This window comes from Marinobacter shengliensis, from assembly GCF_003007715.1.
In the GTDB taxonomy this organism is placed as follows: domain Bacteria; phylum Pseudomonadota; class Gammaproteobacteria; order Pseudomonadales; family Oleiphilaceae; genus Marinobacter; species Marinobacter shengliensis.
The window spans coordinates 57,672-173,014 of record NZ_PXNO01000027.1 but is presented as its reverse complement, the minus strand read 5'-3'; the positions used below and the strand labels follow the sequence as shown (position 1 = coordinate 173,014).

Annotated in this window: 88 protein-coding genes, 2 tRNA genes and 1 pseudogene (2 of these 91 cut by a window edge); 39 read left to right on the top strand and 52 right to left on the bottom strand. The window is 55.6% G+C overall.

Going from position 1 to position 115,343, the window contains the following annotated elements; all coding sequences use genetic code 11:
• From gspN to C7H10_RS13930, 4 genes are all read right to left on the bottom strand, one after another.
• On the bottom strand, window positions 1-411 hold the 5' portion of the coding sequence (gene gspN, locus C7H10_RS13945; RefSeq protein WP_106695999.1) for a type II secretion system protein N. It extends 381 nt beyond the left edge of the window; 411 of the gene's 792 nt are visible here — the first part of the coding sequence; its start codon is at window positions 409-411; the stop codon falls past the left edge of the window.
• A 168-nt stretch (window positions 412-579) separates the two neighbouring features.
• Window positions 580-2,229, bottom strand: a complete 1,650-nt coding sequence (gene groL / locus C7H10_RS13940; RefSeq protein ID WP_106695369.1) for a chaperonin GroEL — start codon at window positions 2,227-2,229, stop codon at window positions 580-582.
• A 76-nt stretch (window positions 2,230-2,305) separates the two neighbouring features.
• Complete coding sequence (groES, locus tag C7H10_RS13935; protein ID WP_058091815.1) at window positions 2,306-2,593, bottom strand: co-chaperone GroES; 288 nt, start codon at window positions 2,591-2,593, stop codon at window positions 2,306-2,308.
• 196 nt (window positions 2,594-2,789) lie between these two features.
• Window positions 2,790-3,359, bottom strand: a complete 570-nt coding sequence (locus C7H10_RS13930; RefSeq protein ID WP_072677699.1) for an FxsA family protein — start codon at window positions 3,357-3,359, stop codon at window positions 2,790-2,792.
• Between the two features lie 72 nt (window positions 3,360-3,431).
• Between C7H10_RS13930 and C7H10_RS13925 the strand changes: the two genes are divergently transcribed.
• Together C7H10_RS13925 and C7H10_RS13920 are read left to right on the top strand one after the other, a co-directional pair.
• Window positions 3,432-4,193 (top strand): SDR family oxidoreductase, encoded by a 762-nt coding sequence (locus C7H10_RS13925; protein WP_106695368.1) that lies wholly within the window; start codon window positions 3,432-3,434, stop codon window positions 4,191-4,193.
• A 23-nt stretch (window positions 4,194-4,216) separates the two neighbouring features.
• Window positions 4,217-4,540, top strand: a complete 324-nt coding sequence (locus C7H10_RS13920) for an MGMT family protein (protein WP_106695367.1) — start codon at window positions 4,217-4,219, stop codon at window positions 4,538-4,540.
• 43 nt (window positions 4,541-4,583) lie between these two features.
• Here C7H10_RS13920 and C7H10_RS13915 read toward each other — a convergent pair whose 3' ends face one another.
• Complete coding sequence (locus C7H10_RS13915) at window positions 4,584-6,098, bottom strand: fumarate hydratase (protein ID WP_106695366.1); 1,515 nt, start codon at window positions 6,096-6,098, stop codon at window positions 4,584-4,586.
• 377 nt (window positions 6,099-6,475) lie between these two features.
• On the opposite strand from C7H10_RS13915, the gene C7H10_RS13910 reads away from it, so the two are divergent.
• A complete protein-coding gene (locus tag C7H10_RS13910) occupies window positions 6,476-9,625 on the top strand; it encodes a hypothetical protein (RefSeq protein WP_106695365.1) in 3,150 nt (1,049 codons plus the stop codon).
• Between the two features lie 756 nt (window positions 9,626-10,381).
• Here C7H10_RS13910 and C7H10_RS13905 read toward each other — a convergent pair.
• A complete protein-coding gene (locus tag C7H10_RS13905; protein WP_106695364.1) occupies window positions 10,382-13,024 on the bottom strand; it encodes a penicillin acylase family protein in 2,643 nt (880 codons plus the stop codon).
• A gap of 108 nt (window positions 13,025-13,132) precedes the next feature.
• Window positions 13,133-14,203 (bottom strand): CaiB/BaiF CoA transferase family protein, encoded by a 1,071-nt coding sequence (locus tag C7H10_RS13900; RefSeq protein WP_106695363.1) that lies wholly within the window; start codon window positions 14,201-14,203, stop codon window positions 13,133-13,135.
• A 189-nt stretch (window positions 14,204-14,392) separates the two neighbouring features.
• On the opposite strand from C7H10_RS13900, the gene C7H10_RS13895 reads away from it, so the two are divergent.
• Window positions 14,393-15,412 (top strand): AraC family transcriptional regulator, encoded by a 1,020-nt coding sequence (locus C7H10_RS13895; protein ID WP_106695362.1) that lies wholly within the window; start codon window positions 14,393-14,395, stop codon window positions 15,410-15,412.
• A 27-nt stretch (window positions 15,413-15,439) separates the two neighbouring features.
• Here C7H10_RS13895 and C7H10_RS13890 read toward each other — a convergent pair whose 3' ends face one another.
• Both C7H10_RS13890 and C7H10_RS13885 read right to left on the bottom strand, forming a co-directional pair.
• Complete coding sequence (locus C7H10_RS13890) at window positions 15,440-16,321, bottom strand: hypothetical protein (RefSeq protein WP_244178288.1); 882 nt, start codon at window positions 16,319-16,321, stop codon at window positions 15,440-15,442.
• A 4-nt stretch (window positions 16,322-16,325) separates the two neighbouring features.
• The gene (locus tag C7H10_RS13885) at window positions 16,326-17,879 is read right to left on the bottom strand and encodes a DNA recombination protein RmuC (RefSeq protein WP_425269135.1); all 1,554 of its coding nucleotides are present in this window, start codon (window positions 17,877-17,879) and stop codon (window positions 16,326-16,328) included.
• Between the two features lie 382 nt (window positions 17,880-18,261).
• On the opposite strand from C7H10_RS13885, the gene C7H10_RS13880 reads away from it, so the two are divergent.
• The 4 genes from C7H10_RS13880 (at window position 18,262) to C7H10_RS13865 (ending at window position 22,058) form a co-directional block, all read left to right on the top strand.
• Window positions 18,262-18,648, top strand: coding sequence for a hypothetical protein (locus C7H10_RS13880; RefSeq protein ID WP_106695361.1), 387 nt, complete (start codon window positions 18,262-18,264; stop codon window positions 18,646-18,648).
• Window positions 18,649-18,794: 146 nt separating this feature from the next.
• Window positions 18,795-19,595, top strand: coding sequence for an ATP-dependent zinc protease family protein (locus C7H10_RS13875; protein WP_106695360.1), 801 nt, complete (start codon window positions 18,795-18,797; stop codon window positions 19,593-19,595).
• The gene (locus C7H10_RS13870; protein WP_072677708.1) at window positions 19,592-21,109 is read left to right on the top strand and encodes an inactive transglutaminase family protein; all 1,518 of its coding nucleotides are present in this window, start codon (window positions 19,592-19,594) and stop codon (window positions 21,107-21,109) included. Before C7H10_RS13875 ends, C7H10_RS13870 begins: the two co-directional genes overlap by 4 nt.
• A gap of 1 nt (window position 21,110) precedes the next feature.
• The gene (locus C7H10_RS13865; RefSeq protein ID WP_106695359.1) at window positions 21,111-22,058 is read left to right on the top strand and encodes an alpha-L-glutamate ligase-like protein; all 948 of its coding nucleotides are present in this window, start codon (window positions 21,111-21,113) and stop codon (window positions 22,056-22,058) included.
• 67 nt (window positions 22,059-22,125) lie between these two features.
• On the opposite strand, the gene C7H10_RS13860 is transcribed toward C7H10_RS13865, so the two are convergent.
• Window positions 22,126-23,718 carry a BCCT family transporter gene (locus C7H10_RS13860; protein WP_106695358.1) on the bottom strand — a complete coding sequence of 531 codons (1,593 nt, stop codon included), beginning with the start codon at window positions 23,716-23,718 and terminating at the stop codon, window positions 22,126-22,128.
• A 275-nt stretch (window positions 23,719-23,993) separates the two neighbouring features.
• On the opposite strand from C7H10_RS13860, the gene C7H10_RS13855 reads away from it, so the two are divergent.
• Both C7H10_RS13855 and C7H10_RS13850 read left to right on the top strand, forming a co-directional pair.
• Window positions 23,994-25,637 (top strand): FMN-binding glutamate synthase family protein, encoded by a 1,644-nt coding sequence (locus C7H10_RS13855; RefSeq protein WP_106695357.1) that lies wholly within the window; start codon window positions 23,994-23,996, stop codon window positions 25,635-25,637.
• A gap of 111 nt (window positions 25,638-25,748) precedes the next feature.
• Window positions 25,749-25,825, top strand: a tRNA-Pro gene (locus C7H10_RS13850).
• Between the two features lie 99 nt (window positions 25,826-25,924).
• On the opposite strand, the gene C7H10_RS13845 is transcribed toward C7H10_RS13850, so the two are convergent.
• The 5 genes from C7H10_RS13845 to putA form a co-directional block, all read right to left on the bottom strand.
• A complete protein-coding gene (locus C7H10_RS13845) occupies window positions 25,925-28,921 on the bottom strand; it encodes an Ig-like domain-containing protein (protein ID WP_106695356.1) in 2,997 nt (998 codons plus the stop codon).
• Window positions 28,918-30,036 carry an outer membrane beta-barrel protein gene (locus C7H10_RS13840; protein ID WP_106695355.1) on the bottom strand — a complete coding sequence of 373 codons (1,119 nt, stop codon included), beginning with the start codon at window positions 30,034-30,036 and terminating at the stop codon, window positions 28,918-28,920. The genes C7H10_RS13845 and C7H10_RS13840 overlap by 4 nt, the downstream gene beginning before the upstream one ends.
• Before the next feature lie 1,036 nt (window positions 30,037-31,072).
• Window positions 31,073-31,528: a sn-glycerol-3-phosphate transporter gene (locus C7H10_RS13830; protein ID WP_106695996.1), complete on the bottom strand. Its 456-nt coding sequence runs from the start codon at window positions 31,526-31,528 to the stop codon at window positions 31,073-31,075.
• A gap of 68 nt (window positions 31,529-31,596) precedes the next feature.
• Window positions 31,597-32,787: an MFS transporter gene (locus C7H10_RS13825; RefSeq protein WP_244178287.1), complete on the bottom strand. Its 1,191-nt coding sequence runs from the start codon at window positions 32,785-32,787 to the stop codon at window positions 31,597-31,599.
• 197 nt (window positions 32,788-32,984) lie between these two features.
• The gene (gene putA, locus C7H10_RS13820) at window positions 32,985-36,614 is read right to left on the bottom strand and encodes a bifunctional proline dehydrogenase/L-glutamate gamma-semialdehyde dehydrogenase PutA (protein WP_106695354.1); all 3,630 of its coding nucleotides are present in this window, start codon (window positions 36,612-36,614) and stop codon (window positions 32,985-32,987) included.
• A gap of 203 nt (window positions 36,615-36,817) precedes the next feature.
• Between putA and C7H10_RS13815 the strand changes: the two genes are divergently transcribed.
• From C7H10_RS13815 to C7H10_RS13800, 4 genes are all read left to right on the top strand, one after another.
• Complete coding sequence (locus C7H10_RS13815; RefSeq protein WP_061331707.1) at window positions 36,818-37,270, top strand: winged helix-turn-helix transcriptional regulator; 453 nt, start codon at window positions 36,818-36,820, stop codon at window positions 37,268-37,270.
• Window positions 37,271-37,279: 9 nt separating this feature from the next.
• A complete protein-coding gene (locus C7H10_RS13810; RefSeq protein ID WP_106695353.1) occupies window positions 37,280-38,371 on the top strand; it encodes a CdaR family transcriptional regulator in 1,092 nt (363 codons plus the stop codon).
• 152 nt (window positions 38,372-38,523) lie between these two features.
• Window positions 38,524-39,867, top strand: coding sequence for a GntP family permease (locus tag C7H10_RS13805; protein WP_106695352.1), 1,344 nt, complete (start codon window positions 38,524-38,526; stop codon window positions 39,865-39,867).
• 1 nt (window position 39,868) lies between these two features.
• Window positions 39,869-41,008: a glycerate kinase gene (locus tag C7H10_RS13800; protein WP_106695351.1), complete on the top strand. Its 1,140-nt coding sequence runs from the start codon at window positions 39,869-39,871 to the stop codon at window positions 41,006-41,008.
• On the opposite strand, the gene C7H10_RS13795 is transcribed toward C7H10_RS13800, so the two are convergent.
• On the bottom strand, window positions 40,994-41,635 hold the full coding sequence (locus C7H10_RS13795; protein ID WP_072677716.1) for a Crp/Fnr family transcriptional regulator: 642 nt from the start codon (window positions 41,633-41,635) through the stop codon (window positions 40,994-40,996). The genes C7H10_RS13800 and C7H10_RS13795 overlap by 15 nt on opposite strands.
• Before the next feature lie 110 nt (window positions 41,636-41,745).
• On the opposite strand from C7H10_RS13795, the gene C7H10_RS13790 reads away from it, so the two are divergent.
• The gene (locus C7H10_RS13790) at window positions 41,746-41,934 is read left to right on the top strand and encodes a YgaP family membrane protein (protein WP_106695350.1); all 189 of its coding nucleotides are present in this window, start codon (window positions 41,746-41,748) and stop codon (window positions 41,932-41,934) included.
• Window positions 41,935-42,025: 91 nt separating this feature from the next.
• Here C7H10_RS13790 and C7H10_RS13785 read toward each other — a convergent pair whose 3' ends face one another.
• The 21 genes from C7H10_RS13785 to C7H10_RS13685 all read right to left on the bottom strand — a co-directional run bounded on the left by C7H10_RS13785 (window position 42,026) and on the right by C7H10_RS13685 (window position 68,825).
• Window positions 42,026-42,391, bottom strand: a complete 366-nt coding sequence (locus C7H10_RS13785) for a MerR family transcriptional regulator (protein ID WP_072677718.1) — start codon at window positions 42,389-42,391, stop codon at window positions 42,026-42,028.
• Window positions 42,372-42,674 carry an integration host factor subunit alpha gene (gene ihfA, locus C7H10_RS13780; protein ID WP_044386556.1) on the bottom strand — a complete coding sequence of 101 codons (303 nt, stop codon included), beginning with the start codon at window positions 42,672-42,674 and terminating at the stop codon, window positions 42,372-42,374. Before ihfA ends, C7H10_RS13785 begins: the two co-directional genes overlap by 20 nt.
• 3 nt (window positions 42,675-42,677) lie before the next feature.
• Window positions 42,678-45,050 carry a phenylalanine--tRNA ligase subunit beta gene (gene pheT, locus C7H10_RS13775; RefSeq protein ID WP_106695349.1) on the bottom strand — a complete coding sequence of 791 codons (2,373 nt, stop codon included), beginning with the start codon at window positions 45,048-45,050 and terminating at the stop codon, window positions 42,678-42,680.
• A 72-nt stretch (window positions 45,051-45,122) separates the two neighbouring features.
• A complete protein-coding gene (gene pheS / locus C7H10_RS13770; RefSeq protein ID WP_061331702.1) occupies window positions 45,123-46,121 on the bottom strand; it encodes a phenylalanine--tRNA ligase subunit alpha in 999 nt (332 codons plus the stop codon).
• Window positions 46,122-46,259: 138 nt separating this feature from the next.
• On the bottom strand, window positions 46,260-46,613 hold the full coding sequence (gene rplT, locus C7H10_RS13765) for a 50S ribosomal protein L20 (protein ID WP_022989373.1): 354 nt from the start codon (window positions 46,611-46,613) through the stop codon (window positions 46,260-46,262).
• A 50-nt stretch (window positions 46,614-46,663) separates the two neighbouring features.
• A complete protein-coding gene (gene rpmI / locus C7H10_RS13760) occupies window positions 46,664-46,855 on the bottom strand; it encodes a 50S ribosomal protein L35 (RefSeq protein WP_007151842.1) in 192 nt (63 codons plus the stop codon).
• 94 nt (window positions 46,856-46,949) lie between these two features.
• Complete coding sequence (infC, locus tag C7H10_RS13755) at window positions 46,950-47,495, bottom strand: translation initiation factor IF-3 (protein ID WP_082780529.1); 546 nt, start codon at window positions 47,493-47,495, stop codon at window positions 46,950-46,952.
• Window positions 47,492-49,417, bottom strand: a complete 1,926-nt coding sequence (thrS, locus tag C7H10_RS13750) for a threonine--tRNA ligase (protein WP_106695348.1) — start codon at window positions 49,415-49,417, stop codon at window positions 47,492-47,494. Before thrS ends, infC begins: the two co-directional genes overlap by 4 nt.
• Before the next feature lie 151 nt (window positions 49,418-49,568).
• Window positions 49,569-52,169, bottom strand: a complete 2,601-nt coding sequence (locus C7H10_RS13745) for a TRAP transporter permease (protein WP_106695347.1) — start codon at window positions 52,167-52,169, stop codon at window positions 49,569-49,571.
• 81 nt (window positions 52,170-52,250) lie between these two features.
• Window positions 52,251-53,234: a TAXI family TRAP transporter solute-binding subunit gene (locus C7H10_RS13740; RefSeq protein ID WP_106695346.1), complete on the bottom strand. Its 984-nt coding sequence runs from the start codon at window positions 53,232-53,234 to the stop codon at window positions 52,251-52,253.
• A 185-nt stretch (window positions 53,235-53,419) separates the two neighbouring features.
• On the bottom strand, window positions 53,420-55,804 hold the full coding sequence (locus C7H10_RS13735; RefSeq protein ID WP_061331698.1) for an efflux RND transporter permease subunit: 2,385 nt from the start codon (window positions 55,802-55,804) through the stop codon (window positions 53,420-53,422).
• Between the two features lie 46 nt (window positions 55,805-55,850).
• Window positions 55,851-56,999, bottom strand: a complete 1,149-nt coding sequence (locus C7H10_RS13730; RefSeq protein ID WP_244178286.1) for a WD40/YVTN/BNR-like repeat-containing protein — start codon at window positions 56,997-56,999, stop codon at window positions 55,851-55,853.
• A 140-nt stretch (window positions 57,000-57,139) separates the two neighbouring features.
• Entirely contained in the window at window positions 57,140-58,528 is a 1,389-nt protein-coding gene (locus C7H10_RS13725; protein WP_106695345.1) for a DUF1329 domain-containing protein, read from the bottom strand.
• 177 nt (window positions 58,529-58,705) lie between these two features.
• Complete coding sequence (pepN, locus tag C7H10_RS13720; RefSeq protein WP_106695344.1) at window positions 58,706-61,348, bottom strand: aminopeptidase N; 2,643 nt, start codon at window positions 61,346-61,348, stop codon at window positions 58,706-58,708.
• 30 nt (window positions 61,349-61,378) lie between these two features.
• Window positions 61,379-62,215 (bottom strand): DUF2797 domain-containing protein, encoded by an 837-nt coding sequence (locus C7H10_RS13715; protein WP_106695343.1) that lies wholly within the window; start codon window positions 62,213-62,215, stop codon window positions 61,379-61,381.
• Window positions 62,212-62,511, bottom strand: a complete 300-nt coding sequence (locus C7H10_RS13710) for a YeaC family protein (RefSeq protein ID WP_106695342.1) — start codon at window positions 62,509-62,511, stop codon at window positions 62,212-62,214. Before C7H10_RS13710 ends, C7H10_RS13715 begins: the two co-directional genes overlap by 4 nt.
• 176 nt (window positions 62,512-62,687) lie before the next feature.
• Complete coding sequence (locus C7H10_RS13705; RefSeq protein WP_208622848.1) at window positions 62,688-63,377, bottom strand: rhomboid family intramembrane serine protease; 690 nt, start codon at window positions 63,375-63,377, stop codon at window positions 62,688-62,690.
• A 2-nt stretch (window positions 63,378-63,379) separates the two neighbouring features.
• Window positions 63,380-64,393: a metallophosphoesterase gene (locus C7H10_RS13700; RefSeq protein ID WP_106695340.1), complete on the bottom strand. Its 1,014-nt coding sequence runs from the start codon at window positions 64,391-64,393 to the stop codon at window positions 63,380-63,382.
• 2 nt (window positions 64,394-64,395) lie between these two features.
• Window positions 64,396-65,280 (bottom strand): NAD(+) kinase, encoded by an 885-nt coding sequence (locus C7H10_RS13695; protein ID WP_106695993.1) that lies wholly within the window; start codon window positions 65,278-65,280, stop codon window positions 64,396-64,398.
• Window positions 65,281-65,392: 112 nt separating this feature from the next.
• Window positions 65,393-66,622, bottom strand: coding sequence for a DNA repair protein (locus C7H10_RS13690; RefSeq protein WP_106695339.1), 1,230 nt, complete (start codon window positions 66,620-66,622; stop codon window positions 65,393-65,395).
• Between the two features lie 139 nt (window positions 66,623-66,761).
• Window positions 66,762-68,825 carry an NADPH-dependent 2,4-dienoyl-CoA reductase gene (locus tag C7H10_RS13685; protein ID WP_106695338.1) on the bottom strand — a complete coding sequence of 688 codons (2,064 nt, stop codon included), beginning with the start codon at window positions 68,823-68,825 and terminating at the stop codon, window positions 66,762-66,764.
• 139 nt (window positions 68,826-68,964) lie between these two features.
• Here C7H10_RS13685 and C7H10_RS13680 point away from each other — a divergent pair, with 139 nt between their 5' ends.
• Window positions 68,965-70,008: an AraC family transcriptional regulator gene (locus tag C7H10_RS13680; protein ID WP_106695337.1), complete on the top strand. Its 1,044-nt coding sequence runs from the start codon at window positions 68,965-68,967 to the stop codon at window positions 70,006-70,008.
• A gap of 24 nt (window positions 70,009-70,032) precedes the next feature.
• On the opposite strand, the gene C7H10_RS13675 is transcribed toward C7H10_RS13680, so the two are convergent.
• Both C7H10_RS13675 and C7H10_RS13670 read right to left on the bottom strand, forming a co-directional pair.
• Window positions 70,033-70,109 (bottom strand) — tRNA-Asp (locus C7H10_RS13675).
• A 122-nt stretch (window positions 70,110-70,231) separates the two neighbouring features.
• The gene (locus tag C7H10_RS13670; protein ID WP_058093117.1) at window positions 70,232-71,263 is read right to left on the bottom strand and encodes an AraC family transcriptional regulator; all 1,032 of its coding nucleotides are present in this window, start codon (window positions 71,261-71,263) and stop codon (window positions 70,232-70,234) included.
• A 247-nt stretch (window positions 71,264-71,510) separates the two neighbouring features.
• Here C7H10_RS13670 and C7H10_RS13665 point away from each other — a divergent pair, with 247 nt between their 5' ends.
• The gene (locus C7H10_RS13665) at window positions 71,511-72,383 is read left to right on the top strand and encodes a MaoC family dehydratase (RefSeq protein WP_106695336.1); all 873 of its coding nucleotides are present in this window, start codon (window positions 71,511-71,513) and stop codon (window positions 72,381-72,383) included.
• 47 nt (window positions 72,384-72,430) lie between these two features.
• On the opposite strand, the gene C7H10_RS13660 is transcribed toward C7H10_RS13665, so the two are convergent.
• The 3 genes from C7H10_RS13660 to C7H10_RS13650 are packed head-to-tail and all read right to left on the bottom strand — an operon-like array spanning window position 72,431 to window position 77,115.
• A complete protein-coding gene (locus C7H10_RS13660; protein WP_106695335.1) occupies window positions 72,431-73,996 on the bottom strand; it encodes an ATP-binding response regulator in 1,566 nt (521 codons plus the stop codon).
• Window positions 73,997-74,047: 51 nt separating this feature from the next.
• Entirely contained in the window at window positions 74,048-74,668 is a 621-nt protein-coding gene (gene fixJ / locus C7H10_RS13655; protein WP_058093114.1) for a response regulator FixJ, read from the bottom strand.
• 38 nt (window positions 74,669-74,706) lie between these two features.
• Window positions 74,707-77,115: a Lon protease family protein gene (locus C7H10_RS13650; protein WP_072677737.1), complete on the bottom strand. Its 2,409-nt coding sequence runs from the start codon at window positions 77,113-77,115 to the stop codon at window positions 74,707-74,709.
• A 119-nt stretch (window positions 77,116-77,234) separates the two neighbouring features.
• On the opposite strand from C7H10_RS13650, the gene C7H10_RS13645 reads away from it, so the two are divergent.
• Entirely contained in the window at window positions 77,235-77,732 is a 498-nt protein-coding gene (locus tag C7H10_RS13645) for a PilZ domain-containing protein (protein ID WP_341865219.1), read from the top strand.
• A 3-nt stretch (window positions 77,733-77,735) separates the two neighbouring features.
• On the opposite strand, the pseudogene C7H10_RS13640 reads toward C7H10_RS13645, so the two are convergent.
• From C7H10_RS13640 to pncC, 3 genes and pseudogenes are all read right to left on the bottom strand, one after another.
• A pseudogene (locus C7H10_RS13640) lies at window positions 77,736-78,200 on the bottom strand (flavodoxin family protein); the annotation flags it as partial.
• 222 nt (window positions 78,201-78,422) lie between these two features.
• Window positions 78,423-79,466: a recombinase RecA gene (gene recA / locus C7H10_RS13635; RefSeq protein WP_106695334.1), complete on the bottom strand. Its 1,044-nt coding sequence runs from the start codon at window positions 79,464-79,466 to the stop codon at window positions 78,423-78,425.
• A 163-nt stretch (window positions 79,467-79,629) separates the two neighbouring features.
• On the bottom strand, window positions 79,630-80,130 hold the full coding sequence (gene pncC, locus C7H10_RS13630; RefSeq protein WP_106695333.1) for a nicotinamide-nucleotide amidase: 501 nt from the start codon (window positions 80,128-80,130) through the stop codon (window positions 79,630-79,632).
• 103 nt (window positions 80,131-80,233) lie between these two features.
• Here pncC and mutS point away from each other — a divergent pair, with 103 nt between their 5' ends.
• Window positions 80,234-82,867, top strand: a complete 2,634-nt coding sequence (gene mutS / locus C7H10_RS13625) for a DNA mismatch repair protein MutS (protein WP_106695332.1) — start codon at window positions 80,234-80,236, stop codon at window positions 82,865-82,867.
• 163 nt (window positions 82,868-83,030) lie between these two features.
• Window positions 83,031-83,354 carry a ferredoxin FdxA gene (fdxA, locus tag C7H10_RS13620; RefSeq protein WP_011785560.1) on the top strand — a complete coding sequence of 108 codons (324 nt, stop codon included), beginning with the start codon at window positions 83,031-83,033 and terminating at the stop codon, window positions 83,352-83,354.
• Window positions 83,355-83,465: 111 nt separating this feature from the next.
• Here the strand turns inward: fdxA and C7H10_RS13615 are convergent, their stop codons facing one another.
• From C7H10_RS13615 to C7H10_RS13595, 5 genes are all read right to left on the bottom strand, one after another.
• Complete coding sequence (locus C7H10_RS13615) at window positions 83,466-84,491, bottom strand: hypothetical protein (RefSeq protein ID WP_106695331.1); 1,026 nt, start codon at window positions 84,489-84,491, stop codon at window positions 83,466-83,468.
• A 132-nt stretch (window positions 84,492-84,623) separates the two neighbouring features.
• On the bottom strand, window positions 84,624-85,574 hold the full coding sequence (locus C7H10_RS13610) for a DegV family protein (protein WP_106695330.1): 951 nt from the start codon (window positions 85,572-85,574) through the stop codon (window positions 84,624-84,626).
• 118 nt (window positions 85,575-85,692) lie between these two features.
• Window positions 85,693-86,511 (bottom strand): metal-dependent hydrolase, encoded by an 819-nt coding sequence (locus C7H10_RS13605; RefSeq protein WP_106695329.1) that lies wholly within the window; start codon window positions 86,509-86,511, stop codon window positions 85,693-85,695.
• 246 nt (window positions 86,512-86,757) lie between these two features.
• Window positions 86,758-88,128 (bottom strand): solute carrier family 23 protein, encoded by a 1,371-nt coding sequence (locus C7H10_RS13600; RefSeq protein ID WP_106695328.1) that lies wholly within the window; start codon window positions 88,126-88,128, stop codon window positions 86,758-86,760.
• Between the two features lie 95 nt (window positions 88,129-88,223).
• On the bottom strand, window positions 88,224-89,852 hold the full coding sequence (locus tag C7H10_RS13595) for an acyl-CoA synthetase (RefSeq protein ID WP_106695327.1): 1,629 nt from the start codon (window positions 89,850-89,852) through the stop codon (window positions 88,224-88,226).
• A gap of 149 nt (window positions 89,853-90,001) precedes the next feature.
• On the opposite strand from C7H10_RS13595, the gene C7H10_RS13590 reads away from it, so the two are divergent.
• Together C7H10_RS13590 and C7H10_RS13585 are read left to right on the top strand one after the other, a co-directional pair.
• A complete protein-coding gene (locus C7H10_RS13590; RefSeq protein ID WP_106695326.1) occupies window positions 90,002-91,492 on the top strand; it encodes a sensor histidine kinase in 1,491 nt (496 codons plus the stop codon).
• A 7-nt stretch (window positions 91,493-91,499) separates the two neighbouring features.
• A complete protein-coding gene (locus C7H10_RS13585) occupies window positions 91,500-92,156 on the top strand; it encodes a response regulator transcription factor (protein ID WP_061331676.1) in 657 nt (218 codons plus the stop codon).
• Here C7H10_RS13585 and C7H10_RS13580 read toward each other — a convergent pair.
• Window positions 92,137-93,564, bottom strand: coding sequence for an aminotransferase-like domain-containing protein (locus C7H10_RS13580; protein WP_061331675.1), 1,428 nt, complete (start codon window positions 93,562-93,564; stop codon window positions 92,137-92,139). The genes C7H10_RS13585 and C7H10_RS13580 overlap by 20 nt on opposite strands.
• A gap of 202 nt (window positions 93,565-93,766) precedes the next feature.
• Here C7H10_RS13580 and C7H10_RS13575 point away from each other — a divergent pair, with 202 nt between their 5' ends.
• The 3 genes from C7H10_RS13575 to C7H10_RS13565 are packed head-to-tail and all read left to right on the top strand — an operon-like array spanning window position 93,767 to window position 96,111.
• Window positions 93,767-94,072, top strand: a complete 306-nt coding sequence (locus C7H10_RS13575) for a hypothetical protein (RefSeq protein WP_106695325.1) — start codon at window positions 93,767-93,769, stop codon at window positions 94,070-94,072.
• Entirely contained in the window at window positions 94,069-94,875 is an 807-nt protein-coding gene (locus C7H10_RS13570) for a PhzF family phenazine biosynthesis protein (RefSeq protein ID WP_106695324.1), read from the top strand. The genes C7H10_RS13575 and C7H10_RS13570 overlap by 4 nt, the downstream gene beginning before the upstream one ends.
• A 45-nt stretch (window positions 94,876-94,920) precedes the next feature.
• Window positions 94,921-96,111: a BaiN/RdsA family NAD(P)/FAD-dependent oxidoreductase gene (locus tag C7H10_RS13565; RefSeq protein ID WP_106695323.1), complete on the top strand. Its 1,191-nt coding sequence runs from the start codon at window positions 94,921-94,923 to the stop codon at window positions 96,109-96,111.
• Between the two features lie 204 nt (window positions 96,112-96,315).
• Here C7H10_RS13565 and C7H10_RS13560 read toward each other — a convergent pair whose 3' ends face one another.
• Entirely contained in the window at window positions 96,316-96,621 is a 306-nt protein-coding gene (locus C7H10_RS13560; RefSeq protein WP_106695322.1) for a hypothetical protein, read from the bottom strand.
• Between the two features lie 303 nt (window positions 96,622-96,924).
• Between C7H10_RS13560 and C7H10_RS13555 the strand changes: the two genes are divergently transcribed.
• The 14 genes from C7H10_RS13555 to C7H10_RS13490 all read left to right on the top strand — a co-directional run.
• The gene (locus C7H10_RS13555; RefSeq protein WP_106695321.1) at window positions 96,925-97,722 is read left to right on the top strand and encodes a TnsA endonuclease N-terminal domain-containing protein; all 798 of its coding nucleotides are present in this window, start codon (window positions 96,925-96,927) and stop codon (window positions 97,720-97,722) included.
• A gap of 107 nt (window positions 97,723-97,829) precedes the next feature.
• A complete protein-coding gene (locus C7H10_RS13550) occupies window positions 97,830-99,911 on the top strand; it encodes a DDE-type integrase/transposase/recombinase (protein WP_167392912.1) in 2,082 nt (693 codons plus the stop codon).
• Window positions 99,895-101,307, top strand: a complete 1,413-nt coding sequence (locus C7H10_RS13545; RefSeq protein ID WP_106695319.1) for an AAA family ATPase — start codon at window positions 99,895-99,897, stop codon at window positions 101,305-101,307. Before C7H10_RS13550 ends, C7H10_RS13545 begins: the two co-directional genes overlap by 17 nt.
• A gap of 1 nt (window position 101,308) precedes the next feature.
• On the top strand, window positions 101,309-102,256 hold the full coding sequence (locus tag C7H10_RS19480) for a TniQ family protein (protein ID WP_106695318.1): 948 nt from the start codon (window positions 101,309-101,311) through the stop codon (window positions 102,254-102,256).
• A gap of 4 nt (window positions 102,257-102,260) precedes the next feature.
• Complete coding sequence (locus C7H10_RS13535) at window positions 102,261-103,631, top strand: TnsD family Tn7-like transposition protein (RefSeq protein ID WP_106695317.1); 1,371 nt, start codon at window positions 102,261-102,263, stop codon at window positions 103,629-103,631.
• Between the two features lie 212 nt (window positions 103,632-103,843).
• Window positions 103,844-104,431, top strand: a complete 588-nt coding sequence (locus C7H10_RS13530) for a glyoxalase superfamily protein (protein ID WP_106695316.1) — start codon at window positions 103,844-103,846, stop codon at window positions 104,429-104,431.
• Between the two features lie 64 nt (window positions 104,432-104,495).
• The gene (locus C7H10_RS13525) at window positions 104,496-105,392 is read left to right on the top strand and encodes a hypothetical protein (protein WP_106695315.1); all 897 of its coding nucleotides are present in this window, start codon (window positions 104,496-104,498) and stop codon (window positions 105,390-105,392) included.
• A 169-nt stretch (window positions 105,393-105,561) separates the two neighbouring features.
• A complete protein-coding gene (locus tag C7H10_RS13520) occupies window positions 105,562-107,061 on the top strand; it encodes a type I restriction-modification system subunit M (RefSeq protein ID WP_106695314.1) in 1,500 nt (499 codons plus the stop codon).
• Window positions 107,058-108,548, top strand: coding sequence for a type I restriction-modification system subunit M (locus C7H10_RS13515; protein ID WP_106695313.1), 1,491 nt, complete (start codon window positions 107,058-107,060; stop codon window positions 108,546-108,548). Before C7H10_RS13520 ends, C7H10_RS13515 begins: the two co-directional genes overlap by 4 nt.
• Window positions 108,549-109,727: a restriction endonuclease subunit S gene (locus C7H10_RS13510; protein ID WP_106695312.1), complete on the top strand. Its 1,179-nt coding sequence runs from the start codon at window positions 108,549-108,551 to the stop codon at window positions 109,725-109,727.
• Between the two features lie 7 nt (window positions 109,728-109,734).
• The gene (locus C7H10_RS13505) at window positions 109,735-112,797 is read left to right on the top strand and encodes a type I restriction endonuclease subunit R (protein WP_106695311.1); all 3,063 of its coding nucleotides are present in this window, start codon (window positions 109,735-109,737) and stop codon (window positions 112,795-112,797) included.
• Window positions 112,798-113,008: 211 nt separating this feature from the next.
• Window positions 113,009-113,635: a hypothetical protein gene (locus tag C7H10_RS13500; protein ID WP_106695310.1), complete on the top strand. Its 627-nt coding sequence runs from the start codon at window positions 113,009-113,011 to the stop codon at window positions 113,633-113,635.
• 42 nt (window positions 113,636-113,677) lie between these two features.
• Entirely contained in the window at window positions 113,678-114,916 is a 1,239-nt protein-coding gene (locus tag C7H10_RS13495; protein WP_106695309.1) for a DUF6161 domain-containing protein, read from the top strand.
• 292 nt (window positions 114,917-115,208) lie between these two features.
• A protein-coding gene (locus C7H10_RS13490) for an AAA family ATPase (RefSeq protein ID WP_106695308.1) crosses the window boundary here: on the top strand, window positions 115,209-115,343 show its 5' portion. Its footprint extends 1,848 nt past the window's final position; 135 of the gene's 1,983 nt are visible here — the first part of the coding sequence; the start codon lies at window positions 115,209-115,211; its stop codon lies beyond the right edge, outside the window.

The window sequence follows — 115,343 nt, the reverse complement described above, 5'->3', positions numbered from 1 at the left end:
GCTCTGGCGAATCAGATCTTCGAATTCCTCTACCGCTATTCGGCCGCGGGCCGTCACATCCAGGTTACCCGGCCAACCGATACTAGCAGTTCCCTCCACCCGGGATTGTGACGACGCCAGGGAAATTCCAATCGGTAACTCCAATCCGGTCAGCGAGGGCCACCCCAACGTCCACTGCACCCGGGCCGGAAAACCGGCAACCACAACGCCTGCGGCGCCATCCCAGAGCCGACCCGACACCTGTTGCACCACTACCTGCGGTGGCAACTGGACATACCGGGAAGCCTGATGCCAAACCCATCCCGCCGGCACCCACAGCACCAGAACCACGCCATACACCAGCAAGCCAAGCAGCAACATCAGCAGGATCTTGGCAGGGCGCAGGAAAGGCTTGGCTTGGGGTTCAGTCATTGAGTTTTGCACGTTAATGAACGGGTAACCGAGTCTAACAAAGCCATTGGGCAACTTCATGACAAAAATAACGAAAAACCCCGCACCAGTGTGAACCAGCGCGGGGTTTTTCAGGGGTAGATCGGGCCAGACCTCAGAAACTGAGATCTGGTCGGGACCTGGCCGGCATTACATCATGCCGCCCATGCCTCCCATTCCGCCCATTCCACCCATGTCTGGCATACCGCCAGACTTCTCGTCTTCAGGCTCGTCCGCAACCATCGCCTCGGTGGTGATGATCAGGGATGCTACGGAGGCAGCCGCCTGCAGGGAAGAACGGGTGACCTTGGCAGGATCCAGGATGCCCATTTCCAGCATGTCGCCGTACTGCTCGGTTGCGGCGTTGAAGCCGAAGGAACCTTCGCCTTCTTTCACCTTGGCAACCACAACAGAGGATTCACCACCTGCGTTGAATACGATCTGACGCAGCGGCGCTTCCATGGCACGGCGCAGAATGTTCACGCCGGCTTTCTGCTCTTCGTTGATGGCGTCTACCTTGTCCAGGGCCGCAATGGCGCGGATCAGAGTCACACCACCACCGGCTACGATGCCTTCTTCAACGGCAGCACGGGTGGAGTGAAGCGCGTCTTCAACACGGGCCTTCTTCTCTTTCATTTCCACTTCAGAGCCGGCACCAACCTTGATCACGGCAACACCGCCAGCCAGCTTGGCTACGCGCTCTTGCAGCTTCTCTTTGTCGTAGTCAGAGGTGCTGTCTTCGATCTGCTTGCGGATCTGCTCAACGCGGGCTTCGATATCGCCCTGAGCGCCGGCACCGCCGATCAGAGTGGTGTTTTCCTTGGTCACGTTAACACGCTTGGCAGTACCCAGGTCATCCAGAGTGGTGTTCTCCAGGGTCAGGCCTACTTCCTCGGAAATCACGGTACCACCGGTCAGGATGGCGATGTCCTGCAGCATTTCCTTACGACGGTCACCAAAGCCAGGTGCTTTAACCGCGTTCACCTTAACGATGCCACGCATGTTGTTCACAACCAGAGTGGCCAGGGCTTCGCCTTCGATGTCTTCGGCGATGATCTGCAGCGGCTTGCCAGCCTTGGCAACAGCTTCCAGCACCGGCAGCAGTTCGCGGATATTGGAGATTTTCTTGTCAACCAGCAGGATGTACGGGTCATCCAGCTCGGCAGACATGTTGTCCTGGTTATTGATGAAGTACGGGCTCAGGTAGCCGCGGTCGAACTGCATGCCTTCAACCACGTCCAGCTCGTCTTCCAGGCCACGGCCTTCCTCAACGGTAATGACGCCTTCTTTGCCTACGCGCTCCATGGCGTCTGCAATGATCTTGCCGATGGTCTCATCACCATTGGCGGAGATGGTGCCAACCTGGGCGATCATACGGCTGTCGTCGCAGGGCTTGGCCATTTCACGAATGGCTTTAACGGCTTCAGCCGTCCCCTTGTCGATACCGCGCTTCAGATCCATCGGGTTCATGCCGGCAGTCACTGCCTTGATGCCCTCATTGACGATGGACTGGGCCAGAACCGTTGCGGTAGTGGTACCGTCACCAGCGGTTTCGTTGGCCTGGGAAGCAACTTCCTTGACCATCTGCGCGCCCATGTTCTCGAACTTGTCTTTCAGCTCGATTTCCTTGGCCACAGACACACCGTCTTTGGTCACGGTCGGAGCGCCGAAAGACTTCTCCAGAACCACGTTACGGCCTTTCGGGCCCAGGGTTACCTTGACTGCGTCTGCCAGGATGTTTACACCTGCAACCATGCGTTTGCGGGCGCTATCACCGAATTTAACGTCTTTTGCTGCCATGTCTTCTATTCCTGTTCGTTAAACCGAAGTTGAATAAGATCGGATTAATGAGCGTTCGTACTTATCGCTGCTGCGATCACTCAAGCACGCCGTAGATTTCGCTTTCGCTCATGATGAGCAGCTCTTCACCGTCAACCTTTACGGTGTTACCGGCATACTGACCGAAGACCACGGTGTCACCCACCTTGACCGCCAGTGCACGGGTTTCGCCGTTGTCCAGAATACGGCCATTGCCCACAGCAACTACCTCACCCTGGGAAGGCTTCTCTTTGGCGTTACCCGGCAGCACGATGCCACCCGCAGTTTTCTCTTCTTCTTCCTTACGGCGTACGACAACACGATCGTGTAGCGGACGAATTTTCATTGCTCGGTTTCTCCAATAGTCAGATTAATGTGGCAATGACAATTGCATGTTAAAAGTGTCTGGCCGGAACCCCGGACCGGACAAATTGCCCCGGCATCCAAGCCACTGATAGACAGCAGTTTTCAGCCTGAGACGAATCTGTGGTGAGTTAATGGGGTTGCCACCAACGTTTTCAACACCCGGAGCGAAAAAAATTTCACTTTTTTTCGTCGCCCTCACCGCGCTCCCGTGCACGCTCAAGGCGTTCCCGATCGCTCTCCGTCTGATCCTGATATTCACCTTCAATAATGTCGCCATTGGCATCCCGATCAAACGGCCGCTGCGGCCCGAACGGTCCGTGCCCTTCAAACGGGCCCTGCCCGAATGGCCCGGCACCGCCGCCAGCACCAAAATAAAAGCTCCGACTCTGGCCGGCTACCGTCATTCGCCTCAAAGCCTTCGCCGCGAGCCAGTGCCGGGACCCCGGCAGCAAACAGGCAAACCCCACCGCATCGGTAATAAACCCCGGTGTCAGCAACAAGGCCCCGCCCACGGCCAGAATCAGCCCCTCAGCCACTTCCTTCGCCGGCAATTCGCCGCTGTTCAAGCGCTGGTTCGCCCGCAACAACGTGGCCAACCCCTGCTGGCGCAACAGCCAGGCGCCAATGACGGCGGTCAGCAGCACCAGCCCGATGGTGTTCAACACCCCGATCAGGCCGCCGACCTTGATCAGAACCACCATCTCGGCGATGGGCAGAATAATGAAAAGAAAAAGGAAAACGGGCAAAATGCCTCCTTATAAAAACGATGCAGACACACAGAGAACGTAAACCACCTCTGAACTTAATTAGGGCAAACCATGAAACTTCAAGATTCAGTGATCGCAATCACCGGCGGCGGCCAGGGCCTCGGCCGCGCCATGGCAGAATACCTGGCAGCCAAAGGCGCCAGGCTCGCGCTCATCGACCTGATGGAAGACAAACTGACGGAAGCCGCCGACGCCTGCAAACAAGCCGGTAGCGATGCAAAAACCTATGTCTGCAACGTCGCTAAAGAAAACGATGTTGAGAAAACCTTCCAAGCTATCATCAACGACTTTGGCCACCTGAACGGTCTGGTAAACAACGCTGGCATTCTGCGCGACGGCCTGATGGTGAAATTCAAGGACGGCAAACTGGAAAAACGCATGGAACTGGCCCAGTGGCAGTCCGTCATTGATGTAAACCTCACCGGCGTATTCCTGTGCGGCCGCGAAGCCGCCACCCGCATGATCGAAAACGGTGACCAGGGCGTCATTATCAACATCGCCTCCATCTCCCGCGCCGGCAACATGGGCCAGAGCAACTACTCCGCCGCCAAGGCCGGTGTCTCTGCCCTGGTGCCGGTCTGGGCCAAAGAGCTGGCCCGCTATGGCATCCGCTGCATGGGCATCGCCCCTGGCTTCATCGAAACCGAAATGACAGCCTCCATGAAACCCGAAGCCCTGGAGAAAATGACCGCGGGCATTCCGCTCAAGCGCATGGGTAAGCCGGAGGAAATCGCCTCTGCCGTGGCGTTCATCTTCGAGAACGACTACGTCTCCGGCCGTATGATCGAAGTGGACGGCGCACTGCGTCTCTAGTGCGCAGACGCATGAGGCTCTGAATGGACGAGTTCGACAAAGAACCGACAAAAGAGCAGAAAATCTGGCAGGTAGTGGCCGCCATTCCGCAAGGAAAAGTGGCCAGCTACGGCCAGGTCGCCGCCATGGCCGGCCTGGGCCGCCAGGCGCGCTTTGTTGGCCGGGCCCTGGGCAAACTGCCCGCCGGCCACAGCATCCCCTGGCACCGGGTTATCCGCAGCAACGGCCAGATCGCTTTTCCTGGAGGCACAGAAACCTGCCAGCTTCAAACCGAGAAGCTGAGACTGGAGGGGGTGGAGGTGTATAAAGGAAAGGTAAAGATGAAGGACTTTCAGTGGCAGCCCTGAGCCGAACGCCCAAGGCTGCCACCGAGACTAACAAAGACTCAGATCAAACCGCTTTGGCAGCAATGATCTTGTCGTGCCACTCAACCGGGCCGGTCTGGTGCACGGAGCTGCCACGGGAATCCACCGCTACGGTTACCGGCATGTCTTCCACTTCGAACTCGTAAATGGCTTCCATACCCAGCTCTTCGAAGGCCACCACTTCGGCACCCTTGATCGCCTTGGATACCAGGTAAGCCGCACCGCCCACCGCCATCAGGTATACCGCGCCGTGCTTCTTGATCGCATCAATAGCAACCTGGCCACGCTCGGCTTTACCGATCATGCCGGTCAGGCCGGTTTTCTCCAGCATGGTGTCGGTAAACTTGTCCATACGGGTGGCGGTAGTGGGGCCAGCCGGGCCAACCACTTCTTCACGCACCGGATCAACCGGGCCCACGTAATAGATGAAGCGACCTTTCAGATCCACCGGCAGCTCCTCGCCACGCTCGATCATATCCACCATCTTCTTGTGGGCGGCGTCACGGCCAGTCAGCATTTTGCCAGACAGAAGAACAGTTTCACCGGGCTGCCAGTCTTTCACGTCTTCCGGAGTCACGGTGTCCAGATTTACACGGCGAACGTTCTCGCCCACTTCCCAGGTGATTTCTGGCCAGTCGTCCAGGCTCGGCGGTGTCTGCAGAGACGGGCCAGAGCCATCCAGCACAAAATGCGCGTGGCGGGTAGCGGCACAGTTCGGAATAATCGCCACCGGTTTGTTGGCCGCGTGTGTCGGAAAGTCCTTCACCTTCACATCCAGAACCGTGGTCAGACCACCCAGACCCTGGGCACCAATGCCCAGCTCATTGACCTTCTCAAACAGCTCCAGGCGCAATTCTTCAGAGCGGTTAGACGCGCCACGGGCCTGCAGATCGTGAATATCGATTGGGTCCAGCAGGGCTTCCTTGGCCAGTTCCATCGCCTTCTCGGCAGTACCACCAATACCGATACCCAGCATACCAGGCGGGCACCAGCCGGCACCCATCTGGGGCACCATCTTCAGCACCCAGTCCACCACCGAGTCAGACGGGTTCAGCATGGCAAACTTGGACTTGGCTTCAGAGCCGCCGCCCTTGGCTGCCACGTGCACGTCTACCGTGTTACCCGGCACCATTTTGTAGTGGATGATGGCGGGGGTGTTGTCCTTGGTGTTCTGGCGCTTGCCGTCCGGGTCGGCCAGCACGGAGGCACGAAGAACATTGTCCGGGTGGGTGTAAGCACGGCGCACGCCTTCGTTGATCACGTCGTCCAGCGGTATGTCGCACTCGAATTTCACATCCATGCCAATGTTCACGAATACGGTCACAATGCCGGTGTCCTGGCAGATCGGGCGATGGCCCTGGGCACACATCCGGGAATTAATCAGGATCTGGGCCATGGCATCCTTGGCAGCCTGGGACTCTTCGCGCTGATAGGCCTCGTACACAGCCTGAATAAAATCCTTGGGGTGATAGTAGGAAATAAACTGCAGCGCATCGGCTACGCTTTCGATCAGGTCGTCCTGGCGGATAACAGTGGTCATAGTCGCCTCATCAGCTTTCTGATTATCGGAAATGTGCGGAGCCACCCTGGTAGCCCCTGCTTGTATAAGGATGCGTGAGTTTACCAGAAATGAACTCGATAGGACTCGACAAACCCGCCAGTGCCCACTATTTTTCAGAAAGGCCACTCCGACTGTGCGAGGAGGGATTCCGAAAGCAGAATCACACTTTTGGCTGATCAACACTTGCCAGACTGTCGCTATAGTCAAAGCTACAGAAATTGGCTCAAGTGCTGGCTACAATTTCAGACAACGAACGAATTCGTAAAAGCAGAACAGGCAAAAGCACGGAATTCAGGGGCCGACCGGTTCCGTCTACGCCGGATATAACGACACAACAACAGGAAAAGGTTCCACCCATGTTCAAGAAAACTCTAATAAGTCTTGCCGTGGCTTCTTCCCTTGGGTTGACTGGTTGCTTCGATAGCGCCGGCGATGGGGGTAATGCGAATCCGGATTATAAGATCAGCAATCCAGATTTTACTGGGAAAACCTGGCCGGTATTCAACCCTCTAACTGGTCAAATCCCTGTTCCATCGGACCTCAACTTCGACCAGCAAGCTGCAGATGGCTCTTTTGGTGTAGCTGGCGATATGACCAACCCTGTCATCGCCGCATTAAATAATCTCAGTGGGGCGTCTACGGTGGCCCCTGCAGTGGTAAGACTTAGCGGCGACATCGACGCTAGCACGGTAGACTCCAGAGCATTTATCCCCAATCCTGCTGCTGGCCAAGAAGGGCAGCTGCCTGTAATACCGAACCCTAATCAGAATGTATTCCTTATTGAGGTTCAGTACGCTAGCGGAGAACCCGTTCGTGCGCTTGGCATCGGCGAACCACCGACCATTCCTTCAGCAATTACTTTTCAAGTTGCCGCCGGGCAGAATCCACTGGGTAACGGCCGAGATCTAAGCGGGCGGGATCAAGGCGCAGCGATAGCTCACTTGGTCGAACTCGCCAATTCACCAGCTTATGACCACGATGTGCTTGAGCTTGATGGCGACTCCGCGATCAGAATTCGACCCAACAAACCACTAAACCCGCTTAGCAGGCACGTGGTCGTTATCACCAACGGTATCAAGGACATCAGTGGAGAGGCGATCGTTGCCTCTCCAGCTTATCAAAACCTGACCGACGAAAATCAGCCAGTTGGAAACTCCGCTCTCAATCCAGTGCGGACCTTGATCAACAGCTTCTGGGAAAACATCGGCACCAACTACTTCGCTCTCAATAACAGCTCTCGCGCAGCGCTTGGTATGCCGGCATTGACCGATAGCAACATCGCTCTTTCTTACAGCTTTACCACCAGCGAAGACAAGAAAGTCCTAAGTCACATGGCGAATCCGGCCAACTGGATCTCCGACCAGCTCCGACGCTCTGTAACCGTTGGTGCCGCCTCAGCTGCGGTTAAGGACGGAGCCAGCGACTTCGCCACCGTGTTCGGGGCCGTTAGTACTGCTCTGGCAAACTTCGAACCAAGCATTGCTTTGGAAGACGATGGGCTGGCCCCATGCGACGAACCGCCTTTTGACACACCGCTAGGCTCGTTCGACGATCAATTCAACTGCGTTGGCGCACTGGTGAAGTTTTCACTCGATGGCGTTCTTGCAGACGCACAGCTGTCTTTCCCTCAGCCCAAGGCCATTGAGAATATTGGCATTAACAGCACCAATGATGCGCTTTCGGTTTCTGCGGTACTCTCTTCTTTGAACGTTCAGCCAGGCCAAGTGGATGTGCATCAAGGCTTCATTGAGCTGCCACAATATGTCGCCGTTCCGGACAGCACTCAAACCGGGTCAACTTCAACTCTTAGAACTGTAAGCTGGCGCCCTGACGTTCCGCTTGCAGCGGTGCTCGGTGAAGCGCTGGGGGCGACAATCCCCCAGCAAGACGCTGATGTTTCAAATGTATTGAACTACAACTTTCCTTTCCCAACACTGCAAGGCAAGGTCGAAGTTCCAATGCTGGTCATTACTCCAGCTGACGCCGACCCGACAACAGCTGAGGGCGATCCACTGATCCCAGTGATCTTCCAACACGGCATCACCACCGACCGCAGCGCAGCTCTTGCGTTCGGCACTCAGCTCGTTGCAGCAGCACAGAGTGAGGGCCTGAACTTAGCGGTTTTCGCAATCGATCAACCACTGCACGGCGTATCGCCGTTCACCAGAGATGATCAGGAAAGTCTCGCTTTGACATTGTTGGTCCAAGGCGGCCTGGTGCCTGCTCCAACTGAGGATGAGAATGGGGATCCAATTGTTACTCCGCAGGTTCAGGCAACTATTGACGCAATTATTGCGAGACAGTTCCCCGGATTGGTTCTTCAGTCGATCGCTTTCGACACCTCAGGGGAAACTCCAGTGGTTCAGTGTGAGGCAGCCCTCCACGAAGGCATTGCTCCCTCCGCTGAACGGACCTTCCAAGAGGCAGTGGCGAACGTCCTCTCTATTGAGGGCAATGAGACACCGCAATGCGGACCAGAGGCCGCTCAAAGTCTTGGTGGTGCCTTCTCTCTCGACAACACTGTCGCAAATGCTGGAAGCACCATTCCTGGCCTGGCGGCGGCTAGCACAGCAACAGGCGCTGTTGAGGGTATCAATGAGCGCCATTACGGCTTCACCGCCGGTCCTGATGGCAACCCGATAGCCATGAACTTCGAGTCTGGAGTAGGTAGTTCAGGATCATTGTTCATCAACCTCACAAACTTCATGAACTCACGTGACGTTCTGCGTCAGGGTGCAATCGATCTGATGAACCTGACAGCCACGATCAATAGCCTAGAAGGAGTCACCAAAAACGGCGTGACGTTCATTGGACACTCTCTTGGCACGCTCAACGGCGGCGCTTTCGTCGGCGCAGCCACAGCCAGTGGCAATCCGGACTTGTTCGTTGCCGGAGCCCACCTACTGACACCCGTAGCAGGCACGACTCGCTTGCTGGAAAACTCGCCCAGTTTCGCGCCCACGATTTTGGGCGGTCTGCGGGCAGCTGCGGGCCTTGAGCAGGGCGACGCGAATCTGGAGACTTTCTTCTACGTAAATCAGGCCATGCTGGACTCAGTTGATCCGATCAACTTTGCTAATGAGCTTGCTGTTTCGAACACAGTTCTTGCTCAAATAGCCGGTGATCGCACAACGCCAAACGCTGCGGATGTCCGGTTCGGTGAGGACAACGCTCCGCTGAACATCACCTTCCCGAATGGCGTTCGAGTTCAGTCGCCGGCAGCTCCCCTTTCGGGCTCTGAAGCTCTAGCCTTCGTCATGGGAGCTACCCCAACCGACCTGCCACTGAACCTGCCGATGATCACCAGGTATCAAGGTGGCGTGCACGGCACACCGGTCCTCCCGCAAGAGAGTATCGCAGAGGCCGGTGATGTACTGAAGGATCGCTCTATCGCTACAGGCGGAGAAGTCGTTAGCAGTGCAGAAGAAGCTCAGGCAACATTTGGCACGATGATTGCTCAGACAATTGCCCTGATCGGCACAGTAAACGCGCCGCCGCAGGACTAATTGATCCGTTAAAACAATTTGAACTAGGAAGTATTTGAGCTCCCTTACAACCCAAGCCCCCTGTAGTTAACAGGGGGCTTTTTTCTTTTAGTCCCGCGCCTCCTCCCAATAGTACTTTCCAGACCATGGAAGTAAGCGGCCACCTTAACCTACTCCTATTTCAAGCCGTTTTTTCGTTGGCATTTGTCGTTAGTTGCATGCTCTCGGCGTAGAAGACGTCATCACCAACAAGACCGCTCAGCATCGCTTGGATGACATCCTCACCAAAGATCGCCTGTTAGAGGCTGCTAGCACGAAGTCCACGCCAGCATTTCTAGCTCGGCGTAAACGCATAGGGAATCTCGTCTGCAAAGTTGAGTCGCAAGTACAAGGAATAGGCTACGTTGACCTGTCACCCAATACAGCTGCTGCTCCCTGAAATGCCTCTCAGGCTGTCCCCCAAAAAACAACTTGAGCAACAAGAGTACCAAAAGGGTTCCCGGATGCATTCCAGATCGATGTACTCATCAATTTTGCTGAGCGTAGTAGGTGGTTGTCTAGGAACAGCGATCGTGACTCACGACCTCTAATTCGTGTTATTGCAGAGCCAGCCCTTGAGCAGGGGGCAACCTCAGAAACGTCGATGCCCCAATTACAGCCCCCCGCCGCGATGGCGAGGGCCTGTAATCTAAGGCGGCCTTTTCGGTCGCTTCTTTTTCATATCTCTAACTATCAAGAACACGGGCAGCCTTTGTTAACAAGTCCGCCCTTCCCATTTTACTCGGTCATGATCTGGACTGTCCCGTTGGGAATGAGATTCGCCTCAATCTCACCATTACTGAAGTACAGCTTCCGATAATCCTTCTCCGAGTAACGCAATCCCTGATCATTGAAGTATGGTGATCCCTCATCACTCGACTGGGAGTAGCTCACCAGTCCATAGGCCTGAGGGCCCTCGTCTGTGAACTCCAGACCGAAATGCCAACTGGTCCCTCTGGCCATCAACCAACCTTCGCCAGGCTGATCAGAAAGCCCCGCCGTGTTACCAATGGTCGAAGGGGCAATCCTTGGAAATACCGTGTCTTCGGCAACAGGCGAGGCCACTACACCAATCGCATTAAAGGCGCCATCGATAGTCCCGTCACCTCCATGCCAGGGAAACGACTGAAGCTGCTCAACTGGGGTACCACCAGGCGGCACTCCACCGCTCGGCTGATAGTATTGCACCTGTCCGAGCGCCACATCGTAGGCAATTCCAACGGAATCCAGAGCTTCAAGCCCTTCGGCAAGCGCTATCAACATTGCATCATCCGCCGTACCTTTAGTAGCTTCTGACGGCGACGCGGGGGTTGCAACGGGATCGCTAGGATCAAACGGAACGGTCAGGTCCGCCCCAAAACTGTTCCGGTAGTTAGCAATAAATACCCGGAACACATGGGCGCCAACGCTATCCACATCATATACGCCATTCCAGTCCTGCAGGACATCACAGGCCTCCTCCACAGCCCTGGAGCCACCGCCCGAAAGATTCACGGGGTCGCTACCAATCAACGTACAACGGTCCCGCAACTCGGGCAGGAACTCCTCTGCGTACCAGGTACGGTTGTTGTAGATCACGTTGATCAGATCAATCGCCCCAAACTTCCCATCTTGCCCAGCCGGCGCGCCGGCAGCAAATCCCGGATCAGAAGGGTTTTGCAACATTTTGATGCCGATACGGGTTCTTGGGTTCAGGGGCGTTTCTTCTGAGCCGAAGAGGGGGGAAAACCCTGTCAGGAAAGCATCCGGGTTGGTTGCCCAGTAACTGTCATTGGAGTTTTGCACCCAATCGGTACGAAGTAACTGAGGTCGTTTTTCATAGGGCACCAAACCGCCGCATTCACCCTCTACCCAATCATCGCGGGACTTACTTCCATCCAGCAAAGTCAGGCCTGCATTAAAGAGCTGATTGTATTCGGGGCTGACCTTTCGCTTAAAATCTACAACCGCCAGCGCAGCATCCGAAAGATGCGGCACCGAGCTGCTGTCAATGTAATAGGCGTTGCCCTGATCATCCGCGTAGGTGGTATTTGTCCAGAATGTGGTGCCGCAATTCTGGAACACTTGCCGGAACTCAGCCAAAGTACTGGCCCGGCTCATTTGCAGCCAGGTATCCAATAGCCGCTGAGTGGAGGCATTCGCATCCCGATAGGTGTATGCAGTACCCGCTGCGCCCCAGGCGGGGAGGCCGCCGCTGGTTACCGCATCAGCGGCCAACATAGGGCCATACTCTGAGAAGTAGAACGTCTTCTCAAGAATAGTTGGTGTTGGAGAGCCGTTGTTCACCTCGATTCTGTAGGTTTCTGAGGTTATGGGCCGCTCCTGACCATCCTTCAGGTAAGTGAAGTTATCGCCGTCTTTGAGTTGCAACTCATATAACGTAAAACGGCGGCTCGTGGTTACCGTATGAGACCATGCCAGATTCTCATTGAAATTAATCAATGGAATCGCGGTACCCAAAAGCCCCGCTCCGTTGGTATTCAGGTAGCCAGGAACGGTCATCTGGACTTGGTATAGCCTCCTATGGCCGGTGTAGGGAAAATGCGGGTTTGCCAGCAACGCACCTTTACCCTGCTCCGTCAGGTCTCCACCAACACCCCAGGCGTTACTACCAAGCCCGAAATCCTGATAATCGATTTGATTGGCCGCGTTTGACGTTGCGTTTGCAACCAGTTTCCGAAGCATTTCATCGGAAGAGGTATCTCGTGAGGCCGCATTCATGACCGGTGTTGGAGAAGGTGATTCGCCGTCCGGCACTGCCAGGAATACTGCTCCCGTGGCAAACAAAGCACCACTGGCGTATTGACCGACGATCCGGTAATGAGCAAACAGATCAACAGGTGTGATCTCTTTTACCCAAGGTTGATTCCGGCACTCTGGAGGCAAATCTGCCGACTCTGTTTCTTTCACATACTTATTGTAGCCAGCGGCAAATCCCTCGATGAGGGCTCTGGTCTCACTACTGAGGCTCGGATATTCAGCTTCGGCACCACTCAGAATTTTCTGGGCCTTGAAGCTGAAATCGTTGATGATGTTGATATCTCCGGGCCCAGGCCCAAAGTACTTTGCTCTTTCACTCCTGGCCTTGACGATTGCCTCCGCCAGCAAACACACATTGTCCTGTGTTTGGGCGTAACCCGCGCCGAATGCCGCCGATGCGAGGTTGTCGGCTTTGACGTGAGGCACGCCATTGGTGGTCCTGCGAATGGTAGCGTTGAACTTACCGTCTGCGGGGAATAGCGTTTCGTCGACACTTGAACCGGAACCCGATGAGCTGCCGCCAAAACAACCGACTAACAACATGCTGGAAGCAAGCATTACTCCAGCAGCTTTCAACACCCCCAGGTGGGCGTGTTGAGAACTATCGCTTAGCCATCTCATAATAAATCGTCCATTGTAATTGTTGGATAGGAGCCAAAAACCTGACTCACTATCACAAATTAGCAGACGACTTTAGTTTTTGCCCGCAAATGAACGCCAATTCACTCTTTAATCTGACGCCGCAACATGCCGAATCGGACAACCTAACTGCTGCTGCCCCACACCATCCCCCCGATCCCTCTCAACCACCATCCTCCGCGCCACAATCTGCGGATGCTCCGCCGCCTCCTCGATCGTCAGCACAGGCTCCACACAAGCATCCACCTCGGCAAAAATTGCCCGCCAATCGGCAAACGTTTTCGCTCCAATCTTCTCTTTAATGGCAGCCTTCAACTTCTGCTGATGCTCAGGGTTCTGGCTCAGGGCAAAGCTCTTCACCTCGCTGAGTCCGAGCGTGTCACACAACCGCGCGGAGAACTGCGGCTCCAGGCTGCCTACCGACAACCAACGGCCATCGCTGGTCTGGTAGTAATCGTAGAAGGTGCCGCCGTTGAGCATTCCACTCTCCGGCTTCTGGGGCTGGCCGCCGGCCAGGGCGGCGGCGCCGGCCATGGCGTTGAGGGAGAAGGCGGCGTCGGTCATGCTGATGTCGATGAAGGCGCCCTGCCCGGTTTGTTGGCGCTGAATGACCGCAGCGAGAATGCCCATCACCGCGTGGTGAGAGCCGCCGGCCACGTCGGCAACCTGTATACCCATGGGTGGTGGGCCGCTGTCGGCGCGGCCGCAATGGCTGGCGACGCCGGAGATAGCCAGGTAGTTGATGTCATGGCCGGCGCGGTCTTTGTAGGGGCCGGTCTGGCCGTAACCGGTGATGGCACAGTAAATCAGATTCGGGTTGATGGCTTTGAGGGTTTCGTAGCCAATGCCCAGCCGATCCATCACACCCGGGCGGAATTGCTCCACTACGATGTCGTAGTCTTTGACCAGTTCTTTCACCTTCTCCACGCTCTCAGGCTGTTTCAGGTTGAGCTGGAGTGTCTGCTTGCCACGACTGAGGTACGAGAAGGTGGTGCTGAACTTGCCATCAAATGGGGGCATTACCTTGGCCAGGTCTACCCTGTCCGGCGCTTCCACACGCAACACTTCCGCGCCCATGTCGGCGAGCATCATGGTGGCGTAGGGGCCGGGTAACAGGGTGCTGAAATCGAGTATTTTCAGGGTGTTCAGTGGGCCTGCCATGGTCGTCTCCATTGGTTGATCTGAGGTATTGTTAGTACTTTGGCTCATGCTGCCGGGTTTTGCAGAGGGGGCCAACTGCCGGTTCCTTCATTCCCATTGGCAGAATCTTCCATCTTTCGCGAAATCAGATGGTTGCATTGTCCCTCGGGGCACTTATGATGAACATCGTTTCCATCAATGGCACCGGTTATGTCTACCCTTACGGTTTCAAAGCATTTCGTTGAAGCATCCCTCTCCGGCGCGGAGCGCCTGGGGCTGGATAGCCGTGCGCTGCTGCAGGAGGCCGGCATTTCGCCGGATTTGCTGCGCATAGACATGGCCCGGGTAAGCAGCGACCAGTTCAGCCGGCTGATGCAGGTGATCTGGAACCGCACCGGTGACGAGTTTATGGGCATGGGGCCGCGTAAGGCCCGCACCGGCACCTTTGCCACCATGTGCGCCCTGGTGATTAATTGCCAGACGCTGGAAGAAGTCTACGAGCAGGCGTTCCGCTTCTCCCGCCTGTTTGAGCCCATGGTGAGCATGGAACTGGAAGTTAACGAGGACAACGCCCGGCTGGTGGCCCGTATCGAGGGCGAGATTCACGACCCAAGCTATTTCCTGCGCGAGAGCATCCTGGTGATCTGGCACCGCCTGGGCAGCTGGCTGATTGGCCAGCCGGTCGAGCTGGAGAAGGCGGAGTTCAACTATCCCCGCCCCGAGCATGGCGATGAGTACCGCCATATCTTCCATTGCCCACTGGCGTTCGACTCCGACTGCATCGCCCTCACCTTCAGCAAGCGTTTTCTCTCCGCCCCGGTGATTCGCGACAAGCCGGAGATGCGCCAGTTTCTGAAAACCTCGCCTGCGGATCTGTTATCCCGGCCGGACGAAAGCAACACCTGGACAGGTAGAATTCGGGGGCTGATTGGCCGGGATTTTTCCAAGCCCATGCCGGATTTTGACTGGATTGCCCAGGAGCTTCACACCAGCCCGCAAACCCTCAGGCGGCGGCTCAAGCAGGAAAATACGTCGTTCCAGGAGATCAAGGATCTGCTGCGTCGGGATATGGCCATTTACTACCTGAGCCATCAGGAGCTGCCGATCAACGATATTGCCGAGCGGGTGGGCTTTACGGAGCCGTCAACGTTTCACCGGGCCTTCAAGAAGTGGACCGGCGTCACCCCGGGTGCCTGGCGGGAGGGCGAACGGGGTGACCTGGCCGAATAACGGCCAGGACCTTGCAATCAGTGCGGATCAGGAGCCGGAACTGCCCTGCTGCAGGTTGCGAATCAGTCGGCCCAGGGTCAGGGCAATCTCGTTCACCTGGTTTCGGCTTTGAGCCAGCTGGAACAGCCGGGAGCCATCCCTCGGATCATAAATCCAGCAGGCGCCTACAGCGGGCTCACAGTCCCAACGGGGCTGTGGGTTTACGCCAAATACCGGCAGCGAAACAGACTTCCGGACGGTTGTATCATCGGTGTTCCGGGTGATTTCCTGAATGTTCAGGTTACCGTTGGCAACGCTCACCCGGTACCGGATGTCTGCTGGCCGGTCCAACCGCACCACGGTTTTGTCCCTGCGCCAGCCGGCGGTTTCCAAGAGGGCATTGAGATGGATGGTCAACGCCTCCCGGTCTGAGTCGGCCAGGTACAGCTGGCGCAGGCTTTTCAGCTCCTGGCCGCCCGCCGGTTCGATAATGGCCACGGGCTCTTTGGCTTCGCCATTGCCGTTGGCCAGCGCCCGAACGTTGGCGCGATTTTCTTTCTCAATATCGGTGATCAGCTTCAGTGAATGCTGGTAGTGCTGTCCATCCACTCCAGCCCTGCTCACATAAGCTTCCAGGGCTGCCCGTGCCTCGTTGAGGTGGCCGGCCTGCAACATTGCTCGGCCACGGTAGTAGAAATAATCCGCCGGCTTTTCGGTTTCCATCTTCTGCAGACGGTTCAGGTATTCGCTCGCCTCACCCCAACGCTCCGCCGCGACGGCCTCTTCGGTAGCCAGCATCAGGCGGCGGATCTCATGTTCAGGCGCCAACGACTGCCCGTGGGCAGAAACCGTGGCCAACGAGGCCACCATTGCCAAGCCGACCATTAACGACCGTCCACCGGCCAGGCTTAAAATTCTGGGTGACAACATACCGCTACTCCTGATTGTCATTTGTGCCTTCTTCCAACACCTCAGGTGCGTCGCTACCTGCGTCTGTAGGTGCGCCAAGCTCGGTATGCTTCGGCTCGCCGGAATCGGCATCTTCGTCATCCGCATCCACCTCGGCCTGGTCCACAATGGCCTTGGGTAGCTCCTTCTTAACTCGAACGCCAAGCTCAACAAACCGGTTGGCCTGGGAGATCAGATTACCACGGCCACGAGTCAGCGTATTCATGGCGTTGTCATAGGTGCCCTGAGCCGTGTGCAGCTGGGTGCCCAGGCGCTCCATAGCCTCCACAAACACCCGAAGTTTGTCGTAGACCGCGCCGGCCCGCTCGGCAATCCGCCGGGCGTTCTGGCTTTGCCGTTCGTAACGCCAGATGTTTTCAATGGTCCTCAGGGTTGCCAGCAAGGTGGTGGGAGTCACCACAATAATCTTTCGCTCAAAGGCTTCTGCGAACAGGTTCTCGTCTTGTTGGAATGCTGCCACAAAGGCTGGCTCGATTGGCATGAACAGCAGCACGAAATCCGGAGAATGCAGGCCATTAAGCTGGCTGTAGTCTTTCTCACTGAGGCTTCGGATATGGCTGCGCACCGCCTCTACGTGTTGCTTGAGGGCTTCGTCACGGGCGCTGTCTTCCTCGGCCACTACCCACTGCTGGTAAGCCAGCAGTGACACTTTCGAGTCTACCACCAGGTTGCGCTGGTCCGGCAGATGTACGATGACATCGGGGCGCATTAGCTGGTTGTCTTCGTCCCGGTAGCTGCCCTGGGTTTCGTATTCCACGCCCTTGCGCAGGCCTGAGCGTTCCAACACTCGCTCAAGAATCAATTCCCCCCAGTTGCCCTGAACTCTCTTGTCGCCTTTGAGGGCGCGAGTCAGGTTGGCGGCTTCCTCGGTAATCTGGCGGTTCAGATCCTGCAGCGATTTAATTTCGCTTCGCAGGGCCTGGCGATCCCGGGTTTCGGTGGTGTATACATCCTCAACCCGTTTGCGGAAGTCCTGGAGCTGGTCCCGGAACGGGTTGAGCAGGGAATCCAGGCTGGTTTTCGACTGCTGACTGAAGCGCTCACTTTTCTGGTCAAAGATGCGGTTGGCCAGGTTCTCGAACTCCTGTTTGAGAGCGTCCCGGTTTTTCTCAAGCAGCTCCATTTTTTCCGCTGCCGAGCGGCGCTCTTTGTCCAGGGTCACCTGTTGTTCCCGGAGCTCCACTTTCAGCTGGTTGAACTCATCGCTCAGGCTCTCAGCCCGCAGTCGGAGATCCCGGTTCTCCTGCTCCAGCTGGCTTAACCGGTCCCGGCGACTGGCCAACTCCGAATCTGTAGAGGCCAATCGGTTCTCCAGACTGGTGGCTTTCTGGCGCCAGGTCTCGATACTGTTATCCCGCTCCAGCAGGGTTTGCCGCTGCTGCTCTATCTGCTGTTCCAGATGGCTTACGTGTTGATGGTGCAACGCCTGAGCCTGATCCGATTCGCGCAACCGAGCATTCTGATCCGACAGTTCCTGTGCCTTCAGATCCAGCGCGGCACGAACTTTGCGCACTGTCATAGCGGCCCAGACCAGGCCAGCAAACAAGGCGACGCACGCCACCAGAAGCGTGATAATCCAGCCGGCCAGCCATTCGGGGCGTAGCTCCATAAGATTGGTCAGGGTATCGACCACAGCGTGAAACTCCTTTCGTAGCGTGTTAACACCAAAGATTTTCAATGGTTAGTGTTAGCGGACCAGTCTACCCCAAGCGCGGAACTTTTTGCCCGTTAAACCCTCATTACCTGTGCTGATCTCAATTCCGCCCTCGACTGATCGGCATTTCCGGCAAGTGACGGAATCCGGCTCTTTACGGCTAACGTAAATTGCTCTACAAGGAACAAAAGGATCTCTCAACGGCGCAGGGTTCCGAACCCTGAACGCGCCAAGGCAGGACCAGCACATGCTCAAGGCACTCTGGAGAAAACTGGGCGTAGATAACATGCCGGCAACAGGTGCGGGATGCATGGATGACGCACTTTGCACCTCAGATGCGCACTCGGGGCGCGAGTCTGTACGGGTATTGCCTCACATCACCCACACCGGCGAATTTCACCTTGAGCGCCTGACCCAACTTCTCAACTCTCGCTATGGCCAGTCAGTGCCCACAAATGAACACAGCGCTGTGAGCGACCAGACGCTGAAAGACATCGTAGGCTTTGCCTCCCGCATTCAGGATCAGGATATCCAGCGCGAACTGTTGCTGTTCTATCTGAATTGCTCCCCGGTGATCCAGGAATTTCTCCGCTCGGAAACCGCCCTTGGCCAGGAACAACTGATTTCACCCTGAGTCGATTTTCAAGGCCTTAACCAACTGTAAAGTATTCACACAGGTCACGTGTAGTATACTTTGCCGCCTGATTCAGAAACACATTCACAGGCTGCATTCATAATCGGTCGCAGAAACCGCTTCCGCAGCCAGCTCAGGGGAAATCAATGGGTTACAGGTTCTTCCAGCCTCGGCGCTTCCTGATGTTCGTTATTCCAACCATGGCGCTTGTGATCACCGGCTGCTCGGCAGATCGTTACTTCATGGTCCCCAAAAATAACATGGAAGACCTGAGAACGTCGGTACAAACCCAGAGAGCCACGCAGGTGACGATGGAAAACAACGCCACCGTGCGGCATGAACAACTCCTCCACAAAAGCGACGCTGCCACACAAACCATTCTCGATGCTATCGCTACCCAGGTTGAAAGGCCCGTTTGCCCGCCAGCCGCAGCACCGGTTTGCCCTGCAGTTGCAGAGAACCAGGGGCGCGCCGACAGGCTCAAAGGCAAAGTGATTGTGGGGGAAATAGAGAAGTTTTACCTGGCCGGCCCCGGGCACATCTACACCGCACGCATTGACAGTGGCGCAGAGACATCCTCGATTCACGCACGTAACGTCAAACGTTTCGAGCGGGATGGCAGCAACTGGGTACGCTTTGAGGTACCTGTGCCCGGTGCGGACGGCGAATGGGTCACCATGGAGCGGGAGATATCGCGCCGTGTTCGGGTCATTCAGGCCAGTGCCGAAGAAGCCGAACGGCGCGTGGTGGTGGAGCTCCAGTTTGCCATCGGCGACCACCAGCAAGTGGCCGAGTTTACCCTGGCCGACAGGACTAACCTGACCTACGAGGTACTGATTGGCCGGAACGTTTTGCGGGATGTCATGCTCATTGACGTGGGTAAGGAATACGCCACGGAACTTCCTGACTCCTACCGCAGGCGAGCGAATAACGGAGATGACTCATGACCGTCCGCTCCAGAGCGCCGTTCTACGCATTTGTTCTGCTGCTGATCGCCGCCGGCATTTCCATTGCCACCTGGCGGCACATCGAGCTTGGCGTCCCCTGGATGACGGGCGAGCAAAGGCCAGTCTGGATGATCGAAGCCCGGGTGGACTTTGTCGGCCAGGATGAGGCGGCACAGATAAGCCTGCACATTCCCGAGCAACCGCCGGGGTTCAGCATCCTCACCGAACAAGCAGCGTCCCCGGGCTATGGTTTCTCCATTATCGAAACCTCTGGCAGCCGGCGCGCCGAGTGGACCAAGCGGGATGTCTCCGGCCCCCAGACACTCTATTTCAAAGCCCAGTTTGTGCCTGATGACAGTGCCGGGGAATCCGCGCGGTCACGAAAACCGAGGCCAACCCCCACCTTTTGGGAAGAACCCCAGGCTACCGCAGTCCGCGAAGTACTGCGCCAGGCTAACGAACGCTCCAGCTCTCCGGAAAGCCTGACACGGGAGCTAATCCGGCTGCTTCAGCCTGACAGCCGAACCCAGAACACCACCCTGCTGGTGGCTGACGACAACTACCTGCAAATGCTGGTTCGAATGCTGAATCATGCTGGCATCCCAGCCCGCACCGCCGACGCACTCAAACTGGAAGATGCCCGCCGCCGTCAGCAATTGATGCAGTTCCTGCAGATACATAACGGTGACCGCTGGCTCACCTTTGACCCAAGAACCGCCGAACAGGGGGTACCGGAAAACCTGCTGCTGTGGCGCCAGGGGTCGGAGTCGCTGCTTGATGTGGTGGGCGGCGACAACTCCCAGGTAAGCTTCTCCATGCTCCGGCAGACGGTGCCCGCACTTCAGCTGGCCACCCTGGAGGCCAACAAGAACGGCCTTGGGGTATTGGGGTTCTACCAACTCCCGATCGAAGAGCAAAGCATGTTCCGGATGCTACTGCTACTGCCCATCGGGGCTCTGATCGTGGCATTTATGCGGATTGTCATCGGGGTTCGCACCTCCGGCACATTCATGCCCGTGTTGATTGCCGTGGCGTTTGTTCAGACAACCCTGGTGCCCGGACTGATCGCTTTCCTGTCGGTAGTCGCTATTGGTCTGCTGTTACGAGGCTATCTCTCCAGCCTCAACCTGCTTCTGGTTTCACGAATATCTGCGCTGATCATCCTGGTGATCTTCATCACCGCCGGACTCAGTATTATCGGCTATCAAATGGGCTTCAATACCGGCATGACCGTCACTTTCTTCCCGATGGTGATCATTGCCTGGACCATTGAACGAATGTCCATACTCTGGGAAGAGGAAGGTGCCCGCGAAGTTATGGTACAAGGCAGCGGCAGCCTGTTTGTCGCAATTTGTGCCTATCTGGCCATGAACACGTCGCTGGCCGGGCACCTGACATTCAACTTCCCGGAACTGCATCTGGTGGTGCTGGGATTGATCCTGCTGATGGGGCAATACACCGGTTACAAGCTCAGCGAATTAAGGCGCTTTACCCCGATGAAGGCCTACGACTGATATGGACTGGATTTCCCCCAGAAAACTGAAAAAGCTTGGCATCCTGAACATGAACCGGCGAAATGTGGACTACATTTCCCGGTACAATGAACGGGAGTCTTATCCGCTGGTTGATAACAAGCTGAAAACCAAGCTGGCAGTCAGCGAATACGGCGTCAAAACCCCGGAGTTGTTGCAGGTAGTTCGCCAGCAACACGAAATATCCCATTTTCGGGAAATTGCCGAGGGGCTCGCTGGCTTCGCCATCAAGCCCGCCAAAGGTTCCGGTGGCAAAGGCATTACCGTGATCACCGGGCGAGATGGCGATGACTACGTCAAGGCCTCTGGCGCCCGTATTTCCGTGGCTATGCTCGAACGCCATCTGACCAACATTCTGGCCGGCCTCTATTCCCTGGCAGGAACGCCAGACGTCGCGATTGTGGAAGATCTGGTACAGTCCACCCCCTCCCTCGCCAGATACTCCTTCCAGGGCGTTCCGGATATCCGCATCATTATCTTCCAGGGTTATCCGGTGATGGCCATGCTGCGACTGGCCACCAAGGATTCCGATGGCAAAGCCAACCTGCACCAGGGAGCCGTTGGTGTTGGCCTGGACATAGGCACCGGCCGCAGCCTCAACGCGGTTCAGTTCAATCGCCCGATCACCCTGCACCCGGACACTGGCCTGGCATTGGAAAACATCCAGATTGACAGCTGGGAAGACATGCTGGAAATGGCGTCCCGATGCTATGAAGCCACCGGGCTGGGCTATATGGGCGTAGACCTGGTGGTCGACACCCAGAAAGGCCCCCTGCTGCTGGAACTCAACGCACGCCCTGGCCTGGCCATACAGATGGCTAACGGGGAGGGGCTGTTACCCAGGCTGAGAAACATCGAGGCCCTTAAGCGCCCTCATTTCAGCCCCAGGGAGCGTGTTCAGTACGCGATGGGAGCTTTCGGGAAATTCTGACAAGCGGCAGGCCACAAAAAACCGGAGCACTAAGCTCCGGTTTTTTGTGGCCGTGAAGGCTGCTCCGTCAGAGCAGCTCACCGCGTTGCAACAACAGTTTTCGTTCGTGTGTCAGGCCTTTCAACAGGCCCCATGTCATGATCAGCAGCACGACAGTGAACGGCAGGCCGGCACTGATGGCCACCGCCTGAATGGCCCCCAGGGCGTCGTCACCGCCACCAAAGATCAAGGCTGCGGCAATCGCACCTTCCATCACCACCCAGAACACACGCTGAGCCGTCGGTGCATCGGTCTTGCCACCGGCAGTAATGCTATCGATGACCAGTGAGCCAGAATCCGACGATGTCACGAAGAACACCAGCACCAGAACAATACCCACAAAGGAGATGATTCCGGTCAGCGGCAGGTTGGCGAACATCTGGAAAGTCGCCAGCGAGACTTCTGTCAGGCCGTCCTCTGCCAGTGCACCCATGCCTTGCTGGATCTGATCCAGGGCGGAGCCACCAAACCCACTCATCCACACGGTGGTAATCAGGGTTGGGATGATCAGTACCGCAGTTACAAACTCGCGCACTGTCCGGCCCTTGGACACCCGGGCGATAAACATACCCACGAACGGTGACCAGGAAATCCACCAGGCCCAGTAGAAGACAGTCCAGCCCTGGAACCAGGCCTCGTCTTCACGGCCAAACGGATTGCTCAGAGGCACCACGTTAGCCACGTAGGTGGATGACGTAATCCAGATGGTCTCGACGATGGCCAGGGTCGGGCCAGCGAAAATCACGAAGGCCAGCAGGACGCCAGCGGTGACCATATTGATGTTACTGAGCACCTTGACGCCGCCATCCAGACCGCGAAGCACCGAAATCAGCGCCAATGCCGTGACACCAACAATAATGGCCATCTGAACATTGATCCCGGCGCCCATACCAAACAGGTAGTCCAGGCCCGAGGCAGCCTGCTGCGCACCAAAGCCGAGGGACGTCGCCAAACCAAAGATGGTGGCGACCACTGCCAGCACATCAATGACATGCCCAGGCCAGCCCCACACTTTATCTTTCAGGAGCGGGAAAAAGGCTGAGCGGATGGTCAGGGGCATGTTCTTGTTGTAAGCAAAGAACGCCAACGACAAGGCGACCACAGCGTAGATTGCCCATGGGTGCAGACCCCAGTGGTACAGAGTCGCGCCCATGGCCATGTTACGGGCCTCGGCCGAGTTCGCCTCTACATTGAACGGCGTCTCATACCAGCCGGTGTAGTAAGCCACGGGTTCTGCTACGGCCCAGAACATCAGGCCAATCCCCATACCCGCTGCGAACAACATGGCAAACCACGACATTGTCGAGAATTCCGGCGTTGCCTCCTGACCGCCAATCCGTATTTTGCCTACGGGCATGAAGATCAGGGCCAGGCTAACCACCACAAAGATGTTGGCACTGATCAGGAAGAACCAGTCAAAGGATCCGATAATGTCCCACTTCATGCCGTCCAACGTTTCCTTGGCGGCTGTCGGGAACATCAGGGTTGCTATGACAAACAGCACAACAATGACTGATGTGACCGGGAATACCCAGTTATGGAGGTCCAGTCCAAACGGTCTTATGTTGTCCTGGCCTGCGACGTAATCCGTCTGATATTCGTCTTTCACTACCTCGCCCACGTTGGCGCCTCCTGGTCTGGTGTGACGATTGAATATTCGTTCGGGTTCATTAGCTGTGAATCTATCCTCATAGATTACAAGCTAGTCATCTTATTATTTTGAGCTCAAAACATCAAAAGTTGACATGTGTCATCACTGCACATTCAAGCATAGACCAGATTTCAGAAGCGAAAGTACAACCGGACATCTATCTGAACCCCTCCGCACTGCAAGCCGTAAGATATACTTGAACCCACGCCAATTTGGCGTGACCCGCACCGACCACAGAGGTATCCATGCCGAAAACCACCACCTTCCCGCTGCGCTACTCGGCCTATGTAATCAGCATTGCCGGTCTGATCATTTCCTTACCGATCACTTTGTGGGCAGGCGCTGGATACGTTATTCCATTGATTTTCGCTGGATTGACCACCCTGGGAACCTGGGATTTGCTTCAGAGAAGTCATACGGTAAGTCGCAACTATCCGATCATGGCGAACTTTCGCTACCTGTTTGAGTCCGTGGGGCCGGAAATCCGGCAGTACTTCATCCAGTCAGACACCGAAGAACGGCCATTCTCCCGGGAACAACGCACCATTGTTTACCAACGGGCCAAGAACGTACTCGATAAGAGACCGTTTGGCTCACAACTCGGCATGTATGAGGAGGGGTTCGAATGGATGAACCATTCCCTTACACCAAGCAAGTTGAGCTCCAGCGACTTCCGTATTGTGATCGGCAAGAACTGCGACAAGCCCTACAGCGCCAGCGTCTTCAACATTTCCGCCATGAGTTTTGGCTCGCTGTCTGCCAACGCCATTCTCAGCCTGAATTCCGGTGCGCGCAAAGGCGGGTTCTACCACGACACCGGCGAGGGCTCTATCTCCCGTTACCACAGGAAGCCAGGCGGCGATCTGGTTTGGGAAATTGGTTCCGGCTATTTCGGCTGCCGACATCCAGACGGCAGCTTTAACCCGGATATGTTCCGGGAAAATGCCTGCATTGATCAGGTTAAAATGATAGAGGTCAAACTATCCCAAGGTGCCAAACCCGGCCATGGCGGCATTCTGCCCGGTGAAAAAGTAACCCAAGAGATTGCCGAAGCCCGAGGCGTTCAGGTCGGCGAAGACTGCGTATCCCCGGCAAGCCATTCCGCTTTTTCCAACCCGGTAGAGCTTCTGGAGTTTCTGGAGCAGCTTCGCGAACTCTCCGGTGGCAAGCCGGTCGGTTTCAAACTGGCCATTGGTCACCCCTGGGAGTGGTTTGCCATTGTCAAAGCCATGCTGGCAACCGGCAAGAAGCCTGATTTTATTGTGGTAGACGGCGGCGAAGGAGGAACCGGTGCCGCGCCCCTCGAGTTCATCAACCGGCTGGGCATGCCCATGACCGAAGCCCTGTTGCTGGTACACAACACCCTGGTAGGCACCAACCTTCGGGAAGACATCGCCATTGGCGCCGCCGGAAAGATCACCTCGGCCTTTAACATTGCCCGCACCCTGGCACTCGGTGCAGACTGGTGTAACGCCGCTCGCGGCTATATGTTTGCCCTGGGATGCATCCAGGCCCTTAACTGCCATACCGGACGCTGCCCCAGCGGGATAGCCACCCAGGACCCACGCCGGGGCAACAAACTGGACGTTCCCCTGAAAAGCGAACGGGTATTCAACTACCACAAGAACACGCTGGACGCCCTTCAGAACCTGCTGGAAGCATCTGGCCTGAAACACCCCTCCGAACTGGGCCCCGAGCATATTGTCCGGCGCGTCTCCAAAACGGAAATACATAGCTATCTGGACCTGTTCCCGTTTCTGGAACCCGGCGCCCTGCTGGAAGGCAAAACCGGCCTGACGGTATTCGACAAATACTGGGAAGAAGCCCGGCCCGATACCTTTGAGCCGCCGGAATTCATCCTGAAACTGCGGGAAACCAAACTGCGATAATCCGCCGAAGAAAATCGCCCGCTCCCTGTTTATTTTTACCGTGGGCTGGTGTAGACTTCGCTCCCGCTAAGCCACTGAGATAAACCTCTTTTCTTGGTGGGCAGCAGTTTACGGGGCGTAGCGCAGCTTGGTAGCGCACTTGCATGGGGTGCAAGGGGTCGTAGGTTCAAATCCTACCGTCCCGACCAGAATTCCCTACACAAAACCCGGGCCGAAAGGTCCGGGTTTTGTGTTTCTGGAAAACAGTCTGACAAGTATTGATGTTCGATGCTTGTCAGACTGCAACGTTACTCCGTTTCGTCCACTTTTCTCAGCGCCGCAAAAGCAGTCCCACCATTGCCAACAACCTTCTGGACGTTAGTGAGCTTGTCTTTCACCGCGCTGCTGTCCCCTCCATTTTGTTCGCGTCCCCAGGTAACCACAGAACCATCCGCTTTAAGCGCCGCAAACGCCGACCGGTTTGAAGAAATAGTGACTACGTCCCTGAGTTTGTCCTGCACTGCACTGCTATCCGCGGACGGGTAATCTCCCCCCCACGTAACCACCGTTCCATCTGACTTGAGTGCGGCAAAGGCAGCGGTGGTGTGAAAAATAGCAGTCACGTCCGTTAGCTGGTCGTGCACCGCGCTGCTGTCGCCTCCAAAAGCCGACGCGCCCCAAGACACTACCGAACCATCTCCTCGGAGCGCGGCAAAGGCATTCTGAGTACCAACAACCGATCGAACGTCCGTCAGCTGGGCTTGAACTGAGCTGCTATCACCCCCGCTAATTGACCGGCCCCAAGTCACCACCGAGCCATCCTCCCGGACCGCCGCAAAGCCCCAACCATTAGAAAAAACAGACTTTACATTGGTGAGCTTGTCTTCAACCGCGCTGCTGTCGCCACCTTTTGCCGGATCACCCCAGGTGACCACCGTGCCATCCTCCTTTACCGCGGCAAAGGCTGCCGGGCTGGCAGCGATGGCCCGAACATTGACTACATCATCTTTCACCGCGCTGGCGTCCCCGCCATAGAGGGCATCACCCCACGCGACGACACCGCCGTCCTCTCGGAGCGCAGCAAAGGCCCGCCCAGTAACATGATCGGCATAGTTCCAGGCAGAATGAACGCTCCGAACATTGATCAACTCGTCTTTCACATGGCTGCTATTGCCTCCGAGGGCAGGGGTGCCCCAGGTGACAACGCTGCCATCTTCCCGGATCGCGGCAAAGGCGCCATTGTTACCCGTGATACTCTTCACGTTAACCAGTTGATCCTGTACCTCGTCACTGTTTCCACCCGCCCAGGCTCCCCAGGTAACCACTGTGCCATCCCCTTTCAGGGCCGCAAAAGCCCGGTTGGCACTGGAAATATCCACCACATCAGTAAGCTGGTAACGCACCGAAGAACTGTCCCCTCCATACTTGGTAACTCCCCAGGTGATTACCTCTTCTGCTGGGGCAACCACTTTTATCACCACATCGTCGCTGACGATTTCCTCACCGAGGCTATTGGTTAGCTTAGCTCGCGTCTGTGTCTCCCCGAGCTGGATCCCAAAATACGGAAGCGAGATAGAGGTAACCACACCACCGTCTTCAGCACCACTGCCAACTGAGACCATCAATGGGCTATGACCAGTCCAGCCTACATCTTTAGTGATATCCCGGGAGCTGCCATCGGAATAGACACCGTTTGCGGTTATAGTTGCTGTACCAAGAGCGTACAGTTCCACTGAGGCCGGTACTTCGATGCTTTCCAGTACCGCCCCGATCACTGTCAGGGTAGCTGACCCAGTCATCGGCGCTCCGCCTGCCGGCGAGGGGTAGGAGGCCGTGATATTGGCAACCCCCTCCGTCACGCCGGATGCTTGCCCCTTGGCAATCACCGTCGCAATGCCCGTGGCATCTGAGGTCCAGCTAAGATTAGCGTTGCCCGTCACGTCCTCTTTTGAACCGTCGGTCATGGTGACGGTGGCAAAGAACGCTTTTTTATGCCCCACCGGCACCTCGGCCTCAGCCGGGGTCACCTCAAGGCTCACCACTTCCGCCTGGGTCACTGTCAGGGTCGCCGATGCCAACAGGGTAACTCCGTCAAACGTGCCGGACGCCTTGAGGATCGCAGTGCCCACGTCTTCGCCCGTGGCCCTTCCATCCCGCTGAATAGTCGCAACGCTGGTTGTGTCAGAGACCCAGCTGATTGCCGGGTCGCTGGTGACCGAGCGCGTCAAACCATCTGAATACTTCAGGTTGGCGGAGAACGGCTGTTCGATTCCTTTAGCAATGCTGGCTATCGCCGGCGACACGCTCATCCTCAATGGTATCGGGGCCGTGATGTTCAACATTATTTCGCCATCCACGGTCACGCCGTTAATGGTGGTACTGGCCGTGACCGATACCTCGCCAACGGCGTGACCAACCGCCTGACCATTGTTGTCGGGCTGTCCGGTGGTAATCGTCGCGATGCTGGCATCTGAGGTTCGCCAGCCGGTGGCCGGATCGTTAGTGACATCAAAGGCATCGCCATCAGACATGAGCGCCACTGCCTTGAATTCAGTTGTCACGCCAACCGGACTGTTCTTGCTTTTCGAGGTAACCTGCAATCGCTCGATCACCGCCGAGGTAACCGTCAAAGCCACTTCATCCCGCAGAATCAAGCCATCAGGCGTTTCATAGGACGCTCGAATTTTAACGGAGCCCTGGCGCTCGCCGGTGGCCAAACCCAAAGCGCTAATAGTGGCTATGGCCCCATCTTCTGATGACCACTTCGTGTTGGTATCACGAGTAATGTCGTACGTGGTGCCATCAGACAGCACCGCCGTCGCTGAGAATTGCTTACCAAGGCCTGCGGGCACGGTGTCCGAGGGCGGGGTCACCTGCAGCGACTGAACGATGGCGGGCTTCACCGTTACGGTAACCGAATCCGACACCGTTGAACCGTCCTTATCCACCAACTCTGCGGTAATGGTAGCGGTGCCCGGGCTGCGCCCGATCAACCGACCTTCGCTGTCAATGGTGGCGACATTCTCATGTTCTGACGCCCAGGTCAGCCCCGGATTCGTCGTTACACTCACGACCTGGCCGTCGTTCTGCACAGCGTCTGCCTGCATTTGAACGGTCAAACCCACTGCTACGGTCGCGTTTTTAGGGGTGACAACCAGCGACGCCACCTGCCCGCTCCGAACACTGGGCACCTCGCCCACACTGGGCACCTTACCAAGACCAGAGTCTCCACCGCCACAGCCGACCAAAACAGCACTAAATATGGATAACAAATAGACCCAAACGACTTTCATATTGACGTTCATTGATTACCTACCTGTCCGCTGGTTACTTTCCGTGTCTCTCTAACCGTGGTGGTAAACCGCACCTCAACCCGGCGATTTTTGGCGCGCCCTTCGGGGCTGTCATTGCTGGCAACCGGGTTCGCTTCGCCCAGTCCCTTAACGCTCAGACGGGAAGGCACAACCCCCTGCTGCTCGAGGTAATCCGCCACCGATTGCGCGCGCGCCTCTGATAACCGCAGGTTGTAGGCCGCAGGCCCCGTTGAATCGGAGTAGCCAATCAGCATAATGGCGCCCTGATCGTGCCGTTTAATCTGATCAACCAGTGGCAGAAGGGGACTAGTGTCCTTGATAACGGCTGAACCAACATCAAACAGGGCTTCTGAATCGAAGACGCGTGTTTTCTCAACCATCACGTAGCGAGGGGCTGGTGCAACCGGCATCTGAGGTTCCGCCTTGGGCTCCACCACAGACGCCATTTCAACCGGCGCATGAGCCGCAGGCGCCTGTTGCCCGAAGTGATAGGTCACACCCAGCGAGGTGAAGTGCAGATCCGCCTTGTCGGTGGCGTTGTTGCCTACACCATCAATAAACTGGTATTCGCCGCGCAGCGACCAACGCTGGGACAGGCGATAGTCCACACCCACCGATGCCATCGGGTTCCAGTCACGACTTTTTAAGGTGTCAGGCCGCGGCGAATAGGTTTTGTCAATGCGCTGATAACCGCCTCCAAGCCGAGTAAAGAGTTCAGCATTGTCGGTCAGTGGGTAGCCCAGTTTGACAGCCAGCTCTGCGCCATAAGTTTCTGCCTCTACTTTGCCAGCAGGGTAGCGAGAATCCGGCGTGCCATAAGACGTTCCACCCGCTTCCAGGCCCAACCAGTCATTGAACTGATACCCACCATAAAGCCCATAGCCAAAGGTGTCGTTACTACAGCTCAGTGAGTCTGATTCGCAGAAGCCATGAAAGGACGCCCACCCTGCGCGGACGCCCAGATAAGCGTGACCTTGCCGACGATCAGGCTGTGGCCTGTCAGAGGTGGTTTCCTGGCCTAAGCCGTGCTGCGTGGCAGCCTCAGCGTATACCTGGCCTCCAACAAGCAAGCTAACCGCTGCTCCAAAAAGTGTTATCCGTTTCATTGACCATTTCCTATATTGATTTACTTATCGGCAAACTGTGCCGGCCCTACAAAACCATTTTCAGCTGGCAATACATGCATCTCGAAAGTTCAACGAACTCGCGAGGGAACTTAAGGCTTGTAACTATTTCAGAGAAATAGCTTGCTTTGCGATAAGGTATATAGAAACAGAAAATGAATATATAAGATTATTCTCAAGTTAACGTTATTCTGGCCAATCTCAACGGACAACTATTTAAACAAGCCAGAATTAGAAGCCATCTAACATTAAAAAAACAGAAACCTTCTTAAAAATAAATATAAAACTTGATTACTGATTTTCAGTTGATAAACCCGGGGACGATGATAGCAATAGCACTAAACAAGCAACTGACTAATGAGCTTTGCAAACCATCAATATCGCAACAATGATGCCGATAAATAGCCTGCAAATATATGTGTGCAACCAGCCACCCCATTACAGATGGCCGTTTAGGCGGTCGTCGAATTCAAGAATAAAGCGGCTCAATGGCTTTGAGCTTTCGCGGTCCAATTGCGCACCCACAATGATATCCTTTTGAAAAGATTACTCAGTCGTGGGCAGTTACACAATTTGGTTTACAGCCTCATTTCATTGGGGGAAGTCCATCCAGAACGGTGCAAGTAGAAGTAGTAAACTTCTCTTGTCGGCCAATGCATCGAAGAAACTACCTTTTCTTCGCCCCATAACTTCTTGAGATATTAAACTTCGGCTAGATCTTCTTGGCTTTTACGGTTTGGACAATCAGCAGACGAATCATTCAGTAAGTTACCTATACCGAGATGAAACAACTCTCGTGCATGAGGTACCAACAAACCCCAAGCCTCTTTCTTTTCAGGGCCATAATGTGGCGCTGATACACACGCTTTACCTTATTATCTTCAGTATGGTTAAGGCAACGTTCAGCCACCTCAGGCATAAGTCCCTGTGCAGTCATTATCGTGCCGGAATCTGACGAATTTGGATAACACCATCGAGAATCCCCGGCTGGAGCCGCCAAGTAATTCTTGACCGTTCACTAGAACTGCAAGCCGGTGGTAATCATCACTGCTGCGGCTCCCAGAAACGAAAGCTCTGAGGATACATGCTGCCCTCGAACTCCGACTGCAGGAATGATAGCGGGCGCTACGCCCAGGTGATTCAGCGGAATCTTGTCCCGATACTCGCCCCGATACCCGTGCATCAGCCCACCGGTCACCTTGGCAAACACTGGCCCCGGCCCGAAATCAAAGTACCGGCCGGTGAAGACATACGCTGAACGCTGACTGAAGGAATTCAGAAAGCTTGCTCCGCCAACCACCCAATCGTCCTCACGGGCATATTCCAGCGAGACCAGTTTCTGGTCGTTGTTGTGTTCCGGTTTGGGATTGTGGTGGGTTGTGAAAACGCTGGTCTGCAGCAACCAGCGGGATTCATTGGCGTGCGCAGTATTGGCTGCGAGAACCACAATCAAGAAAATCAGTAATCTGGTCACGGAATAGCCCCTCATTTCTGCAGGCTGAATGGTAACCACCCGAGTACCGAAGTTCAATTTGCAAAGGATTACGGCTTGAACAGCTTTCGCCCTATGGGTAGCGCGGCGGCGATGGCAACACCGGAGGCGCCGAACGCCAGTGCGAAACCGCCCAACTCCAGCAGAAGTCCGAACATCAGCGGTGCCAGAAAGTGGATGGCGCGGTTGGCCATCAGTCGCATTCCCAGCGCACCGGAGCGCTTGGCGCGGTCAACCGACTCCGCAAGAATAACCATGGACAAAGGCTGGGTAAGTCCTGAGCCGATACCGACCAGCACCGCGAGCAATCCCATGACGACAACCTGCTCCGTTGCACCCAGAAGCGCGATACCTGCAGACACAGTGACCAGTGACAAAAACACCGTATTCACACGGCCGCCGGCGAGCTCGATGATCGACGCCATGAACGGACGAATCACCATGGACACCCCCGCCCTGAGGCTCACCAATATCCCGATGATCACCGGGCTGATTGCAAGGCTCTCCAGATAAACTGGAAGGTAACTACCGTAAACACCGAGGGCAAACATGCCCAATACTGTCACCAGAACCGACAGCTGTACGCCGCGATTCGATTGCATCAAAGCCCACTGGGCCCGGAATCCTGCCTGCTTTCGAGTAACCTGAATGCGTTCAGTGGCCTGGCCGGTCAACCAGAATCCTACCACGCCGGCTACCAGCGCAAACGCTGCCATCACCAGAAACACGTAGGCCGTTCCGCTGGCGTTCAGCAACAGCCCTGCCAGAAGTGGGCCGATCACCTGTCCGCCGGAAAGCCAGGTGGAGTACCAACCAAAATACTTCTCAAGGCGCGGACCCGCGCCCAGGTTGGCAATAATGGTCTGTGCCGCCAGAACCATCTGGAGATGCGCCAGACCAACCAATAGCTGTCCCAGGACCAATCCACCAAAACCAGGCCAGAGGTGCATGGCCAGAAGCCCCGCCACCATCAAGCCGGCACCGGTTATCAGCGTTGCCCGACCACCGAAACGGCTGACCACCCCACCCAGCGGAATAGCCAGGGCCAGGGGTAACAGATACTGGGCACTCAGAACCGCACCAAGGACCAAGGGAGAGGCGCCCAGTTGCAAGCCGTAGACCGGTACCACGACGATTAGCATGGAGTAGACCACGAAACAGAGCGTCAGCGACAGGCAGACTGCGCAGAAGGTTTGAGTGGCTTCGGCTTCGGTGGTTTTGCTGGGGGCGGGTGTGTTCAATGGTGTTCCGGTAATGGGTGACGTGAACTCGGGAGTGGGTATGGTAGCTTGGGAATGGGGAGCTGGCTACGGGGTCTGTCCCCGGACGGGGACTGACCCCAAACGCACCAGGTATCGGGGGTTTGGAGATGGACCGAGGTAAAAGTGGGTCAGTCCCCATTCGGGGACAGACCCTTCGGGACAGACCCTTGCAGACCCTACTCGGCAGAGGCGATCAGGCTGGCGTTGCCGCCGGCGGCGGTGGTGTCTATGCACAGGTGCCGTTCGATCACGTAGCGCTGGTCCAGTTTGTGCTCGGTGATGATGGGCAGCAACGCACCATCGCGCCGGGCGAGGGCCTGGCGATATTGCTTGAGCAGAGGCTTTTCGGCCACGCTGGTAATGGCGGCATAGCCCTCAAGCTGGGTCAGTGCATCCGGAGCGATCACGCCGTCGGCGGCCACTACCGGCAGGCCGGCTTTGATGGCATCCGCCAGGGCTTTTTCGGCACCCGGTGCAATCACAACCACCTTGTTGCCCTGTGACAACGCAGTGCCAGCCTGCTCTACCGCAGACTCCGCATCCGGCCCCAGGCACAAAATGGTGCCACGGGCATGGCAGGACAGGTGGTTCTGTTCGCCGGTTGGTCCTGGCATTTCTTCATAGCCCAGATCCAGAGGCGCCGGTACGTTCTTGAACCAGGGGCGCAGAGCTTCTTTACGGCGATCCGCCGCCGGTACTTCGGCCTTTTCCAGCTTGTCGATCAGCTTCTGAACCTTGTCAGCCCCGAGTACCTTGTTGCTGGACTCCGACCGCTTGTGGACCACCTCCGCTCTCAGGAAGCGACGCACGTACTGCGGGCCGCCGGCCTTCGGACCAGTGCCAGACAAGCCCTCACCACCAAACGGCTGGGACCCGACGATGGCACCGATCTGGTTCCGGTTAACGTAGGTGTTGCCCACCTTGATGCGGCTGGCAATGTGCTCAATGCGGTTATCTACCCGGCTGTGAATGCCGAAGGTCAGGCCGTAACCCTTGGCGTTCACCGCATCCACAACCTTGTCGATGTCTTTAGCTTCAAACGTAGCCACGTGCAGAACAGGGCCAAAGATTTCCTCTTCCATTTCCTCAATGCCACTCACCTGAAGCACCGCAGGGGAAACGAACAGGCCTTTCTCGGGCACCTTGATCTTCTTCAGCAGCTTGCCTTGCTGCTCGAACTTCTGGCAATGATCGTTGATTTTCTTGCGGGCATTCTCATCGATCACCGGGCCAACGTCCGTAGACAGCAGCCAGGGGTCGCCAATGCCCAGCTCTTCCATGGCGCCATAGAGCATTTCCAGCAGGTTGTCGGCGATGTCTTTCTGCACGTACAACATACGCAGAGCAGAACAGCGCTGGCCAGCGCTCTGGAATGACGACGCCAGAACGTCCCGCACCACTTGCTCGGGCAAGGCGGTGGAATCCACGATCATGGCATTCAGACCACCGGTTTCCGCCACCAGTGGCGCGTCCGGCTCCATGTGCTCGGTCATGGCTTTGTTGATGCGCTGGGCAGTCATGGTAGAACCGGTGAAGCACACACCATTCACCCTGGCGTCGGAGGTCAAACCAGCACCCACGGTGGCACCGGTGCCCGGCAGCAACTGGATCGCCGCCTTGGGAATGCCCGCCTGGTGCATCAGTTCAACCGCCCGTACCGCCAGCAGTGAGGTCTGCTCCGCCGGCTTGGCGACCACCGCATTGCCTGCCGCCAGGTTCGCCAGGATCTGGCCGGTAAAGATGGCCAGCGGGAAGTTCCAGGGGGAAATACAACAAACCACGCCAAGGGCCTCGCCCGCGTCTTTGTAACGGACACCTTCGTTGGCGTAGAACATCGCGAAATCCACCGCCTCACGAATCTCCGCCACCGCGTCCAGCAGGGACTTACCGGCTTCCCGGGTGGTCAGGGCAAAGAGCTCGTGTACGTTCTCTTCATACAGGTCGCCTACCTTACGGACCATCTCGGCGCGATCCTCCGCAGACAGCGCCGACCACTGCTTGAACCCGTCCCGGGCAGCGTCCAGGGCAGCAGACACGTCCGCCTCGGAGGCGTAGGTAATGTGGCCGACCAGATCATCCGGGTTGGCCGGATTGCGCACCTCAACCACTTCATCACTGGCGGGCTCAACGGCCAATACCGGACCGCCGTGCCATTGATGACTCTTGTAACGATTGCGGCCCTCGTCGATTTCCTCAACGGTTACCGGGTCGGTGATGTCCCAACCTTTGGAATTACGGCGTTGCTCACCAAAGAGCTTCGACGGATGCACAATCGCCTTGCTGGACAGGTTGTGCCCCAGAGTCTTCACCACATCAATCGGGTCTTTGGCAATCTCTTCCGGAGTGATACTGGTGTCCACAATCTGGTTCACGAAAGAACTGTTGGCACCGTTCTCAAGCAGGCGGCGCACCAGGTACGCCAGCAGATCTTTGTGGGCACCAACGGGAGCATAGATCCGGCAAGGCACACCGCTGTCTTCAAGCACCTGGTCGTGCAGGGATTCACCCATACCGTGTAGCCGCTGGAACTCAAACTTGTCGCGACCCAGGCCTTTCGCCAGCTCCAGCACCGCCGATACGGAATGGGCGTTGTGGGTGGCAAACTGGGGGTAAATCCGGTCTGTCATGCCCAGCAACTGCTTGGAACACGCCAAATACGACACATCGCTGCAGGCCTTGCGGGTAAACACCGGGAAGTCCGACAACCCCATCACCTGGGCCCGTTTAATTTCGGCATCCCAATAGGCACCCTTCACCAGCCGCACCATGATCCGGCGATCCAGTTTCTCAGACAGTGCATAGAGCCAGTCCAGCGTCTGGGACGCCCGCTTGGCAAAGGCCTGGACCACCACGCCAAAACCGTCCCAGCCTTTCAGTGACGGTTCCGACAGAATCGCTTCAATCACATCCAGGGACAGGTCGAGCCTGTCCTGCTCTTCCGCGTCAATATTGAACCCCATATTGGCCGCTGCGGCCTTCTGGGCCAGTTTCAGGGCCCGGGGCATCAACTCATTCATCACCCGCTCTTTGTTACCGTACTCATAGCGGGCCAGCAGTGCGGACAGCTTTACCGAAATACCCGGATTGGTGCGCACATCACCTTCGCAGCGCTTGCTGATGCTGTCGATAGCATCGGAGTACGCCTGGTAGTAACGCTGGGCGTCGGCATCGGTACGGGCAGCCTCACCCAGCATGTCATAGGAATAGGTGTAGCCTCTTGCTTCCTGGGCCTTGCCACGCTCCTGCGCTTCTTCGATATCCCGGCCCAACACGAACTGTCGGCCCATTTCTTTCATGGCCTGCCCCGCCACGGTACGAACCACCGGCTCGCCAAGGCGCTTGACCAGTTTGCGCAGGGTATCCCCCACGCTCTGGCGCTCGGAGTCCTTCAACAGGTTACTGGTCATCAACAAGGCCAGGGTGGCCGAATTGATCAGTCCGGATTTGGCCTTGCCCACGTGGGCGCCCCAGTTACCGGATGTAATTTTGTCTTCGATGAGATCATGGATGGTCAGGTTATCCGGAACCCGCAACAGCGCCTCGGCCAGACACATCAAGGCCACGCCCTCTTTGGTGGTCAACCCGTACTCAGAAAGGAATTTTTCCATAATGGTCGGGCGGGCACTGCCACGGACGCTGCGAACCAGATCGGCCGCCCGGGCAGAGATCGCCACCCGAGCGTCATCGGAGAGCTGAGCCTCAGCAATCAATCGATGAATAACCTCATACTCGTCCGCCAGGTAGTTGGCACGGATGGCCTTGCGAATGTTATGAAGCTCTGGCGTCATGGATTGCTGTGGACTCATGGGGGATACCCTCCTGCTTATTGGAATACTGTCCGCATTTTAACGAAGCCGCTATATACTATTTACCTATTCAGGTAGAAATTGGTTTACCTTTTTCCTTTTTTGGATTGAAATTACAGAATCATTACCCCTAATTCAGGCCAAGAACAGGAATTATTGCCTGGGCACAAAAAACAGACCGACTTTCTAAAAGGATAGCAGCCATGGCGGATCTGGACAGGATTGACCTCTCGATCATCCGGGAACTACAGAAGAACGGCCGCATAACCGTGACAGACCTTGCCTCCCGGGTAGGCCTCTCCAAGACTCCCTGCCAGATCCGGATGCGGCGCCTGGAGGAGCAGGGCTACATCACCGGCTACAGCGCCATGGTGAACCAGACCAAGCTTGGCTTGTCGCACGTAGCTTTTGCCCAGGTCACCCTGAACGACACCAGCAGCAAGGCGCTGGCGGCGTTCAACACGGCGGTTCGGCAAATCTCCGCAGTTGAGCAATGCCATATGATGGCTGCCAACTTCGACTACCTTCTTAAAGTCAGAACCAAAAACATGGCCGAGTACCGGCAAGTGCTTGGCGAACAGATCTCCAGCCTGCCCCATGTGCTGCAAACCAGCACCTTTGTAGTAATGGAAAGCGTTAAAGATCGTGGCCTTTGAGGAACAACGATGAACACTCTTGACCAGGCCACCGCCCAACGGATCGTGGACCGGGCCATGCCCGTCATTGGCCACTCGGTGAACGTGATGACACCGGAAGGCATCATCATTGCCTCTGGCGATTCACGGCGGGTAGGTGAAATGCATGAGGGAGCCAGAACCGTCGCCAAGACCGGAAACCCGCTAGTGATAGAGGAGGCTCAAGCGGGTGAATACCCGGGGGTCAGGCCCGGGGTTAACCTACCCGTGGTGATGGCCGGATCGGTAGTAGCCGTTGTCGGCATTTCCGGCACCCCCGATAAAGTGCTGCCCTACGCTGACCTGCTAAGAATCACGGCAGAACTGATCCTGGAGCAGGCGGCACTGATCGAAGTGACCCGTCACCGCCGGAACCAGATACAGAATACCCTTCAGGCCCTGCTCGACGGTGAACTGGTTCCCGAGGACTGGCCACAACAAATCGGTCTGGACATTCATAAGCCAAGAATTGCGGTTGTACTGGCGGCGAATAAGGCAACCTCACCCTGGCCACCCGATATGGCTACGTTGTCCCGAGACCTCGAACGCACCGAGCCCGAGGCTCTGGTGTTACTTACCCGACAGCGACACCTTGCCTTCTTCTTTACCGAACGCCCGGCCGCAGAAGCCCTGAATGCAGCCTTGGGGCGCATTCCTGCAACGAGCCGGAATTCAGTGTCTGCCGCTACCGGCACGGTATTTCACAGCAACCTGAAAGCCTGTTATGAGTCGGCCGAAGCTGCCCTGAAGGCAGGTAAACAGCGCCAGCCCTCGGGTGGGCATTTCTCATTTCAGGATTTTCCACTGGCGGCACTCTGGCAAAGCCTGAGCCCCGGCTGGCAGCAACTCCAGCTTAACCAGGCCATTCGCCCTCTGCTGGCCCACCCGCGCCGGGAGCAATACCTCAAAACTCTGAGAACCTTTATAGAGGCAGACGGAGACATTCAACGCTGCGCGAGCCAGCTGCACCTGCACCGGAACTCCGTTCGCTACCGGCTCAAGGGTATTGAAACCCTGACCGGCTGGTCCCCTTTTCGGCTGGAAGACTTGCTGTTTCTGTATATGGCTATGGAAAATCGCTGACCAAAATTGTTCAATCGCACAATTTTGTCGCACAAAAATAGATCATCTCTGGTCAAATGAATAACGAACAATGGGCAATCACCTTTTACACTTAGCACCACAAGACCGACCAAAAGAGTCGGATAAAAACAGAGCCTTTCTGGAGATTGCCAATGCATCTGGTGCTGATTCTGGTCGCGGTCATAATCTTTATTGTGTTCGCCACCAGCCGACTGAAACTGAACCCCTTTATTACCCTTCTGCTGGCCTCTTTCCTGGCCGCATTTGCTTTTGGCCTGCCGCTGTCGGAAATAGAGACCACCATCCGCGCCGGCTTTGGAAATATTCTGGGATACATCGGCCTGGTGATTGTTCTGGGCACCATTATAGGGGTGATTCTTGAACGCACAGGGGCCGCGATTGTGATGGCGGAAACCATCATTAAACTGCTGGGCCAGAAGTTCCCGACACTCACGATGTCTCTGGTGGGTTTTATTGTATCGATACCGGTATTCTGCGATTCAGGCTATGTCATTCTGAACAGCCTGAAACGCTCCATGGCCCGCACCCTGGGCGCATCCCCGGTCGCCATGACCGTTGCCTTGTCTACCGGCCTGTTTGCCACCCATACCCTGGTACCGCCCACGCCAGGCCCCATCGCCGCCGCCGGCAATCTCGGATTGGAGAACAATCTTGGCCTGGTCATCGGTGTTGGTCTGATCTTCGCCATCATCGCGGCGTTGGCCGGTTTGTTCTGGGCTTCCCGCTGCAAGAATATGACCAGCACCGAGCTGGAACAGGCTGAAGAGGCCTTTGAAGAAGCACGCCAACACTATGGCGAACTCCCCTCTGCCGGTAAGGCTTTCGCGCCCATCTTTGTCCCTATTCTGTTGATCTGCATTGGCTCAGTCGCCAGTTATCCTACCGCCCCGCTGGGTGACGGACTGCTCTACGAGATACTGAATTTCCTGGGCAAACCGCTTAATGCCCTGCTGATTGGCCTTGGCTTTGCCCTTACGCTGCTGCAAGGCAAAGGCAAGCTGAACGAGTTTGGCCGCCATACCAGCAAAGGGCTGGAAGTGGCCGCCCCAATCATTCTGATTACCGGTGCCGGCGGTGCTTTTGGCGCTGTGTTGGCGGCCACCCCCCTGGGCGACTATCTGGGTGATACGCTGTCCACTCTTGGCCTCGGCGTTCTGATGCCATTCATTGTGGCTGCCGCTCTGAAGTCAGCCCAGGGCTCCTCAACCGTCGCACTGGTCACCGCGTCTGCACTGGTTGCGCCGTTGCTGCCCCAACTGGGTCTGGACTCCGACATGGGCCGGGTTCTGACTGTCATGGCCGTTGGCGCAGGCGCCATGACCGTGTCCCATGCCAACGACAGTTACTTCTGGGTCGTGTCCCAGTTCAGCAAGATGACCGTCGCTACGGCGTACAAGTCCCACACCACGGCAACACTGATCATGGGCCTTGTGACCATTGCCGCCGTGTGGCTCACTTCTCTCGCGGTACTTTGATATGCGGATTGTGATTGCTCCGGACTCCTTCAAGGAATGCCTGGCCGCCGAACAGGTGGCCCAGGCGATTGCCCGGGGCTGGCGACTGGCAGCCCCGGATGACCAGGTTGTGACGGTGCCGCTGGCCGATGGCGGTGAAGGCACCACCCGGGCGCTGACGGAAGCCCGTCAGGGGCAACTTCACACGGTGAAGGTCACCGGGCCCATGGGTGAAACCGTCTCAGCTCACTACGGTCTGGTTAATGATGGCGAGATTGCCATTGTTGAGGTCGCCGAGGCCAGCGGCCTGCACTGCGTGCCGGCCCGCAGCCGAAATGCCCTCACTGCATCCAGCATTGGCACCGGTGAGCTGATACTGGCTGCCCTTGAGCACAAGCCCAAAACCCTGATCATGGGTCTGGGCGGCAGCGCCACCACGGATGGTGGCGCCGGCATACTACAAGCCCTCGGGGCACGCCTTCTGGATAACAGTGGCCATCCCATCCCAAGCGGCGGCACCGGCCTGGCAAAACTGGCCAGCCTGGACCTGGCCCCCGCTCTGAAGCGATTCGCCGGGGTAAACCTGGTTGTGGCCTGCGACGTTAACAACCCTCTGCTGGGGCCGAATGGCGCGGCAGCGGTGTTCGGGCCGCAGAAAGGCGCTGACTCCCGGCAAGTGGTGGAGCTGGATCGCAATCTGGGGCACTTTGCCCGCCTGGTGGAACAGCAAGGAATGGATATTGCCAGTTTTCCGGGCAGTGGCGCAGCGGGCGGAATCGGCGGCATGGTCGCGGGCATTCTGGGGGCAGAACTGCGCCCGGGGATAGAGCTGGTGATGGAAACCGTGGAGCTGGAAAGCCATCTGGCCCAGGCAGACCTGGTGATAACTGCCGAAGGCGCAATCGATTCCCAGAGCGCTTACGGCAAAACCCCTGCCGGCGTCGCATCGCTGGCAAAAAAATACGGTGTTCCGGTGATTGGCCTGGCAGGGAAACTGGGGGCAGAACTGGGAGAATTGCACCGCTTGGGGTTATCCGCTGCCTTCTCCATTACCCCTGCCCCGATGGAGCTTCAGGAGGCCTACTCCCAGGCCGCCGATAATCTGGAAACAACCGCAGGGCAGCTGGCCCGACTGGTGCACAGCGTTTCAGGCAGGCGCTAGCTTACCGGCAAGCCCCGTGAGCTCAATCTTGCCACGGGCCAACCTGACCTGATCCTGCCGTTCCAGCTCCTTCAGCAGGCGGCTGACCACTTCTCTAGCCGTGCCCAGCTCAATCCCCAGCTCCTGATGGGTAATGGCCAGCACCCGCTGGCCATGACTCGCCCGCGCCAGCAACCACTCTTCCAGGCGCTCATCCATCCGGCGAAACGCCACCTCCTCCACCAGCAACATGAGATCGTCGAGGCGCTTTCCGTAAGACTCCATAATCGCCAGCCGAAACTCGGCGGACTGGTCCATCAGCCGGTCAAAAAGCCCTCGAGGGATGATCGCCGCTTCCGCCTCTTCCTCAACGATGGCCTCGGCCCGGTAGCCACGGCCGGTCATCAGGCAGCCAATCGACAAGGTGCATATATCATCAGCACCCATCCGGTACAACACGATGCCCTGCCCGGAAACGCCGGTCATCTGGACCTTGATGCTGCCATCAAGCACCAATGGCAGCCCCCGGCAATGCTCCCCGGCGCTGAAAAGCACCTGCCCTGGAGGAAATTGCATAACACTGATCGACGTCAGCGTGTCTTTGCGCAGGCTTTCGTTCAGGGTTTCCAGAATACTGTGTTTCGCCATTATTGGCTCCGGACGCTTATCTCGGTTAGCTGTGTGACTTTATCACTGAACGCGCGTCGCCGCAGGCCTATAGTGTCAGCATCACCCGACATCAAACAGGAGAGACAAAGATGACGGTAAACATGGGTTCAGCCGACCGGATTATTCGCGCCATCGTTGGCGTTATTCTGATTGCCCTGGTATTTGCAGGACCACAAACGGCCTGGGGCTGGATTGGTGTGGTGCCCCTGGCGACCGCTGCCATTGGCAACTGCCCCGCCTATTCCCTGCTGGGCATCAAAACCTGCAAGACCAAATAAGCGGATTATCCTCGCCAGAAAGCGAAAAGGCCGGAATGGATATACCATTCCGGCCTTTGCTCGACTGCTTCCGCTATACGACCCGAGGCAATTAGCGGGCAGGAGTATTCAGTACATCCAGAACTTCTTCCAGCTCGGTGATCATCTGCCGGATCAGTTGCTTGTACTGGGAGGTGTCGTCCTTTACTTCAGAGCTGCTCAGCTTCTGCTTGGCACCACCGATGGTGTAGCCCTGATCGTATAACAGGCTACGGATCTGACGAATGGTGATCACATCCGCCCGCTGGTAGTAACGACGATTGCCCCGGCGCTTGACCGGCGACAACTGGGGAAACTCCTGTTCCCAATAGCGCAATACGTGGGCTTTTACAGCACACAGATCGGCCACTTCACCAATCGTGAAATAGCGTTTCCCCGGAATGGCGGGGAGCTCGTTGTTATGACTCGGTTCCAGCATACGCTTCTACTTTCTGCTTCAGTTTCTGACCTGGTCGAAACGTAACTACGCGTCGTGCACTGATGGGAATTTCTTCACCCGTTTTCGGGTTCCGTCCCGGGCGCTGCTTCTTGTCCCTGAGATCGAAGTTGCCAAACCCCGACAACTTCACCTGCTCGTTGTGGCTGAGTGCGCCTCTGATTTCGTCGAAGAAAGCTTCTACCATTTCCTTGGCCTCACGCTTGTTAAGACCCAACTCCTCATACAAGCGCTCTGCCATGTCCGCTTTCGTCAAAGCCGCCATTTCTCAACTCCTCAGTGTTGCCCCCAGCTCTTCTTTCAAGGCATCAATAACGCCGTTGAAGAGCGAATGCACTTCATCTTCATTGAGCGTGCGTTCGGGATGCTGCCAGAACAAGCTGAGTGCCAGGCTTCGGTTGCCTTCACCCAGGCTTTCGCCTTCATAGACATCAAACACACGCAACGCCGTAAGGTGTTCACCAGCATGCCTCCTGGCCACATGCTCAACCTGGGCGAACGCCACATCGCTCCCGATAATAATAGCCAAATCCCGCCGAACTTCCGGAAATTTTGAAATATCTTTGAAATTAGGCACATATCCGGTAACGATCGAGTTCAAGAATAGCTCAAACATCAGGATCGTGCCATTAAGTTCAAGATTTTTCTGAACTTGTGGGTGCAACGTGCCCAACCAGCCCACATGTTCACCGTCACGCAACAATTCAGCGGTCTGGCCCGGGTGCAGCGCCGGATGCTGGCTGGCAATAAACTGGATCTCGATACCCAGTACGCGGAACAGGCTCTCCAACTCTCCTTTTACATCAAAGAAGTCTGCAGTTCTGCGACCGTTTACCCAGTTTTCCGGTGCCTGATTGCCTACCACTACACCGGCCAGCATCGGCTGCTGGTCGATCTCGCCGTCATTTTTCTCAAACCTGAGACCGGTTTCAAACAGACGGATGCGGGGCTGCTGGCGGTTCTGGTTGTGCACCACCGTCTTCAACAGGCCACTCCACAGGGTAGTACGCATCACTGACAAATCCGCAGAAATCGGATTGGCCAGAGCAATGCCTTCCCGCTCTGGATCGATCAGCTGTTGTACCTTCGGATCAACAAAGCTGTAGGTAACTGCCTCCTGGTAGCCCTGCGCCACGAAGAAGTTGCGAATGGCCGACAACGGCCGCACCGCCTCTTCTCTCGCCCGCAAGCCAAGCGAACCCGTTGGCTCGGTCACCGGCAGGTTGTTGTAACCGAAGATACGACCGACTTCCTCGATCAGGTCTTCTTCGATGGAAATGTCCGGGCGGAAGCTGGGCACGCTGATGCGCCAGCCGTCTTTCAGTAACTTGTCGATATGCAGACCAAGACGGGACAGGATTTCTTCCACCGTGGTGCGGTCAATCGCCAGGCCGAGCACGTCAGCCAGGCGCTTTTCCCGAAGATCGATGACCCGGGCCCTGGGCAGATGCTCCTGGCTGGCCACTTCTACAATTTCGCCGGGCTCGCCACCAACGATCTCCATCAGAAGGCGGGTTGCCCGTTCCATGGCATCACGAGCCAGTTGGTAGTCAACACCACGCTCAAAACGGTGGGAGGCATCGGTATGCAAACCATACTCCCGCGCCTTTCCGGCCAGGGTAATGGGGTCAAAATAAGCCGACTCCAACACCAGGTCCCGGGTTTTCTGGCTGACCCCGGAGTGTTCCCCACCCATAACGCCGGCGATGGCAATCGGCTTCTGGTGGTCCGCTATCAGGAGGGTTTCCGGAGTCAGCTCAACTTCCTGACCATCCAGCAGCACCAGTTTTTCGCCTGCCTTGGCCATACGCACAATGATACCACCACTGATCTCATCACGATCAAAGGCGTGCATGGGCTGGCCAAGCTCCAGCATCACGTAATTGGTGACATCCACTGCAGCATCAATGGACCGGATACCGGAACGGCGCAGCTTTTCCTGCATCCACAGGGGTGTTTCCGCCTGCAGGTTGACGTTACGCAGAACGCGGCCCAGGTAACGGGGGCAACCTTCCGGCGCCTCTACGCGGATATCCGGCACTTCCGAATGCACCGCTTCCACCGGGACAATCTCTGGTGCCTCTACCAGCAGGCTGTTCAGAACACCCACTTCCCGGGCCAACCCCTTGATGGACAAGCAATCACTGCGGTTCGGAGTGAGGTCAACATCAATGGCGATGTCGTTGAGCTTCAGGTAATCCGCTACGCCCTGACCAACCGGCGCATCCGCAGGCAATTCCATGAGGCCATCGTGATTTTCAGACAGTGCCAGTTCGGATTCGGAGCAGAGCATGCCTTCGGAAGGCTGGCCACGCAGCTTGGCTTTCTTGATCTTGAAGTTACCGGGTAACACCGCACCAACCACCGCAAACGGCACCTTCAGGCCGGCGCGCACATTGGGAGCGCCACAAACCACCTGAACGGTATTAGTACCGTCACTCACCTGACACACACGCAGCTTGTCAGCATCCGGGTGGGGTTCGGCGGAAATCACCTCGCCAACTACAACACCGCTGAACTCCCCGGCCACCGGCTCAAAGCCATCCACTTCCAGCCCGGCCATGGTGATCTGGTCCATCAATTCCTGGGATCCAAGGTTCGGGTTAACCCACTCGCGCAGCCACTGTTCACTGAATTTCATCGTTCTTGCCTTGTCCTGATGCGGTTTATGCGGTTGATTCTGAGCTCTGCGTACGTCGTCCTGCCCCTGGGCTTAACGGAACTGACGCAGGAAACGCAGGTCGTTTTCGAAGAACATGCGCAGATCTTTCACGCCGTAGCGGAGCATGGCCAGGCGTTCAACGCCCAGACCAAAGGCAAAGCCACGATATTCTTCGGCATCAATACCGCAATGCTCGAACACTTTCGGGTGCACCATGCCGCAGCCCATCACTTCCAGCCACTTGATGCTGCCGTCTGCTTCCCGGCCCCACTCGATATCCACCTCCGCGGAGGGCTCGGTGAACGGGAAATACGACGGACGAAAACGTACTTTCAGATCACGCTCGAAGAACACCCGCAGGAATTCTTCCACCGTGCTTTTCAGATCCGCAAAGCTGACGTTCTTCTCAACCAGCAACCCCTCCACCTGGTGGAACATGGGGGTGTGAGTCATATCCGAATCGCAGCGGTACACGCGGCCCGGGCAGATCATCCGGAATGGCGGCTTGCCGGCTTCCATGGTACGGATCTGAACCGGAGAGGTATGGGTCCGCAGCAGAGTGCCGGGATTGAAATAGAAGGTATCGTGCATGGCACGGGCCGGGTGATGCCCGGGAATGTTCAGCGCTTCGAAGTTATGGTAGTCATCTTCGATTTCCGGCCCCTGCTCCACGCTGTAACCGGCGCGGGCAAAGATCTCTTCAATACGCTGCAGGGTGCGGGTGACCGGGTGCAAGCCCCCCAGGTCCTGGCCACGGCCGGGCAAGGTCACATCAATGGATTCGCTGGCCAGCTTCGCCTCTATGGCGGCTGTCTCAAGATCTGCCCGGCGCGCATTGATAGCTTGCTCAACCTGCCCCTTGGCTTCATTGATCTTCTGGCCGGCGGCAGGACGCTCCTCCGCAGAGAGTTTACCCAGGGTTTTCGCCTGCTGGGTGATCACCCCCTTCTTGCCGAGGTATTCCACGCGAATTTGATCAAGTGCCTGAAGGTCGCTCGCGTTTTCTACCGCGTTCAACCCGTCCTGAACCAGTTGCTCCAGGTTTTCCATTGACCCTGCTCCAAACCAGAAATGGGGTAGGTTAAAACAAAAATAGGGGAAGAGCGTGCCCTTCCCCTATCAGAGGGCGCATTCACGATGACATGAAGCACCCGGATCGATCAGTAATCGATGAAAGAGCTTAAGCGATCACAGGGATGCTTTGGCCTTCTCAACCACAGCGGCAAACGCCTGCTGCTCGTTCATGGCCAGATCAGCCAGAACCTTACGATCGATTTCAACATTCGCCTTCTTCAGGCCAGCGATCAGACGGCTGTACGACAGGCCGTTTGCACGGGCGCCAGCGTTGATACGGGCAATCCACAGAGCGCGGAAAGCGCGCTTACGGTTGCGACGGTCACGGTAGGCGTACTGACCAGCCTTGATAACCGCCTGCTTGGCAACGCGGAATACACGACTACGAGCGCCGTAGTAACCCTTGGCCTGCTTGAGAATCTTCTTGTGACGACGACGTGCTACCACGCCACGCTTTACACGAGCCATACTTTAATCCTTCTACCTTTACTTTCTAAGGAACGTTTCGCGCGGCTGGATCAGCACGCGGTCATGCGCTTGATAGATGCAACATCCGACTTGGCGATGAGCTTGGTGCCGCGCAGCTGACGCTTACGCTTCGGGCTCTTCTTGGTCAGGATGTGACTGGTGAAGGACTGCTTGTGCTTGAAGCCGGTGGCGGTCTTCTTGAACCGCTTGGTAGCTCCGCTTTTGGTTTTCATCTTCGGCATTTTTAAAACTCCGCATTCTATTATGAATAAAAACAACTGTGCCCCTGAACGACAAATCCCCCGCCGCTGCGGGGGACCCGTGCTGGGATCAGGTTCACTTCTTCTTGCGGGGAGCCACGATCATGGTCATCTGCCGGCCTTCCATTTTCGGCCGCATCTCAACCGTTGCAAGTTCTTCGATGTCGGTTTCAATCCGAGCCATGAGTTTCATACCAATTTCCTGGTGTGCCATCTCACGGCCGCGGAACCGAATCGTGATCTTGCCGCGATCCCCGTTCTCAAGGAAACGTACCAGGTTGCGTAGTTTGACCTGATAATCCCCTTCTTCCGTTCCTGGTCGGAACTTCAGCTCTTTGACCTGCGTCTGCTTCTGCTTTTTCTTGGCAGCCGCCTTGGCCTTTTTCTCTTCAAAAATTTTCTTGCCGTAGTCCATTATCTTACAGACGATCGGATCGGAATCCGTAACCTGCACCAGATCAAGGGTGGCTTCTTCCGCCATGCGGATCGCGTCCTCGATGGGTACTATCCCGACCTGATTGCCTTCGGCATCAATCAGACGGACTTCAGTTGCGTCAATGTTCTCATTGATAGGCGCTTTTGGAGTACGCCCACCCCGATTCGTTCGCTGTTTAATAATCAGATCTCCGTTTTGTTTCTGCCTTTTCGGTCGACGTCAGCTGCAAGCAGCTGTTCAAACTCGTCGACAGACATGGTGCCCAGATCTTCGCCTTTGCGAGTTCTTACTGCAACGGCGTTGTTCTCGATTTCTTTATCGCCAACAACGATCAGGTAGGGAACCTTGTTAAGAGTATGCTCGCGGATTTTAAAGCCGATCTTCTCGTTTCTCAAGTCAGCATTAACCCGATAACCCAAAGAATCCCACTTTTTGGCCAGATTCTGACAATAATCACGCTGGTTATCGGTAATATTCAGCACCGCAACCTGTGTCGGAGCAAGCCACGTGGGGAATGCGCCTTCGTATTCTTCGATCAGTATACCGATAAACCGCTCAAAAGACCCGAGAACCGCCCGATGCAGCATAACGGGAGTTTTCCGCTCGGAATTATCGGCCACATATTGGGCACCCAGGCGGCCTGGCATTGAGAAATCCACCTGAACGGTACCACACTGCCAAACCCGGCCGAGACAGTCTTTCAGGGAATACTCAATTTTGGGACCGTAGAAGGCACCCTCGCCCGGCAACAATTCCCAATCAACACCCTCGCGGTTCAGGGCTTCTTCAAGAGCAGCCTCCGCCTTGTCCCAGACCTCGTCCGAACCTACGCGCTTCTCCGGGCGAGTGGACAATTTGTACAGAATCTCGGTAAAACCGAAGTCCTCGTATACTTCGTGCAGCATTTTCATGAACGCCGACACTTCTTCCTGGATGGCGTCTTCTTCACAGAAGATATGGGCATCATCCTGAGTGAATCCACGCACCCGCATCAGGCCATGAAGAGCCCCGGAGGCTTCATTTCGGTGGCACGAGCCGAATTCTGCCAGGCGCAGCGGCAGGTCCTTATAGCTTTTCAGACCCTGATTGAACACCTGTACGTGGCACGGGCAGTTCATGGGCTTGATGGCGTAATCGTGCTTCTCGGACTCGGTGGTGAACATGCCATCCTTGAACTTGTCCCAGTGCCCGGACTTCTCCCAGAGCGTGCGGGACACCACCTGCGGTGTTTTGATTTCCTTGTAGCCATGCTGGTGCTGCTTGGCCCGCATGTACTGCTCAACTTCCTGGTACAGGGACCAGCCATCCGGATGCCAGAACACCATGCCCGGAGCTTCCTCCTGCATGTGGAACAGGCCCAGCTTCTTGCCAATCTTTCGGTGATCCCGCTTTTCGGCCTCTTCCAGGCGATGCAGATAGGCTTTCAGGTCTTTCTTGTTACCCCAGGCCGTGCCGTAGATACGCTGCAATTGTTCATTGCTGGTATCACCGCGCCAGTAGGCACCCGCAACCTTGGTGAGCTTGAACGCTTTCAGCTTGCCGGTGCTGGGCACGTGAGGACCACGGCACAGGTCAATAAAGTCACCTTGACTATAGAACGATAGATCTTCCTCACCGGGGATATCCTCGATGATCCGAACCTTGTATTCCTCACCCATTTTTTCAAACAGTTTGACCGCTTCCTCCCGGGACATGATGGAACGGGAGACCGGCAGGTCCTGTTTGGCGAGTTCTTCCATACGCTTTTCGATGCGCGCCAGGTCTTCGTTGGTAAACGGGCGCTCGTATTTGAAGTCGTAGTAGAAACCGTTTTCGATCACCGGCCCGATGGTTACCTGGGCGCCGGGGAACAGATCTTGTACCGCCATGGCCATAAGGTGTGCCGTGGAGTGGCGAATCACGTCTACGCCGTCTTCATCGCGCTCGGTTACGATGGCCAGATCCACATCGTTTTCGATCAGGTAGCTGGTATCCACGAGTTTGCCATTCACTTTTCCAGCCAGGGCGGCCTTGGCAAGGCCTGCACCAATATCGGCGGCCACATCATGAACGGTAACGGGTTCGGCAAAACTGCGATGACTGCCATCCGGCAGGGTAACGACGGGCATGATTCTCTCCTGATGGTTTCTCAGCGGTGATCTATACCAAAGATCACATGGTGTCCGGGCTCCGTGATACAAACCACGGGCCGGTTTGAGGGCGAGTCTAACAGAAAAAAACCCGGCAGCAACGCCGGGTTTTCACTAAGTGCCATGAGCTTTACGCCGCTTGAGGTGATGCGTCCTCCCTGGCTTTGCGCTTGAGCTGGCCAAACGCCACCAATCCAAGCATCAACAGCGCGGGAATAAACATCAATTCCCTCGGTGGCCGGTCGAGCTTTGCCTGAACTGCTTCGATATTCCAACCAAACTCAATACCGGCATCTTCCGCAGCGCTGCCAAAATCGACAAAATTCACCGCCAGCACGTCACCCTGATCGGACACGTCCAAACCGACAGCTGACAGCCGTTCCTCCGCTGACCCACCAGCCGGAATATCGAGCTGAACATAAGTGGTCACGTCACTGCCATCCAGCCCCATGCCCGATACCCGGAAAACCGTTGTGTCATCAACCGGCACCGTCTCGACGTACTCCATAATCGCACTGCCCTGCCGCTCTTCATAAGGCGGATAGATCATGTCCCACCAGAACCCGGGCCGGAACAAGGTGAAGGTAATCAACAGCAACAGCAGGCTTTCCCACTTGTAGCTGCGGGTAAACCAGAAACCCTGTGTCGCGGCAGAGAACACGAGCATGGCCGTTACCGCGCTGGCCACGGTAATCAGCAGGTCGACCCACCCGGTCAGGCCAATCAGCAACAACTGGGTGTTGAAGATAAACATGAACGGCAGGATGGCGGTACGGATATCGTAGGTAAAACCCTGAATACCCGTTCGGATGGGGTCTGCGCCCGAGATAGCCGCCGCCGCGTAGGCGGCCAGACCCACGGGCGGCGTATCATCCGCCAGTATCCCGAAATAGAACACAAACAGGTGAACCGCAATAAGCGGCACGAGCAAGCCATTCTGGGCGCCGAGGGTAACGATGACCGGCGCCATCAGTGTCGATACCACGATGTAATTAGCCGTGGTGGGCAAGCCCATCCCCAGTATCAGGCTGATCACTGCGGTGAAGATGAGCATTAACAGCAGATTCCCCCCGGAGAGGAACTCTACAAACTCTGTCATCACCAACCCGATACCGGTGAGGGTTACTGTGCCAACCACGATGCCAGCGGTGGCCGTGGCAACACCAATGCCCACCATGTTGCGAGCGCCGGTAGCCAAAGAGTGCGCCAGATCAACAAAGCCACTGACAAACTCACGGAGCACCTGGCCGCGGCTGCGGAAAAGTGTTTTCAGCGGGCGCTGTGTTATCACGATAAAGATCATGAACAGGGTCGCCCAGAATGCAGACAACTGCGGCGAAAAGCGCTCTACGGTGAGGCACCAGACAAGCACCACCACAGGCAGGAGATAATAAAGGCCGGTTTTGACGGTAGGGCCCACCTCAGGCAATGCGCCCATCGCCTTTTCGGGATCATCGACTTCCAGCTCGGGAAACCGGGTGGCATAGCCAACCAGACCCACATAGACCGCAACAAGCAGCGGCCCAAGCACCCAGGGCGCCGCCTCGCCAAGAACATCCTTGGTCCAGCCCACACCATAGTAAACCGCAAAGGTGAGCACAATCAGGCCGATCAGAATCACCACCCAATTCAGCATTCGCTGTGCCAGGGAGGGACGGTTCGGCCGCTCCATGCCTTCCATCTTCAGCTTGCAAGCTTCAAGGTGAACAATGTAAATCAATGCCACGTAGGAAATCAGAGCCGGTAGAATGGCGTGCTTGATCACTTCCAGGTAAGAAATGCCCACGTATTCGACCATCAAAAACGCGGCAGCGCCCATGATAGGCGGTGTGAGCTGCCCATTGGTGGACGCAGCAACCTCGACAGCACCCGCCTTGGTAGCCGGAAAGCCAACACGCTTCATCAGCGGAATCGTGAACGTACCCGTGGTGACCACATTGGCAATCGATGAGCCGGAAATAACACCACTCAAACCACTGGACACCACCGCAGCCTTCGCAGGGCCACCACGCATATGGCCAAGCATGGCGTAGGCCACCTTGATGAAGTAGTTGCCGGCTCCGGCACGTTCAAGCAACGCACCAAAAAGTACGAATAGAAACACAAAGCTGGTGGATACACCCAACGCCACCCCGAAAACACCTTCGGTACCCAGCCATTGATGAGACGCCAGCTTGTTGAGGCTGACCCCCTTATGGGCAATGACATCCGGCATGTAAGGGCCGGCAATCGAATAGGTGATGAACACCGCCGCGACGATGGTCAGCGGCAGGCCAAGGGCCCGTCGAGTGGCTTCAAGCAATAACACCAGACCTCCGAGCGCGACCCATAGATCCATGGTAATCGGCGCACCCGGACGGGTAGAAAGTTCGTTATAGAATACGAAAAGGTAAGATGCGGAGAAAGCAGCCGCAAGTGCCAGTATCCAGTCGTAGACCGGTACTTTATCGGCGTGTACTCCCTTGATCATGGGGAATGCTGAAAACGCCAGGAAAACCGCAAATGCCAGATGAATGGAGCGGGCTTCCGTGGAATTGAAAATGCCGAAGTTCAGAATGAACGGCAGCGGTGATGCAATCCAGAGCTGAAACAAAGACCAACAAAGGGGCACGATAAACAGGATGACAGATGCCGGTCCGGTGAGAGCCCTGCCTCCGGTTTCTGTCTGCAACAGCTGATCGACCTTGGCGGCGTCAACACCCGCCCCGGTACCGGGGTCGTTCTTCGCCATAGAATGTACCTGTGATGGGAGATAACCTGGTTGGAATCAGCAGGGCGGGCCGGACGCCCACCCTGCCGGCGACGTGCCGGATCAGTCGATCAGGCCAGCCTCACGATAGTACTTGGCTGCACCCGGATGCAGAGGCGCACTCAGGGCGTCAGAGACCATCTCTTCCTTCTTCAGGTTACCGAACGCAGGATGCAGGCGCTTGAAGCTGTCAAAGTTCTCAAAGACCGCTTTAACCACTTCATAAACCACATCGTCTGCCACATCGGTTGATGACACAAAGGTTGCTGCCACACCGAAAGTGGTTACGTCCTGGTCAGACCCACGGTACATTCCACCCGGAATAACCGCCTTCCGGTAGTACGGGTTGTCGTCAATCAGTTTCTTGCTGGCCGCGTTATCCACGTTTACCAGGACACTGTCGCAGGAGGTGGTGGCTTCCTTGATGGCACCGGAGGGGTGGCCAACGGTGTAGAAGAAAGCATCAATGTTGCCATCACACAGAGCCTGGGACTGCTCCGCCGCCTTGATTTCCGCCGCCAGGGCGAACTTGTCCATACCCCAGCCCATTTCGTCCATCAGAACTTCAGCGGTTGCGCGTTGGCCGGAACCCGGGTTGCCCACGGATACCCGCTTGCCCTCCAGGTCTTCAAAGCTCTTGATGCCAGAGCCCTTGCTCGCTACCACGGTGAACGGCTCCGGATGCAGTGAGAAAACAGCCCGCAACTTCTCGTTCTTGCCGGCGTCTTCAAACTGGCTGGTGCCGTTGTATGCGTGGAACTGCCAGTCGGACTGGGCCACCGCCAGATCAAGCTCACCCCCGCGAATGGCGTTCAGGTTGTACACGGAACCACCGGTGCTCTCGACAGAGCAGCGAATACCGTGTGCTTTCCGATCCATGTTCACCAGCCGGCAGATGGCGCCACCAGCGGGATAGTACACACCGGTCACGCCGCCTGTGCCGATGGTCACGAAGCGCTGTTCCTGGGCGGAAACGGCTGTCGATGCGGCCCCGAGGCTCACGGCGGCAGCAACGGCAAACGCGGACGCTTTGAGTTTTAGTGTCATGTGTGCTCTTCCTTCTCTTCTTGGTCTTTATTGTCAGTTGCCCGTCTCAAAGTGCGGGCAAACATCCCGGTCGTTTAAGAACATAGACCACTTCGGGCCATAAATAAAGAATGCATTAGCTCGCTAACCGTCTGACCCAGCAACAAAAAAGCCCGCGAGTGCGGGCTTTTTTGCAGTTCTGGCGGTTATTTCGCCGCTCTTGCCTTGGCAAGCATTTTGTCTGGGCGCAACAGGAACCGCGCCAACGCAGGCAGCAGCCAAATAGCGCCCACCATGTTCCAGAGGAACATGAAGAACAGCAGGAAGCCCATATCCGCCTGGAACTTGATCGGCGAGAAGATCCAGGTCACCACACCAAGACCCAGAGTCACACCGGTAAAGATAACCGCCTTACCGGTTGAGCGCAGAGTCTCGTAATAGGCATCCTGGAGCGTCTTGCCCTCCAGCAGGAACTTCTCAAGCTTGCTGTAGATATAGATACCGTAGTCGACACCGATACCTACCCCCAATGCGATCACCGGCAGGGTCGCCACCTTGATACCGATACCCGAGACCGCCATGATTGCCTCACACAGGATGGAGGTCAGGCCCAGCGGAATCACGATACACGCCACCGCGCGGATCGACCGGAACGTCAGGAAACACAGCAAGCTCACCACGCTGTAGACCAGCAGCAACATGATGTCTTTGGCATTGGCAATAACTTCGTTGGTAGCGGCCTCAATACCGGCGTTACCTGCGGCGAGCAGGAAAGTGTGCTCGTCGTTGTTGAAGTTATCGGCAAACTCCTCAACACGGTCAACCACAGTCTGCAGGGTTTCCGCCTTGTGGTCTTCCAGGAACACCAGCACCGGCGTCAGATCACAGGTGGTGTTGATCAGACCTGCCGGGGCCTCACGAATGGAGGCGTTGATGATGGTCTGGTTACGGGAGATCTCATACCACTTCCAGCTACCCTCGTTCAGAGCCTTGGTCACCATCTTGGAAACATCCGCCAGGGAAGCAGAGCTCTGCACGCCCGGAGTGTTCTGAAGCTCCCACTGAAGGCGATCCATCGCACGCAATACGTTGTACTGGGTGCACTGTTCTTCCTGGGTTTTCACCATCACCACCAGAACGTCGGCACTGGTGGAATAGTTGTTGATGATGAAGGAGTTATCCTTGTTGTAGCGGGAATCCGGGCGCAGCTCCGGCGCTCCCTCGTCCAGATCACCAACCTTCAGGTCCTGCTTGTAGTAAAGACCCAGACCAAGACCAATCACCGCAATCAGCAGGGAAATTGGCGCCACTCCGGGATGGGAGAAGTACGACATGACCCGCCATTTGCGATCCTGTTTTTCCCCGTGATTCTGCACATGCCGGACACCGCCCTTGGAGATACCGATGTAAGACATGATCAGTACGTGCAGCACCAGGTTGGTGATGATCACGAACGCCACACCCAGGCCCGCCGCAATAGCCAGATCCCGGATTACATCGATTTCGATAAACACCAGGGTCAGGAAGCCGAAGGCATCGGAAATCAGGGCCAGCATGCCCGGAATATACAGGGCCCGGAACGCGAGCCTGGCTGAGGTAATGGCATCGAACCCTTTGCCTGCTTCAACCGCCATGGCGTTGACAATCTGAACGCCGTGACTGATACCGATCGCAAAGACCAGGAAAGGAACCAGCACCGAGTATGGGTCCAGCCCGTAGCCCAGCAGCTTGAGAGTACCGAGCTGCCAGAACACAGCAATGATCGACGTGAACACCGGCACCAGGGTGCCCGCAATGCAGCGGGAGTACCAGAACAACAGCAGCGTGGTCAGCAGGATGGTGATCCCCGCAAACCAGGCAATGGAGGCAATACCCTCAATCAGATCACCCACTTTCTTGGCGAAACCGACAATGTGGATATTGACGTTAGGATTTTCTGCTCCGTACTTATCGCGAATCTTTTCTTCGAGCTGGCGTGAGAACTCACCATAATCCAGCGCTTCGCCGGTTTCCGGGTTCTTCTCGTACAGCGGCGCGTAAACGATGGTGGAACGGAAGTTATCGGAAATCAGGCGCCCTACTTCGTTGGAACGCAGGATATTCTGACGTAATTGCTCCAGGCTTTCACGGGAACCGTCGTAGCCATCAGGAATGACCGTACCACCCTGGAAGCCCTGCTCTGTTACCTCTACCCAGCGTACGTTGGAAGTCCACAGCGACTTTAGGCCGGAACGGTCTACCCCATTCAGGTAAAAGACCTCGTCAGTAATCTGCTGCAGGGTTTCCATGTACTCGGCGGTAAAAATATCGCCTTCCTCCACGGCCACCGCAATCCGGACAAAGTTACCCAGGTTCTCCAGATCGTCCCGGTGTTCGAGCATATTGACGATGTAAGGATGCTCAAGCGGAATCATCCGCTCGAAACTCGCATCTGGCTGGATCTTGACGGCGTTATAGCCAAGGAACAGCGTCAGAATGAAAAACGCAACCAGGATCGGTGCCCGGTTATTGAAAATCAGCCGCTCGAGAAACGGCTCCGCCTTTGGCGTTGTCAGGTAATGTTCACCCCTGTCGTGCATCGGGTTAGACATTAAAAAGCCCCTCTATCCATTAATCTGTTGATGCCACACCAGGGCGTTAATTCGGATTCCGGCCACGAGCGTCGGTGAATTTGACACCGCCCTCGCCAACCAGAAGAAGATCGGTTCCTTGCAGGGGAACAACGGCCATCACACCTTCCCGATCATTACGGAAGTACACGCGGAAGCTTTCGCCGCCATTGGTACTCATAAGCACGGCGCCGCCATTGCCCACCAGGGTAATCCTGCCGTCGTCCGCAACTGCACCGTTATTGATGGTTGCACCGCCCTCGTTGGGAACCACCGTCCAGCTGCGGCCAAGGTCGGTCGAGCGGAAGGTGTTGCCCCGCAGACCAAACGTCAACACTTCGTTAACCTGGCCAGTACCCATAACCCCAAACAAAGATCCCTCATAGGGGCTTTCACGGCGTTCCCAGGTATCGCCACCGTCCACCGACACGTGGATCTGCCCGGCTTCACCAACCGCTACCAGGGCACCACCGGTAACCTGAGTGATGCTGTTGAGGTGAAAGTTCTGAGGATTATCCAGGTTCGGCGCCCAGTCTTCCCAGTTTTCGCCGCCGTCCTGGGTTCTCAGGATCATGCCGTAAGCACCTACCACAAACCCGTGGCTGTCATCTTCAAACCAGACATCCAGAAACGGGTTTACCGGCCCGACATCCTGGTCTGCCTGCATGTTCTCAAGAGTAAAGAACAGGTCGTCAAGCGCCCACTCCAGATCCGTTTTCTCATCGTCTTCAGCCTGTTCGATCTGTTCTTCCAGTTCGGCAATTTGAGACTGCTTGCTTTCAATAGCCAGGGTTGAAGCCTGATTACCGTCCAGCTGCAAGGTCCAGTTCTCTCCACCGTCCGACGAATGCAACACCACGCCGCTATGACCAACCGCCCAGCCGTGCTGTTCGGTGCCGAAGTCCACGGCGTTGAGTGTCAGGGAAACCGGCACAGCCCCCTGCACCCAGGTGTGCCCCTCATCATCCGAGAAGATCACGTGCCCACGCTCTCCAACGGCAACAATCCGCTCACCGGCACGCGTTGCGTCATTCAGCAACGATTCCGGCGCCAGCAGTGTCGGGCGGGAAGGAGTTTCAAGAATATCTGGCACCGCAAATGCCGCGGGGGCTGCCAGTACCATGGAGAACCCCAGACAGGCAGACCCCAGTGTCTCGCATATGAACCTATTAGCCATTCAAATTGCCTTTACGTTGATTGTATCTTGTTGCGTTATCCCTGAGCCTCGCAGAAGCACAAACAAACCGGCAGCCATAAGGCCGCCGGTATATCTGGCACTACTACTGCCACTCCGGGATCAGACTGTGCGCCGAGTCCTTAGCGCACACTCCGCCGACGCAGCGAGGCCGGTGAGAAATAACGTTTATTCGGTACATCGTCGGTAAACACCCGAGTACCGGATTCTTCCGTATCCAGACCCAGCACGTGGTAACGGCGAGCCTGAAGGTCGTGGTACACGTCCAGCACTGTCCACACGCCGGGCAGCTCATAATAGTTCTTGGGGATACCCATGGTCACGCGCCACAGCTCTCCACGACCGTCGTACTGGTCCAGCAGCACGGTATTCCAGCTGTCCGCATCCACATAGAAACGACGCTTACCGTAAATGTGCCGCTCGCCCTGCTTGAGGGTGGCTTCGACCACGTGCACGCGGTGCAGCTCCCAGCGGGTCAGATCAGGATTCAGATGGGAAATACCCAGAATCTCGGAATACGGTGTGCCTTTTTCGCCAATCCGGTAGTTGTTATAAGGGATGTATACTTCCCTCATACCCTCGTAGTTCCAGTTGTAGCGATCCATGGCACCGTTAAAGATATCGGTGTCATCCGCGGTGCGCAGGTTATCGGCCGCCGCGATCGGGGAATCGTACCCGAGGTTAGGGGCACGACGAACCCGCCGCTGGCCAGCATTGTAACCCCAACCGTTGCGAGGGTTGATAATCTGGTTGAGTGTCTCGTGGATCAGAATGGCACCGCCGGCAAGGCGGGGCGGAGACTGGGTGAACGAGAGGTAGTAGAAAATGATGTTATCGAGATCGGCTTCGCCGCCTTCCGGGTTGTAGAAGTTAAAGAAAGCTTCCTGCTGCGAGGTCACCAGACCATAATCACCGTTGGTCTGAACCGCCACTTCACTGGAACGACGGGTAACGGAAATACCGCGCCACCGGGTCAGATGGTTCCAGACCACCTGCCAGGCTTTTTCTTCATCGGTACCGTGCAGGATCGGGAACGGGTAACCGCCAAACGCTCCGCTCAAGCCCTCGGCCTGTCCGACAATTTCCGCGTTGACTGCGTTCTTGCGGGTATTCTCGGCAACCCAGTCGGGCACGGCATGGGTGCGGCGCGACTGGTACACCGGAATACGGAATGTGGTTGGGTAGGTACGGAGCATGGCCCTGACGCCATCGGTCAGGTACTCGTCGTACTGCTCCATGTTGGAGGCGTTAATCGTGAACAACACCTGATCGTCCGGGAACGGGTTGATGTGGTGCTGCCCACTGCCTTCGTAACCAGCCGGGGGCTCTGTCAGCCCGCCAGTCCAGGCAGGAATGGTACCAGCGTCATTGCCAGCCTTGATGGACCCGAAGGGCGTCAGGTCCTGACCGAGGCGGTTTGCCTCAGCGGCAGACACACCGGCGTGAACCGGTGCAGCTGCAAACGAAAGCGCAAGCAGCCCGCCCAAAAATGCGTTCTTGTTGTATCTCATTGTGCAACCTTAAATCCGTCTGGGAGCCTCTACAGGGCTTTATTGTTATGGTCTGACGTAATCGCAGACTTTCCATCAGATTAGCCGATTGAGCAACATTGTCTATCGACCGAAAGTGCGATTTTGTATCTGGCTGTGACGACGGCTTTACAATCACAGCCAGGGTACGAGCCTGGGTCAGTCCGCCAGGCTCTTGTGAACCACCTCGTACACGTCTCGTGAAAGCTCGTTTTTGTCACGAATCCGCTCAAGGGCGGTCTTCATCTGACTGCTGTATTGCGGTGAAAACTTCTTCCACCGGGTAAGCGGAGACACCAACCGGGCAGCAATCTGCGGGTTGCTGTCGTCCAGTCGACACACCTGGTCCGCCAGGAACCGGTAACCACTGCCATCCGGTTTATGGAAAGCTGCCAGGTTCTGGCCAGCAAACACCCCGACCACAGAACGCACCTTGTTGGGGTTCTTCCAGTCGAAGGCCGGATGCTCCAACAACGCCTGGATCTGCGGCAACTGCCCTGCCCGGTCGCTGGACGCCTGCACCGAGAACCAGAGTTCAACCACCTGCGGGTCATCCTGGAAACGCCCGAAGAATTCTGCCAGGGCCCTGATCCGATCCGATTCAAAACCGGAATTCACCAGGGCACGCAAGGCGCCGAGCCGGTCCGTCATGTTATCCGCCTGCTCAAACTGCTCAACGGCCAGCGCCCGCCCCTGCTCATCATCAATGTGCAGCAGCCACGCCAACGCTGTATTACGAAGGCTGCGACGGGCGATGGCACCCGGCGTCAGCTGATAATCGCCCTGACCAGCGTTGCGCTGATAACAGGCCAGCAGGTCATCGCGGAGCGCCTGGGCCAGATGCGTCAGAACCCGCTCCCGGGCGTCATGAATGGCCGGCACGTCGGCCTGCTCGGAAAGCTCGATCAGATAGGCTTCCGAAGGCAACAGCAGCATCTTGGCCACAAGCGCCTGGTCCAACTCGGTATCGTTCAACAACAGGCGATAGGCTTCCACCAGCCGTGGTTCAATTTCCGTGCCCTGAGGCGCGTCAACCAATGACTGGATAACATCGACCGCCAGTTTCTGGCCAGCATCCCACCGGTTAAAGCCATCCGGATCATGACTCATCAGGAACAACAGCTGTTCGCGGGTCCAGGGGTAATGAACCCTCACCGGGGCGGAAAAATCCCTCAGCAACGACGGCACCGGCCGCTCCTTGAGTCCATGGAACTCAAAGCTGTGTTGCGTCTCAGTCAGTTCAAGCACCCGCTCAACGGGACCGTTGCTGTCCTCCGCGCCCATATTCAGGGGCAACGGCTGCCCTTCGGAATCAAGCAGGCCGATCGCAAACGGAATATGCTGCGGCTTTTTCCCGGACTGCCCGGGCGTATCCGGAATCGACTGCCGGATATCCAGTCGATACACACCTTGTGCCTCATCGTAATGATCCGCTACCGCCAACACCGGCGTGCCCGCCTGCTCGTACCACAAACGGAACTGGCTCAGGTTGCGCCCGGAGGCATCTTCCATTGCCCGAACAAAGTCATCGGTAGTGACGGCCTGGCCGTCGTGGCGGTCAAAGTAGAGGTCACTGCCCTTCCTGAACAGCTCGGCGCCGAGCAGGTTGTGAATCATCCGCACCACTTCTGCGCCCTTTTCATAGATGGTCAGGGTGTAGAAGTTGGAGATTTCCATGTACGACGCCGGCCGAACCGGATGCGCCATGGGGCCGGCATCTTCGGCAAACTGCGCAGTGCGCAGCAAGGTTGCGTCTTCAATCCGTTTGACGGTGGGCGACCCCATATCCGCCGAGAACTGGGAATCCCGGAACACCGTAAAGCCTTCTTTCAGGCTTAGCTGGAACCAGTCACGGCAGGTAACCCGGTTGCCGGACCAGTTATGGAAATACTCATGGGCAACAATGGCTTCGATGCGCTGGAAAGCGGCATCCGTGGCCGTGTCCTGGCTAGCAAGCACGCAGGATGAATTGAAAATGTTCAGGCCCTTGTTTTCCATGGCCCCCATATTGAAATCATCCACCGCTACGATCATGAAGATATCAAGATCGTACTCACGGCCGTAAACCTCCTCATCCCAGCGCATCGAACGCTTGAGCGCATCCATGGCGTAATCGCACTTGCGTGCGTTGCGCGCCTCCACGTAGATACGCAGATCTATGTTGCGACCGGAACAGGTTGTAAAGGTGTCTCGTTTCTCAACGAGATCTCCCGCCACCAACGCAAACAGGTAGGCTGGTTTCGGGAATGGGTCTTCCCAGGTGACAAAGTGACGGCCGTTCTCAAGATCACCTTGCTCAACAGGATTACCATTGGACAGCAATACCGGGTAGGCGGATTTATCGGCTTCAACGCGGGTCTGGAAGCGCGCCATCACGTCCGGCCGATCCGGGTAATAGGTGATACAGCGGAAGCCTTCGGCCTCGCACTGGGTGCAGAACATGCCCGATGATTTGTACAACCCTTCCAGGCGAGTGTTGTTCTGCGGCTCAATCCAGGTGACTACGGTCAGCTCGAAGACCTCCGGCACCGCTTGGACCACCAGCTTGTCGCCCTCATTTTGGTATTCATCGCTGGCCAGGGGCTGACCGTTCAAGGCCAGAGATTCCAGAGTCAGGCCGTCGCCATCCAGCTCCAGCGGGGCGCTGCTCTGCGCAGCGGCGGGATTGCGGCGTATGGATAAGGTACTGTGCACCCGCGCGCCGTCCTCGAACAGTTCAAACCTCAGGCTTACATGGTCCACCAGATACGCCGGCGCCTGGTACTCGCTCAGGTAGATGGTTTGTGGCTGATTGGTACGCATTCACTCTCTCCAGACGGTAAACTTCCGCGCTCAGTCAAGAACCCGGAACCGGACTTCGTAGCCGGTAAATTTTCGAATATTGATCACACCGGTATTGAGCATCAGGTACTGGCCCTTGATCCCCTCCAGCAGCCCTTCGACTTCCGGGGTTTTATCCAGATTATGGGTTTTCACTTTCGACGGCCACACCTGAACCGGATAACCGAGCCCAAGTGAGGCCTCGTCCACAACCCGGATACTGTCCTCACCATGTTGCGCCCGTAATTGCGCCAACTCGTCTTCAATAAGCTCCAGCATTTTCCGGCGCTCCTGAACCAGGTCCAGCTCTGGCACATCGCCCTTGAGCATCGCACGCCAGTTGGTCCGATCCGCCACATGGCTCTTGCACGCCACTTCCACCAGACCGGACAGGTAACGGCTGGCTGCCCGCAGCATGGGAATGGCTGTTACCGCGCCCTGGTCGATCCAGCGAGTCGGCACTTGCGAGCCCCGGGTAATACCCACCTTCAAGCCACTGGAATTGGCCAGGTAGACCACGTGCTCCACCATGCAATTCGCCTCGCCCCACTCGGGCTCCCGGCAAGTACCCAGATGGTAATGGCACTTCTCAGGACTCATGATGCAACTGTCACAGGCAGCGAGTTTGCGGAAACAGGGATAACAGTAGCCCTGGTTGAAACTCTTCTTGGTGGTGCGGTCGCAGTGGATGCAGCGAATCACACCGTCAAAGTCCAGTCGCACCTTCTGGCCAATCAGGTCGTTCAGGGGAATGCGGGTGTCACCCACGGCCAGGGTGTAGGCCACCGGATCGCCGGCTTGCGCCGGCATCTTACGCAAGCGGCCGGTTACATCAATTGACTCGCTCAAACCTTGACCTCGACGAACTGGTCTGGATCCACATCGTTGCCGTTCTGGCGATTTTTACGAAACTGCACGGACGGATCACAGGCGGTACCGGCTTTCTCGCCCCGGTCCAGATAGCCCACCCGCTGCTCTTCGGGCACATTGTGTTTGTTCTCGTAATAGATAACCGCTTCCAGGCTGATTTCCCGCTGCTCTCGGGTCATTGCCCTTCCATCAGGCCATTTACCAAGCTCGATAGATTGCTTGAGGTTCCGGTATACAGTCGGATCCAGCCGTTCAATGAGTTCGTCGTAGGTCATTACCCACCTCCTGAAAAATCATTCATAAAAAAATCGGCAAATCCGTTTGACAGATGGAAATGATAACAATTATCATTATCTCACCAAATGACGACGGTCGTATCATTTGGTCTCTCTCATCAGGAGCTATAAGCTCTTTTAATGCCCCACCCTTTGGTGGGGTTTTTTTTATGCCTTCACCGAAACCGCCCCCGGGCGGGCATCACCGCTGCCAACGCCAGACCACCCACAAAGCCTCCCAAGTGAGCCTCGTTAGCCATCCGGCCCAGGCCAATCATTTCCGGGATAGGCGTAAAGCCGATCACCATCCACACCAGGGCAAAGGTGACCAACGCAGGTGGAAACTGGAATCTGGGCCGGCGTTGCTGGCTCAGCCAACAGTAACCCAGAATGCCATAAACGACACCCGACAAGCCTCCGAACAGGGGGCCAGACACCAGATACTGCAACAGATTGGCGGACAGACTGGTTACCAGGAACAGCGCCACCAGGCGGGCGCGACCATCAATCCATTCAATCTGGCTGCCCAGAAACCAGAGCATGACCGAGTTGAAAATGATGTGGGTCCAGCTGAAATGCAGGAAATCCGGCGAAATCAGGCGCCACAACTGCCCGCTTGCCACTGTCGCAGAGAGCGCATCCAACCTCCCGCCCAGGGAACTGAACAGGTCCCAGGAATAGTGCCTCGGATCGACGATCATCATGGCCGCGGCCAGGGGGTTCTGCCCCATGGATGTCAGCCACACCATGGCAACGGCGATGCCGATCACGCTCACAACAAACGGTGCATGCCGGGGAGCCGGCTGCCAGCGCCCGCTGGGGGTAATCGGAGATGATGTATGTTGGTCCAAACTAACCTCGCTGATACTTAGCGCGCCACGCTGTCTTCACTGGTGGGATAATCCGGCTGCTCGGGACGATCCACCTCTACCCAGACAAACTTGTCGCGGGAAAGTGCCTTTTCATCATCCAGCCGATAGGCCACCAGCTTGCCGTACTTTACGGCGCTGTAATCGATACAGGCCACATTCGACTTCAAAGGTGCCGGCTCACCATCCATCCAGTAATGCCCGACGAAGACCGGCGGCGCATCCAGCGGGTAAGTAATCAGTTGTTTACGCTCATCCTCCCGCAATCTCATGGACGCCACTTCCGGTGGTAATGGGTCTGGCTGGAACACCACATCGGCGTATGTTTGTGGGTTGTCGGCCCAGAACTTGGTGCGGAAGAATTCCCGAACATAGCCATCCCGCCCGGTAATCTTGACCCCTGGCGGCAGGCGCAAGTCAGTGCCACGCAACAAGGTGTCCATCACCTGGCCGGCGAAAGATTCGATGGCGGCCGAGGCATGAAGAAAGTCTTCATCAATACAGGCACCGCCCTGATTCTGCCGGAACTTGTCTATCAGATCCTGATCCCAGCAGGCATGCACCACCCGGAAGTGCTCCTCTTCGATGAACAGCGGAATACTGTAAAACCACTCCAGAAAATCGTTCCACTCATGGGGATACGCATCGAACTGCTCAAGAGTTTCCTTGATCAGGCGGTCATGGCGAGGGTTGTGTTCGCGCAGGAATTGCTTGCCACTGCCCGGCCGCGCCCGGGTGCAGTAGCCGAGGGCATTGTATTCATGGTTGCCCATAACGATGCGGGCGGCACCGTGCTCCACCATATCCCGCACCAGATGCAGGGCCTCACGGATTCTTGGGCCCCGATCGATGATGTCGCCAATAAAAATGGCCTGGCGCCGGGGATGCTGGTAAATGCCGTTCTGTTTACGATACCCCATCTGCTGGAGCAACCGCTCCAGGGTGTGGGCGCAACCGTGAATGTCACCAATAATGTCGTAACCGCGGCTCGCGGTTGAAGTCTGTCCCGCCATAATCAACTCGCTGCTATTTCGCTTGCCCAACCGAGCTTGTCACGGCAGGTGGCATAGAAATTGTGATCGGTCGGGTGGATCAGACGGATCTTGAACGGCTTTTTGGTAATTCGGATGATATCCCCGGGCGCACAGGCAATGTTCATCTGGCCATCAAAGCTGACTTGCGGGTAGGTTTCGTTGGTTTCACCAATCACCAGTTTGATTTCACTCTTGCCATCGACCACGATCGGACGACTGCTCAGGGTATGCGGGAACATGGGCACCAGCACCACAGCATCCAGTTTCGGGTGCATGATGGGACCACCTGCTGACAGGGAATAGGCGGTTGAGCCGGTGGGCGTGGCAACAATCAAGCCATCGGAACGCTGGCTGTAAACAAAGTGGCCATCAATGTAGAGGTCAAAACCGATCATCCGGGTAGACTTACCGGGGTGCAGCACCACATCGTTCAGGGCAGAACCGTAGCCCAGGGGCTGGCCATTGCGTTCCACATGGCCATCCAACAGGAACCGCGATTCCTCGATATATTCACCCTCAAGCACCCGGGCCAGGCGCTCTTCGAGGTCAGATGGAGAAATATCCGTCAGGAAGCCCAGGCGGCCGCGGTTGACCCCCAGAATCGGGATCTTGGATTTGGCCAGTTCACGGGCAGCCCCCAGCAAACTACCGTCCCCGCCCACGACAATGACCAGGTCGCAGATTTCGCCCAGCAGTTTTTTGCTGGCGACCTGCAGGCCATGGCCCGGAAGCATGGTGGAGGTATCTTCCTCGATGATGACGTGGTAGTTGTTGGCCGTCAGGTACTGCTTGAGCTGCCGCAGAGACTCAACCACCTTGACGCTGCCCATGCGCCCGACAATGCCGATATTCCTGAACTGATCCATGAAGTATCCCGTGGTGTCTGAATGAGACAGGAAAGGCATGGCCCCTCCTGTTCTGTAACGAACAGAGCCACAGTTTAACGAATCTCAGGCAGATACTGAAAAAAGATCCGCGTCAGGACCGGTGCTGCTCGCAATGATCATCTACCCCTGGCTGGAATTCCGCCGGCTGGGTTACCCGCATGATCGGCTCACCGCAGGCATTTCCGTCACTATCCACGTGGCGGCAAACCGGGTGTTCGTAGTGTGCCAGCCAGTCTTTGTAGGCCGGCTCGTTCATACCGCAACGCTCGGCGGCATAGGCCACCGGGTTGCCAAAATAGGTATCGATATCGTCGTAAGGCAGTGTGATATGGCCCACGCCGGGATGATAGGCAACCAGGAATACGGACTGGCTCTGCAACTGTTCCAGCAGCGAATCCTCGGGTGGTACCTGGTGGCGAAGCTCGTGGTTTTCCTGCTCAAGGGCAACAATTTTGTCATCCCGAAGCTCCAGCTCCCTTTGCTTGCGCTCCAGCTGTTCATGTAGCAGAACGGTCTCGGCGTCAGCATGAACGTCCTTACGCTGGCGGGCGTCGCCCTCCGCCATTTTTTCCTGCATGGAGAGATATTGTTCGTTGCGCTGAGCCAGGCGCTGTTTGAGTTGTTCATTGCTGATCCGGGTGCGCTCGTATCGCTGTTCCAGATCTGACATTTCGCTGCGCAAAGCCTGCATTTCGAGGCGATGCTCGCGCTGGAGGTCAGCCAGGGAGTCCCGGTGCACACTTTGGAGGGTTTTGATTCTGAGCCGCTGTTCACGGAGGATCTGGGCAACGCGGGCCCGGTCACGGTTATCCTCTACTGGCTGCTCCACACTCGCCGTGGTCAGAACCGGAATATTCTCTTCTTCCGGTTCCACTTTCTGGAAACGCAACGTATTGGCTTCAACCGCTTTGCGGATCAACTGGAAGTGGTTACTACCCGGCGTCATGTCCGGGTCCCAGAGTTCCTCGGCAAATGCCGGATCAGGGCACTGACTCCGGCAAACCAGCCGGATAGCACCACCGCCCATATCTGGCCCCTTGGCGCCTTTCTCTGCCAACGCCTCGATAGGCACATTCCAGTGGCTGTCGGCCCGCCCCTCGTCATCAAACCAGATGCGGAAGAAAACCAGCGACCGAACCGTCAACTCCGGTGAAAGGTTGACCAGCACCGCCCGAACATCTGTCTCGGCAAGATCAGACAGGCCAACATAGCCGTCCAGAAACGCGCCGAATTCAGACAACCGCATCTGCCGGGCCACCTGACTCCCCTCCATAAAGAAAACCGCCGAATACCCGTCGGCTGCCTGCCCGGCATTAACCATTCACTTTCTCCATGCTTCGGAAAACTCTTGTTATGGACGCCCGATGCGGGAAGAGAGTTCCATCCCCCTCCCGCGCTTCACCTCCATAGTCTAGCCAGACCTTAACCGAAACACAGAGAAAAACTGCAACGTTTTGTGATCAGATCTCCGCTGCCAGGCGGCTACCCTGATCAATGGCCCGCTTTGCATCCAGCTCTGCTGCCACATCGGCACCACCAATCAGATGCACCGGCAAACCGGCTGCTTCCAGGCCTGCCTGCAACTCACGCAGCGGCTCCTGACCAGCACACACGATGATGGTATCCACCGGCAACACTTTATCCTCGCCCTGCTCGGCACCTTTCGGTGTGATGGTGATGTGCAGGCCTTCGTCATCAATCTTGCGATAGCTGACGCCGGGCACCATCTGCACGTTGCGGTGCTTGAGAGAGGTACGATGAATCCAGCCGGTGGTCTTGCCCAGGTTCTTGCCAACTTTCGAGGCCTTACGCTGCAGCAGGTAAACCTCCCGCGCAGGCTCAGGCACCTGAGGCTGAACACCCTGAATACCGCCACGGTGTTCAACCGTCAGATCCACGCCCCACTCCTTCATGAAGTGCTCGGTGTTCAAAGAAGGCGATTCACCCTTGTGGACGATGAATTCAGACACATCAAAGCCGATACCACCTGCGCCGATGACAGCAACTTTCTGACCAACCGGCTTGCGCTCCAACAGCGCATCCAGGTAGCCAATCACCTTCGGGTGATCAATACCTTCGATCTCCGGTGTGCGTGGCTCCACGCCAGTGGCCAGGACCACCTCATCAAAGCCACCGGCCTTAAGATCCTCTGCCGTAACGCGAGTGTTCAGGCGCACGTCAACGCCGTGCTTGTCGAGCATCACCCGGAAATAGCGCAGGGTTTCGTAAAACTCTTCCTTGCCCGGAATGCGCTTGGCCACATTGAATTGGCCGCCCACCTCGCTGCCGGCGTCGAAGACCGTAACCTTGTGCCCACGCTCCGCGGCAACCGAGGCAAACGCCAGGCCTGCGGGGCCAGCACCAACCACCGCAACCGACTTCGGCGTAGCCGTCTTCACATACGCCAGTTCGGTTTCGTGGCAGGCACGGGGATTGACCAGGCAGGACGTCAGCTTGCCGCTGAAGGTGTGATCAAGACAGGCCTGGTTACAGCCGATACAGGTATTGATCTCCTCGGCACGATCTTCCACGGCCTTGCGCACCAGATCAGCGTCTGCCAGGAACGGGCGAGCCATGGACACCATGTCTGCATCGCCTTCCGCCAGAACCTTCTCGGCGACGTCCGGCATGTTGATCCGGTTGGTGGTTACCAGCGGAATACTGACTTCACCCTTGAGGCGGGCCGTTACCTTGGTGAAGGCGCCACGGGGCACAGAGGTAGCGATGGTCGGCACACGGGCCTCATGCCAGCCGATACCGGTGTTGATAATGGTGGCGCCAGCCTTCTCGATTTCCTTGGCCAGATGCACCACTTCTTCCCAGGTACTGCCGTCTTCGATCAGGTCGAGCATGGACAGGCGATAGATGATGATAAAGTTCTCGCCCACGCGCTCACGAACCCGGCGAACAATTTCAATGGGCAGGCGAATGCGGTTCTCGTAACTGCCACCCCACTGATCGGTGCGGTGGTTGGTGTGTTTGACGATGAACTGGTTAATGAAATAACCCTCGGAACCCATGATCTCCACGCCGTCGTATCCGGCGCGCTGGGCCAGGGCGGCACAGTTCACGTAGTCGTCGATCTGCTTCTGGATACCGGCTTCGTCCAGTTCTTTGGGCTTGAACGGGTTGATCGGCGCCTGGATAGCTGAAGGTGCAACCAGCTCAGGGGAATACGCGTAACGGCCCGCATGCAGGATCTGCATGCAGATTTTGCCGTCGGCCTCATGCACCGCCTGGGTAATCACCTTGTGCTTGTCGGACTCCTCTTCCGTACTCATCTTGGCTGCGTGCTGAAACACCGCACCTTCGGTATTCGGGCCAATGCCACCGGTTACAATCAGGCCAACGCCACCAAGGGCACGCTCGGCGTAAAACGCAGCCAGACGCTCGAATCCGTTTTTAACCTCCTCCAGGCCGGTATGCATGGAACCCATCAGTGTGCGGTTACGCAGGGTGGTAAAGCCAAGGTCCAGTGGTTCAAGCAGGTGCGGGTACTTGCTCACGCCCGGTGATGCAGCCATTGGTAATCTCCTCATCGATTGCGGGATCGGGCAACCATCGCGCCCGTTGTTATGGCCTCTACACTACCCAGCTCCCGCCAGCGCAACAATATCCAAAAAGAACATTTTATTATCCCCGGATTACACCGATAATACGATCATGACCGATGCATCCAGACCCAACCAGAATTCGCTGGGCGACATCAGCCTGCTCTATGCTTCCGTGTTGCTGCGTGCCACTGAGGCCGAGGGAGGCGATGCCGAAAAGCTGAAATCCCAGTTCCATCTGAACGACCCTGAGCTGGCCGCGCCGGAAGGACGCATCAGCATTCCGAGGTTCATGCGCCTGGGCCAGGCTGCCATCGCCACAACGGGCAACCCCGCCCTGGGCCTGCGCATGGGCGCCCTGACCCGCCCCATCGACGCCGGCATTGCCGGCCTGGCCGCAGAAACCGCCGGTTCCGTACACCAGTCCCTTGCCACACTGATACGGTATGCGCTGCTAAGCAGCCGGAACTCCAGAGGCGAGCCAAGTCTGGCGGCTGAACATCGTAAGGCCTGTTTCTATTCGATCAGTCCATACAACCAGTACAACTACTTTGTGGTGGACTCCATCCTTGCCGCCTGGACCCAACTGATCAGACACATGACCGGCCGCTACGACATCCTGGAACGGGTGCGTATTGAGTACCCCTCGATCGGACTGGACGAGGTATTCGAGAGCTGGTTTCGTTGCCCCGTGGAATTCGGCGCGAAGGAAAACTCGATTCGCGTGAAGGAGAGCATTTGGCTTCAGGCACCGAGCCAGGCGCACCAAGGTATGCACGAAAAACTGACCTCCTGGTGTGAACAGGAGCTGCAGCAGATTCGCAAAGGCTGGAGTGTGGCTGACAGGGCCCGGTACCTGATGACGCCGTTATTGCGGGGAGAAACACCCACTATTGAAACCCTGGCCAACCGACTGGGAACAACACCCTGGACACTGCAACGACAGCTTGCCAGTGAGGGAACCGGCTTTCGGGAGTTGCTGGATAACACTCGACGACAACTGGCACAAGACTATTTGCAGGAGACCAACAGTTCGCTTTCGGAAATCGCCTGGCTATTGGGATTCGCGAACCCACCAGCCTTCCACAAGGCCTATCGGCGCTGGTATGGCATAAGCCCGGGAGAATACCGGAAACACATCAAGGGAAGTAACTAAGGTAACGCAAGGGGGGGGATAAAATGGCGGAGCGGACGGGACTCGAACCCGCGACCCCCGGCGTGACAGGCCGGTATTCTAACCAACTGAACTACCGCTCCGCGTTTGCTGCCTAACAGCCTGTTTGCTGACTGCTCGGTGACAACGAGGGCGCATTATAAAGAGGCCCCCGTTTATGTCAACGCTTTTACTGAACTTTTTTCAGATTTTTCCAAACCCCCGGTTACATGGCGTCAACCATGGCATCCTTGCCCTGGGCCGTTTTCCGGTATTCGATGGGCGTCATACCAGACCAGCGCTTGAAGGCCCGGTAGAACGTACTGGGTTCGGAAAAACCGGTGAGGTACACAATTTCATCAATGGACTCATCGGTGGTCGCAAGGAGCTGCCGCGCCAGTCGATAGCGGAAATCCGCCAGCACCTGGTTGAAGCTGGTTTCCGCCTCGGTGAGCCGGGTGCGCAAGGTTCTTGGTTTGATACCCAGCCGTTCCGCAACGGCATCCAGGGTCACCTCGCCGCTGTCCAGCAGCTCGGCGATGATGCGCTCCACCTGACCGACAATGTCTTTTTTCTCTAGCCGCGCCACCTGTTCACTGGCAAAGCGCTCGTGCAGCGCCAACAGTTCCGGTTCGGCGTGGGGAGAGGCGTGGGACAGCATCGCAGCGGGGAAATACAACCGGTTTTCTTCTGCGCCAAAAACCACGTTACAACCCAGAACCTCGCGCACGTGCTCGGCCCCCTGCTCGCGCCCGTGCTCGAACTCGATTCGTGATGGGTAGAAGTTGCCATCGGTGATGGACTTGAAGAAGGTAATCAGCCCCTGTACGAAACATTCATTGAAGTGCTTGAGCTTGCGAATCTCATCGGAGGCGGCGTCCAGCACCATGCAGGCTTCTTCGCCTTCAATGAAGAAATCGGTATTGGCGGCATCGCTCAGCAAGCGCTGATAGTTCTGAGCCCGGCGCAGTCCCTCTCCGAAGGTTGGGCTGCTGAGAAACAGGTATTCGAGAACCTGGCCCTTGTAGGCGGGCAACAGCGGCCCCAGGTGCAGGCCTATGTCCGGGTCGCCGGAGACATCCTCCACCACCTGCCAGAAGTAAAGCTGGGCGCTGTGGGGAGTGCGAAGCTGGTCTGTGTAGACGTAGTTCTCGTCAACGCCGAGGCGGCTGAATATGGCATCGGTATCGATACCCTTTTTCTTCATCGCCTCATAAATCAGGCGCAACATCACGCCCGCATCACGTAGTTCCTGCATAGTATCCCGCTATTTTATTTATATGGTTACTACTTTGACCCACCGGACAGTGCTCATGGCACGGCGGGTCAATGCCCGATCTGGAGGGGTTTGCCAGACTGCGAGGCCGCCACGACTTTCGTCTTACATTAGAGCATATCAGGCCACAGACGCACAGTTGTACCAGAATGTAGAGAAAATCGGTAATTACGTTACTGATTCACGGGAAATTACCCGGCCGAGCAGGCCAACAAGGGAGATGAATACCATGACAGAACCACTGATTTATCGCAGCACCCCACCCTCTCTGCTGCCCATGTTCGGCAGAGCACTGCTGCCCAAATCACACAAGCCCGGTGCCAACACAAAAATTCCGGAATTGCAGGCTGAGCTGCTGGGCGTGGCTACAGATACGCCGATGTTGTCCCGCTATCTGAACGTGTGCGGATTCAAGCCTGGCTCCACCCTGCCCATGACCTGGCCGCACATCCTTGCTTTCCCGCTGCACCTGAAATTGCTGACCGACAAACGGTTTCCACTGCCCCTGCTGGGCCTTGTGCATCTGCGCAACACCATCACCCAACACCGACCCATCCAGACCGGCGAAAACCTGGATATCCGGGTTACGTTGGGCAATCAGCAAAGCACGGAGCGCGGCATCGAGTTCGACCTGATCACCGAAGCGCGCTCTGCGGGCCGGCTGATCTGGGAGGAGGTAAGCACCAACCTGTTCCGGATGGCAAATGCAGAAAGTGGCAAGCCAAAAGCGCAACCGCCCAAACTCGAAACCTATCCGTTCAGCGAGTCTATTACGGCACCGGAGAACCTTGGGCGACGGTACGGCCAGGTATCCGGGGACCGCAACCCGATTCACATGCACGCTTTGAGTGCCAAAGCCTTTGGCTTCCCAAGGGCCATTGCCCACGGCATGTGGAGCAAAGCCCGGGCGCTGTCATTACTGGAACAGCAGGCCGACTGGCATTCCGGCCCGGTGCGGGTGAGCTGTCAGTTCAAGAAACCCCTGTTTCTGCCCGGCACCGCCCAACTGAACTGGCAGACCGCCAGCGACGCCTGGGATTACCAGCTCCTGAACAGCAAAGGCGATGCGCCACACCTGAGTGGTCGTATTGAATGGCTATAACGGCGGGATAAACGCATCGATCTGGCCGCTCGACGCCAGATCAATGCTCAATCTACTGCGCAGGGCTTCCCCTCAGCATTGGCAACAGGCAGCGTGAAGTAGAAGCAGGCACCACCCTCTTCCGGACGCTCATAGCCAATGTCGCCACCCTGGGCCTGAATCAGGGACCGGCAGGTGGCCAGACCAATGCCCATGCCTTCATCCTTGGTGGTGTAGAAGGGATGAAACAGCTTTTCCTCGGCATCCTCCGGCACACCCACCCCATGATCGAGCACCTGAATGCGCACACACTGGTCACCGCATCGGCGGGCGCTAACTTCCACAGGCGTGGATGATTCGGCACTGCGAGTGGCTTCAAGGGCGTTACGGATCAGGTTAAGGGCAACCTGCTGCACCTGAACCGGGTCCGCCAGTACGTCTGGCAGGTCATCTTCAACGCGGACATCAATACCGCCCTCGTTGTTCCTCATATCCACTTCCGCAAACTGCCGTGTATCCTCCAGCAGCACCGGAACAGACAGGACTTCCTTACCAGTGGCAGGCTTCTTCATGAACCGTCGGATGCGGCGAATAATCTCACTGGCCCGGTGCGACTGGGCTTCGATCTTGTCGAGGGTTTCCTGAAGCAACACAAGGTCTGGTTGCTCCTTGGCCATCATGCGCTTGGACACCCGGGCATAATTGGTGATAGCGGTCAGCGGTTGGTTGACCTCGTGGGCAAACCCTGCGGCCATCTCACCCATGGTGGTCAGGCGTGATGTGTGGGCCAGTTGATCCCGTTGTTCCTGGACCAGTGCCCGCGCTTCTTCCAGGGCCAGTTCGTTATCCAGTTCCACGGTAATATCCCGGAACACAACCACCGCGCCATGCAGCTCGCCGTCATCCAGCTTGGGCGTGGAACGATACTCCGCCGGGAAACCGCTGCCATCGGCACGCAACAGCCGGATATCACGCTGGTTTTCCGCCACACCTTGCCGGCAGGTGGCCATCACCGGCAGGCTGTCCTGGCACTCCGCCGCCGTCGAAAAGTGCAGTTCAAAAAAACTCTTGCCGATCAGGTCTTCCGCCGGGCATCCCATAATCATGGCGGCTGCGGGATTGGCAAATTCGATGATGCCGTTCTCGTCCAGGCCGTAGATACCCTCGCTGATGGAGTTCAGGATGCGCGCCTGATCGCTCTGCAGCTCGCGGTTCCGGGCCTGGAGTTCCCGCTCGAGGCGAATCACCTGGGCGTGGGTTTTAACCCTTGCAATCACTTCCAGGGACTGGAATGGCTTGGAGATGTAGTCTGCACCACCCAGGCTGAAGCCTTTCACCTTGGCCTGCAGGTCGTCCAGGGCTGACAGGAATACAACGGCACAATCTGAAGTTTCCGGATCGGCTTTCAGGCGCTCACACACCTCATAGCCGTCCATTTCCGGCATCATGATATCCAGCAGAATCACTTCCGGATGATGGCGGTGGGCAAGGTCCAATGCTTTCTCGCCTTCGTTGGCGATCAGAAGCCGGTAGCCTTTGTCTTTCAGGGTCTCGTAGAGGACTTTCAGGTTCTGCGGGTTGTCATCAACCAGCAGAACCGTCACCTCGGAGTTCTCACTGACAACTTCAGTCATAGAAACATGGCCGGTTAAAAACGTCATTGTATGATGACGACACCGACAGACCTAGTCGATAAGTTCCTTTACGGACAGAACCATACGCACCAGATGTGCCAATGAATGGGTGCCCATCTTGTGCATCACACGGGACCGGTGAATCTCAACGGTGCGCTGGCTGATCTCAAGCTCGATGGCGATCACCTTGTTGGCCTGGCCCGCAATCATCCGATCCATGATTTCACGCTCACGGGGTGTCAGGCTCTTGATACGGCGAACGATCTCCTGGCGTTCATCCAGGGATTTCCGCTGCTCACGATCCTGCTCCAGCGCCGCCTCGATCTTCTCCAGAAGAGCTTCCTCGCGATAGGGCTTCTGGATAAAGTCGACGGCACCTTCCTTCATGGCATCGACAGCCATAGGAACGTCGCCATGCCCCGTCACGAAGATAATGGGCAGAATCGAATGCTTGTCGTTGAGTTTTTTCTGCAACTCCATGCCGTCCATACCCGGCATACGGATATCCAGCACAATGCAGCCCGCCATCTGGTCAGAATAATCTGCCAGAAAAGAGCCGGCGCTTTCATAGGTTTTCACCGGCTTGCCATCGGATTTCAGCAACAATTCCAGTGAATCGCGGACGGCCTCGTCGTCCTCTACCACATACACAGTCTGCTGGATATCAGTCATGGATCTGTTTTCTCCTGTCCGTTTTATTATGGAGCCGGTCAGTGGATGGACGGATCTTTGTGATCGTCCCTGGCATGTTCCTGCCGTTCATGTTCCCGCATTTTCTCGAGCCGTTGCTGGATAATGCCAAAAACGCTTTGCTTGGGGTACCTGCCTTTGTCATCGGCCTTGCCCGCCGGTTTGCCAAGCAACAGTGTAATGGCCTCCTCCACACGGGCAACCGGGTATACAGCAAATTTGCCCGCCTTGGATGCCTTGACCACTTCGCTGTCCAGCATCAGGTTCTGCACGTTGGTGACCGGAATAATCACACCCTGGGAGCCTGTCAGGCCGCCCTTTAGCTCACAGGTGGCGTAAAAGCCTTCGACCTTTTCGTTGACGCCGCCGATCGGCTGCACCTCGCCAAACTGGTTCACCGAGCCGGTAATCGCAAGATCCTGCCGCACCGGAATACCAGACAGTGCAGAGATCAAGGCGCACAGCTCGGCCAGGGAGGCGCTGTCGCCGTCCACTTCGCCGTAGTTCTGCTCGAAGGTCAGACTGGCCGACAGGTGCATCGGGTCATTCACCGCAAAATGGGAGGCCAGCCAGGAGCTGAGAATCATCACGCCCTTGGAGTGGATATTGCCACCCAGCTTCACGTCCCGCTCGATGTCCATGACACCGCCATCACCATAGTAGCAGGTTGCGGTTACCCGGTTGGAAAGACCAAACTCGAAACCGCCGGTCGACAGCACCGACAAGGCGTTCACCTGACCGACGCAGGTGCCGGTTGTGGTCACCAGGGTGGAGCCGTCCCGAACCGAATCGTAAAAATGATCCCGGATACGGCTGCTACGGTAACGGGCACTCTCCAGCGCGCGCTCAACGTGCACTTCAGAGATCAGTTTGGCACCCGCCTGTCGGGCCCAGAAATCGGATTCCCGTAAAAGGTTGGCGATGTCCGCTGCATGCAGCGAGAGCCTGTTCTGATGTTCGGCCATGCGAGCGCTGTGCTCGATTATACGGGCCACCGCTTTATTGGTGCAGTGCAGCAGCTTCTTCTCCACCACCAGACTGGCAATGAACTTGGCATACAGCAGCTGGCTCTCCTCGGTACGGTACATCTCGTTTTCGAAATCGGCCGTCACCCGGAACAGCTCGGCAAACTCGGAATCGTATTCCTGCAGCAGCATCCAGGTTTCGCGATCGCCAAACAGCACGATTTTAACATCCAGAGGTACGGCTTCCGGCTCAATGGAAATGGTCCCTGAAAGCGTCAGCTCCCGCTCCAGGGAATTGATCTGCAGGGTGCGGGAGCGCAGGGCGCGCTTCAGACCGTCCCAGACAAACGGCTGCTCCAGCACCTTGATGGCATCCATCAGCAGGTAACCGCCATTGGCCTTGTGCAGACTGCCCGGTCGAATCAGGGAGAAGTCGGTGAACACGGTGCCTTTGAACGTGACGTTCTCCACGTACCCGAACAGGTTGTGGTAGGTGGGATTGTCTTCCACCACCACCGGCACTTCATTGGTTTTCTGGTGCACCAGCACATTGATCACGTAGCGCCGGGGCGTTTTCTTGTCCAGTGAGGCGTAGGCGATCGCCGCCTGCTCTTCATCGTCCTCAAGGAAGATATCCAGGTTGTCGACCAGATCTTTGCGAACGGCTTCAAGATAGGAAACCACGTCTGGCTGGTCGTTGTAGCGCTTGACCAACTCATCAATCTGGTGGCCCGAGATGCCTTCGAGGGTTTCCTGGTTCAATGCCTGTTGCTTCTCGGCGTACTCCTGCTCCCAATCGGCCAGCTTGCGAAGGGCCTGGCGGAGCTTCTTTTCAAGGGCGTTGATGGTGTCTTCAAACTTGTCACGCTGCTCGTCGGTCAGCGCCTGGAAGCTCTCCACGGTGTGGGGTTCATCACCATTCATGGCAACCAGCCGATAGCCACCCGGTGTGGTTACCGTGAGGCTGACTTTCTTGCGCCGCGCCTGCTTGGCGACTTTCTCGAGCTCGTCTTCCTGCTTTTTGCCGTACTCGTTCTTGAGGTGCTCGGAGCGCTCCAGGAAACTGTCACTGTCAAACGTCTGGGGAATCACCTTCACCAACCGGGACATCAGCTTGTCCATGTCCTGCTTGAGCTGGGTACCCATCCCTGCCGGCAGTTGCAGCAGACGCGGATTGCGTGGCTCGTCGAAGTTGGCCACGTAACACCAGTCGTGGCTCTGCTGTTCGGTATCGACGTGGTGTTCCAGGTACCGGAGCATCATGGTGCGCTTACCCAAGCCATTGCGACCGACCGCATACACGTTATAACCACCGTGGGGCATGGCGAGCGCAAAACGCACCGCTTCCTGGGCGCGGTTCTGGCCAACAATCTCGGCCAGCGGCTCCAGTTGCCGGGTGGTTTTGAATGGCAGATCTTTAAGAACGCAGGCTTTGTAGAGCTGATGCAAGGGCAATGACTTCAAGTTCGATTCCCGTTGAGTTCGGTTTTGAGTAGTAACTGTCGCTCGCATTGTAGTGTTTGAGCTTCAAGCTGTCGCCTATCCGCGCCGCATTTATCGGAAGAGGCCGGATTCGTGACAATATGCCAACCGGGTCACAAATTCCCCCTTGGTCATTTTTCAGGCAGGCCGTCGATTACTACACTTCCATGCCCGGACGGATTCCGGATACAACAAGTACAATACGGGTGATGGTCAAAGCAATGACGAATTATTCCGCAGATCGCCGCATCAAGGATCGTTTTTCGGCGTCGTGTCTCAGGGTGCAACTCCGTGAGAGGGCGTTCTTTGGTCGCGGGAAGCAGCCAGTGGCGGTAACCTGCCTGGACCTCAATCGTTACGGTATGGCGGTGCTGTGCCCTCGGCCGGTAGACTCCGGGGCGCATTTGTTCCTGGATATTGAGGGTAAATACATCAGCGAGTCGCGCATTGATGCCCGAGTGGTGTCGTGCCAGCCGTTTCAGACGGGCTTCCGTGTGAGTCTGCAGTTCAGCTACTGTCTCGACAAGAAAGGCTACTCGAGAGCGATCGACAATGCGCTTTCCCGGATTGAGGGTTTTTACAACCGGTTCGCCAGTTAATCTGATCAGGCCAGCATCCAGGCTGGCCGCCACGTACATGCCCAGTTCCTCGCACTGTTGCTCGAATTCATCCCTGTAATCTCCCCTGCACAGCAATGGCTCCTGTATGCGTTTCCAGCGTAATCCGGTGGTGATGCTGTCTATGGCGCGGCGGGTGCCGGTGCCGTCGTGGCCGGCGCGAATGTAGTAGGCAAAGGGCAGTCCCTGGGTTTTCTCGAGGCAGGGGTAATAGCTTCGGTCAAAGAAGTCTTTGAGGGCGCCGGACATGTAGCCGAGGTTTTCGGTGGTGCCGAGGATGATGGCGTCGCAGGCGAGGATGTCTTCGGGGCCGGCATCGAGTGGGGCTTTTACCACGACTTCGACGGCTTCGATGTCGGGGTTACGGGCGCCTTTTTCTGTGGCGTTTCGGAGTTTCAGGGTATTTGGGGATGGGGCGTGGGCTACGATGAGTAGTCGCTTCTTTTTCATTTGGGGTCCGACCTCCCATGTCACCGCTCATTGGTGCGAGGTCAAGCCAGGGGAACTTCCTCCCGGGAAACGCTACGAGCACATCCCTGTGCGCTTCGCTCCGGCCATCCATGGCCTCCGAGATTCCCGGGAGGAAGTTCCCCTGCCCCGACCACCAGTCACTGCAGATCGCCGTCCGGCATATTATCAACAGCGCACATTATGAAATGCTGAACGTAGAGATTACAGCAACTCGCCGCTCGCTTCCGCTGGCGCTTCTGCCGCTTCTTTCTTCACCGGCTTGGGCATCAGTTTGTCGCGAACCTTGGCTTCGATTTCGTTGGCGATGTCCATGTTCTCTTCCAGGAACTTGCAGGCGTTGGCTTTGCCCTGGCCGATTTTGTCGCCGTTGTAGGCGTACCAGGCGCCGGATTTGTCGACGAAGCCTTCTTTTACGCCCATGTCCAGAACTTCGGCCATGTGGTAGATGCCCTTGCCGTACATGATCTGGAACTCGGCCTGTTTGAAGGGCGGAGATACCTTGTTCTTGACGACTTTTACGCGGGTTTCGTTACCGACCACTTCGTCGCCCTCTTTGACAGCACCGATGCGGCGGATGTCCAGGCGTACGGAGGAGTAGAATTTCAGGGCGTTACCGCCGGTGGTGGTTTCCGGGCTGCCGAACATGACGCCGATTTTCATACGGATCTGGTTGATGAAGACCATCAGGCAGTTGGCGTGTTTGACGTTACCGGTCAGTTTACGCAGGGCCTGGGACATCAGGCGGGCCTGGAGGCCTACGTGGCTGTCGCCCATCTCGCCTTCGATTTCGGCTTTCGGTGTCAGTGCGGCAACGGAGTCGACGATGATCACGTCGATAGCGTTAGAGCGCACCAGCATGTCGGCGATTTCCAGGGCTTGTTCGCCGGTGTCTGGCTGGGACACCAGCAGGTCGTCTACGTTTACACCCAGCTTTTCCGCGTAGATGGGGTCGAGCGCGTGCTCGGCGTCGATGAAGGCGCAGGTTTTGCCGGCCTTCTGGGCTTCCGCAATCACCTGCAAGGTCAGCGTGGTTTTACCGGAGCTTTCCGGGCCGTAGATTTCAACGATCCGGCCGTAAGGCAGGCCGCCAATACCCAGGGCTACGTCCAGCCCGAGGGAACCGGTGGATACCGCTGGAATGGCTTCACGGGGCTGGTCGCCCATTTTCATCACGGCACCTTTGCCGAACTGGCGCTCAATCTGGCCGAGTGCTGCGCTGAGTGCTTTCTTGCGATTGTCTTCCATTGGTACCTGACCCTCATTTGCCGGGGCTGCTGAGCCGCGATTGGGCCGACAGCAGCGAAATTCAAAGCGATGACACCGGAGGCATCCAGTGTTTTCCTGTATATTTGAACAGTATTAAAACATAAGCCTTCGCTGAGACCAACCCCTGCCCGGGTGAAAAACGTCACAGTGTTTTCAGAAACTCCGTAACCCCTTGCAGAACATACAAAACCGACTTTCGGCGTACCTGATCCCGGTCGCCGTCAAAGCACTGCGTGCTGGTTTCGATGCGGTCCGGGCCGGTGCCCCAGGCGAACCATACGGTGCCTACGGGCTTTTCATCACTGCCGCCGCCAGGGCCGGCAATGCCGCTTATGGCCACGGCTATGTCAGCGTCCGCAGCGCGGATGGCACCGGCGACCATCTGGCGAACCACTGGCTCGCTCACCGCGCCATATTCGGCGAGCACCGATTCTTCAACCCCCAGAATGGCCTGTTTCGCCTCGTTGCTGTAGGTCACCAACCCGGCCATAAGGTACGCAGACGACCCCGCCCGGTCAGTCAGCACTTTGGCCACCCAGCCGCCGGTACAGCTTTCTGCGGTGGCGATGGTTTTACCGTGCTCGGCGAGCCATTCACCCAGCGTGTTTCCAGCGCTCTCCAGTTGTTGGTCAGAGGCCTGCATAACAATCTCCCTGTGTCTGTTGCCAAACCCTTCGTTTCATCACGGGCATTATTTTCTTACAATCCCCGCTTTCACCCAAAAGTACGATCAACCGGACAAACCCATGTCAGTAGCCCAGACCGATCTTTCCAAGCACACCCCGATGATGCAGCAGTACCTGAAGATCAAGCGGGAACACCCGAACGAGCTGGTGTTTTATCGCATGGGTGATTTCTATGAGCTGTTTTACGACGACGCCAAGAAAGCAGCGGAACTTCTGGACATTACCCTGACGGCCCGGGGCCAGTCCGGGGGCAACCCCATCCCGATGGCGGGCGTGCCTTTCCATGCGGCTGAAGGTTACATTGCCCGCATGGTGCGCGCAGGTCAATCCATCGCTATTGCTGAGCAGATTGGCGACCCGGCCACCAGTAAAGGGCCGGTTGATCGTCAGGTGGTGCGCGTGGTGACACCGGGCACCCTGAGCGACGAGGCGTTTCTGGAAGACCGGCGGGACAACCTGTTGGTGTCGATTTTCAGTCATAAGGAGCAGTTCGGCTTCGCGTCGCTGGACATCTCCAGTGGCCGGTTTGCGGTCGCAGAGCTGGAAAGCCTGGAAGCTCTGCAGGGGGAGCTGCAGCGCCTGCGGCCGGCGGAGATTCTGATCAGCGAGGACTTCCCTTACAGCGATGTGCTGGAGGGCTTCACCGGGGTTCGTCGCCAGGGCCCCTGGTTGTTTGAGATGGATTCCGCCCGGCGGGTGATTACCCAACAGCTGCAGGTTAAAGACCTGACCGGTTTTGGCTGTGAAGACCTGCACCTGGCGATCTGCGCCGCCGGCTGCCTGCTGCAGTACGCCCGGGAAACCCAGCGTACCGCCCTGCCCCACATCCGCAAACTGACCCGCGAGCGTCGGGAAGATGCGGTGATCCTGGACGCCGCCAGCCGCCGCAACCTGGAAATAGATACCAACCTGATGGGCGGCCAGCAGTACACCCTGGCCTGGGTAATGGACCGCACGGCCACGGCCATGGGCGCCCGGGAGTTGCGCCGTTGGCTGAACCGGCCGCTCAGGAATGTGGAGGTCGTCCGCCAGCGCCAGCAGGCGGTGTCAGCTTTGCTGGACGGCTTCCATTACGAGCCAATCCACGATCTGCTCAAGCAAGTGGGTGATATCGAGCGGATTCTGGCCCGAGTCGCGCTGCGCTCAGCCCGCCCCCGGGACCTCGCACGCCTGCGGGATGCGTTCCAGACCTTACCGGGGCTGCAGGAGGCTCTAAAGCCCGTTAACTCACATCACCTGGTGAAGCTGGCCACGGTTATTGGCGAATACCCGGAACTGGCGGACCTGCTGGAGCGGGCCATTATTGACAACCCGCCCGTGGTGATCCGGGACGGCGGCGTGATTGCCGAAGGCTTCGACGAAGAACTGGACGATCTGCGCAACATCAGCGAGAACGCTGGCCAGTACCTGCTGGATGTGGAAACCCGCGAGCGCGAACGCACCGGCATTTCCACGCTGAAAGTGGGCTACAACCGGGTGCACGGTTACTACATCGAGATTAGCCGGGCCCAGTCAGACCAGGCGCCGGTGGATTACATCCGCCGCCAGACCCTGAAAAACGCCGAGCGGTTCATCACGCCGGAACTGAAAGAATTTGAAGACAAGGCCCTGAGCGCCAAGAGCCGGGCCCTGGCCCGGGAAAAAGGCCTGTACGACGACGTATTGGAAACCGTCGCCGAGCAGTTGGCACCGCTGCAGGACGCCGCCCAGGCCCTGGCGGAACTGGATGTGCTCAGCAACTTTGCCGAGCGGGCCACCAGCCTGCGTTTCACTGCTCCGGAATTCACCGAAGAGCCGGGCTTTGATGTGGAGGAAGGCCGCCATCCGGTGGTGGAACAATTGCTCGACGAGCCCTTCGTGCCGAACAACCTGCTGATGGATGCGAAGCGGCGAATGCTGGTGATCACCGGCCCGAACATGGGCGGTAAGTCCACCTACATGCGCCAGGCTGCGTTAATTGCCCTGCTGGCCTACACCGGCAGCTTTGTGCCCGCCAACCGGGCGGTGCTGGGGCCGGTAGACCGGATTTTCACCCGCATGGGCTCTTCCGATGACATTGCCGGCGGCCGCTCCACGTTTATGGTGGAAATGACCGAAACCGCCAACATCCTGCACAACGCCACCGATCACAGCCTGGTACTGATGGATGAGGTGGGCCGCGGCACCAGTACTTTTGACGGCCTGTCGCTGGCCTGGGCCACGGCTGAGCACCTGGCCAAGGACATTCGTTGCTACACCCTGTTCGCCACCCACTACTTCGAACTGACCCAACTGGCGGATGATCTGGAACATGCGGTGAATGTGCATCTGACGGCCACCGAGCACGACGACTCCATCGTTTTCCTGCACAATGTACACGACGGCCCGGCCAGCCAGAGTTATGGCCTTCAAGTGGCCAAATTGGCGGGCGTGCCCCAGGATGTGATTCGCAATGCCAAGGCGCAGCTCGCGCATCTGGAAGGCAGCGCCGGCCCGTCCAAGGGAGCTACAGGCGGTACCGCTGCAGCGCCATCACCAGCCCCTAAAACGGCTAAACAACCGGCTGCCGTGGAATCGGTGTTTCAGGGCGATATGTTTGCCAGCGCGGAGCCGAGCGTTGTAGAGAACGCCTTGCAAAAACTGGACATTGATGGACTTTCACCACGGGATGCCCTCAATCAGCTCTATGAGCTGAAAGCTTTGCTGGCAAAATAACAGAAAACTGGGCCAAACTTGATCTGTGTAATAAGGTTATAGCAGCCCAACGCTTGCGGCTGCGGGGGGCGCTCCCTACAATATCGCGCACAAAATTATAGATGGGGCCGGAACATCAGGGCTCCTGATGAGACCGATTACTTTACGAACCAGGGATCTGACTATGGCGTTTATCGTTACTGATAACTGCATCAAGTGCAAATACACCGACTGCGTGGAAGTCTGCCCGGTGGACTGCTTCTACGAAGGCCCCAACTTTCTGGTGATTGACCCGGACGAGTGCATAGATTGCGCCCTGTGCGAGCCCGAGTGCCCGGCCGAGGCCATCTTCTCTGAAGACGAACTGCCGGCGGGCCAGGAAGCGTTCGTTGAGATCAACGCCGAGCTGGCTGGCAAATGGCCGAACATCACCGAGAAGAAAGACCCGCTGCCAGACGCTGAAGAGTGGGACGGCAAGCCTGACAAACTGAAGTACCTGGAGCGCTAAGAACCTCCAGCATTACTTCAACAACAAAAAGGCCGGACGACAAACATCGTCCGGCCTTTTTGTTTGAGCCCGGGTCTTGACGGGCTCAGGGCAAGGAAGCCGCCAAACAGACTAAGCCAGCAATTTCTTGGCTGCTGCAGATCGATAGAATGCTCCCAAACGCCGGCGTACCAGCGCTTCGAGGTAGCCCTCCTCGGCCAACACCTCCACGATGTGCAGCGCCAGGGATTCCACTTCGGTCACGATAACCTCTCGAGTCACCCCGACATCCTGCAACAGGTCCATGACCGGGCGATCGCCATACTTGGCAAAAAGATGCTCCACCACCGCCCTGGCGCAGCCTTCAAAGTAGCCGGTTTTCCGGAAATTCAGCCAAAACTCGTACCCCATCACCACGAACTCCTGCAACTCCACATCGCCCAGCCCCTCTTTAAGCTCGGCAATGGTGCGACCTTCCAGGGATACCCAGGCAGCCATCACGGTATCTCTCAGTTCATCATCAGACAGCGCCTTGTGCAGGAATTGTTCACTGCGGGAAATCAGCCCCGGCAAACTGTCTGCCAACCAGGCCTTGATGCGCCGCTCGAACGTTTCGTCCAGCCCGGGCACCGCCCTATTGGCCATTTTCTTGCCGAACTTCATCATTGAGCCAACACCAGGCACAGACCGGGTAATCAGGTTGTCTTCATAGAGGTAATTGACCAGACCGTGGTAGACCACGTTGGACACCAGCTCCTGGTAGACCGGGTGCGCCATGATCTCGGCAATAATGCGCTCACGTTGGTGACGCAGCTCCAGGGCTTCTTCGATGAACCCGCTGGCCTGTTCACGAGACAGGATCTCGCCCAGGGTGGTGTCAGACTGGACCGAGGCATTCATGACCTCGGTCGCCATTTCTGCGGCCAGCTCCGGAATACCGGCGTCCAGCTCCATATCCACCACAATACGCTGGATCACGCCCATCACCTGGTCCGCGCTCACCAGTCGTTTCAGGGTGACACTGCCCGCGTGATCGAGCAGTTCGTCCACCTCGTTATCGATGAACTTTTTCAGTTTCGCCCCTTTGAGAGCAGACATCTCATGTTTGACGTGTGCTTCCAACAAAGTATCGGCAAGGCTTGGGCTTGTCTTTGACATAAACCGGGCATCCTTTTGGCTAGGGTCCTGAACGTTGCCAACGAGGCTAACACGAACTGGCCTGGCGCGGGTTCGCCGGAATTACCCCGGCTGGGGCAATGCAGGGCCAGTCTGGGCCGACGGGCCTGGAGGCTACTGGAAATCGTTGAAGGTATGGGGCTCGGCGGCCAGGGCCAGGCAGATACTGCCCGGGCCCACGTAGATGGCACTGGTAATACCCATTTGTGACAGCAACAGCTCTACCCCATTGCTTTCACAGGCATCGCGCAAGCGATTCAGGCCTGGCAGATCTTCGATCTCCGTCCAGGTCAGGCCGCAGGACAAGCTGACGTAAGGCGTCAGTAAACCAGCCTCCACCCGGGCGACCGCGTAATTCATTACTTTCTCGACTGCCATATCAAAGTTACGGGTTTTAACCACGGGTTTGCCTTCGGCACCCTGGCCAAAGATCACCGGGACAATGTTCAGGGCCTTACCCAGGAACGCGGCAAACGCCGAGACGCTTTTGTCACCACGGCGCCGGGCACGCTCGCGTATATAGTGCAGATCTCGGGGAATCACACAGGTATAGATCTTGTCGGTAAACGTCTCGACCTCATGCCGAAGGGCATTCTTGGAAAGCTTTTGCTCAATCAGTTTCAGAGTATGGGCCGCCAGCAAACCCTGCCCGGCAAAGATCTGTTTACTGTCGATCACCCGCATGGAGAACTTGCCATCCCGGCCAGCGGCCTTACGGGCCTCCTCGTAATGAGCCATGACCGAGTTCATGGCTTCCGCGGCGTTCTGGAAAATCTGGCTACGGCTTTTGGTGACGGTTTCGCAGATGGCCACATCGAACTCGGTCACGATCTTTTCCATGAACAGGTCATGGATCTGTTCGGCAGTGTAGGCTTTGGTTTCCGCTTCATGACCTTTGCCCAGCAGGCCACTTTGATAAAACTCCTGGGTACGAACCGGGCAATGTTTATCGGTGTAGGTCTGGCCGTCGATAATAGCGGTTACCGGCAGAACGAACAGGTCGTGCTTGCGGGCAAAGTCATAGGGCAGGTCACAGGCGGAATCTACAATCAGGCCTACTCGCATGCTGTGTGTCTCCGGGTGCGGGCAACACCTCACATGGGCATGCCCTTTATTGTCATTATTTTTGTCGGACTACAGTTTTGCACAGATTGGTGAAAATTTCAGCACCCACCTCAGGCTGTCAAACCTCCAGTTCTTTCAGGTTATGTTCCAGGAGCCGCCGGTTGTCTTGCTGCCATGGGTGGAAACCTTTCCGGAAGTAGGCCAGGAATTCCGGCAGGCACTTGCGCAGAACGCCGGGCTTCCCCCAGAGAAAATTCAGCCCGCCTAACCAGGTTTTCAGACTCCAGAGCTTGCCATCCGTCTTCAGCAGGCTGCAGGTGTTGATGAAGGTGTACTTGAAGAAATTCCAGGTGACAAACAGAAAGACAATCCGGCGCAACCGCTCATTGCCAACGCAGGCCCGGTATACGTCGAACGCCACCGACTTGTGCTCGGTTTCCTCAATGGCATGCCAGCGCCATAACCTCTGCATTGTCGGCGTAGCGCCCTCCATCCACTCGGGGTGACTGAGAATGGCGTTGGCCAGCACGGCGGTGTAGTGCTCTGCACCACAGGTGCCCGCCAGTTGGCGGCTGGGCGGCAACCGCCCTACCCAGTCCATGTGCTTGCGGAAGCGCGCGTCGAGGGCATCGATATCATAGCCACGGGCTTTCAGGGCTTCGTTGTAATCTTTGTGCTCTCGGCTGTGCAGGGCTTCCTGGCCGAGAAAGCCTTTGATCTCTTCCTTGAGCTTAGGGTCGGTAATCTGGTCCCGGTACAGGCGAACGGCGTTAATGAATTGCTGCTCTCCGTCGGGAAACTGCAGCGACAAGGCATTGAAGAATGCGGTGCGGAAGGCATCGTTGCCGTGCCAAAGGGTTTTCAACTCATCCCTTACATCAAAACGCAGATGCCTGGGTTTGACGGCGACGCCGTCCGGTGTGGAACTGATGGTCATTTCGGCCCCCTGTTGTCGGTTTGTTGTTATTAAAGCACTCGACATCGGATAAATTTTCACCAGTTCGGCCAGTGTACCCCCGTATTCCAGATAACCGGAAGGGGCCAGCCTGACAAATTCGACAATTTGTCATGAAATGACAAACTGTCAGCACACTGGCACAAACAAAAAAAGGGAGGCATCAAGCCTCCCAAGGACACACAGTGGGTTGGTGCCGCCATCTTCATAGCGGCACCGGGTTCAGTGTTACTGGCTCTTCTCGGCGCCCGGGGCCTCCGGGTCGGAAGTGAATTTCAGTAAATGAGTGCGTTCGATCAGGTAGTAGAGAACCGCACCGGTCGCCAGGCCCCAGCCTGCGCCATACACCGCCAGAACCACACCCATGGTGCCGGCAATGCCTCGCTCAGTGTTGTTCTCCAGCTGCTCCAGGCCCACCATCAAACAGATGTAACCGGTCAGCAGCAGGGTCAGCGACAGCGCAATCGGCAGCACCGGCTGGAAGAAGCTCACCAGCGGCAGGACAAACAGGGCAATAAAGCCGGTAATCCAGAAAGTACCACCACCGCTGTAGATGGAATCCATGGCGTTACGGCCATACTTGTAGCGTTCGGCCATGGTGGCGGTGACCGCTGTCCAGATTGGACCAGCAAGGCCAGGGTATGGCGCAAAGAACGCGTGGCCACCGTTACGGATAGCAGTTACCAGGTGAACACGGTCAATGCTGTTGTCGATGTCTTCGTCTTTACGCAGGTGGTCGACACGGTTCATCAGGGACTGCCCCACCACGATATCGCCGAAGGCAATCACGTAAGCGATAACCGCAGTCGGGATCGCATACAGGAAGATATTCAGATCCGGGAAACCTACGGTAAACGGCAGGTAGTTCCACAGCTGGTCAAAGGCCGGCTTGGTGATGCCCCACTGCACATCCGGTACAGCGTATTCACCAGTGGCAAAACCAACCAGGATCGCCACAACCATGCCCGGCACCATGCCGTAGTTGGCAATCTTGCGGGCAATATTGCTCTTATCGACGAAGCCCTTGAAGGACACCGAGAACATCAGGTAAAGACACACCAGGCCACCGACAATCAGGGAAATGGGCGTGTTGGCCAGACGGCCACCAGCCTCAATTTCGCCCATCAGTGCTGCAATACCCGCACCGATAATGATACCGCCCTTCATGGAGCGCGGAATCCACTCAACCAGTTTACTGCCCAGGCGGGTAACCCCCAGAATCAGGAAGATCAGGAACACCAGGAATTGCAGGGCGAACAGCGCCTGAATGGCCTCCGGGCCAGGCTCGTAGTCCGAGAGGAACAGCAGCACCACAGGAATACCCGGGGTTATCCAGCCGGGAACCAGTGGCACGCCCAGCAGCGCCGGCAGCATAAAACCGATACCGCAGATCACTACATAAGCCAGGGCCACCTCGTAGGGTACGCCGAGATAGGTTTCAAGCAGGGGAATCATCGCCAAACTGACCACGAACATGATCAGGGCCTGGACCATCTCTGCGAACTCCCAACGATAGTGGACGAACGGCAGACGGATTTTGAAAGGGCCCGCGGGCCAGAACGGCTGTTCTTCACCGTTTTTTCTGTGGAACATTTGCATTGCATTACCTCCGGGCACGCCGGTAAAGGGTGCCAGTCAATGTTGTTTTTGTGACGAGGTGTGGCGGCACCGAAAGATGCCGCCGTTCAGGGGGATTAGTTCAGATCTTTGGCCTGGTCCCGCAGCACGAACTTCTGGATCTTGCCGGTGGATGTTTTCGGCAGCTCCGAGAAGACCACGGTTTTGGGCACCTTGAACCGGGCCAGGTGCTCGCGGCAGAAATTGATGATGTCTTCTTCAGACACATCCCCTGCCTCTGGCTTGAGGGTGATGAAAGCACAGGGCGTTTCGCCCCATTTCTCATCCGGGCGGGCAACCACCGCCGCTTCCATCACCGCCGGGTGGCGGTAAAGGGTGTCTTCCACCTCGATGGTGGAGATATTCTCACCGCCGGAGATGATGATGTCTTTCAGGCGGTCCTTGATTTCCATGTAGCCGTCTTCGTGCCACACGGCCAGGTCACCGGTGTGGAACCAACCACCCCGGAAGGCTTCTTCCGTGGCACTGGGGTTCTTCAGGTAACCTTTCATCACGGTATTACCGCGCAGGAAGATCTCGCCGATGGTTTTGCCATCTTTCGGGACCGGCTGCATGGTGTTGGGGTCAGCCACCATGGTACCGCCCAGGGTGTGATAACGAACGCCCTGGCGCGCCTTGATCTGGGCACGCTCCCGCAATGGCAGTTCATCCCATTCGGACTTCCAGGCACAGACGGTGACCGGGCCGTACACCTCGGTCAGACCGTAAACGTGAGTCACCTTGATACCCATTTCTTCGATGGAGCCAATCACCTGGGCGGGGGGCGCCGCGCCGGCGGTCATGGACTTCACTTCGTGGTCGATACCGGCTTTCGCTTCCGGAGACGCGTTCAGCAGTGCGTTCAGAACAATCGGCGCGCCGCACATGTGGGTAACCTGGTGGTCACGGATCAGTTGCAGGATCTTCTCAGGGTCTACCCGGCGCAGGCATACGTGGGTGCCAGCCATGGCGGTGATGGTCCAGGGGAAACACCAGCCATTGCAGTGGAACATCGGCAGGGTCCACAGATACACCGGGTGCATACCCATGGACCAAACGGCCTGGTTACCCAAAGCGTTGATGTAGGCGCCGCGATGGTGATAAACCACACCTTTGGGGTTACCCGTGGTGCCAGAGGTGTAGTTCAGGGAAATGGCATCCCACTCATCGGCCGGGAAGCTCCACTGAAACTCGGGGTCACCCTCCTGCAGGAAGGCTTCGTAGTCGAGGTCACTGACCTGAACACCCTCGCCGTACTCAGGGTCGTCCACATCAATCACCAGGGGCTTGTGCTCAAGGTGACGAATCGCATCTTTAACGACCTGGCCGAATTCGCGGTCGGCAATCACGACTTTCGCTTCACCATGCTCCAGCATGAAGGCAATGGCCTCGGCATCCAGGCGCACGTTCAGGGTGTTCAGTACTGCGCCGATCATGGGCACGCCAAAGTGGCATTCCACCATGGCAGGAATGTTAGGCAGCATCACCGCCACGGTATCGCCCCGGCCGATACCCCGGCCTTTCAGGGCAGAGGCCAGACGCAGGCAACGGTCATAGGTTTCTGCCCAGTTACGACGGATGGCACCGTGGATGATGGCCGGATAATCCGGGTACACACTGGCGGTGCGCTCGATAAAATCAATGGGGGACTGAACTGCGTAGTTGGCATCCCGGGGCGCAAGGCCCTGGTCGAAGATCGAAGTCATTGGCGTGGTCCTCTAACTCAGATGTTGTTCTTATGGCATATTCAGAAGAATAGCCAAAGCAGCTATACTCCAGATTGCCCGAAATGGTAGAAGATAGAACAAATACTAGAAACTCTACTATGGTATTATAGGATTACTACTATAACTTTATGAGCAACCCTAAAAAAGCCCGCGTTTTCAGCCAACTGGTCCCTAATGACCCACAACCCACTCTCGTGGTCGGTCGCACATTAGAGGTCCTGGCCAGTAATCATGCGGCCGATTCCCTCGTCCAACGCGCAGAACTGGACCATCCGGAGCACCTTTTACCGGTGAACGCGGCAGCGCTTGTGAAATCAGCCCTGGAACAGGGGCGAGCCATTGAAAACGTGGAATCCCGGTTTGCCGACCATATTTTTCTGTGGAGCTTCATTCCGGATCCAGACAGCGGGGAAGTATTGGTTCGGGGCCGTGATGCCACCAACGATATCCTCACCCTGGAAGAAGCCGTTCGCTCCAACCGCCTTTACCGGCTGATCACCGAGAACACCACAGACCTGATCTCGCGGCATGCCCCGGACGGACGATTCATTGATGCCACGCCAGCGTCCTGGCGCCTGTTGGGCTACTGGCCGGAAGAGCTCCGGGGCAAGGCCCTGGAAGAGGTGTTCCAGGGGGAAAACGTGGCCGAGCAACTGGCCCTGACCCGCCACCGGCTGCGGGAAGACGGCTACGCCACCATGACGCTGGAGATTATTCACCGCAACGGCAGCCGCCGCTGGTTCGAGATTGCCAGCCGCGCCATCCGGGAGACCTATACCGGCGCCGTGGTGGAGGTGATCAGCGTATCCCGTGACATCACCGCCCGGGTGGAATCCGAGGAGCAGAACCGGCTGCTGGCAGATGAACTGGCCCACACGGCCCGCCTGGCTACCCTGGGTGAACTGGCTTCCAGCATTGCCCATGAGATGAATCAGCCACTGGCGTCAATTGTGAATTTCGCGTCCGCCAGCCAGCGCTTTCTAAAGGAAGCAGACCAACATCCCGAGAAGCTGCTGAAGGTAGACGACGGCTTGCAAAAGATCGTGCACCACGCCAACCGCGCTTCCGAGGTGATCAAACGTCTTCGGGCGTTCCTGCGTAAAGGCCAGAAGCGCATGGGCCCGGTATCCCTGAATTCGGTGATTACCGAGGTTGCACGCCTGTGCCAGTGGGAGGCAGAGAAGAACGGCGTCCGGATCTATGAGAACCTGGCCGCAGACTCTCCCACCATCACCGCAGACCCGGTGTTGCTTGAACAGGTGTTGATCAACCTGATCCGTAACGGCATCGAGGCCAATGTGGAAGCCGGGGCAGACAAAGACAGTGCAGGCCCTTCCCGGATTGTGGTCAGCACCTGCGTCAACGACCAACAGGAAACCCTGATTCAGGTCATCGATGAAGGCCCGGGGCTGGACGACGAAGGCATACGCCAGATGTTCCAGCCGTTCTACACCAGCAAGGCCAAGGGGCTGGGACTTGGGCTGTCCATGAGCCGTTCCATCATTGAGGGATTTGGCGGCTTTCTGGATGCCACCCGCACAGACACCGGCGGCCTTTCGCTGATCTGCCGGTTCCCTCCCGGCAACAACCGATGCACCCACAAACCAACCCAGGAGTAAGCCCCCGATGTCTGGTACCACCCAGTCAAACGCCAACACCGTTTACGTTGTTGATGACGATGCCGGTATGCTGGAGTCCACCCAATGGCTGTTGGAATCGGTCGGGCTTGAAGTCAGAGCCTACAGTGATGGCCGGCAGTTTCTGGATGCCGTGGAAGACCAACGCCCGGGTTGCGTGATTCTGGATATCCGGATGCCCGGCCTTGGCGGGCTGAATGTTCAGGAAGAACTGCAAAAACGGGGTTTGGAGATACCGATTATTTTTGTCTCTGGCCATGCCGATGTGCCCATAGTGGTGCGCGCCTTCAAATCCGGCGCCTTTGATTTTATCGAGAAGCCCTTCAATGAGCAGTTGTTACTGGACAGCGTGCAGCAGGCACTACAGGCACCCGCCGAACCCGAGCCACCCGTTCGCTCCGATGCGGATACCGAAGCACTGATCAGCACCCTCACCCGCCGGGAACGGGATGTCTTTCTGCCCCTGGCCCAGGGCTACACCAGTAAGGAAATCGCCGAACAGCTGGATGTCAGCGTTAAAACCATCGACCTGTATCGGGCTCGGGTAATGAAGCGCCTGGGCGCAGAACGGCTGCCGGATGTCACCGGCATTGCCATTGCCGCTGGACTGCTCGACCCGGCAAATCTCAGAACCGGTCCGGGCTGACCCCCGACTGCACCTCCCGGGCGATGGCGCCCAAGCGGTCGACCGCGGCTTCAATCCGGCCGGTCCAGGGATTGCCGCCGTTCAGCCGCAGGCAGTTGTCGAACTTGTTGGCGGTGGAGAACATCCGCCCCGGGGCGACGTTTATATTCTCTCCCCGCGCCCGGTGATACACCTCGGTACCCGACACCCCCTCCGGCAGCTGAACCCAGAGCACAAACCCGCCCTGGGGCCGGCTCACCGCAGTGCCCTCCGGAAAGGTTCTGGCAATAGCCGAACGAAGCCGGTCTGTGGACTCCTTGTAGTGCTGCCGGGCCGAGCGTAAGTAACGGTCATAACCACCCTGTTCCAGAAAATGGGCGACTGCCAGCTGCGGGATGGTGGAAGTTGCCAGATTCACAAAATATTTGTGTTGCCGGGCGGCGGCCATATGCCGACCGGGGATCATCCACCCAAGCCGCAGCCCCGGAGAGATGGTCTTGGAGAATGAGCTGCAGTAAATCACGTTATCCGCCAGGTCAAAAGCTTTGGCCGGGCGCGGGCGCTCGCCGGTATGGAAAAGGTCGCCGTAAATATCGTCTTCAATCAATGGCACCCCGGCAGCCGCCAGCATGGACACCAGCTGCTGCTTGCGCTCGTCGCTCATCCGGGCACCCATGGGGTTGCTGTGGTTCGGCACCACCACGCAGGCTTTCAAGGGCCACTGCTCCAGGGCAAGCTGCAGGCCTTCAAGACTGATGCCGTCTGACGGGTGGGTGGGGATTTCAATCACCCGCAGGCCCACCACTTCCAGCGCCTGCAGGATGCCGGGAAACGAAGGTGACTCCACGGCGACGATATCCCCGGGTTGGGTCACTGCCCGCAGGGCCAGAATGATGGCCTCCTGGGCTCCGTTGGTGGCAAGCACATCATCTGGCGCAATGGGCACTCCGATGGTGGCCATTCGCTGCGCAATCTGGCGCCGGAACGATTCCTTGCCCGGAAACGCATAGTCGAGGGTTTCCAGGCCTCGCCTCGCCGCCCATAACGTGCTCTGCTGAATCTGCCTGACCGGCAGGTAGTCCGGGTGCGGAATGGCCGTGGCCAGGGGCACCATACGCTTTTGTTCATCGGCACACAGGTCCAGGGTCATTTCCCGGGCAGACACCGGTACCGGACGACTGCGCTGTTCCGTCATTCTTGGTTCCGGCAAATCCCGGGCTGGCCGGCGCACGAAATACCCGCTGCGTTCCCGGGCCTGCAGGTAACCTCGGGCTTCCAGAGTCTGGTGGGCCTGCAGCACGGTTGAAATACTGACACCGAATTGCCGGCTCAATACCCGCACACCGGGCACACGCTCCCCTTCCCGGTATACACCATCAAGGATCAGCGCCTGAAGCTGGTCCGCCACCTGGTTGTAGAGCATGCCCATCGTGTTCTCCGCCGTGCCGTGCTTTATAAGCTCTATTCCACCAGAACCGACGCCACTATGAGCAGTACAGTTTCCCGGCTTTTTCGGCAGTACAGTTTCCATTTTTCTGCATCTGTACCGATTCAATAACACTGTAGCTGAATCTGTTATGGAAATCCGATGAAACCAATAATGGTTCCTGAATCAGAAAAGGAGTTTCATCATGGCAACGGCAACCATCCCAAAACCCGACTCGCGTTCACAGCGCCCCGTTCACCACGCCACCCGGAACGATGTACTGGGCCTCTATGCCACGGGGGGCACGCCAACCGCCGGCACACTGATGACAGCCATGCAGGCCCTGGCCCGTGAGGGCATCCGTGTGATACCGGTTGGCAACCGTCACTGGGTTCTTCGGGGCGCCGCGCCGCTGCCAGAGATTCACTGTTACAGTGAGCAGGAGCTACATGGAATCTCAGTCTCACCAGCCAGACGCGTTCTACTAACAACCCACAAGGACAACCCATGAAGACCGATATCTACCAGGTGGATGCTTTTACCAATGAACTGTTCCGGGGAAACCCTGCGGCGGTGATGCCCCTGAACAGCTGGCTTCCGGAGCAACAGATGCAGGCCATTGCCCTGGAGAACAATTTGTCCGAGACCGCTTTCCTGGTGCCACTCCCGGAGCAGGATGATGCGGATTTTCATATCCGCTGGTTCACCCCGACGGTAGAGGTGCCACTGTGCGGACATGCCACCCTGGCGTCGGCCTGGGTGGTGTTCAACCGTCTTGGCTGGCAGCAAGACAGAGTTCGTTTCCAGTCGAAAAGTGGCCCCCTGGCGGTTACCCGCCGTTCCGATGACTGGCTGGAACTGGACTTCCCCAACCTGCCATTTGAACCCCGACCAACCCCGGAGTTAATCCGGAAAGCGCTGCCAAACGCCCCCGAACAGGCGTTCTACGTGCCAAATGACACCAACTACATGGTGGTTCTGGACTCAGAATCTGCAGTGACCGAGGCTGCCCCGAACCTGGGATTGCTGGCAGAACTGGGCAATCAGGGGCTGATCGTTACCGCGCCAGGGACTCAGTGCGATTTCGTCAGCCGTTACTTCGCCCCAGGAGCGGGTATTGATGAGGATCCGGTAACCGGCTCCATCCACAGCGTACTGGTGCCCTACTGGGCTGAACAGCTCGGCAAACAAACACTGGAAGCCCGCCAACTCTCTGCACGCGGTGGCGTTCTGCGATGCGAGCTCAGAGGTGACCGGGTAGCGATCGCCGGCCAGGCGGCGTTTTACATGGAAGGGGCCGTTTACCTGCCCTGAGGCTGATATACTGCCCGCCATTTTCAACGAGTGGTGGGCAGTTCTATGGCAGGTTCAACATCCCGGTACGATGTCATCATCATCGGCGCAGGCGCTGCCGGGCTGATGTGCGCGGCCACCGCCGGTTATCGCGGCCGCAAAGTACTGGTGCTGGATCACGCCAACAAACCGGGCAAAAAGATCCTGATGTCTGGCGGTGGCCGCTGCAATTTCACCAATCTGAACAGCACGCCTGCGAACTTTCTCTCCGACAACCCGCACTACTGCATCTCCGCGCTAAAGCGCTATACCCCGCAGGATTTTGTGGAACTGGTGGACCGCCACGGTGTGGAGTATGAAGAGAAAGCGCCGGGCCAACTGTTCTGCAAAGACAGCGCGAAGGACATTCTCAACGTGCTGCTGACCGAGTGCGAATGGGCCGGCGCCGAGATTCGCATGAACACGTCGGTGTCCGACATTCGGCAAGCAGGCTCGGGCTTCTCCCTGAAGACCCGTGGTGGCACACTCGGTTGCGAATCCCTGATCGTAGCCTGCGGTGGGCTGTCGATTCCCACCATGGGTGCCACCGGCTTTGGTTACGAGATTGCCAGGCAGTTTGGCCTGAGCGTGCTGCCCACCCGCGCGGGGCTGGTGCCCTTCACCCTGCACCCGGAACTGAAGCAACAACTGGCGCCGTTGTCTGGCGTTAGCTGCCCGGTGGACGCCCACTGTCACCAGCAACACTTCCGGGAACCCATGCTGGTCACCCATCGCGGCCTCAGTGGCCCGGCCATGCTGCAAGTGTCCAGTTACTGGCAGCCAGGCGATGCGGTACACATCAACCTGCTGCCGGCTGAGAACATTCACGAAGACCTGCTGGCCCTGCGCAACAGCAAGCCGCAATCCACCATCGCGCACTATCTGAACCAGCACCTGCCAAAACGATTCGCCCAGGCGTTTAACGACCTGCACGGCTGGAACGGCCCACTGCAGGGGTATCGCAACCAGGAACTGGAACAGGTTGCCGGCACGCTTGGCGACTGGACCATCAAGCCGGCAGGTACCGAGGGCTACAGAACCGCCGAAGTGACCCTGGGCGGTGTGGATACTCGCCAGCTATCCTCCAAAACCATGGCGGCCCTGGAGCATCCGAACCTGTACTTTATCGGGGAAGTGGTGGACGTTACAGGCCACTTGGGCGGGCATAATTTCCAGTGGGCGTGGGCCTCCGGTGTGGCAGCAGGCAACGTGGCCTGACCGCTGGCCTGAAATAATTCAGATTGAGACAAACATAAATACTTTTAGACAAAGCTGACAAATCAATAATTGTTTATAGACATTCTTAGAATGCGTGCAATTTCATTAAAAGGGAATGGTCGGAGCTATGCCCCGAAAGATCGGGTTTCTCAGTCAAAGCAGGCCCACACGCGCGGGCCCATCTTTAACCATCGAAAGATGAAATTAACCGGATGATGGCGGCACCTCTCCAAGGAGCGCGTCGACAAGGCCGTCATAATCAAAACCCTGAAGACTGTCGTAGTCGATGTAGAGTCCAGACCGTTTGTAGTGAGCATCAGAGATGTACACGAAGTCTCCCCTAGTCCTGACCTCCTGATCCCATCTCAAAAGCAGCCATGTGCCCAGCTCTATGCATCCCGAAACGACGTGAATAGACTTGAGCCCTCGAGTAGGCTCGAGGGATTCCAGAAACTTATCGTGCAATTTCGAAAGCCTCTCTAGTTCCCGTGATTTACTTTTGTCATCCATATAACGCTCCTCTTTGCTATCCAAAAACAAGTATAAAACCCTCAAGAAAGCCAACTGGTAAAACCCTCATTATTCCAAAACGATATATAGGTTTTTTTGAGCCATCAAAAAAATACCAACAAGCGAACACATTAAAAAATCAAAGACCATTAAATACATATACTTAACTGACCTTTATTTTTTATTAATTTAAATCACGCCCATTTATTTTAATTGAAATTAAATCAACAACTTATGAAAATAAAGTATTTAGAATAAGGACCGGCCACTGGTAGCATATCGCCAGACAAATGGGTGGTCAGAATGAAGAAAAGAAAAAACATTACTATAGACGATAGGAATAGATGGGTAACCAAATGGGAAAAAGAATGGAGTGCCGGAAAATACGAACCTTTCATAAAAACCGGGGATGTAGCCTCATTTGGAACAAAACACAAGTGCCAGGGCATTAAATCCAAAAGAGTTCATCATTTCCTGTCGACAAATGAATACCTTTTCTTTGTCTTATTAGAGTTCCGGCCAGAAGTTATTGAGATATACGAACAGTTTCCACTTCTTCCTGTAACAAGGACGCGACTTATTTCGGAAGCCCTAGAGATAAAGCATCCAAGGTATATAAGAACGACGACGAACATGATTCTTACAACGGATTTTCTTGTCAAACTTGATAGTGGCGAATGGAAGGCCTATTCCGTCAAGCCTGCCAAGAGCATAGGAAACAAGCGAACCGTCCAAAAGCAAATCATGGAGAAGACCTACTGGGAGTTACAGGGAATAGACTGGTGTTTAGTGCTAGACCGAGATATCAAAACGACTGCTAGCGCCAATCTCAGCCTTCTAAGGCATTACGCCAGTCCGCCAACTGAAAGCTCGGAAATAATAACAAGCTGGAAGCATGTATTTTCAAAGAAGTTGTCAGCAAGAAATCGATATCAAACTAGTGAGATCATCAGAAAAATTTCAGAAGAACTTGGAATAGATTACACAGCCTCATCTTCAATATTTTTTCATTTACTCTGGCATCGAGAAATCGGTTTCGATTTAAACACTCCAATTGAACTCGAAAAAACAGCTTCTGAATTAGGTATTTTTTGTCAGTGATTAGCATCAACACATTACTTGTACCACTAGAACCGAACGCTCGGAGCCCACTTTCAGAAGCGATGATAGTCGTATTCAGTGACTATCCTACGAACCGCGTTTTCCTGATGAATTACGAAAACAAACCAAGGAAACCCAGTCTCTTCCCCATGACGACCCTACTTTCTTGGATTGAGACAGACCTCATTACAACGGCGGAGATGAAGCTGGAAGCATTATACTATTTAGCTGATTCACAGATCGGAAATAACTCGCTCGAAAAACGCAACAAAATATTTAACGCGATATACCCAATAATCGAGAACCTGGAGGAATTTCTTTTATCAACGTACAACTCCAAATTGGTAGCGGAGGCTGCTCAGAAAGCCGGTGTGACGAGGTACCAAATCTACCAATGGACATACCTATATTTACGTCGGGGACAAACCAAAAACGCACTACTGCCGAAGTATCAGCGTTCAGCAAGTAAAAGACGAAGATCAACCGGTGCAAAGCTGGGCCGCCCCCCACGCTCGCCTAACCAGCCTCATAAAGTAAAAACCCCTGAAGACGAGCGAAACCTGAAGAGGGTTTTGGAGAAATACTATTTTGTACCCGGGGCACCACCATTACGTGAAGCATACGAAAAGTTTCTAGCGCTACAGTATTCTGCGGACAGGTACCTACTTCCAAATGGGAAAATAGAGTTCCGACTGCCTCAAGGCGAAAAGAACTATCCCCCGCTAAGCCAGTTCAAAAGCTGGAAGGACACTTTCGTAAGAGAAACTGGGATTAATCCTGAACGCCTGAGAATGAGCAAAAGTAAGTACGACAAAGACCTAAAAGGCAGATCGGGCGATCATGTTCGGGCCAGTGGCCCAGGAGAAGTTTATCAAATAGACGCAACAGTAACCGACATCTACCTAGTTTCTCAGTTTGACAAATTTAGGAAGCTGATTGTGGGCAGACCAACCCTCTATTCTGTTGTGGATGTATTCTCCGAGGCCATTGTAGGCATCCTCCTTACGTTGGCACCACCCTCATGGCATGGAATGGCGCTTGCTCTATTCAATGCCTTCCGATCCAAGGTGTCATTCTGCGAGGAAGTGGGCGTCAAGCTCATCGATGAGCATGTATGGCCAATGGCAGTGCCATGTATAAAGCTGCTCGGCGACAACGCTGAATTGAACTCGGAGCTTTCGGAGAGCCTCCACCCGGATTTGGGCATTACAGTTCTTTTTGGACGCCCCTACAGAGGAGACGACAAAGGATTGGTCGAAAAATCCTTCGACCACTTCAACAAGAAAACAATATCACGCCTTCCGGGATTCGTTACAAAAGAATCAAAAACCAGGGGTGTAAAGGACCCGAAGCTCAGCGCGGCCATAACACTGCCGGAGCTTTACGATCGCCTGATCGACTACATCCTCCACCACAACAACATCCAAGAATGCTCGCCTGATTTACTTAACCAGCAAATGGTGGCTGATGGCGTCCCTCCACGTAGAAGGGATATTTGGAATTGGGGCCTCAAAAATCGCCCGTTCACGGGCAAGGCCGTCCCAGAGGAACACTTATACCTGCATCTATTGGAGAAGGGAGAAGCTTCCGTGCATCGAGAGGGGGTCTACTTCAGAAAGTTCTGGTACGTCTCCGATTGGGCGCTCGCGAGTGGACTCCAGAACCAACTATCCAACCGCAATCGCGCCAAGAAACTTGATGTTCGCTTCATGCGTCACAGTACGGAGCACATTTATCTTTGCACTCCAGAGGGCCTCAAGCTCGCCACTCGGAAATCCAGTTTCAACAGGTTCGAAGGGTGTTCCTTCGATGAAGCCGAGAGCCAGCTTTCTCGTGAACACAACGAGCGAGTTATGAGAATGCCCGAGGTCTTGAGTTCCGAGCTGTCACTGAACGAAAACACACGAAATCTGATTAAGGAGGCACAAGCCTCGCAGGTAAAACTAACCACTGCGGAGATTAAGAAACAATCACTAACTGAAAACCGGCAATTCGAAATAGGGCAAGAACAGCAACGAGAGCGAGAGCGTCTCCGAAATGCCACGTGGTCAGTATTCGGTCTTTCCGAGGAGCAAGAGCCTGAATCGACAGAGGAAAATCAAACCCTGCAACAGGAATCCAAGCGCAACACCGCACACCAAGATGCAATGAACAACCTTTTCGGGAGCACCGATGACCACGACAGCTAAAGCAGAATACTCACCACAACGGTTGGAAGAAAACCAGGGTAACCCGCTCATTGAAGCTATTCCGCGTCGGCTTTCGCCTGATGGGCTCATCACTGCGGTAGCCAGACTACCGGGTTTCGAGCCTGCTCAGCGCGATTGGGACGATTTCGACCGAGAACTTCTCATCAAACGTTTAGAGCGCTGCGTTATTCCGCTCTCGGTTTACCAAGACGTCTACGCAACCATGTACACAACGTTAATTGCCGGGTATCAGGACAGAAACCCAATGTTACCTGCGAGTCGGGAATGGCTTTATGGAGTAACACAAAACGTCCAGATCAACAGCAAAACGACAGCGGACTCGATACTCATAACCGGCTTGTCTGGAGCAGGGAAAAGCACGCTCATAAACAGTATCTTGTCGTGCTTCCCGCAGATCATTGAGCATGAAAACTACAACGACGAACCCTACCTACAAAAGCAACTTGTGTATTTGAAGGTCGAGATTCCACCGGATGCGGTTCGAAAGGCGTTATGTTTGAGCTTCTTTTTTGCTTTGGATGAGGCACTCGGAACCAACTACTACGAGCAGTATAGCAACAGCCGGAAAGGCATTAGCGAGTTGGAAACTGCTATCCATCAGATCTGTGCAAGTCATTGCGTCGGAATGATTATTATAGATGAGTTTCAAAATCTAAACGTTGCGAAGGCAGGAGGTGACGAAGTCATACTCCAGTTCTTCGACTCGATAACCAACAACGCAAAAATCCCAATAATTAAGGTCGGCACGCCAGCAGCTCTGCGTCTTTTCAGCGCAAAATTCAGGTCGGGAAGACGCGCTGGAAGCGCCGGGTTTTATGAACTGGGGCAGCTAAAGTATGACGAACCGGATTGGAATACCCTTGTCCGCGCCGTTTGGAACTTCCAGTGGGTGAAAAAACCCAAGCGACTAGACCAGAAACTCGAGAGTACACTTTACGAGCTTTCCCAAGGAATTCCGTTCTGCCTTTTCAAACTTATGCAGCTTGCAAACCTTGAAGCAATCTCAGCAGGAAAAGAATCCATTTCAGATTCAACCCTGAGAAAAGTCTACAAGCAACACTTCGGATTGTTGAGACGTGCTTTATCTTCCCTGCGCAAGGGAAATCCCAGCCAGTACGAGGATCTGCTTCCAGTTTCAGTCTGGGTTGGAGGCGCGACCAAATCAGTGCCGATCGTTCATCTCAATAACTTGGCAAAATCAGAAGATTTCCGGGGACCCGCTGCCAAACAACTAAAAAATCACATCGATGACGTGATCACCGAAAATAATCTATCTCCGACGATAAAACACAAACTTTTGAGAGTACGCGCGGACCTTAACGCAAAAATTGCAGAAGGCAAAGGCGCGGAGCTTCTAGGTGTAGAGGCTGAATAGAATGACTTCGTTTTTCCCCGCTTTGATGCCCGACGAGCACTTGTTCTCCATTTTTGCCCGATATCACCAGATTGCAGGCAACTCTACGATCGATCGCACGAAAGAACAGCTCGGATTGGCGGCAGGCCCCATGAAGCCGCAGGACATTTCCAACCAAACCTTTCATACGGCGCTCAAGACTGCCGCAACCTTGCTCAGGCAACCGCTGAGCAAGGTTGCTCGGGGCCACACGCTCGTTCCACTCTCGAGGCTATCCCTACCATCTAAAATCCAAGACCAATTGCTCAGTGCTTGGGATAACGATCAATCTTCCATTCCTGCCCCCAAGACTCTCATGAATGACCGAATGCTCACATTCGACAAGTCTTGGAGGTTCTGCAACGAATGCATCAAGACGGACACGCGAGAAGTGGGCTTCGGTTACTGGCACCTGAGTCATCAAATACCGTCAATCATGCGGTGCAAAATCCATCAGGCACCGCTACTCAGCTCTGGGCTAAAAACCCTAAACGATTTCCAGCTACCTCGAGATGCCCACGAAAACACTGTCCAAGGTAGTGCCACTTTGATCGAGAATCGCTGGGAGTGCTGGCTAATGGAATTATTCGCGAGCTGTCAGGCGTCTGGCAGCTGGGTCGGCCTTGAGGTTCTTATAGCAACCTTTGAAAAGGTCTGGAGAGTACCTAGAAAGCCCGGATGGGCAAGAGCCCAAAGGTATGAGGAAATCCTTGGTTACGTAGAGGACGTTGCGAGCATACCGCTACTGGAGACAATCTTCGAATTCTATCAGGGCGACCGATTAACCTACCGGGGTAGAGCGCGACCAAACTTCATCCGAACAACCTTTGAATCAACGGATCCCAAAATACGGCACCCCATTTATTACCTACTACCGATCTGGGCTGCGGGCTTATCGCCTCACCCCGCCGAATGGTCTCGCGAGCTTTGACGATATGACCTGCTCAATTCATATCCAGCCGTTGCCAGAAGAGACTGTTTATAGCCTCGTTAGCCGATACCACCTCCTCACAGGGAACGCGAACGAGTCCGCATCTTACTCAGCGCTGTATTCGTCCCGTAGAGCCAGGATCAACGCCTATTTACCGTCGCATCTACAGAGAACTGGGCATTACTTCAGGTTGTCGCCTGAAGCACTACTCTGGAACCACACGCTCTACCCTCTATTCGCGAGTTTCATAACGCCGAAAAGGGCTCAGGAACTAAAACGTGCGATGTTTCTGAATTTTGGCAGCCATGTAGGCGAAAAGGCGGGGCTCCCTCAGTCGAAGCTCAAGTTTACGACCGGCCACAAGCATTGTCCGGTGTGCGTGGCCGAAGACTTGAAGCAGATAGGCGTTGGATACTTCCGAAACAGTCACCAACTGCCCGGCGTGAATGCCTGCCCAACCCATGCATCACAATTATTCTGTACAGCCATAAGTGACTTTTCGCTAGATCGTTCATTGATTTTGCCTCGCTCCGACGTGAATGCACTCCCCGCCGACAACGCTTCGGTGAAGCTTTCCTGTTTTGGCGCTTCCGTAATCCAGCAGCTACAAATTCGGCAACGATTCCCCGATTACCGAAGAGCCTATAGAATCCAGCTGAATAAAAAAGGCCTGTTAACCAAAAACGGCAATGTGCGTATCAGGAGAGTCATACCGGCGCTGAGAACTCACTGGGCAACACTGGAAAAAACCTGCACCCACCAGTTCGAATGTACGGACCAGTTACTAACATTCGAATTCGTAGGCCCTCTTCTGCGCGCAAAGACACATTTCCCAACACACCCCATCAAACATCTGCTTTTCGCAGAATGGCTGTTCGAGGGAGATGCTAATTTGTTTTGGGACGCCGACGAGGAAGAACAGCTCATCCTCCCTGGCTTTGGAGTGCCAACTTCTGGAAATAGCCACACCCATGGAGATGATTTTTTCAGCAAGCGGGAGACGCGCCGACGCTCCATCCGTGACTATATGGACGGACATCCATTTGCGATCCGGAAAGACATCAAAGCAGCAAGGAATTCGGACTTTTTCTGGCTTTACCACAATGACAGGGATTGGCTAGAGCGGCAGCTGCCGTCACCGATGCCACCGCAACGCCCAGAAAAAAACTGGCATGCCCTCGATGAAAAGGTGTGCAAAACGGTTAAAGAGCAAACACTTCAACTATCAGAGCCAATATCCGTTTCAGAGCTAGACATCTTGCTTGGCGGGCATCGCTGGCTCACAAAGTTTCTGGGAAACCTGCCAAAAACCCACAACCTCATTAAAGACCAGCTCGCCAAAGGAAACCTCAAGAAAGTGGGTCAACCGAAATAAAAATCCACAAATCAAGCAGTTTGGTGACGGCAGACATTACATGTTGAAATTATCCCTAAAGTCGGAGAAGATTCTGGCTGCGAGGTTGACGCACGCTGCCCACTATAGCGAACCCGGACGGGACAACCCTTAACAACCTTTTCTTACGCTCTGATTTTCTCCGCGAATCATGGCAGTGGGCACCATAACTTTCGCTAACAGAGGAAATACTCATGAGTGTAACGACCGTTGTTTCGTCTAAAACCGTTCAACAGCTCAAGCAAATAGCTAAGCAATACAAGCGCCGCCTATCGATCACCCATACAGAGGCATTGGAACTCGCCGCTCAAAAAGCAGGTTTCGCAAACTGGCACCAGGCCACACAGGCCAACGTTCTTCTTCAACCCGCAGAAAAGGCCCTGAAGTCCGGCGCAATTATCGGCATGGATATGAAGGATGGAATGGACTCTTTCGACTCAGTCACTGAGGACGGGACGTTCATCTACGATGAGTTTCTTCCCATGGTCTGCGCCCAATCTTTTCGAAAGATGATGTGGTCGGGCCCAGACCCAGATGATGAACTTGGCCGGCTTCCCTCTGAGACCATGACCAATGACGAGTTCGAGGAATGGTTTCACACCAACCTTCACGACAACATGTATTTCCGCCTGAGTGAAAAGGTCTCCGTCGAATCACTGGATCAGGTGCTCAAACTACTTGATGAAAGATCGTTCTGGCCTGCGTTTTACGTGTGGTTCCAAGGCAAACTCTATGAGTTTGAAAAAGGTTATGAAAATCCACTTCCTGTTTTCGGAAGCTAAGTAGCCCTCCAATGCTTGGCTGCATTTCTCTGCCGCCAAGCTATGAATTCGCAAGGACATCGAAATGGCAATTCAAACCGCTACCTATGCAGAAGCCTATGAAGAACTTTCCTCAACCATTGAATGGATTGAAAGCCTCGGGCTGGATCCTAATCGCGGAAGAATCCGTCAGTACCATAGAAATCTCGGACATTGGAAAGATAACTACCTGTCCGACAATGATGAGGCCGTTCGAAACGGCTTCGCCGAATTCATCAATGCAATTCAGGATGCAGATGACTTGGTAGCCGTATTTCGGAAGTTCCACACCCTGCCACCGAGCCAGCTCGAATCGATCAAAGAGAAGCTGTCCAAGGCGCTCAATGGTCCTGTCAGGAGGCAAGATGAGCAGCCCCGCACCACTATTGCTCGTAACTTTCTATTTGAAGCCCTTGTTGCAGCCCGGTTGCATCACCCTGAACGAGGCGTGACGGCAATGCTCGATGCGAAAACCGACACAGGATTCAAGGCATGGGATAACAAGGTCTGGATTGAATGTAAAAGAATCACCAGTTTCGACAAACTCGAAGCAAATATTCGCGATGCATCCAGGCAGCTTGAAAGGGCTTTCAAGCGAAACCCCGGCAGCGCTCACAAGGGGCTGGTGGCCATCGATATCTCGAAACTTGGGAATGACGGAAGCAAAATCTTAGTCAAGCCTGATGAAGACACTTTACGCGCTGATATGGCACGTCATATCGAAAACTTCATCAAACAGCAAAGACACCAATGGGAGAAGGTTTATAGAGAGCGAGACAAAAGGATTATGGGAACACTGGTTCGGCTCTCGACAATGGCAAGCGTCGAAGAAAAGAACCTGCCGACGGTTGCCACTGAGTGGATCATAAATCCCAGGGACCGCCTGCCCGAACCAGATCAAAACTTCCTTCAGCAGCTTGCATCAGCTCTGGACTCTGCATAAAACTCAAGCTCCCATAGCGTTCGAATTCCACCAAGGGCATTTTGAAACGCATCCCCTTTCTGCCCTCCAGATTTGCTACCATCTCCAACAAGAAGAAATACAGAATGAGAGCACCCAAACACTATAGCTCTCTCCTCCGATTCGAGCAGTAACGGATTATTCAGCACCCATGACACTGATCAACCTCAAGGACCTCGAAGCCCACCTTTGGCACGCCGCGCATATCATCACCGGACCCATCGACGCTTCTGACTACAAGACCTACATCTTCCCGATTCTGTTCTTCAAACGGATCTGTGACGTCTACGACGAAGAGTTCGCCGACGCCATGGAGAAGGTTGGAGACAGAGACCTGGCCGCACAGAGCATGTTCCACCGCATTCAGATTCCACCTGAGTGCCACTGGCAGCATGTATTTGAACAGACCAAAGACATCGGTCAGGCGCTCAAGGACGCCTTTCGCGGGATTGAGCTGGCGAACGACAAACTCCACGGGATATTCGGGGATGCGAGCTGGACCAACAAAGACCGTCTGCCAGATGAATTGCTGGCCACGCTGCTGAACCACTTCAACCAGGTTAATCTTGGTGTCCGCAGCGTACGTGATGACGACATGGGGCGCGCATACGAATACCTGATTAAGAGGTTTGCAGACAAAGCCAACAAGAAAGCTGGGGAGTTCTATACGCCACGAACCATCGTCCGGCTGATGGTGAACATCCTTGATCCCAAGGCAGGAGAAAGCGTCTACGACCCGGCTTGCGGTACGGGAGGAATGCTGCTCGAAACCATTCACCACGTCCGTGAAAATGGCGGCGATCCGCGCTTACTCAGGATTAAAGGGCAGGAGAAGAACCTGACCACCGAGGCCATCGCGAGGATGAACCTATTCCTGCATGGTCAGGAAGATTTTGAAATCGTGCGAGGCGATACACTGCGGCAACCCAAATTCTTGATTAATGACCGACTCGAAACATTCGATTGCGTAATCGCCAACCCTCCTTTCAGTCTCAAAGAGTGGGGGCAAAACCTCTGGTCGAGCGACCCTTACGACCGAAATGCATACGGACTAGCTCCGAAAACCAATGGTGATTTTGCTTGGGTTCAGCATATGTTTGCTTCCCTCAACGACCAAGGTCGCATGGCCGTTGTACTCCCCCATGGAGTTTTATTTCGAGGGGGCGCAGAAGGCAAAATCCGAACAACGCTTCTGCAAGAGAACAGAATCGAGGCCATCATCGGCGTTGCGCCTAACCTGTTTTACGGCACCGGGATACCGGCCTGTATTCTTGTGCTGCGCAAACAGCGCCCAGCCGATCATCAAGACCATGTGCTGGTCATTAACGCAGAAGAAATTTTCACCAAGGGCCGAGCACAGAACACCTTATCAAACGCTCAAGCCGACCAAATCTTCGAAATCTACAGCGATCAAGAGGCCTCTGGCCCCGCTGGGCAACCAGTTGAAGGCAAAGCTCGTTGGGTTCCACTGTCTGAAATTGCCGAGAACGACTTCAATCTGAACATTGCGCGATACGTTCAAAATCCTCTTGAGGAAGAGTCAATCTCTGTCGAGGAAGCTTTGAAGGATTTTCAGGAAAAACTGACTGACCTGGAAAAAGCGGAGCAGGAGCTTGAGGAACTATTGGTAAAGGAGGGCTTCGAGCTATGAACAAACGACAGTTGGAAGACCTTCTCTGGGGCGCTGCCGAGTTCCTACGTGGCCAGATCGATGCGTCTGACTACAAGCAGTATATTTTCCCTTTGCTTTTCTACAAACGCCTTTCGGACGTCTACCTAGACGAGTATACCGAGGCATTAGAGCTAAGTGACGGCGACGCTCACTACGCCACGATGCCCATGTTCCACCGATTTGATATTCCGGAAGAGGCACGATGGGAAAGGGTCCGCAATACCAGCAAAAATATCGGTGAAGCTATCCAGAGCGCCCTCAGGCTCATCGAAGCTAAGAACGAGAGACTGCACGGCGTATTTGGTGATGCCCAGTGGACGAACAAAGAACGCCTGCCTGACCACCTTCTCGCCGACCTCATCCAACACTTCAGCAAAATCCCGCTGGGCATCAAATCGGCCAATCAGGACGATCTGGGTGAAGCCTATGAATACCTCATTAAGAAATTTGCAGATGACTCTGGCCACACGGCTGCTGAATTCTACACAAACCGGACCGTAGTCCACTTAATGACGAGGATTATGGGGCTTAAACCCGGCGAGACTGCTTACGACCCGACCTGTGGTACTGGAGGCATGCTGTTAAACGCAGTTATGGATCTTCGAAGCCAGGGAAAGGAATGGCGATCAGTAAAACTCTTCGGCCAGGAAGTAAACCTGCTCACCTCCGCCATCGCCCGCATGAACATGTTCCTCCATGACATTGAGGAATTTGACGTTCTGCGCGGTGACACGCTCGGCGATCCCAAGTTTGTAGAGAACGATCGGCTCAAACAGTTTGATGTCATTTTTGCGAATCCACCCTACTCCATCAAAAAATGGAACCGTGACAAGTTTGCCGCAGACCCGTATGGCCGTAATCTTTACGGAGTGCCTCCTCAAGGCTGTGCCGACTACGCGTTTTTCACCCATATCATCAAGAGCCTGAAACCTGACACCGGACGTGCCGCCATGCTTTGGCCTCACGGCGTATTGTTCAGGGACTCCGAGCAAGGCATACGCAAACAGGTTATTGAATCGGACATTATCGAGGCAGTGATCGGATTAGGACCCAATCTCTTCTACAATTCGCCGATGGAATCATGCGTTGTGGTACTTAACTCCAACAAATCAGGTGAGCGAAAAGGCAAGATCCTATTTATCAATGGTGTGGACCTTGTCACACGCGAGCGCGCACATAGTCGTTTATCAAATGATGACCTCGAATCGCTATGCGCGGCCTTCTTTACGCCTGAGCAGCAAAGTGGCATCACCGCTCTCGTTGGCATAGATACCATTGAAAAAAACCTGTTTAACTTATCGATACCCTTGTATGTGCAAACACCCGACAACCACGAGGTGCCTGATGCTCAGCACGCTATTGAGGCATGGAAAGTCAGCCGTGTGCAATTAAAAAAACAGACTAACGAATTATTCGAAATCCTTTCGAATCAGGTATGTAACACCGCATGCAAGGCGGAGCAATAAATGACTGACCAGGTAAAACTGAAGGGCTGGAGAAAAGTAAAGTTTGGTGATATTGCCAAAAACATCTCTAAGAGAGTCGAGCCCAGCGAAACAGATCTTGATATCTATATAGGGTTAGAGCACCTTGATCCTAATAGCTTGAGGATTAAGCGCCACGGCAACCCAGCTGATGTTAAAGGTCAAAAACTATTGGTAAAAAAAGGGCAAATCATCTTCGGAAAGCGGAGAGCGTATCAGCGAAAATTAGCTATTGCGGATTGCGATTGCATATGCTCGGCTCATGCTATGGTCCTCGAACCAAAGAAAGAAAAAATAGTCCCGGATTTTCTACCCTTTTTTATGCAGTCTGACGCGTTCATGAAGCGCGCAAAATCAATTTCAGAGGGTTCACTTTCGCCAACAATTAAATGGAAAACACTTGAAAATCAGGAATTTCAATTACCCGACATTGAGAGTCAAAAGCGAGTGGCTGCAATTCTTAAACAGGCTCTAAAAGTCTCTGAAAAATTTGACTCTTTGACCACGAGTGGCCAGTTATTAATAAAAAATTTACGGCACCATCTCTTCTCAAATAATAGTATTCCAGAAAATCTCGGATCACCTTCCAAAACGTGGAAACAAGTTCCGCTGTGGGAAGTTGGACATTGGCAAAGTGGGGGCACCCCATCGAAATCAAAGGAGACGTATTGGGACGGAAATATTCCGTGGTTCAGTCCTAAAGATATGAAATCTCCGGAGCTGAAAAAGTCTTTATTAACAGTTACAGAAGAAGGAGCCCGGAACGGCACTCGCTCTGTGGACGAAAATACAATCCTTATTGTCGTTAGGGGAATGATTTTAGCACATACCTTTCCTGTGGGGATTACGCACCAAACATCGACATTTAATCAAGATATCAAGGCGTTGGTCTTATCTGAAGACTTTTCACCTAGATTCGTTCTGCACTGGCTCATTCATAATGCGGATCTTTTTCTCTCTAAAGTCACGACAGCAACTCATGGGACTTGTCGGCTAAGTACTGATGTTTTCAAGCAAGTACTAATCCCCAAGCCCCCTAAGTTTCATCAGGAAAAAATTGCAAATTTGATAGATCAGACTTTAGAAATCGTTAATTCAAATCACAAGAAACATATTCAAGATTTGAATAAGAGCATCGCTAACGCATTTTTATTTGACTAGGCCCTATATGTTTAACGAACAAACCGTCACAGAAAACGGAATCATTGACCGCTTGAAAGGATTGAGCGGAGTAGATTGGAACTACTGCCACGGGGAAAGCCTGCCAAAGCAAGCACAAGATATCTTCGTCGATGAATGGCTCAAAAACGCACTTTGTTCGTTAAACCCCGATGTCGCCAGGCAGCCCGACTACGCAGATGAGATTATTTACAAGCTACGCGGCGTGGTACTCGAAGCTCGTCATACCGGTTTGGTGAAGGCCAACGAAAATTTTCAAGAGTGGTTGATGGCCGATAAGACCTTGCCCTTCGGCGAGAATGGCGACCACATCACCATCAACCTGATCGATTTCGACAACATTGAAAACAACCACTTTGTCATTGCGCAGCAGGTGCACTATATCGCTGCCACGGAAGTGTTCTTCGATATCGTGCTCTATATCAACGGTATCCCGCTGGTTGTTGGCGAAGTCAAAACAGCAACGCGCCCAAGCGTCACTTGGCAGGATGGTGCCGCTGACTTCATCGGTGGCACCAAGCACTACTGGAAGAACGCTGAACCCTTCTTCGTCCCAAATCTGTTGTGCTTCGCCTCCGAGGGTCGGACCTTCGCGTATGGTGCGATAAACGCTGGCCCCAAAGATTGGGGGCCCTGGCATACCACTGAACAGGAAGAAGAGCAGCTCACGGGCATGGCCTCAGTCCTTGCAAGTGTTGAAGGATTACTGAACCCTCGGACGCTGCTTCGGATACTCGAATCCTTCGCTCTCTTCTCAACCATCAAGACCGGCAAAAAAACACCACCAAAACGCATCAAGCTGCTTCCCCGTTACCCTCAATTCGAAGCTGCCAAGCAAATCGTCGACCGCGTCAAAAGCGGTTACCCCAAAAAGGGTCTGATCTGGCACTTTCAGGGCTCCGGCAAGTCCCTACTGATGCTTTACGCGGCTCGTATGCTGCGAGCCGATAATGACCTCAAAAACCCCACCGTTCTGGTGGTGGTGGATCGGCGAGACCTTGATAGCCAAATAAACGAAACATTTGGCGGTGCCGACGTTAAGAACCTCGTTAAGGTGCAAAGTTGCAAGAAATTGGGCGAGCACATTGAGCAGGACAGCCGTGGCATTTTGATTACGACCATTTTCAAATTCCAAGATGTCGAGATTGATGAAAGTAATCCAAAAGGCCTGAATGACCGGGACAACATCATTGTGTTGGTCGACGAAGCGCACCGGACCCAAGAGGGCTCCCTTGGTGACAAGATGCGCTGGGCCCTGCCGAACGCACACTTCTACGGCCTGACAGGAACGCCGATTTCAAGCATCGAGCGAAACACCTTCAAGCTGTTTGGTGCGGACGAAGACCCCGGCAGATACATGAATCGCTACAGCTACAAGCAGTCCATCCGCGACGGGGCTACCGTACCAGTGAAATTCGAACCACGCTTGGCCGAGCTTCGCGTCGATAGAGCCTCAATTGACAAAGAGTTTGAACGGCTAGCTGAAGAACACGGCTTGGACAACGATGAGAAGACCGCGCTGTCTACGCGGGCGGGCAAGTTGGCAGTAATGCTGAAAGCCCCGAAGCGTATGGAGGCGATCAGCGACGACATCGTTGACCACTTCACCAGCCACGTGAAGCCGAAAAAATTGAAAGGCATGGTGGTTGTTTACGACCGAGATGCCTGCGTTCAGATGTATTACCTACTCGGCCAGAAGCTTGGTTTTGACGCCGTCGAAGTGGTGATGAACGTTGATCAAGCTCCGATTAAAGCGAAAGGCGGTGGCAAAGATGGGAAGGAAAACAGAGACTGGCGTAAATGGAACAAAGAATTGGAACTACCGATAACGGAGGCGGACTTTCAGCGTTGGCAGGAGATTGACGGAGATGACCAACTACAAAAAGACCTGATTGAGTCCTACAAAGATCCAGAGAACCCTCTCCAGCTTCTCATTGTTACTGCAAAACTTCTCACTGGTTTTGATGCTCCCATTTGCTACTGCATGTACCTGGACAAGCCACTTCGAGACCACACCCTCCTCCAGGCTATGTGCCGTACCAACCGTCTCTACGAAGCAAACGGTGTGCGCAAGGGAATGGGATTGATCATCGACTATCTTGGTGTGTTTGAGAACCTGCGAACGGCCCTCGCTTACAACCCCGACGAGATCGAGGGCGTTGTTGAAGGCATCGAACGCTTTAAGGAAATGCTTCCAGAGCAGCTGAAAAAGTGCTTGGCGTTCTTCCCTGGAGTGGATCGATCCCTTGAAGGCTTTGAGGGCATCATCGCGGCCCAGGATTGCCTGCCGACCAATGAGAAACGAGACGAATTTGCCGCCGCGTTCGGCGTACTCAGCAAACTCTGGTCTGCGATCAATCCAGACCCTTTCCTCGCGCCCTACCGCACCGACTACAAATGGCTTGCTCAAATTTATGAGAGCGTTCGCCCCGTTGGACAAACTGGCGCTCTGGTCTGGGCCGCGCTCGGGCCTGAAACCATCAAAATGATTCACGAGAACACCGATATCAACCGCATTCGCAACGATATCGATGAGCTGGTGATGGACGAGCACGCCATTTTCACGCTCACTGAAAAGGAGCAAGAGAAACGTGCGCGCAGGCTCGAGATTGATTTAATGGGACGACTTCGCGGTAGCGGAAATCCGGAATTCGTCGCGCTCGGCGAGCGCCTAGAGAAGCTCAGACAGCAGTACGAGGCTGGAGTTATTAAGGCCATCGATTGGCTCAAAGGCCTGCTTGATACCGCCAAGGAAACGGTTGAACTTGAGAAGCAGACTGGTGAGCGCACGGTCACGGAGGAAGACAATGTACAGGCGCTCACCAAGCTTTTCATGGAGACAAGGCCTGATCGGACTCCGAAGGTTATTCAGGATGTTGTCGAGCAGATCGACAAGATCGTCAAAGCAACCCGATTCGATGGTTGGCAGAACTCTGCGAGCGGACCGAGGGAGATCCAGAAAGCTTTGATGTTGACGTTAGTTCAGTTTGGGCTTGGCAAGGATAAAGAGCTATTCAACAAAGCCTATGAGTACATCAAAGGCCACTACTGAAACTCTCGAACAGTTTTTTCACACTTCCGTTATACGCCAAAAATAAAAATGACGTATAACCGAAAATAAAAATTTACATTCAACGACTTAGAAAAAATTATTGATCTTAGAGCAAAAAAGCCATTTAAAGCTGGACTAACCTCAGTGCAGAGACACACCCCGCGCCAATGATAAGCTTTTGGCGCAACCCCAAAACATGGAACGATGCGGAATGAGCGAGCATCAATATTACGAAGTGGACTTTGAAGCAAAATTCGAAGGCGAAAATTGCCCAGTAGTTGTGCTTGAGGGTCCAATACCAGCCCGGCTGAAAGGCCTCTCACTAATCGGGGAAGACCTAAAGCAGGTCAATGAAATCCTTGGTGAGTTGGTAACTGACGAGACTGCCTCGGTGTCAAAACAAAAAGGTCTTTTATTTGGAGCCCTCGCACTGTACGGCAAATGCTTTACTCAGGCCAAAGGCAGAGGGACCCAACTCAACGCTGAAAGCTTTTTCAAAAAAGCGCCCATTGAAATTCAGGAACGCCACAAATGGATGATGCGACTCAGGCACCAGTTCGTCGCTCACGGTGGAGATGCTCAAGAAGAGCAACTGAAACTCTTCTTGGTTTTAAGTCCCAATGAATCCAAGAAAAAAGTACTCAACCTTATTGGGCATGGCGCATCTGCTCATAATCTTGAGGAACACCTGATAAAGCAATGTCGAGAGACTGTGGATTTCGCTATTCAGAAGGTCTCGAAGCAAATCAACGAGCTTCAAAACAAGCTTCTTAAGCTTTTCGAAGGAGAAGGTTTGGATTGGGCATACCAAAATTCGATTAAGCGCTCAGATCTATGATGAAGCTTTTCAATCCCAATCAAACAGATTTCAGGGTCCTTCATGAACCAAACGGAAATTGATGTAAAGTTCCACGACGCCACTGGGCAGCTTTTTGAATTCCAGGGCATCCGCGCCCTCCAAGAATTTCTTAGAAAGGAACAAGAGTTCTGGGTGGAGCAAACACGTCTCATCGACTCAGAAGGTAGCGCCAAAGGAAAACAGAACAAGCATACTTTCCTCTCTTCCAATAAACAGCTGCAACCAATCGTTCAGATGATTGATAGCTGGCTCCCGCAGCTTGATTCTTGGAATTCTGACAAATGGACACAAGAAGTCAGAAACCTTAAACAACAAGTCCAAAACCTGAAGCCACAATGGTTCTGGAGTGGTCATCCGGCATGTGACCAGTTCATCGCCCTTCAAAAGGAATACGGTGCCGATGCAGCAGATGCGTTTTTCGCTATAGTGTTCCAATCTAGTGTTAAAGCGACCTCTCGCGAGGCTTTCATTGGCTCTCTGGTTGGATACGAGTTTTTCTTCCAGGATTCTGATCTGCTAAGACGCCGAAAATCTGAAAAAGCTGCCTTTTCACGTCTTAGAGATAGCCTCTCCAAATCTGAGAAAAGCCTTATTGATGAAGTCGAATCTTTTAAAGCCGATTTTTCTGAATGGGATAGAGAGACCCGAGCCAAGACTGAAAGACTTTACGATCTCAACAAAAGGATCGGCGAGCGCAGGCTCCGACAACACGACAAATCCTTTCAAGAACACCTTCACAACTGGAACGAGAGCATCGCTGATCTTGAGTCGACGTATGAGGAAAAGCTCAAGCTTGAGAAACCAGCCCAATACTGGAAGAGGGCTGCGGACAAATATCGAACTCAAGGTCGATGGTGGGCAGCAACTCTTCTCATAGCCCTATCAGCCGGGCTTCTCGCAATAGGAGCGTTTTTTCTGTCCTGGTTGGAAGGCCAACAAATAGGCGTGTCGTTGAGCACTCTTCAAGGTATAGCAATTTTCGGGACGTTCGGTGCAGTGTTTGCGTTTCTTGTTCGCGTTCTCTCTAAGCTCGTATTCAGCTCCTTTCACCTAATGAGAGATGCTGAAGAGCGGGAACAATTAACGTATTTGTACTTGTCTCTAACCAAAGAAGCAGAAATCCATAAGGATTCCAGGGATGTGATCCTTCAGGCACTGTTCAGTCGAACTGACTCCGGATTGTTGGGTGGCGACTCCTCACCAACAATGCCCTCGACATCAGACGCACTGCGGGTTTTATCAAGGAACCGGGGAAGTTGATGAAAAGACATGGGTTTAGTATCGGAAGATATTCTGGAACATAGGCCTGGCGAACGGCGAAACCACCAAGACTGAGAAGGATCGCACCCATGCGTAGATGCTCGAGATTCCTAATATTTATCAGCTCGCTCGTGATCACTGCCCCAGTTTATGGGAAAGATCCTCTTAGCGGTGCTTTTGGAATAGAGTTCGGAGAGCGACTATCAGATCTGGCTCATGATCTAGACATTGGAATGTCCAACATGGACGGAAGCTTTAAAAGCCCCCACTAGTACTGCATGGAAGATGCTGAATGTTAACTGCGGACGAAATTCATACCGAACTGAAAAAGCTTGGTTGCGACATTAAGCCAGGTGAACACCACCCTTTCTACGCTTACGAACATTATGTTGGAAATGACATTTATCTCTACGTAAAGCGGAAGGTT

Excerpts from the sequence above, each read along its gene's own strand:
- groL (WP_106695369.1), bottom strand. The coding sequence starts at position 2,229 with ATGGCAGCAAAAGACGTTAAATTCGGTGATAGCGCCCGCAAACGCATG.
- groES (WP_058091815.1), bottom strand. The coding sequence starts at position 2,593 with ATGAAAATTCGTCCGCTACACGATCGTGTTGTCGTACGCCGTAAGGAA.
- C7H10_RS13925 (WP_106695368.1), top strand. The coding sequence starts at position 3,432 with ATGAAACTTCAAGATTCAGTGATCGCAATCACCGGCGGCGGCCAGGGC.
- C7H10_RS13920 (WP_106695367.1), top strand. The coding sequence starts at position 4,217 with ATGGACGAGTTCGACAAAGAACCGACAAAAGAGCAGAAAATCTGGCAG.
- C7H10_RS13915 (WP_106695366.1), bottom strand. The coding sequence starts at position 6,098 with ATGACCACTGTTATCCGCCAGGACGACCTGATCGAAAGCGTAGCCGAT.
- C7H10_RS13910 (WP_106695365.1), top strand. The coding sequence starts at position 6,476 with ATGTTCAAGAAAACTCTAATAAGTCTTGCCGTGGCTTCTTCCCTTGGG.
- C7H10_RS13905 (WP_106695364.1), bottom strand. The coding sequence starts at position 13,024 with ATGAGATGGCTAAGCGATAGTTCTCAACACGCCCACCTGGGGGTGTTG.
- C7H10_RS13900 (WP_106695363.1), bottom strand. The coding sequence starts at position 14,203 with ATGGCAGGCCCACTGAACACCCTGAAAATACTCGATTTCAGCACCCTG.
- C7H10_RS13895 (WP_106695362.1), top strand. The coding sequence starts at position 14,393 with ATGTCTACCCTTACGGTTTCAAAGCATTTCGTTGAAGCATCCCTCTCC.
- C7H10_RS13890 (WP_244178288.1), bottom strand. The coding sequence starts at position 16,321 with ATGTTGTCACCCAGAATTTTAAGCCTGGCCGGTGGACGGTCGTTAATG.
- C7H10_RS13885 (WP_425269135.1), bottom strand. The coding sequence starts at position 17,879 with ATGACAGTGCGCAAAGTTCGTGCCGCGCTGGATCTGAAGGCACAGGAA.
- C7H10_RS13880 (WP_106695361.1), top strand. The coding sequence starts at position 18,262 with ATGCTCAAGGCACTCTGGAGAAAACTGGGCGTAGATAACATGCCGGCA.
- C7H10_RS13875 (WP_106695360.1), top strand. The coding sequence starts at position 18,795 with ATGGGTTACAGGTTCTTCCAGCCTCGGCGCTTCCTGATGTTCGTTATT.
- C7H10_RS13870 (WP_072677708.1), top strand. The coding sequence starts at position 19,592 with ATGACCGTCCGCTCCAGAGCGCCGTTCTACGCATTTGTTCTGCTGCTG.
- C7H10_RS13865 (WP_106695359.1), top strand. The coding sequence starts at position 21,111 with ATGGACTGGATTTCCCCCAGAAAACTGAAAAAGCTTGGCATCCTGAAC.
- C7H10_RS13855 (WP_106695357.1), top strand. The coding sequence starts at position 23,994 with ATGCCGAAAACCACCACCTTCCCGCTGCGCTACTCGGCCTATGTAATC.
- C7H10_RS13845 (WP_106695356.1), bottom strand. The coding sequence starts at position 28,921 with ATGAACGTCAATATGAAAGTCGTTTGGGTCTATTTGTTATCCATATTT.
- C7H10_RS13840 (WP_106695355.1), bottom strand. The coding sequence starts at position 30,036 with ATGAAACGGATAACACTTTTTGGAGCAGCGGTTAGCTTGCTTGTTGGA.
- putA (WP_106695354.1), bottom strand. The coding sequence starts at position 36,614 with ATGAGTCCACAGCAATCCATGACGCCAGAGCTTCATAACATTCGCAAG.
- C7H10_RS13815 (WP_061331707.1), top strand. The coding sequence starts at position 36,818 with ATGGCGGATCTGGACAGGATTGACCTCTCGATCATCCGGGAACTACAG.
- C7H10_RS13810 (WP_106695353.1), top strand. The coding sequence starts at position 37,280 with ATGAACACTCTTGACCAGGCCACCGCCCAACGGATCGTGGACCGGGCC.
- C7H10_RS13805 (WP_106695352.1), top strand. The coding sequence starts at position 38,524 with ATGCATCTGGTGCTGATTCTGGTCGCGGTCATAATCTTTATTGTGTTC.
- C7H10_RS13800 (WP_106695351.1), top strand. The coding sequence starts at position 39,869 with ATGCGGATTGTGATTGCTCCGGACTCCTTCAAGGAATGCCTGGCCGCC.
- C7H10_RS13795 (WP_072677716.1), bottom strand. The coding sequence starts at position 41,635 with ATGGCGAAACACAGTATTCTGGAAACCCTGAACGAAAGCCTGCGCAAA.
- C7H10_RS13790 (WP_106695350.1), top strand. The coding sequence starts at position 41,746 with ATGACGGTAAACATGGGTTCAGCCGACCGGATTATTCGCGCCATCGTT.
- C7H10_RS13785 (WP_072677718.1), bottom strand. The coding sequence starts at position 42,391 with ATGCTGGAACCGAGTCATAACAACGAGCTCCCCGCCATTCCGGGGAAA.
- ihfA (WP_044386556.1), bottom strand. The coding sequence starts at position 42,674 with ATGGCGGCTTTGACGAAAGCGGACATGGCAGAGCGCTTGTATGAGGAG.
- pheT (WP_106695349.1), bottom strand. The coding sequence starts at position 45,050 with ATGAAATTCAGTGAACAGTGGCTGCGCGAGTGGGTTAACCCGAACCTT.
- pheS (WP_061331702.1), bottom strand. The coding sequence starts at position 46,121 with ATGGAAAACCTGGAGCAACTGGTTCAGGACGGGTTGAACGCGGTAGAA.
- rplT (WP_022989373.1), bottom strand. The coding sequence starts at position 46,613 with ATGGCTCGTGTAAAGCGTGGCGTGGTAGCACGTCGTCGTCACAAGAAG.
- rpmI (WP_007151842.1), bottom strand. The coding sequence starts at position 46,855 with ATGCCGAAGATGAAAACCAAAAGCGGAGCTACCAAGCGGTTCAAGAAG.
- thrS (WP_106695348.1), bottom strand. The coding sequence starts at position 49,417 with ATGCCCGTCGTTACCCTGCCGGATGGCAGTCATCGCAGTTTTGCCGAA.
- C7H10_RS13745 (WP_106695347.1), bottom strand. The coding sequence starts at position 52,169 with ATGGCGAAGAACGACCCCGGTACCGGGGCGGGTGTTGACGCCGCCAAG.
- C7H10_RS13740 (WP_106695346.1), bottom strand. The coding sequence starts at position 53,234 with ATGACACTAAAACTCAAAGCGTCCGCGTTTGCCGTTGCTGCCGCCGTG.
- C7H10_RS13735 (WP_061331698.1), bottom strand. The coding sequence starts at position 55,804 with ATGTCTAACCCGATGCACGACAGGGGTGAACATTACCTGACAACGCCA.
- C7H10_RS13730 (WP_244178286.1), bottom strand. The coding sequence starts at position 56,999 with ATGGCTAATAGGTTCATATGCGAGACACTGGGGTCTGCCTGTCTGGGG.
- C7H10_RS13725 (WP_106695345.1), bottom strand. The coding sequence starts at position 58,528 with ATGAGATACAACAAGAACGCATTTTTGGGCGGGCTGCTTGCGCTTTCG.
- pepN (WP_106695344.1), bottom strand. The coding sequence starts at position 61,348 with ATGCGTACCAATCAGCCACAAACCATCTACCTGAGCGAGTACCAGGCG.
- C7H10_RS13710 (WP_106695342.1), bottom strand. The coding sequence starts at position 62,511 with ATGACCTACGACGAACTCATTGAACGGCTGGATCCGACTGTATACCGG.
- C7H10_RS13700 (WP_106695340.1), bottom strand. The coding sequence starts at position 64,393 with ATGGCGGGACAGACTTCAACCGCGAGCCGCGGTTACGACATTATTGGT.
- C7H10_RS13695 (WP_106695993.1), bottom strand. The coding sequence starts at position 65,280 with ATGGATCAGTTCAGGAATATCGGCATTGTCGGGCGCATGGGCAGCGTC.
- C7H10_RS13690 (WP_106695339.1), bottom strand. The coding sequence starts at position 66,622 with ATGGTTAATGCCGGGCAGGCAGCCGACGGGTATTCGGCGGTTTTCTTT.
- C7H10_RS13685 (WP_106695338.1), bottom strand. The coding sequence starts at position 68,825 with ATGGCTGCATCACCGGGCGTGAGCAAGTACCCGCACCTGCTTGAACCA.
- C7H10_RS13680 (WP_106695337.1), top strand. The coding sequence starts at position 68,965 with ATGACCGATGCATCCAGACCCAACCAGAATTCGCTGGGCGACATCAGC.
- C7H10_RS13670 (WP_058093117.1), bottom strand. The coding sequence starts at position 71,263 with ATGCAGGAACTACGTGATGCGGGCGTGATGTTGCGCCTGATTTATGAG.
- C7H10_RS13665 (WP_106695336.1), top strand. The coding sequence starts at position 71,511 with ATGACAGAACCACTGATTTATCGCAGCACCCCACCCTCTCTGCTGCCC.
- C7H10_RS13660 (WP_106695335.1), bottom strand. The coding sequence starts at position 73,996 with ATGACTGAAGTTGTCAGTGAGAACTCCGAGGTGACGGTTCTGCTGGTT.
- fixJ (WP_058093114.1), bottom strand. The coding sequence starts at position 74,668 with ATGACTGATATCCAGCAGACTGTGTATGTGGTAGAGGACGACGAGGCC.
- C7H10_RS13645 (WP_341865219.1), top strand. The coding sequence starts at position 77,235 with ATGCCAACCGGGTCACAAATTCCCCCTTGGTCATTTTTCAGGCAGGCC.
- recA (WP_106695334.1), bottom strand. The coding sequence starts at position 79,466 with ATGGAAGACAATCGCAAGAAAGCACTCAGCGCAGCACTCGGCCAGATT.
- pncC (WP_106695333.1), bottom strand. The coding sequence starts at position 80,130 with ATGCAGGCCTCTGACCAACAACTGGAGAGCGCTGGAAACACGCTGGGT.
- mutS (WP_106695332.1), top strand. The coding sequence starts at position 80,234 with ATGTCAGTAGCCCAGACCGATCTTTCCAAGCACACCCCGATGATGCAG.
- fdxA (WP_011785560.1), top strand. The coding sequence starts at position 83,031 with ATGGCGTTTATCGTTACTGATAACTGCATCAAGTGCAAATACACCGAC.
- C7H10_RS13615 (WP_106695331.1), bottom strand. The coding sequence starts at position 84,491 with ATGTCAAAGACAAGCCCAAGCCTTGCCGATACTTTGTTGGAAGCACAC.
- C7H10_RS13610 (WP_106695330.1), bottom strand. The coding sequence starts at position 85,574 with ATGCGAGTAGGCCTGATTGTAGATTCCGCCTGTGACCTGCCCTATGAC.
- C7H10_RS13605 (WP_106695329.1), bottom strand. The coding sequence starts at position 86,511 with ATGACCATCAGTTCCACACCGGACGGCGTCGCCGTCAAACCCAGGCAT.
- C7H10_RS13600 (WP_106695328.1), bottom strand. The coding sequence starts at position 88,128 with ATGCAAATGTTCCACAGAAAAAACGGTGAAGAACAGCCGTTCTGGCCC.
- C7H10_RS13595 (WP_106695327.1), bottom strand. The coding sequence starts at position 89,852 with ATGACTTCGATCTTCGACCAGGGCCTTGCGCCCCGGGATGCCAACTAC.
- C7H10_RS13590 (WP_106695326.1), top strand. The coding sequence starts at position 90,002 with ATGAGCAACCCTAAAAAAGCCCGCGTTTTCAGCCAACTGGTCCCTAAT.
- C7H10_RS13585 (WP_061331676.1), top strand. The coding sequence starts at position 91,500 with ATGTCTGGTACCACCCAGTCAAACGCCAACACCGTTTACGTTGTTGAT.
- C7H10_RS13580 (WP_061331675.1), bottom strand. The coding sequence starts at position 93,564 with ATGGGCATGCTCTACAACCAGGTGGCGGACCAGCTTCAGGCGCTGATC.
- C7H10_RS13575 (WP_106695325.1), top strand. The coding sequence starts at position 93,767 with ATGGCAACGGCAACCATCCCAAAACCCGACTCGCGTTCACAGCGCCCC.
- C7H10_RS13570 (WP_106695324.1), top strand. The coding sequence starts at position 94,069 with ATGAAGACCGATATCTACCAGGTGGATGCTTTTACCAATGAACTGTTC.
- C7H10_RS13565 (WP_106695323.1), top strand. The coding sequence starts at position 94,921 with ATGGCAGGTTCAACATCCCGGTACGATGTCATCATCATCGGCGCAGGC.
- C7H10_RS13560 (WP_106695322.1), bottom strand. The coding sequence starts at position 96,621 with ATGGATGACAAAAGTAAATCACGGGAACTAGAGAGGCTTTCGAAATTG.
- C7H10_RS13555 (WP_106695321.1), top strand. The coding sequence starts at position 96,925 with ATGAAGAAAAGAAAAAACATTACTATAGACGATAGGAATAGATGGGTA.
- C7H10_RS13550 (WP_167392912.1), top strand. The coding sequence starts at position 97,830 with ATGAATTACGAAAACAAACCAAGGAAACCCAGTCTCTTCCCCATGACG.
- C7H10_RS13545 (WP_106695319.1), top strand. The coding sequence starts at position 99,895 with ATGACCACGACAGCTAAAGCAGAATACTCACCACAACGGTTGGAAGAA.
- C7H10_RS19480 (WP_106695318.1), top strand. The coding sequence starts at position 101,309 with ATGACTTCGTTTTTCCCCGCTTTGATGCCCGACGAGCACTTGTTCTCC.
- C7H10_RS13535 (WP_106695317.1), top strand. The coding sequence starts at position 102,261 with ATGACCTGCTCAATTCATATCCAGCCGTTGCCAGAAGAGACTGTTTAT.
- C7H10_RS13530 (WP_106695316.1), top strand. The coding sequence starts at position 103,844 with ATGAGTGTAACGACCGTTGTTTCGTCTAAAACCGTTCAACAGCTCAAG.
- C7H10_RS13525 (WP_106695315.1), top strand. The coding sequence starts at position 104,496 with ATGGCAATTCAAACCGCTACCTATGCAGAAGCCTATGAAGAACTTTCC.
- C7H10_RS13520 (WP_106695314.1), top strand. The coding sequence starts at position 105,562 with ATGACACTGATCAACCTCAAGGACCTCGAAGCCCACCTTTGGCACGCC.
- C7H10_RS13515 (WP_106695313.1), top strand. The coding sequence starts at position 107,058 with ATGAACAAACGACAGTTGGAAGACCTTCTCTGGGGCGCTGCCGAGTTC.
- C7H10_RS13510 (WP_106695312.1), top strand. The coding sequence starts at position 108,549 with ATGACTGACCAGGTAAAACTGAAGGGCTGGAGAAAAGTAAAGTTTGGT.
- C7H10_RS13505 (WP_106695311.1), top strand. The coding sequence starts at position 109,735 with ATGTTTAACGAACAAACCGTCACAGAAAACGGAATCATTGACCGCTTG.
- C7H10_RS13500 (WP_106695310.1), top strand. The coding sequence starts at position 113,009 with ATGAGCGAGCATCAATATTACGAAGTGGACTTTGAAGCAAAATTCGAA.
- C7H10_RS13495 (WP_106695309.1), top strand. The coding sequence starts at position 113,678 with ATGAACCAAACGGAAATTGATGTAAAGTTCCACGACGCCACTGGGCAG.